Source organism: Streptomyces kunmingensis, from assembly GCF_039533535.1.
In the GTDB taxonomy this organism is placed as follows: Bacteria; Actinomycetota; Actinomycetes; order Streptomycetales; family Streptomycetaceae; genus Streptomyces; species Streptomyces kunmingensis.
The window spans coordinates 98751-208685 of sequence record NZ_BAAATS010000005.1; the positions used below are offsets into that span (position 1 = coordinate 98751).

General features: G+C 71.2%; 110 protein-coding genes, 1 tRNA gene, 1 pseudogene and 1 riboswitch (1 of these 113 cut by a window edge). Of the genes and pseudogenes, 45 read left to right on the forward strand and 67 right to left on the reverse strand.

Features of this window, described 5'->3' with window-relative positions; all coding sequences use genetic code 11:
* Positions 1-96: 96 nt before the first annotated feature.
* On the forward strand, positions 97-1542 hold the full coding sequence (locus tag ABD366_RS05665) for an amino acid permease (RefSeq protein WP_324766971.1): 1446 nt from the start codon (positions 97-99) through the stop codon (positions 1540-1542).
* 75 nt (positions 1543-1617) lie between these two features.
* Here the strand turns inward: ABD366_RS05665 and ABD366_RS05670 are convergent, their stop codons facing one another.
* Positions 1618-2640: a LacI family DNA-binding transcriptional regulator gene (locus ABD366_RS05670; protein WP_344441200.1), complete on the reverse strand. Its 1023-nt coding sequence runs from the start codon at positions 2638-2640 to the stop codon at positions 1618-1620.
* Between the two features lie 138 nt (positions 2641-2778).
* Here ABD366_RS05670 and ABD366_RS05675 point away from each other — a divergent pair, with 138 nt between their 5' ends.
* From ABD366_RS05675 to ABD366_RS05705, 7 genes are all read left to right on the forward strand, one after another.
* Positions 2779-3918: a cupin domain-containing protein gene (locus ABD366_RS05675; RefSeq protein ID WP_324766968.1), complete on the forward strand. Its 1140-nt coding sequence runs from the start codon at positions 2779-2781 to the stop codon at positions 3916-3918.
* 2 nt (positions 3919-3920) lie between these two features.
* Complete coding sequence (locus ABD366_RS05680) at positions 3921-4706, forward strand: alpha/beta fold hydrolase (protein WP_324766967.1); 786 nt, start codon at positions 3921-3923, stop codon at positions 4704-4706.
* 56 nt (positions 4707-4762) lie between these two features.
* Entirely contained in the window at positions 4763-6073 is a 1311-nt protein-coding gene (hisD, locus tag ABD366_RS05685; protein WP_324766966.1) for a histidinol dehydrogenase, read from the forward strand.
* Positions 6070-6846, forward strand: a complete 777-nt coding sequence (locus ABD366_RS05690) for an SDR family NAD(P)-dependent oxidoreductase (RefSeq protein WP_324766965.1) — start codon at positions 6070-6072, stop codon at positions 6844-6846. The genes hisD and ABD366_RS05690 overlap by 4 nt, the downstream gene beginning before the upstream one ends.
* Positions 6843-7640: an HpcH/HpaI aldolase family protein gene (locus ABD366_RS05695; RefSeq protein ID WP_324766964.1), complete on the forward strand. Its 798-nt coding sequence runs from the start codon at positions 6843-6845 to the stop codon at positions 7638-7640. Before ABD366_RS05690 ends, ABD366_RS05695 begins: the two co-directional genes overlap by 4 nt.
* A gap of 91 nt (positions 7641-7731) precedes the next feature.
* Positions 7732-9078, forward strand: a complete 1347-nt coding sequence (locus ABD366_RS05700; protein WP_324766963.1) for an MFS transporter — start codon at positions 7732-7734, stop codon at positions 9076-9078.
* A 115-nt stretch (positions 9079-9193) separates the two neighbouring features.
* A complete protein-coding gene (locus tag ABD366_RS05705; protein ID WP_324766962.1) occupies positions 9194-10192 on the forward strand; it encodes a nuclear transport factor 2 family protein in 999 nt (332 codons plus the stop codon).
* 95 nt (positions 10193-10287) lie between these two features.
* Here the strand turns inward: ABD366_RS05705 and ABD366_RS05710 are convergent, their stop codons facing one another.
* Positions 10288-10455: a hydrophobic protein gene (locus ABD366_RS05710; protein WP_324766961.1), complete on the reverse strand. Its 168-nt coding sequence runs from the start codon at positions 10453-10455 to the stop codon at positions 10288-10290.
* Between the two features lie 244 nt (positions 10456-10699).
* Here ABD366_RS05710 and ABD366_RS05715 point away from each other — a divergent pair, with 244 nt between their 5' ends.
* Complete coding sequence (locus ABD366_RS05715; RefSeq protein ID WP_324766959.1) at positions 10700-10873, forward strand: CsbD family protein; 174 nt, start codon at positions 10700-10702, stop codon at positions 10871-10873.
* Between the two features lie 78 nt (positions 10874-10951).
* Here the strand turns inward: ABD366_RS05715 and ABD366_RS05720 are convergent, their stop codons facing one another.
* Positions 10952-11290 carry a MerR family transcriptional regulator gene (locus tag ABD366_RS05720; RefSeq protein ID WP_324766958.1) on the reverse strand — a complete coding sequence of 113 codons (339 nt, stop codon included), beginning with the start codon at positions 11288-11290 and terminating at the stop codon, positions 10952-10954.
* Positions 11291-11604: 314 nt separating this feature from the next.
* Between ABD366_RS05720 and ABD366_RS05725 the strand changes: the two genes are divergently transcribed.
* Positions 11605-11988: a hypothetical protein gene (locus tag ABD366_RS05725; protein ID WP_324766956.1), complete on the forward strand. Its 384-nt coding sequence runs from the start codon at positions 11605-11607 to the stop codon at positions 11986-11988.
* A gap of 97 nt (positions 11989-12085) precedes the next feature.
* Here the strand turns inward: ABD366_RS05725 and ABD366_RS05730 are convergent, their stop codons facing one another.
* From ABD366_RS05730 to ABD366_RS05740, 3 genes are all read right to left on the reverse strand, one after another.
* Positions 12086-12400, reverse strand: a complete 315-nt coding sequence (locus tag ABD366_RS05730; RefSeq protein ID WP_324766955.1) for an SCO5918 family protein — start codon at positions 12398-12400, stop codon at positions 12086-12088.
* An 87-nt stretch (positions 12401-12487) separates the two neighbouring features.
* Positions 12488-13972 (reverse strand): DEAD/DEAH box helicase, encoded by a 1485-nt coding sequence (locus ABD366_RS05735; protein WP_344441206.1) that lies wholly within the window; start codon positions 13970-13972, stop codon positions 12488-12490.
* A gap of 307 nt (positions 13973-14279) precedes the next feature.
* Positions 14280-14483, reverse strand: coding sequence for a cold-shock protein (locus ABD366_RS05740; RefSeq protein ID WP_324767939.1), 204 nt, complete (start codon positions 14481-14483; stop codon positions 14280-14282).
* Between the two features lie 480 nt (positions 14484-14963).
* Between ABD366_RS05740 and ABD366_RS05745 the strand changes: the two genes are divergently transcribed.
* Positions 14964-15533 (forward strand): hypothetical protein, encoded by a 570-nt coding sequence (locus ABD366_RS05745; protein ID WP_344441208.1) that lies wholly within the window; start codon positions 14964-14966, stop codon positions 15531-15533.
* Positions 15534-15631: 98 nt separating this feature from the next.
* Complete coding sequence (locus tag ABD366_RS05750; RefSeq protein WP_324767941.1) at positions 15632-15964, forward strand: hypothetical protein; 333 nt, start codon at positions 15632-15634, stop codon at positions 15962-15964.
* Between the two features lie 98 nt (positions 15965-16062).
* On the opposite strand, the gene ABD366_RS05755 is transcribed toward ABD366_RS05750, so the two are convergent.
* Positions 16063-16344 (reverse strand): hypothetical protein, encoded by a 282-nt coding sequence (locus ABD366_RS05755; RefSeq protein WP_324767943.1) that lies wholly within the window; start codon positions 16342-16344, stop codon positions 16063-16065.
* A 355-nt stretch (positions 16345-16699) separates the two neighbouring features.
* On the opposite strand from ABD366_RS05755, the gene ABD366_RS05760 reads away from it, so the two are divergent.
* Positions 16700-16773 (forward strand) — tRNA-Met (locus tag ABD366_RS05760).
* 54 nt (positions 16774-16827) lie between these two features.
* On the opposite strand, the gene ABD366_RS05765 is transcribed toward ABD366_RS05760, so the two are convergent.
* On the reverse strand, positions 16828-18612 hold the full coding sequence (locus ABD366_RS05765; protein WP_324767944.1) for an ATP-binding SpoIIE family protein phosphatase: 1785 nt from the start codon (positions 18610-18612) through the stop codon (positions 16828-16830).
* Positions 18613-18892: 280 nt separating this feature from the next.
* Here ABD366_RS05765 and ctaD point away from each other — a divergent pair, with 280 nt between their 5' ends.
* Both ctaD and ABD366_RS05775 read left to right on the forward strand, forming a co-directional pair.
* Positions 18893-20593 (forward strand): aa3-type cytochrome oxidase subunit I, encoded by a 1701-nt coding sequence (ctaD, locus tag ABD366_RS05770; protein ID WP_324767945.1) that lies wholly within the window; start codon positions 18893-18895, stop codon positions 20591-20593.
* A complete protein-coding gene (locus tag ABD366_RS05775; RefSeq protein WP_324767947.1) occupies positions 20590-20925 on the forward strand; it encodes a hypothetical protein in 336 nt (111 codons plus the stop codon). The genes ctaD and ABD366_RS05775 overlap by 4 nt, the downstream gene beginning before the upstream one ends.
* A 72-nt stretch (positions 20926-20997) precedes the next feature.
* Here the strand turns inward: ABD366_RS05775 and ABD366_RS05780 are convergent, their stop codons facing one another.
* The 5 genes from ABD366_RS05780 to ABD366_RS05800 form a co-directional block, all read right to left on the reverse strand.
* A complete protein-coding gene (locus ABD366_RS05780) occupies positions 20998-22218 on the reverse strand; it encodes an MFS transporter (RefSeq protein ID WP_324767948.1) in 1221 nt (406 codons plus the stop codon).
* Between the two features lie 143 nt (positions 22219-22361).
* A complete protein-coding gene (locus ABD366_RS05785) occupies positions 22362-23021 on the reverse strand; it encodes an endonuclease (RefSeq protein ID WP_324767950.1) in 660 nt (219 codons plus the stop codon).
* Positions 23018-24028: a non-homologous end-joining DNA ligase gene (ligD, locus tag ABD366_RS05790; RefSeq protein ID WP_324767951.1), complete on the reverse strand. Its 1011-nt coding sequence runs from the start codon at positions 24026-24028 to the stop codon at positions 23018-23020. The genes ABD366_RS05785 and ligD overlap by 4 nt, the downstream gene beginning before the upstream one ends.
* Positions 24025-24708 carry a DNA polymerase ligase N-terminal domain-containing protein gene (locus ABD366_RS05795; RefSeq protein ID WP_324767952.1) on the reverse strand — a complete coding sequence of 228 codons (684 nt, stop codon included), beginning with the start codon at positions 24706-24708 and terminating at the stop codon, positions 24025-24027. The genes ligD and ABD366_RS05795 overlap by 4 nt, the downstream gene beginning before the upstream one ends.
* Before the next feature lie 19 nt (positions 24709-24727).
* A complete protein-coding gene (locus ABD366_RS05800) occupies positions 24728-25522 on the reverse strand; it encodes a SigB/SigF/SigG family RNA polymerase sigma factor (protein ID WP_324767953.1) in 795 nt (264 codons plus the stop codon).
* 261 nt (positions 25523-25783) lie between these two features.
* On the opposite strand from ABD366_RS05800, the gene ku reads away from it, so the two are divergent.
* Entirely contained in the window at positions 25784-26737 is a 954-nt protein-coding gene (gene ku / locus ABD366_RS05805) for a non-homologous end joining protein Ku (RefSeq protein WP_324767954.1), read from the forward strand.
* 36 nt (positions 26738-26773) lie between these two features.
* Here the strand turns inward: ku and ABD366_RS05810 are convergent, their stop codons facing one another.
* Positions 26774-27490 carry a hypothetical protein gene (locus tag ABD366_RS05810; protein ID WP_324767955.1) on the reverse strand — a complete coding sequence of 239 codons (717 nt, stop codon included), beginning with the start codon at positions 27488-27490 and terminating at the stop codon, positions 26774-26776.
* 258 nt (positions 27491-27748) lie between these two features.
* Here ABD366_RS05810 and ABD366_RS05815 point away from each other — a divergent pair, with 258 nt between their 5' ends.
* Together ABD366_RS05815 and ABD366_RS05820 are read left to right on the forward strand one after the other, a co-directional pair.
* Positions 27749-28717: a TIGR03557 family F420-dependent LLM class oxidoreductase gene (locus ABD366_RS05815; RefSeq protein ID WP_324767956.1), complete on the forward strand. Its 969-nt coding sequence runs from the start codon at positions 27749-27751 to the stop codon at positions 28715-28717.
* Positions 28718-28855: 138 nt separating this feature from the next.
* The gene (locus ABD366_RS05820) at positions 28856-30652 is read left to right on the forward strand and encodes a thiamine pyrophosphate-requiring protein (RefSeq protein ID WP_324767957.1); all 1797 of its coding nucleotides are present in this window, start codon (positions 28856-28858) and stop codon (positions 30650-30652) included.
* A 66-nt stretch (positions 30653-30718) separates the two neighbouring features.
* Here the strand turns inward: ABD366_RS05820 and ABD366_RS05825 are convergent, their stop codons facing one another.
* The gene (locus ABD366_RS05825; protein WP_344441213.1) at positions 30719-31822 is read right to left on the reverse strand and encodes a baeRF2 domain-containing protein; all 1104 of its coding nucleotides are present in this window, start codon (positions 31820-31822) and stop codon (positions 30719-30721) included.
* A gap of 204 nt (positions 31823-32026) precedes the next feature.
* Here ABD366_RS05825 and ABD366_RS05830 point away from each other — a divergent pair, with 204 nt between their 5' ends.
* Complete coding sequence (locus tag ABD366_RS05830; protein ID WP_324766428.1) at positions 32027-33325, forward strand: ATP-grasp domain-containing protein; 1299 nt, start codon at positions 32027-32029, stop codon at positions 33323-33325.
* 7 nt (positions 33326-33332) lie between these two features.
* Positions 33333-35360 (forward strand): CocE/NonD family hydrolase, encoded by a 2028-nt coding sequence (locus tag ABD366_RS05835; protein ID WP_324766427.1) that lies wholly within the window; start codon positions 33333-33335, stop codon positions 35358-35360.
* A 6-nt stretch (positions 35361-35366) separates the two neighbouring features.
* Here the strand turns inward: ABD366_RS05835 and ABD366_RS05840 are convergent, their stop codons facing one another.
* The 11 genes and pseudogenes from ABD366_RS05840 to ABD366_RS05890 all read right to left on the reverse strand — a co-directional run bounded on the left by ABD366_RS05840 (position 35367) and on the right by ABD366_RS05890 (position 48351).
* Positions 35367-36836 carry an aminotransferase class I/II-fold pyridoxal phosphate-dependent enzyme gene (locus tag ABD366_RS05840; protein WP_324766426.1) on the reverse strand — a complete coding sequence of 490 codons (1470 nt, stop codon included), beginning with the start codon at positions 36834-36836 and terminating at the stop codon, positions 35367-35369.
* 97 nt (positions 36837-36933) lie between these two features.
* Positions 36934-38457, reverse strand: a complete 1524-nt coding sequence (locus ABD366_RS05845; RefSeq protein WP_324766425.1) for a catalase — start codon at positions 38455-38457, stop codon at positions 36934-36936.
* Positions 38458-38559: 102 nt separating this feature from the next.
* Entirely contained in the window at positions 38560-40146 is a 1587-nt protein-coding gene (locus tag ABD366_RS05850) for an FMN-binding glutamate synthase family protein (RefSeq protein WP_324766424.1), read from the reverse strand.
* Between the two features lie 183 nt (positions 40147-40329).
* Positions 40330-40671: pseudogene (locus tag ABD366_RS05855) on the reverse strand (PRC-barrel domain-containing protein); the annotation flags it as partial.
* A gap of 176 nt (positions 40672-40847) precedes the next feature.
* On the reverse strand, positions 40848-42083 hold the full coding sequence (locus tag ABD366_RS05860) for a Gfo/Idh/MocA family protein (protein WP_324766422.1): 1236 nt from the start codon (positions 42081-42083) through the stop codon (positions 40848-40850).
* Between the two features lie 6 nt (positions 42084-42089).
* Positions 42090-42923 (reverse strand): carbohydrate ABC transporter permease, encoded by an 834-nt coding sequence (locus tag ABD366_RS05865; protein WP_324766421.1) that lies wholly within the window; start codon positions 42921-42923, stop codon positions 42090-42092.
* Positions 42916-43908, reverse strand: a complete 993-nt coding sequence (locus tag ABD366_RS05870) for a carbohydrate ABC transporter permease (protein ID WP_324766420.1) — start codon at positions 43906-43908, stop codon at positions 42916-42918. The genes ABD366_RS05865 and ABD366_RS05870 overlap by 8 nt, the downstream gene beginning before the upstream one ends.
* Positions 43908-45203 carry an ABC transporter substrate-binding protein gene (locus ABD366_RS05875; protein ID WP_324766419.1) on the reverse strand — a complete coding sequence of 432 codons (1296 nt, stop codon included), beginning with the start codon at positions 45201-45203 and terminating at the stop codon, positions 43908-43910. The genes ABD366_RS05870 and ABD366_RS05875 overlap by 1 nt, the downstream gene beginning before the upstream one ends.
* 117 nt (positions 45204-45320) lie before the next feature.
* Positions 45321-46169: a carbohydrate ABC transporter permease gene (locus ABD366_RS05880; protein ID WP_324766418.1), complete on the reverse strand. Its 849-nt coding sequence runs from the start codon at positions 46167-46169 to the stop codon at positions 45321-45323.
* Positions 46169-47101 (reverse strand): carbohydrate ABC transporter permease, encoded by a 933-nt coding sequence (locus ABD366_RS05885; RefSeq protein WP_324766417.1) that lies wholly within the window; start codon positions 47099-47101, stop codon positions 46169-46171. Before ABD366_RS05885 ends, ABD366_RS05880 begins: the two co-directional genes overlap by 1 nt.
* The gene (locus ABD366_RS05890; RefSeq protein ID WP_324766416.1) at positions 47098-48351 is read right to left on the reverse strand and encodes an ABC transporter substrate-binding protein; all 1254 of its coding nucleotides are present in this window, start codon (positions 48349-48351) and stop codon (positions 47098-47100) included. Before ABD366_RS05890 ends, ABD366_RS05885 begins: the two co-directional genes overlap by 4 nt.
* A gap of 484 nt (positions 48352-48835) precedes the next feature.
* Between ABD366_RS05890 and ABD366_RS05895 the strand changes: the two genes are divergently transcribed.
* The 3 genes from ABD366_RS05895 to ABD366_RS05905 are packed head-to-tail and all read left to right on the forward strand — an operon-like array spanning position 48836 to position 52483.
* Entirely contained in the window at positions 48836-49369 is a 534-nt protein-coding gene (locus ABD366_RS05895; RefSeq protein ID WP_324766415.1) for a 2Fe-2S iron-sulfur cluster-binding protein, read from the forward strand.
* The gene (locus tag ABD366_RS05900; RefSeq protein ID WP_324766414.1) at positions 49366-50361 is read left to right on the forward strand and encodes an FAD binding domain-containing protein; all 996 of its coding nucleotides are present in this window, start codon (positions 49366-49368) and stop codon (positions 50359-50361) included. Before ABD366_RS05895 ends, ABD366_RS05900 begins: the two co-directional genes overlap by 4 nt.
* A gap of 25 nt (positions 50362-50386) precedes the next feature.
* Entirely contained in the window at positions 50387-52483 is a 2097-nt protein-coding gene (locus ABD366_RS05905; RefSeq protein ID WP_324766413.1) for a xanthine dehydrogenase family protein molybdopterin-binding subunit, read from the forward strand.
* A gap of 9 nt (positions 52484-52492) precedes the next feature.
* On the opposite strand, the gene ABD366_RS05910 is transcribed toward ABD366_RS05905, so the two are convergent.
* A complete protein-coding gene (locus ABD366_RS05910) occupies positions 52493-52903 on the reverse strand; it encodes an ATP-binding protein (RefSeq protein WP_324766412.1) in 411 nt (136 codons plus the stop codon).
* A 101-nt stretch (positions 52904-53004) separates the two neighbouring features.
* Complete coding sequence (proP, locus tag ABD366_RS05915; RefSeq protein ID WP_324766430.1) at positions 53005-54546, reverse strand: glycine betaine/L-proline transporter ProP; 1542 nt, start codon at positions 54544-54546, stop codon at positions 53005-53007.
* Between the two features lie 294 nt (positions 54547-54840).
* Between proP and ABD366_RS05920 the strand changes: the two genes are divergently transcribed.
* Positions 54841-55107 carry a GlsB/YeaQ/YmgE family stress response membrane protein gene (locus ABD366_RS05920; protein WP_324766411.1) on the forward strand — a complete coding sequence of 89 codons (267 nt, stop codon included), beginning with the start codon at positions 54841-54843 and terminating at the stop codon, positions 55105-55107.
* A 245-nt stretch (positions 55108-55352) separates the two neighbouring features.
* Positions 55353-58427, forward strand: coding sequence for a discoidin domain-containing protein (locus ABD366_RS05925; protein ID WP_324766410.1), 3075 nt, complete (start codon positions 55353-55355; stop codon positions 58425-58427).
* Positions 58428-58552: 125 nt separating this feature from the next.
* Here the strand turns inward: ABD366_RS05925 and ABD366_RS05930 are convergent, their stop codons facing one another.
* The 6 genes from ABD366_RS05930 to ABD366_RS05955 form a co-directional block, all read right to left on the reverse strand.
* Positions 58553-59164 (reverse strand): class F sortase, encoded by a 612-nt coding sequence (locus tag ABD366_RS05930; RefSeq protein ID WP_324766409.1) that lies wholly within the window; start codon positions 59162-59164, stop codon positions 58553-58555.
* An 82-nt stretch (positions 59165-59246) separates the two neighbouring features.
* Complete coding sequence (locus tag ABD366_RS05935) at positions 59247-59615, reverse strand: sortase-dependent protein (RefSeq protein ID WP_425576946.1); 369 nt, start codon at positions 59613-59615, stop codon at positions 59247-59249.
* A 144-nt stretch (positions 59616-59759) separates the two neighbouring features.
* The gene (locus ABD366_RS05940) at positions 59760-61706 is read right to left on the reverse strand and encodes a sensor histidine kinase (RefSeq protein WP_324772112.1); all 1947 of its coding nucleotides are present in this window, start codon (positions 61704-61706) and stop codon (positions 59760-59762) included.
* Entirely contained in the window at positions 61693-62415 is a 723-nt protein-coding gene (locus ABD366_RS05945) for a response regulator transcription factor (RefSeq protein ID WP_324772111.1), read from the reverse strand. The genes ABD366_RS05940 and ABD366_RS05945 overlap by 14 nt, the downstream gene beginning before the upstream one ends.
* A gap of 58 nt (positions 62416-62473) precedes the next feature.
* Entirely contained in the window at positions 62474-63361 is an 888-nt protein-coding gene (locus ABD366_RS05950) for a class I SAM-dependent methyltransferase (protein WP_324772110.1), read from the reverse strand.
* Positions 63362-63429: 68 nt separating this feature from the next.
* Positions 63430-64866: a purine-cytosine permease family protein gene (locus ABD366_RS05955; protein WP_411293804.1), complete on the reverse strand. Its 1437-nt coding sequence runs from the start codon at positions 64864-64866 to the stop codon at positions 63430-63432.
* Positions 64858-64958, reverse strand: a riboswitch (TPP riboswitch). Its footprint overlaps the gene before it by 9 nt.
* Before the next feature lie 107 nt (positions 64959-65065).
* Between ABD366_RS05955 and ABD366_RS05960 the strand changes: the two genes are divergently transcribed.
* Together ABD366_RS05960 and ABD366_RS05965 are read left to right on the forward strand one after the other, a co-directional pair.
* Positions 65066-65794, forward strand: coding sequence for an aspartate/glutamate racemase family protein (locus tag ABD366_RS05960; RefSeq protein ID WP_324772109.1), 729 nt, complete (start codon positions 65066-65068; stop codon positions 65792-65794).
* Between the two features lie 330 nt (positions 65795-66124).
* On the forward strand, positions 66125-66811 hold the full coding sequence (locus ABD366_RS05965) for a DUF4097 family beta strand repeat-containing protein (RefSeq protein ID WP_324772108.1): 687 nt from the start codon (positions 66125-66127) through the stop codon (positions 66809-66811).
* A gap of 16 nt (positions 66812-66827) precedes the next feature.
* Here ABD366_RS05965 and ABD366_RS05970 read toward each other — a convergent pair whose 3' ends face one another.
* From ABD366_RS05970 to ABD366_RS05990, 5 genes are all read right to left on the reverse strand, one after another.
* A complete protein-coding gene (locus tag ABD366_RS05970) occupies positions 66828-68000 on the reverse strand; it encodes an alanine--tRNA ligase-related protein (protein ID WP_324772107.1) in 1173 nt (390 codons plus the stop codon).
* A gap of 263 nt (positions 68001-68263) precedes the next feature.
* Positions 68264-68527, reverse strand: coding sequence for a GlsB/YeaQ/YmgE family stress response membrane protein (locus tag ABD366_RS05975; RefSeq protein WP_324772106.1), 264 nt, complete (start codon positions 68525-68527; stop codon positions 68264-68266).
* Between the two features lie 110 nt (positions 68528-68637).
* Positions 68638-69213, reverse strand: a complete 576-nt coding sequence (locus ABD366_RS05980; protein WP_324772105.1) for a TerD family protein — start codon at positions 69211-69213, stop codon at positions 68638-68640.
* A 110-nt stretch (positions 69214-69323) separates the two neighbouring features.
* On the reverse strand, positions 69324-70370 hold the full coding sequence (locus ABD366_RS05985; RefSeq protein ID WP_324772113.1) for a hemolysin family protein: 1047 nt from the start codon (positions 70368-70370) through the stop codon (positions 69324-69326).
* Between the two features lie 5 nt (positions 70371-70375).
* Positions 70376-71716 carry a hemolysin family protein gene (locus tag ABD366_RS05990; RefSeq protein WP_324772104.1) on the reverse strand — a complete coding sequence of 447 codons (1341 nt, stop codon included), beginning with the start codon at positions 71714-71716 and terminating at the stop codon, positions 70376-70378.
* A gap of 186 nt (positions 71717-71902) precedes the next feature.
* On the opposite strand from ABD366_RS05990, the gene ABD366_RS05995 reads away from it, so the two are divergent.
* From ABD366_RS05995 to ABD366_RS06005, 4 genes are all read left to right on the forward strand, one after another.
* The gene (locus ABD366_RS05995; protein WP_324772103.1) at positions 71903-72904 is read left to right on the forward strand and encodes a sporulation protein; all 1002 of its coding nucleotides are present in this window, start codon (positions 71903-71905) and stop codon (positions 72902-72904) included.
* A gap of 230 nt (positions 72905-73134) precedes the next feature.
* On the forward strand, positions 73135-73743 hold the full coding sequence (locus ABD366_RS06000; RefSeq protein ID WP_324772102.1) for a hypothetical protein: 609 nt from the start codon (positions 73135-73137) through the stop codon (positions 73741-73743).
* 106 nt (positions 73744-73849) lie between these two features.
* A complete protein-coding gene (locus ABD366_RS43440) occupies positions 73850-73927 on the forward strand; it encodes a 50S ribosomal protein bL37 (protein WP_370443954.1) in 78 nt (25 codons plus the stop codon).
* A 271-nt stretch (positions 73928-74198) separates the two neighbouring features.
* Complete coding sequence (locus ABD366_RS06005; RefSeq protein WP_324772101.1) at positions 74199-74702, forward strand: hypothetical protein; 504 nt, start codon at positions 74199-74201, stop codon at positions 74700-74702.
* 25 nt (positions 74703-74727) lie between these two features.
* Here the strand turns inward: ABD366_RS06005 and ABD366_RS06010 are convergent, their stop codons facing one another.
* Positions 74728-76782: a SpoIIE family protein phosphatase gene (locus ABD366_RS06010; RefSeq protein ID WP_324772100.1), complete on the reverse strand. Its 2055-nt coding sequence runs from the start codon at positions 76780-76782 to the stop codon at positions 74728-74730.
* Between the two features lie 224 nt (positions 76783-77006).
* Here ABD366_RS06010 and ABD366_RS06015 point away from each other — a divergent pair, with 224 nt between their 5' ends.
* Positions 77007-77753 carry a hypothetical protein gene (locus ABD366_RS06015; protein ID WP_324772099.1) on the forward strand — a complete coding sequence of 249 codons (747 nt, stop codon included), beginning with the start codon at positions 77007-77009 and terminating at the stop codon, positions 77751-77753.
* A 99-nt stretch (positions 77754-77852) separates the two neighbouring features.
* Positions 77853-78293, forward strand: a complete 441-nt coding sequence (locus ABD366_RS06020) for an SRPBCC family protein (RefSeq protein WP_324772098.1) — start codon at positions 77853-77855, stop codon at positions 78291-78293.
* A 46-nt stretch (positions 78294-78339) separates the two neighbouring features.
* Here ABD366_RS06020 and ABD366_RS06025 read toward each other — a convergent pair whose 3' ends face one another.
* The 3 genes from ABD366_RS06025 to ABD366_RS06035 all read right to left on the reverse strand — a co-directional run bounded on the left by ABD366_RS06025 (position 78340) and on the right by ABD366_RS06035 (position 79584).
* Complete coding sequence (locus ABD366_RS06025; protein WP_324772097.1) at positions 78340-78567, reverse strand: hypothetical protein; 228 nt, start codon at positions 78565-78567, stop codon at positions 78340-78342.
* A gap of 113 nt (positions 78568-78680) precedes the next feature.
* A complete protein-coding gene (locus ABD366_RS06030) occupies positions 78681-78998 on the reverse strand; it encodes a hypothetical protein (RefSeq protein WP_324772096.1) in 318 nt (105 codons plus the stop codon).
* 31 nt (positions 78999-79029) lie between these two features.
* A complete protein-coding gene (locus ABD366_RS06035) occupies positions 79030-79584 on the reverse strand; it encodes a DoxX family protein (protein WP_324772095.1) in 555 nt (184 codons plus the stop codon).
* A 173-nt stretch (positions 79585-79757) separates the two neighbouring features.
* On the opposite strand from ABD366_RS06035, the gene ABD366_RS06040 reads away from it, so the two are divergent.
* The 3 genes from ABD366_RS06040 to ABD366_RS06050 are packed head-to-tail and all read left to right on the forward strand — an operon-like array spanning position 79758 to position 82053.
* Positions 79758-80582, forward strand: coding sequence for an aldo/keto reductase (locus ABD366_RS06040; protein ID WP_324772094.1), 825 nt, complete (start codon positions 79758-79760; stop codon positions 80580-80582).
* Positions 80583-80623: 41 nt separating this feature from the next.
* Complete coding sequence (locus ABD366_RS06045; RefSeq protein WP_324772093.1) at positions 80624-81643, forward strand: aldo/keto reductase; 1020 nt, start codon at positions 80624-80626, stop codon at positions 81641-81643.
* Positions 81640-82053: an SRPBCC family protein gene (locus ABD366_RS06050; protein WP_324772092.1), complete on the forward strand. Its 414-nt coding sequence runs from the start codon at positions 81640-81642 to the stop codon at positions 82051-82053. Before ABD366_RS06045 ends, ABD366_RS06050 begins: the two co-directional genes overlap by 4 nt.
* A 5-nt stretch (positions 82054-82058) precedes the next feature.
* Here ABD366_RS06050 and ABD366_RS06055 read toward each other — a convergent pair whose 3' ends face one another.
* Both ABD366_RS06055 and ABD366_RS06060 read right to left on the reverse strand, forming a co-directional pair.
* Positions 82059-82814, reverse strand: a complete 756-nt coding sequence (locus ABD366_RS06055) for an SDR family NAD(P)-dependent oxidoreductase (RefSeq protein ID WP_324772091.1) — start codon at positions 82812-82814, stop codon at positions 82059-82061.
* 49 nt (positions 82815-82863) lie between these two features.
* Positions 82864-83520, reverse strand: a complete 657-nt coding sequence (locus tag ABD366_RS06060; RefSeq protein WP_324772090.1) for a maleylpyruvate isomerase N-terminal domain-containing protein — start codon at positions 83518-83520, stop codon at positions 82864-82866.
* A gap of 284 nt (positions 83521-83804) precedes the next feature.
* Here ABD366_RS06060 and ABD366_RS06065 point away from each other — a divergent pair, with 284 nt between their 5' ends.
* The gene (locus ABD366_RS06065; protein ID WP_324772089.1) at positions 83805-85169 is read left to right on the forward strand and encodes an FAD-dependent oxidoreductase; all 1365 of its coding nucleotides are present in this window, start codon (positions 83805-83807) and stop codon (positions 85167-85169) included.
* A gap of 79 nt (positions 85170-85248) precedes the next feature.
* On the opposite strand, the gene ABD366_RS06070 is transcribed toward ABD366_RS06065, so the two are convergent.
* From ABD366_RS06070 to ABD366_RS06120, 11 genes are all read right to left on the reverse strand, one after another.
* A complete protein-coding gene (locus ABD366_RS06070) occupies positions 85249-85668 on the reverse strand; it encodes a hypothetical protein (protein ID WP_324772088.1) in 420 nt (139 codons plus the stop codon).
* A 99-nt stretch (positions 85669-85767) separates the two neighbouring features.
* Positions 85768-86289: a peptide-methionine (S)-S-oxide reductase MsrA gene (msrA, locus tag ABD366_RS06075; protein ID WP_324772087.1), complete on the reverse strand. Its 522-nt coding sequence runs from the start codon at positions 86287-86289 to the stop codon at positions 85768-85770.
* Positions 86290-86366: 77 nt separating this feature from the next.
* Positions 86367-86969, reverse strand: coding sequence for a bifunctional 4-hydroxy-2-oxoglutarate aldolase/2-dehydro-3-deoxy-phosphogluconate aldolase (locus ABD366_RS06080; protein WP_344441231.1), 603 nt, complete (start codon positions 86967-86969; stop codon positions 86367-86369).
* A gap of 32 nt (positions 86970-87001) precedes the next feature.
* Positions 87002-87265: an HPr family phosphocarrier protein gene (locus ABD366_RS06085; RefSeq protein ID WP_324772085.1), complete on the reverse strand. Its 264-nt coding sequence runs from the start codon at positions 87263-87265 to the stop codon at positions 87002-87004.
* On the reverse strand, positions 87262-88362 hold the full coding sequence (locus ABD366_RS06090; RefSeq protein ID WP_324772084.1) for a DgaE family pyridoxal phosphate-dependent ammonia lyase: 1101 nt from the start codon (positions 88360-88362) through the stop codon (positions 87262-87264). Before ABD366_RS06090 ends, ABD366_RS06085 begins: the two co-directional genes overlap by 4 nt.
* A gap of 65 nt (positions 88363-88427) precedes the next feature.
* Positions 88428-89171 carry a DUF4310 family protein gene (locus ABD366_RS06095; protein WP_324772083.1) on the reverse strand — a complete coding sequence of 248 codons (744 nt, stop codon included), beginning with the start codon at positions 89169-89171 and terminating at the stop codon, positions 88428-88430.
* A gap of 13 nt (positions 89172-89184) precedes the next feature.
* Positions 89185-89973, reverse strand: coding sequence for a DUF4311 domain-containing protein (locus ABD366_RS06100; protein ID WP_324772081.1), 789 nt, complete (start codon positions 89971-89973; stop codon positions 89185-89187).
* Between the two features lie 4 nt (positions 89974-89977).
* Positions 89978-90313, reverse strand: coding sequence for a DUF4312 family protein (locus tag ABD366_RS06105; RefSeq protein ID WP_324772080.1), 336 nt, complete (start codon positions 90311-90313; stop codon positions 89978-89980).
* The gene (locus ABD366_RS06110; RefSeq protein WP_324772079.1) at positions 90310-90678 is read right to left on the reverse strand and encodes an SFCGS family glycine-rich protein; all 369 of its coding nucleotides are present in this window, start codon (positions 90676-90678) and stop codon (positions 90310-90312) included. The genes ABD366_RS06105 and ABD366_RS06110 overlap by 4 nt, the downstream gene beginning before the upstream one ends.
* A gap of 23 nt (positions 90679-90701) precedes the next feature.
* The gene (locus ABD366_RS06115; RefSeq protein WP_324772078.1) at positions 90702-91097 is read right to left on the reverse strand and encodes a hypothetical protein; all 396 of its coding nucleotides are present in this window, start codon (positions 91095-91097) and stop codon (positions 90702-90704) included.
* Between the two features lie 44 nt (positions 91098-91141).
* Positions 91142-92272, reverse strand: coding sequence for an amidohydrolase/deacetylase family metallohydrolase (locus ABD366_RS06120; RefSeq protein WP_324772077.1), 1131 nt, complete (start codon positions 92270-92272; stop codon positions 91142-91144).
* A 191-nt stretch (positions 92273-92463) separates the two neighbouring features.
* On the opposite strand from ABD366_RS06120, the gene ABD366_RS06125 reads away from it, so the two are divergent.
* Complete coding sequence (locus ABD366_RS06125) at positions 92464-93210, forward strand: IclR family transcriptional regulator (protein ID WP_324772076.1); 747 nt, start codon at positions 92464-92466, stop codon at positions 93208-93210.
* Positions 93211-93278: 68 nt separating this feature from the next.
* On the opposite strand, the gene ABD366_RS06130 is transcribed toward ABD366_RS06125, so the two are convergent.
* The gene (locus ABD366_RS06130; RefSeq protein WP_324772075.1) at positions 93279-93506 is read right to left on the reverse strand and encodes a hypothetical protein; all 228 of its coding nucleotides are present in this window, start codon (positions 93504-93506) and stop codon (positions 93279-93281) included.
* 129 nt (positions 93507-93635) lie between these two features.
* Positions 93636-93836, reverse strand: coding sequence for a hypothetical protein (locus ABD366_RS06135; RefSeq protein WP_324772074.1), 201 nt, complete (start codon positions 93834-93836; stop codon positions 93636-93638).
* Positions 93837-93939: 103 nt separating this feature from the next.
* Here ABD366_RS06135 and ABD366_RS06140 point away from each other — a divergent pair, with 103 nt between their 5' ends.
* The gene (locus ABD366_RS06140) at positions 93940-94416 is read left to right on the forward strand and encodes a peroxiredoxin (protein WP_324772073.1); all 477 of its coding nucleotides are present in this window, start codon (positions 93940-93942) and stop codon (positions 94414-94416) included.
* Between the two features lie 22 nt (positions 94417-94438).
* Here ABD366_RS06140 and ABD366_RS06145 read toward each other — a convergent pair whose 3' ends face one another.
* The 3 genes from ABD366_RS06145 to ABD366_RS06155 are packed head-to-tail and all read right to left on the reverse strand — an operon-like array spanning position 94439 to position 98359.
* A complete protein-coding gene (locus ABD366_RS06145) occupies positions 94439-96514 on the reverse strand; it encodes an iron ABC transporter permease (RefSeq protein ID WP_324772072.1) in 2076 nt (691 codons plus the stop codon).
* A 4-nt stretch (positions 96515-96518) separates the two neighbouring features.
* Entirely contained in the window at positions 96519-97493 is a 975-nt protein-coding gene (locus ABD366_RS06150) for an iron-siderophore ABC transporter substrate-binding protein (protein ID WP_324772071.1), read from the reverse strand.
* Entirely contained in the window at positions 97490-98359 is an 870-nt protein-coding gene (locus ABD366_RS06155; RefSeq protein ID WP_324772070.1) for an ABC transporter ATP-binding protein, read from the reverse strand. Before ABD366_RS06155 ends, ABD366_RS06150 begins: the two co-directional genes overlap by 4 nt.
* Before the next feature lie 169 nt (positions 98360-98528).
* Here ABD366_RS06155 and ABD366_RS06160 point away from each other — a divergent pair, with 169 nt between their 5' ends.
* The 5 genes from ABD366_RS06160 to ABD366_RS06180 all read left to right on the forward strand — a co-directional run bounded on the left by ABD366_RS06160 (position 98529) and on the right by ABD366_RS06180 (position 103659).
* Complete coding sequence (locus tag ABD366_RS06160; RefSeq protein ID WP_324772069.1) at positions 98529-99020, forward strand: HPP family protein; 492 nt, start codon at positions 98529-98531, stop codon at positions 99018-99020.
* A gap of 259 nt (positions 99021-99279) precedes the next feature.
* A complete protein-coding gene (locus ABD366_RS06165; protein WP_324772068.1) occupies positions 99280-100917 on the forward strand; it encodes an ABC-F family ATP-binding cassette domain-containing protein in 1638 nt (545 codons plus the stop codon).
* A 235-nt stretch (positions 100918-101152) separates the two neighbouring features.
* On the forward strand, positions 101153-101542 hold the full coding sequence (locus tag ABD366_RS06170; protein WP_324772067.1) for a hypothetical protein: 390 nt from the start codon (positions 101153-101155) through the stop codon (positions 101540-101542).
* Positions 101543-101617: 75 nt separating this feature from the next.
* A complete protein-coding gene (locus tag ABD366_RS06175) occupies positions 101618-102196 on the forward strand; it encodes a carbonic anhydrase (protein WP_324772066.1) in 579 nt (192 codons plus the stop codon).
* A gap of 8 nt (positions 102197-102204) precedes the next feature.
* Positions 102205-103659, forward strand: coding sequence for a SulP family inorganic anion transporter (locus tag ABD366_RS06180; RefSeq protein ID WP_324772065.1), 1455 nt, complete (start codon positions 102205-102207; stop codon positions 103657-103659).
* A gap of 58 nt (positions 103660-103717) precedes the next feature.
* On the opposite strand, the gene ABD366_RS06185 is transcribed toward ABD366_RS06180, so the two are convergent.
* The 5 genes from ABD366_RS06185 to ABD366_RS06205 all read right to left on the reverse strand — a co-directional run bounded on the left by ABD366_RS06185 (position 103718) and on the right by ABD366_RS06205 (position 108470).
* Complete coding sequence (locus ABD366_RS06185; RefSeq protein ID WP_324772064.1) at positions 103718-104128, reverse strand: RidA family protein; 411 nt, start codon at positions 104126-104128, stop codon at positions 103718-103720.
* Between the two features lie 70 nt (positions 104129-104198).
* Positions 104199-105524: a lipase family protein gene (locus ABD366_RS06190; protein WP_324772063.1), complete on the reverse strand. Its 1326-nt coding sequence runs from the start codon at positions 105522-105524 to the stop codon at positions 104199-104201.
* 204 nt (positions 105525-105728) lie between these two features.
* Complete coding sequence (locus ABD366_RS06195) at positions 105729-106496, reverse strand: NPP1 family protein (protein WP_324772062.1); 768 nt, start codon at positions 106494-106496, stop codon at positions 105729-105731.
* Between the two features lie 137 nt (positions 106497-106633).
* Complete coding sequence (locus ABD366_RS06200; RefSeq protein ID WP_324772061.1) at positions 106634-107788, reverse strand: S1 family peptidase; 1155 nt, start codon at positions 107786-107788, stop codon at positions 106634-106636.
* Positions 107789-107987: 199 nt separating this feature from the next.
* Complete coding sequence (locus ABD366_RS06205; protein ID WP_324772060.1) at positions 107988-108470, reverse strand: HIT family protein; 483 nt, start codon at positions 108468-108470, stop codon at positions 107988-107990.
* Between the two features lie 132 nt (positions 108471-108602).
* On the opposite strand from ABD366_RS06205, the gene ABD366_RS06210 reads away from it, so the two are divergent.
* The gene (locus tag ABD366_RS06210; protein ID WP_324772059.1) at positions 108603-109124 is read left to right on the forward strand and encodes a hypothetical protein; all 522 of its coding nucleotides are present in this window, start codon (positions 108603-108605) and stop codon (positions 109122-109124) included.
* A 22-nt stretch (positions 109125-109146) separates the two neighbouring features.
* Here the strand turns inward: ABD366_RS06210 and ABD366_RS06215 are convergent, their stop codons facing one another.
* Positions 109147-109935, reverse strand: partial view of a Cof-type HAD-IIB family hydrolase gene (locus tag ABD366_RS06215; RefSeq protein WP_324772058.1) — the 3' portion only. 45 nt of this gene lie beyond the right edge of the window; only the last 789 of its 834 coding nucleotides appear in the window; the start codon falls outside the window, past its right edge; the stop codon is at positions 109147-109149.

Consider the following 109935-nt stretch of genomic DNA (forward strand, 5'->3'; position numbering starts at 1 on the left):
GCCGGCGGGGAACCTCCCCGGCTCACGCCACCCGGACACCCCGCTCCCTCCCCCTCCAGGTTGCCCGCGTCCCCCCATCCATCCGAGGATCCCCGCATGCAGCACCACCCGTCCGAGCCCCCACCGGCCGCCCCCGCCGGCACCGCTCTCACCCAGGGCCTCAAGGGCCGTCAGATCACCATGATCTCCATCGGCGGCGTGATCGGCGCCGGCCTCTTCGTCGGCTCGTCCACCGCGGTGGCCACCGCCGGGCCCGCCGTCCTGATCTCGTTCCTGCTGGCCGCCGCCCTCGTGGTGCTCGTCATGCAGATGCTCGGCGAGATGGCCGTCGCCCAGCCCGACACGGGGTCCTTCTCCACATACGCGGACCGGGCGCTCGGCCGCTGGGCGGGCTTCTCCATCGGCTGGCTCTACTGGTGGTTCTACATCCTCGTCATCCCCATCGAGGCCATCGCGGCGGGCGAGGTCATCGCCTCCCTGACCTCGCTGCCCAGCTGGATCCCGGCGCTGGCGATGATCGTCCTGCTGGCGGGCAGCAACCTCCTCGCGGTGCGCAACTACGGGGAGTTCGAGTACTGGTTCGCCCTGCTGAAGGTCGTCGCGATCGTGGCGTTCCTGGTCCTCGGCGTCCTCGCCGTCCTCGGCCTGCTGCCGGGTTCGGACACCCACGGCGTGTCGCACCTGTGGAGCGACGGCGGCTTCCTCCCCAAGGGCGGAACGGCCGTCCTCGCCGGCCTGCTGACGGCGATGTTCAGCTTCCAGGGCAGCGAGATCGTCACCATCGCCGCCGCCGAGTCCGAGGAGCCGAAGAAGAACATCAAGAAGGCGGTCCGCGCGGTCGTCTGGCGGCTCGGACTCTTCTACATCGGCTCGATCCTCATCGTGGTCTGTCTCGTCCCGTGGAACTCCGCCGATCTGGCGGCGTCAGGCTCCTACCAGGCCGTCCTGGAGAGGATGAACATCCCGGGCGCGGGCCGGATCATGGACGTGGTGCTGGTCGTCGCCGTCAGCAGCTGCCTCAACTCCGCGGTCTACACCGCCTCCCGCATGGTGTTCTCCCTGGCCGGGCGCGGCGACGCGCCGGCCGCCTTCGCCCGTACCTCCCGGCACGGAGTGCCCCGCAACGCGGTCGTGGCCTCCACCGTCATCGGCATCGCCGCGGTGATCGCCAACTACCTGCTGCCCAGCGTCTTCTCGTACCTCATCGCCTCCAGCGGCGCGATCGCGCTCATGATGTACCTGGTCATCGCGCTCACCCAGTACGCGACCCGGCGCAAGGGGGGCCAACCGCGCGACGTGCGCATGTGGGGGTTCCCCTACCTCACGCTCGCCACGATCGCCTTCATCGCCGGGGTGCTGGTCCTCATGGCCGTCCTGCCGGGCCACCGGCTCGAACTGTGGCTCTCCCTCGGCCTCGCCGCGGTCCTGGTGACCGTGGGCGTCGTACGCCAGCGCAAGGACGCGGTCGGCAAGGACAGCGCCCGGGCAACCGACAGCGCGGCCGGTGAGCCGTCCCCACCGACGACGGCCTCCCGGCTGTAACGACAGGGACAGCGTCGACAGTCGTGACAGCGGCGAGTGAAGTGACAACAGCGACGGAAGTGACAGCAGCGACAGTCAGGAGACCCGCGCGTGCGTAGCCCTGGGCACGAACTCTGTGGGCAGCACCAGACGTTCGCCCGCGGAGTCGACCTCCCCGCCGATCCGCCGGACGAGCAGCCGGGCCGCCTGACGCGACAGTTCTCGCAGGTCATGCCCGACGGTGGTCAGCCGGAACACCTCCCAGGCGGCCATCGGAAGGTCGTCGAAGCCGATGACCGTGAGGTCCTCGGGCACCCTGATGCCCGCGGCGAGGGCGGCGTTCAGCACGCCGATGGCGACCACGTCATTGCCGCAGAACACCGCTGTCGGCGCCTCGGCGGCCCCCAGCAGCACGGGCAGGGCCCGGTATCCGGTCTCGTACTCGAAGGCGCCGCGCACCACCCGGTCCTCCGCGAGCCCGACCCCCGCCTCGGCCAGCGCAAGGCGGAAGCCCAGCTCGCGGTCGCGCCCGGTGGTGGTGTTGGCCGCGCCGAAGATGCCCGCGATCCGCCGGTGCCCCAGGTCGACGAGCCGGCGGGCGACGAGCCGTCCGCCGCCCTCGTTGTCGACGACCGAGGCGTAGTCGCCCGGCCCGCCGGTGTCGCGGTTGAGGAAGACGAAGGGCATGCCGCGCCGCTCGAGCTGGGCGGGCAGGCGGGAGTCCGTCGTCGCCGTCGCGAGGACGACCCCGTCCAGCGACTGGTCGAGGAGCCGCTCCTCGGCGACCGCCTCGTCGGACCGCTCCGTGATCAGCATCATCCGGTAGCCCAACGCGCGCAGTTCGTCGTGGAGCGGGGCGATCACATGCGGGTAGAACGGGTTGGTCAGGTCGGTCACGATGACCCCGACACGGCGCGTCGAGCGCGTCGACAGGGTGCGTCCCGCCTCGCTCGGCACGTAGTTCAGCGCCTGCGCGGCCCGTCTGACCTTCTCCCGGGTCGCTTGCGACACCCTGGGGTCGTCGCGCAGCGCCCGCGAGACCGTGGGCTGTGAGACGCCCGCCAGCCTGGCCACGTCGTGACTGGTGATCCCCATCGGCTCTCTCCTCGTCGCCACCACTGCACCACCCCGGCGCGCATCCAAATCAGTATACGTATGTCGGATCCGGCCCAACCCCTTGACACAGCCTCACCTCAACACCTGTCATGGGAATGCATACGTATTCCAGATGCATCCCGGAACAAGGAGCGGCCAGTCATGCCCGATGTCGTCGTCACCACCAGCGAACTCGCGGAGCGCACGGTGCGCCGCAGCGACTTCGTCTCCTGCAACCAGGCCTTCATCGACTGCCGCACCCCCGGCTCGGACCGGAAGGAGAACTACGCGATGATCGGCCCCGGCGTCTCCCAGGCCGCCGGTCAGCACGTCAACCTCCGGCTGCCGCACGGCTACAACATCGGCGCCGCCGCCATGCCGCACGGCATCACCAACAACCTGCACCTGCACTACACGGCCGAGGTGTTCATCTGCACCGAGGGCGAGTACCTGCTGCGCTGGGGCGCCGACGGCACCGAGGGCGAACTCCTGCTCAAGGCCGGTGACATCGCGTCCATCCCCACCTGGATCTTCCGCGGCTTCACCAACACCGGGCCGGACAACGGCTGGCTGTTCACCGTGCTCGGCATGGACCACACCGGAGGCATCATCTGGGGCCCCACGGTGCTGCGTGAGGCGGAAGGCCACGGCCTCTACCTCAGCGCGGACAACAAGCTGATCGACACGGTCGCCGGCGACACCCTCCCCCCGGAGACCGAGCGCGTCAGCCCCATGACCCAGGAGCAGATCGACCGGCTGCGCCACTACACCCCCGACGAGATGAAGCGCCGTATCGCCGCCGCGGACGAGCTGGTCTGGTCGGAGCACCCCTTCCTCGACAGCACGCTGCCCGGCGGCGGTGTCCGGCTGAGCTGCGTCATCGGGTACGGCATGACCGAGGACCCGCACCAGGAGCCGCGGATCTTCAACCCGCACGGGCACAACGCCGCCTGGCTGCGCGCCGACCCGGGCCAGGGCGTCTCCTACCACCGTCAGCACGAGACCCAGACGCTGATCGTGAAGGACGGCGAGTGGGAGGTCACCCTCAACCGCACCGACCCGGTCTCGGTCCGCCTCGGCCCCCGCGACATGCTCTCCGTCCCGCAGGACGCCTGGCGGACCCTGCGCAACGTCGGCTCCACCCAGGGAGACCTGCTGGCGGTCAACTCCGGTGACGGCCGGGTCCGTCTGGAGTGGGACGAGGAGGTCTACAAGAGCGCCGCCGACGCGGGTCTGGGCGTCGACCACAACGGCTACGTCGCCCCGTACGCGCTCCTGCCCCGCTCCGCGCGGCGCTGGTGACCGTGGGGCGCCGGGGCGGCCCGGCCGGCGCGCTGCCCGTGGTCGTGGTCCCCGGCATGCTCTGCGACGCGAGCCTCTGGTCCGACGTGGAGTTCCCCGACGGCCGCGAGGTGCGGCACGTACCGCTGACGCGAGCGGACATCGGGGAGCTGGCAAAGGACGTGCTGTCCTCGGTGCCGGGCCCGTTCGTCCTGGTGGGGCTGAGTCTGGGAGCCATCGTCGGCTTCGAGGCGCTGCGCCGGGCGCCGGAGCGGATCGCGGGCCTGTGCCTGATGTCGGCCAACGCGGGCGCGCCGCGCCCCGAGCAGTACGCGGCCTGGCGCGCGATGGACGAGCTGATCCGTGCCGGGCGGTTCGCGGACGTCGTCGAGCAGACCCTGCCCGACATGTTCCCCGACCGCCGCCCCTCCCCCACCGGGGCGCAGCGCTACCGCCACATGGCACAGGCCGTCGGCCCCGACGCCGCCCGCGCCCAGCTCGCCGCCCAGGCGACCCGTACCGACGCGGCCGACGCGCTGCGGACCGCCCGTTGCCCCACCGTCGTCCTGAGCGGGACCCGGGACACCCTGTGCCCGCCCGCCTTCCACCGCACGATCGCGGACGCCGTACCCGGCGCCGATCTGCGGGAACTGTCCGATGCCGGCCATCTGCTGCCCTGGCAGCGCCCCGACGCCGTCACCGCCGCCCTGCGCGCCGTCCTCACCGCCGCCGACCGCGGCGATCCGGCTTCGGCTTCGGCTCCGGCTCCGGCTCCGGCTCCGGCTCCGGCTCCGGCCACCACAGCCTGAACCAGCCGGCCCCCCGTCCCATTTGCACACCCCTCCCCCCAGTGAAGAGAGCCGTCATGCCTCGATTCCTCAAATCCCCCGTGCCCGCCGCCCAGGTGAGCGCCGCCCGCGCCGACGTCGCCGAGCGCGTCCACGCCATCCTCGACGACATCCGCGAGCGCGGCGACGACGCGGTCCGCCAGTACTCCGAGAAGTTCGACGGCTGGAGCCCGGACTCCTTCCGCCTGTCGCCGGACGCGATCGAGCGGATCATCTCGGACGTCCCGGGGACGGTCCTGGACGACATCCGCTTCGTGCAGAAGCAGGTACGCACCTTCGCGCAGGCCCAGCGCGACTCGATGCGCGACGTGGAGATCGAGACGCTGCCCGGCGTCCACCTCGGCCACCGCCACGTGCCCGTGGCCGGCGCCGGCGCGTACGTCCCCGGCGGCCGCTACCCGCTGACCGCTTCCGCGCACATGACGATCGTGACCGCCAAGGTGGCGGGCGTCCCCCGGGTCGCCGCCTGCACCCCGCCGATCCGGGGCGAGATCCCCGCCGCCACCGTCGCGGCGATGCACCTGGCCGGCGCCGACGAGATCTACCTGCTCGGCGGCGTCCAGGCCGTCGCGGCACTGGCCCTCGGGACGGAGACGATCGGGCGGGTCCCGATGATCGCCGGGCCCGGCAACGCGTATGTCGCGGAGGCCAAGCGCCAACTGTTCGGCGAGGTCGGCATCGACCTGTTCGCCGGGCCGACCGAGATCCTGGTGATCGCCGACGAGCACGCCGACCCGTTCGTCGTCGCCGTCGACCTGCTCTCCCAGGCGGAGCACGGCCCGGACTCCCCCGCCGTCCTTGTGACCACCTCCGAGGCGCTGGGCCGGGAGGTCGCCGAGCACATCGAGCGGCTGCTGCCCGGCATGCCGACCAAGGACTTCGCCGGACCCGCCTGGCGCGACCACGGCGAGATCGTCGTGGCCGACACCCTCGACGAGGCCTTCGAGATCGCCGACTCCTACGCCAGCGAACACGTCGAGGTCCTCACCGAGAACCCGCGCCAGGCGCTGGACAAGATGCACGACTACGGCGCGCTCTTCCTCGGCGAGGGCACCTGTGTCTCCTACGGCGACAAGGTCATCGGCACCAACCACGTGCTCCCCACCCGGGGCGCCGCGCGCTACACGGGCGGCCTGTGGGTCGGCAAGTACCTCAAGACGGTCACGTACCAGGAGGTCACCGACACCTCCTCCTCGGCGCTGCTCGGCGAGGTGTGCGGCCGGGCCGCGCGCGTCGAGCTGTTCGAAGGCCACGCCCGCTCCGGTGACGTACGGGCGGCCAAGTACGGCAAGGGCACCCTGCCGTGGAACGACGAGGCCCGCGCATGAGCGGCGGCTCCGCGGCGCCGCTGACCGGCCGGACCGCGCTGGTCAGCGGCGGAGGCAGCGGCCTCGGCGCCGCCATCACGCGGTCCCTGCTGACCGACGGCGCCCGCGTGGTGATCACGGGCCGCAACGAGACGGCCCTCAAGGAGACCGCCTCCCGTCTCGGCCCCGGCGTCACCCACCGGGTCTGCGACGTCTCCCGGCCCGACGACGTCCAGGAACTCGCGCGGAGTCTCGCGGACGAGGAGATCTCGATCCTCGTCAACAACGCGGGGATCGCCGGTCCCGTGGCTCCGCTGACCGAGATCGCGCCCGAGGAATGGGACGAGGTCTTCGACGTGAACGTGCGCGGTGTCTTCCTGATGTGCCGGGCCTTCCTGCCCGCGATGACGCAGCGCGGCGCCGGTGACGTCATCAACATCGCCTCGGTGTCCGGCAAGCGGCCTCTGCTTCGGCGTACGCCCTACTGCGCGTCGAAGATGGCGGTCATCGGCCTCACGACGACACTGGCGGGCGAGGTCGGGCCGCAGGGGGTGACGGTCAACTCCCTCTCCCCGGGGCCCGTTTCGGGTCCGCGCATGGAGCGCAACTTCCGGCTCGAGGCACAGCGCACCGGCAGCAGCTACGAACAGGCCGAGGATGCCTTCGTCTCCCGCTCCGCCCTCGGCCGCATGGTCACCGAGGACGAGGTGGGCGACGCGGTGACCGCGATGCTGCGGATGCGCGGCCTGTGCGGCGCCGATATCGACCTGTCGGCGGGGATGGTGGCACGGTGACGGCGCGCAGCGCGGAGCAGCCGCGCCGCAGCCTCAAACAGCGCCTGGCCGCGGGCGAGCGCCTGCGAGGGGCCCTGTTCCGGCTGCCCTCCGAGACGCTCGTGGAGATGGCGGGCGTCGCGGGCCTCGACTATGTGGTGATCGACTGCGAGCACGGGCCGGCCGACACCGCCCTGCTCCAGCACCATCTGACGGCCGCGGCGGCCCAGGGGATCGACGTCCTGGTCCGCGTGGGCACGTCCGAGCCGTCGCTGGCGCTGCGCTGCCTCGATCTGGGGGCCGTCGGTCTGATTCATCCGCACGTCGACAGCGCCGACGACGCCCGGCGTGCGGTGGCCGCGAGTCACTACCCGCCCCTCGGTGAGCGGGGGTTCGCCACGTACAGCAGGGCGGGCCGGTTCGGCACGGTCTCCGCCGCCGACCATGTGGCCGCCTCCCAGGACACCCTGGTCGTGGCGATGATCGAGACGGAGCGGGCCTGTGCGGCCGCGGACGCGATCGCCGGCACGCCGGGGGTGGACGCCGTCCTGGTCGGCCCGGCCGACCTCGCGGCGGACTGTGGTTTCCCCGGCCGGGAGACCATCGATCCCCTGATCGTCGGCGCGCACCGGGCCGCTCGTGCGCAGGGCCGCGCGGTCATGACCATCGTGCCCGGCCAGGACGGAGCCCGGGCCGCCGAACAGGCGGGCGACCAGCTGATTCTCTTCAACATGGCGCACGTCCTGATGGACACCTTGCGGGCTCTCGCGGAGCCCGCGGCCACGGAGGCCACATGCCCCCCGGCAACCTCTTGACGCCCCCCAGCGGGCTCCTTAGTGTTCACCACGAGTTCATACGTATGCACACCTCTCTCCCGCTCCCTCTCCCCGCGCGATCGGAGAAGCCATGTCCGCCGCAGCGCCTCCCAGTACAGCCACCGCCCCGTCCGCTGTCGATCCTGTCAAGCGGAAGGCGATTCGCCGGGCCATCGGCGCGGGCAGCATCGGTAACTTCGTAGAGCAGTTCGACTACGGCCTCTACGGCTACATGGCCCCGATCATGGCGCCCGCGTTCTTCCCCGAGAGCGACAGGACCATGGCCGTCCTCGGCACCTACGCGATCATCGCGGTGGCGTGTCTGTTCCGGCCGCTGGGCGGAACGCTCGTCGGCCGGTGGGGAGACCGGGCCGGCCGCAAGAAGACGCTGCTGTGGACGATCGTGTTCATGGGTGTGGCTACCGCCCTGATCGGCGCCCTGCCCACGTACCACCAGGTCGGCATCCTCGCGCCGATCCTGCTCCTCGTGCTGCGCGTCGTGCAGGGCACGGTCTCCGGCGGCGAATACGTCGGGGCCGTGGCCTTCATCGTCGAGTGGGCCGAGCCCAACCGGCGGGCGTACTACACCTCCTACGCCTCGAACAGCTGCTTCGTCGGTACGCTCGCCGGCGCCGGTACGGCCGCGCTGACCAGCTGGGTCTTCACCGGAGACGCACTGGACTCCTACGGCTGGCGCATCCCGTTCCTGCTGGCGATCCCCCTCAGCCTGGTCGGGATCTGGCTGCGCCGGCACATCGCGGAGACCCCGGAGTTCGTCCGCGCCACCGCCGACGGGACGCAGGTCGTCAAGGCGCCGGTGCGCGAAGCGCTGCGCACCCAGCTCCGTCCCATCCTGGTCTACTGCGGCATCTCGATCATGTGCGCGATCCTCTCCTACACCTGGGTCACGTTCTATCCGCAGTACCTGACGGACACGCTCGGCCTGCCCCGCTGGATGGGCCTCGCCTCGAACGCCATCTCGATCGCGGTCCTCATCCCGCTGCTCCCCCTGGCCGGCATGCTGTCGGACCGGATCGGGCGCAGGCCGATGCTGATCATGGGCGCTGTGTCCTGTATCGTCCTGGTTCCGCTCGCCTTCTGGGTCGGCGAGGGCGCCACCTTCGGCGCCGCGATCGCCAGCCAACTCATCTATCTGGTACCGGAGTTCTTCCTGACCGGCATCATCACCGTCTGCGCCGCGGAGCTCTTCGCGACCCGCACCCGGTTCAGCGCGAGCGCCATCGCGTACAACAGCTCCTTCTCCATCTTCATGGGCATCACGCCATTCGTGGCGACGCTGCTGGTCGGCACCTTCGACACGATCTACGCCGTGTGGGTCTATCTGGCGGCGGCCGCGGTCCTCGCGCTCGTCACGGTGACCAGCTTCATGACGGAGACGTACCGGAGCCAGCTGGGCGCCGACAAGTTCGCCCGGTAAGAAGGACCGCAGACACGGCACGGGAGACTGTGGACGCCCCCGCACCCACACTCTCGCCGCTCTCACTTCTACATACGCATTCATCTACCGAGAAACTTCTACGAACGGAGCCACCATGCCCCTCGACCCCGCCGCCTACCTCCCCTACAAGGACCCGGACGACTTCATCCGCGAGGTCACCGACCGCATCTGGGTCGACCGGGACATCGCCTACATCGTCGACAACTACGAGCCCGACTCGATCGTCCACACCAGCCTCGGCACCGTCGTCGGCCGCGACGGGGTGATCGAGGGCACCACGATGCGCATCGGCAGCACACCGGGGCACATCGGCCAGGCCGAGGACGTGGTGTGGGAGGCCCGTGGGGACGACGCGTTCCTCAGCTCGCACCTGGTCTTCTCCGCCGACGAACACCTCGTCGACGGCCGCAACGTCCGGGTCCGCAAGCGCACCGTGGCCAACTGCCTCTACCGCAGGGGCCGCATGGTCGAGGAGTGGGTGGTCCGTGACGAACTCGCGGACTGTCTGCAGCTCGGCATCGACCCCGCCGAGGCGGCCCGCGCGCTGCGCTTCCAGGGCTACACCGGCTCGATGACCGAGGAGCCGCCGAAGGACGTGCTCCTGTCCGGCGTCAGCGGCCCGCGCCCGGACGAGTTCCGTCCCGAGTGCGAGATGGTGCTGGAGTTCATCGAGGAGGTGTGGTCCCAGCGCCGCCTGAACAAGATCAACGACTTCATGGTGCGCGATCTCTTCCTGCACACCGTCGGCGACCGCACCGTCATCCGGCCGGAGCGCTACCAGAGCGACCTGCTGTCCCTGGTCGGCGCCTTCCCCGACGCCAAGTTCGCCGTGCGGGACGTGCAGACCCACTACTCGGAGCGGCACGCGGGCCTGCGTGTGGCCGTCCTGTGGACCATGCACGGCAGCTACCGGGGCACAGCGGCCTTCGGCCCGCTCACCGGACAGCCCGTCACCATGCTCGGCGTCTCCCAGTTCCTGGTCCAGGAGGGCCGCATCGTCAAGGAGTTCCGCGTCTACGACGAGATCTCTCTGCGCGCGCAGATCAACGCGGCCCGGGGCGACGGCCCCGACGTGGAGGTCAACATCTACTGAGCACCGCCCGCCGAGTCGAGCGAGACGGTACGAGAAATGAGGGGTGGCCCCACCCCTCATTTCTGTTCGCGTACGCCCAGGTCAGGCGGCGCGCCTCACCATCGGTACCAGCGGCCCTTACGACCGCTCGCAGCCGGCCGGATGACGAAGCCGAGCAGCCACACCACCAGCACGATGATCGCGATCCACCACAGGGCCTTCAGTGCGAAACCCGCGCCGAAGAGGATCAGAGCCAGAAGAAGAACCAGAAGCAGGGGAACCATTGTTATCAACCTCCTGGCCATCGTTTGCTCTTAACTCTCACCTACAAACACACAAAAGACGCGTTTCTTTCACTGGTTGCAGGGAAAACCTTCGCACCCTGGAGTGCCCCCTTCCGCTAGGGCCATGCACGTGCGCCCGCACGGCACGGTGGCGTGATCCGGCGGGGTGCGATGTTTACGAGGCGGCTGAGCGGCCAGGCGGATCCCAGCACAAGATGTCGATGCCAAGGGAGCGTGAGCGGACATGACCGCCGACGAGAAGGCCAAGGCGAAGATGGAACAGGCTTCGGGTGCAGCCAAGAAGACCGCCGGGCGCGCCGTGGGCAACGAACGCCTCACCGCCGAGGGCCGCGCCGAGCAGATGAAGGGCGACGCGCGCCAGGCCAAGGAGAAGACCAAGGACATCGGCAAGCACTAGTCATGTAGTGCCTGTTGCCACTGAGGGCGGCCCCCACGGACCGGGGGCCGCCCTCGTGCGTCTGCGCGTCTGCTGCCGTCAGTCGGTTCCGCCGGACGGCCCGGACGCAGAGCGGCGGTACTTCTCGTTGAGCTGCTGGGCCTCTTCGAGCTGGTCCTCGAGGATCACGATGCGGCAGGCCGCCTCGATCGGTGTCCCCTGGTCGACGAGCTCGCGGGCCCGAGCCGCGATGCGCAACTGGTAACGGGAGTAGCGGCGGTGGCCACCCTCCGAACGGAGGGGCGTGATCAGGCGGGCCTCGCCGATCGCTCTCAGGAAACCAGGGGTCGCGCCGAGCATCTCTGCCGCCCGCCCCATCGTGTAAGCGGGGTAATCGTCATCGTCCAGCCGGCCGCTGAGCGGAGTATCTGCTGTCATTCCACCTCGATAGGTAACGCGCGTCGAGGGGCCCTGGTGCCGTAAGCACCAGGGCCCCGAGGGAAATTCAACACCATCCGGCGACCTTGTCACGTCGGAGCCCAACGCGACCGTTTCTCTCAGACCATGTCTACGTGAGAAACACTAGCGACCCAGCTGGGCAATGTCTACTTCGGCCAGCGTAGATTTTGGACAGCTCGGAGCCGAGTTTTGGCCGTACTGCTGCCGTCCGACCCCTTGGCACCCGCGCCGACTCGTCCCCGTACGGCCCTCGGGACCGCTGTCGGCGCAGAAGTTGAATAGAATCTGCGGCCATGTCGAAGCCTGACGAACTGCTCACCGTGCTCGCCGCCACAGTCGAGTCCGAACAGAGCACACAGATGTCCCTCACCGTGGTCACCGGCGGTGCTGTCATCACCGGTCGGCTGGCGCCCGAGGCGATCTGGCGACAGCGCGTGTCCGAGGTCCTGAAGGACTCGGACCAGCTAGGACCGTTCTCGGTCGCCTTCACCGCACTGGAGGCCCCGGAGACGCCCACGCCGCACGCGGCGGACGGGACCCCCACCCATCTGCACTTCCATGTCGCACGCATCCTCCAGGGCACCATGGGGATCCCGGAAACGGGCGGCATGTACCGGGTGGCGATCTCGGACGTCAACGCATGGACCATCGGCGACTTCAGCTACTCCGATCACTGAGCCGCCCATAGCGAGAGGGCCCGACCGGTGCGTTCCGGTCGGGCCCTCACGGCTGTTCTGTCCGGCTGCGGTCAGCGACCGCCCATGTCGTCGCCGTTCAGGCCGGCAGGGCGGATCCCAGCAGGGCGGAGGCCCGCTGGTACGGAGTGACGTCGGCCGGGGGCTCCGCCACGGGGACCGGGACGACGCGGCAGGTGAACCCGAGCCGGGTCATGGCGCGCAGCACCTCACCCGCGCTGAAATCGCGCCGGTCCTGACCCGTGACCAGCTGGCCGACCTGCTTGGCGGGGTAGTGCCGCCGCCCGATGATCACGGACTCACCGGTGACCGGCTCGGGCCTGACGCCCTTCATCGTCTCCAGGACTCCGGCCTTGGTCAGGTCGAACGGGAAGCGAGCGATGACACAGCGCATGAGACCTCATGGGGAGAGTGGGAACGGGACCGGCGGTGGCATCACGCACAGGAGCGGCCCGGGTGTCCGCTCCTGCGTCGCGTGGTGTTACGCGGCGTCCGCGGCGGGCCGGCGCCCGGGCGCACGGCGCGCCGCCGGAGCGGGGCGGCGACGGCCGCGTGAGCCGCTGCGCTTGGGCCGCTCGGCCGCGGGCTGGGTGATGACGACCGGGACACCCGAGGGCGCCTGCGCGCCGGTGATGCGGTTCAGTTCCTGCTCGCCGGAGTGGACCTGCGTGACCTGCGGGCGGATGCCCGCGTCCGACATCAGGCGGGTCATGCTGCGGCGCTGGTTGGGGGTGACCAGCGTGACGACGCTCCCCGACTCACCGGCACGCGCGGTACGCCCGCCGCGGTGCAGGTAGTCCTTGGGATCGGTCGGCGGGTCCACGTTGACCACGAGATCGAGATTGTCGACATGGATGCCGCGGGCGGCGACGTTCGTGGCGACGAGCACGGTGACGTGCCCGGTCTTGAACTGCGCCAGGGTGCGGGTGCGCTGGGGCTGCGACTTTCCGCCGTGCAGCGCGGCGGCCCGTACGCCGCTGTTGAGCAGGTCCTGGGTCAGCCGGTCGACGGCGTGCTTGGTGTCCAGGAACATGATCACGCGGCCGTCGCGGGCGGCGATCTCGGTGGTGGCCGCGTGCTTGTCGGCGGCCTGGACGTGCAGGACGTGGTGCTCCATCGTCGAGACCGCGCCGGCCGAGGGGTCGACGGAGTGGACGACGGGGTCGCTCAGGTAGCGGCGCACCAGCAGGTCGACATTGCGGTCCAGGGTCGCGGAGAAGAGCATCCGCTGACCTTCGGGGCGCACCTGCTCGAGGAGCGCGGTGACCTGCGGCATGAAGCCCATGTCGGCCATCTGGTCGGCTTCGTCCAGCACGGTGATGCCCACCTGGTCCAGCCGGCAGTCACCGCGGTCGATGAGGTCCTTGAGCCGGCCCGGGGTCGCGACGACGACCTCGGCCCCGCCGCGCAGCACCGACACCTGCCTGCCGATCGACATGCCGCCCACGACCGTGGCCAGACGGACCCGGACGGAACGGGCGTACGGGGTGAGCGCGTCGGTCACCTGCTGCGCCAGTTCGCGGGTGGGGACGAGGATCAGCCCCAGCGGCCGGCGGGGCTCGGCCCGCTGCCCGGCGGTCCGGGCCAGCAGAGCGAGGCCGAAGGCGAGGGTCTTGCCGGAGCCGGTGCGCCCGCGGCCGAGGACGTCACGGCCCGCGAGCGAGTTCGGCAGCGTCGCCCCCTGGATCGGGAAGGGCACGCTGACACCCTGCTTGCCGAGTTCGGCGAGCAGCGGGGCGGCCAGGTCGAGCGCGGCGAACTCCTCCACGGCGGGCAGCGCCGGGGTGATGGTCTTGGGGAGGGCGAATTCTCCCTGCGGGGCGGGCCGGCGCTGGTAACCGCCGGAACGGTTCGGCCGGTCGGAACGGCGCTGGGCGGGAGCCCCGAAGCGGTTGCCTCCCCTTTCACTTCCGCCGCCGCCATTACGGCTGCGGGGAAAACGGTCGTTCGTGCGTGTGCGGTTCATGCGGAACCTTCCTCAATGCGGCGCACATCATGGAATTTCTCCGGCATTGAGCGGCACGGAGAAGCACAGGACATGGACCGAATGGAACGCGAAAGCGGGACTGGCCGAAAGCTGAATCGCTGCGGCTCAGCCGCCTGATGGAGGGCGCGCGATACGGGCGCCCGGAGCCGGGACGAGGACGCGGCGAGACCGCCGCTGAAACCTGTCGGCTCGGCCCTCCGCAGGTGGAAACACTGCGGGGGAAGTGCATGCAGCTGGGGCCCGCACCCCGAAGGATGCGGGCCCCAGCTGCACGTGCGCGTAAGCGTCAGGCCTGAACGATGTTCTCGGCCGTCGGGCCCTTCTGGCCCTGCGCGATGTCGAAGGAGACCTTCTGACCCTCGAGCAGCTCACGGAAGCCCTGGGCAGAGATGTTCGAGTAGTGGGCGAACACGTCGGCGCCGCCACCGTCCTGCTCGATGAAGCCGAAACCCTTTTCGGCGTTGAACCACTTCACGGTGCCAGTAGCCATGTCATTTCTCCTTTGGGGCAGTACATCGGAACCCGCACTGTGCGGATACCGTGTCGCCGCGATGATTACCCCGCCCGGAAATGACCGGAAATACAAGAGTGCTCCTGGCGGCCAGGCCGACCAGGGGCACCTGAAGTTCGGGAACCACAACTGCAACTGAGATCGACAGTAGCACGCCGCAAGGGTGGTCACAGGGTGGTAAATCTCGCCCTGTTCGAGGCGACATAAATCCTCATCGCAGGCCCCTTCAAACCCTCATCCCGCGGTCGCAGATATTGATCGACTCGGGGCGCAGCATTGTCCTCGGGCGCGTACCGGGTTCGTCCGTCCGGGGCCGTGCACGAGCGGCTGACCGGGGGTCGGACGGCTGCCCTGTTATCAGGCGAGCGCTGAGTGGCATAAGGCCCATAAGAAGATCATTCGTCTTTCCTCTTGTTACGGGAGTGCTGTGTGATGCATATCCGCAGACAACTGCTGTTCGTGGCAGTCACGCCAGTGGCCCTCGGCCTGGCCGCCTCGACCGCCTGCGCCGACCCCCGGCCGCCCGCCGCCCCCGCGGCCTCGCACAGCAAGGTCGCGTTCGCCACGCGTACGGCGTCCGTCGTCACCGAACTGAGCGCGCAGGAGGTCTCCCTCGACGACCGCGCGACGCTTCAGGTGAAGGGGCGGCTCGTGGAGGGAGACACCCTGCTGTTCCCCCTGTCGCAGCAGGCGGTGTCCGTGCAGATCAGCGGCGAGGACAGCACCCTGCCGCAGAGGTGCAACACCACGACCACCCGCGAGGGCCGCTTCAGCTGCACGTTCAACGTCGCGGCGCACGACACGACCTCGGCGACCGTCACCTTCCGGGGCAACGCCCTGTTCGCTCCGGGAACGGCGACCACGCGCATCTCGGACCCCCACCATCACGCCACGTCCTCGGCCGCGGTCCCGCCGGCCGCCAAGACTCCCCCGGCCCCGGTCCCGGGCACGTCCGTGCCGGCGGTGGCGGTACCCGGCTCGACGACGCTTCCCTCGTCGTCGCGGTCCGCCGCCGGGCACACGCACTAGCCCGACCGCAGCCAGGGGATGACACCTACGGGTGGCGACGCTCCTTGTGTTCCGGTGCGTCGCCCCCTGGCACGGACGCCGGCGGGCAGGGTCATGGCATGCCGAATCTGCCTCTGAGGCGCCACACGCTCCGTCCGACCGTCCTGACTCTCGCCCTGGCCGCGGGGTTGTGCCTGGCTTCGCCGGGAGTCGCCGCCGCCTCGGAGAGCCCCACCGCAACCGAGGAGCCGGCCCCCGCGGCGTCGGCCCCGGTCTCCCCGGGCGGCCCGGAATGGGGCCAGGAGAAAGTCGACTTCAGCGGTGGCCGCATCGTCTACACCAACACCGCCTCCGGCTTCGACGACGCCGGCGTCGCGTACTTCGAGCGGACCATCGTGACGGTAGGTGGACCCGGCGGCCCCACCTACTCCGTCACCCGCTCCCACTCCTGACCCACCGGGGCGTCCGCACAGCCGTGTGCCCCGAAGCCGTTGGCTTCGGGGCACACGGGGCGGCCCGGCTCAGCGGCCGGGCCGCACAGCGGACCGCGTCAGGAGTGCGAGCCCGTGGCGCTGCCGTAGGCGCCCGTGGGGCCGGCCTTCTTGGTGGCCGTCACGAAGTAGGCCTTGCCGTCCGGGGTGAAGCCGCTGTACGTGACAGTCGTCCGGCCGCCGTTGGCGTTCGCCCAGTTCTGCGCCTTCCCGTAAGCCGGGCCCGTGTAGCCGTGACCGTCGTGGTCCGGGCCGTCGTGGGCCGACGCAAGGCCGGCGCTGCCGATGACGAGCGGGGTGACGAGGGCACCGACAGCGACGTACTTGGCAATCTTGCGCATCTGATGCGGTCCTTTCAGGTTCGACGGCCACAGGGAAGCCCCCGGCACCGTTGCCAGGGCTCGGCGGAACGGGCCACCTTCCGCCGTGATCGACCTTGCCGCGTCCGACCACCCTCCGCATCCGCTGACCTCACGCTGTGTAGTGAAGGTCCGGCGTGATCGGCCTCCGGTACCCCGTTGAGCAGCGCGGAGACACGCGCGGGCGGTTCCGGTGCGATCATCGGATTTCCCTCGTTCAGCGGCAGAGGACACCTACGGAGGCACCGTGGCATTCGCTCCGCGCGGCCGCGTCCGGCGGCACGGCGCCGGCCCGGGGTCGGGCGGCCTCCGTGTCCGTGTAGAGTGGTCTTACCGACGCGGGGTGGAGCAGCTCGGTAGCTCGCTGGGCTCATAACCCAGAGGTCGCAGGTTCAAATCCTGTCCCCGCTACGAAACGAAGGGGCCCGGCAGCAGCCGGGCCCCTTCTGCGTTCCCTGCGCCCGCTCACGGCTCTTCCGGGCCGTCCTCGTCGAGTGCGAACCACACCGTCTTGCCCTCCGGCTCGGGGCGGACGTTCCACTGGTGGGCCAGCAGGTCCAGGAGGACCAGGCCGCGCCCGGACGAGGAGAGTTCACCCGGGGCGCGCCGGTGCGGCACGTCGTCGCTGCGGTCGGTGACCTCCACGCGCAGCCGTCGCCGGCCGGGCTCGCCGCTGATGTCGGCTTGCAGGACGGCGGAGTGTTCGGTGTGGACCAGCACGTTGCCGAGCAGTTCGGAGGCGAGCAGGACCGCCGTGTCGACCTGCTCGGGCCGCGCCCAGTCATGGAGCAGTCCCTGGAACTCGGTCCGGGCGTCGCGCAGGGCCTGTGCCTGGTCCTGTTCGAGGGTGAGGCGCAGATGGCGGTTGGGCGGACCCGAGTGGGCCGGGGAAGGGTCGCGGCGCAGCAGGAGCAGGGCGATGTCGTCCTCGGTGATGGAGGCGGGCTGGTCCTGTTCCTGCGGGGTCTCGGGAGCCACGACCGCGCTCAGGAGCCGCTCGGCGATGGCGTCCAGGTCCTCGGGGGTGCCCGGCGACAGCGCGTTGCGTACGCGGAGCCAGCCGGAATACATGTCGTGCCCGCCGGACTCGATCAGGCCGTCGGTGCACAGCATGAGGATCTCGTTCTCGCGCAGAGTGAGGACGTTGACGGGATAGTTGTCCTCCTCCAGGTCGAGGCCCAGGGGCAGGCCGCCGCTCAGGTGCTTCAGCAGACACGTTCCGTCCGGGAGGCGCAGCACGGGGTGCGGGTGGCCGGCGCGGGCGATGCGCAGGGTGCCGGTGGCGGCGTCGGCCTCCAGGTAGATGCAGGTCGCGAAGCGGTCCTCGTCGAGAGCCGCCAGGAAATGCGAGGCCCGGGAGAGGACGGCGTCGGGGCCGTGCCCCTCGGCCGCGTAGGCGTGGATGGCCGTGCGCAGCTGGGACATCAGTCCCGCGGCGTGCATGTCGTGGCCCTGGACGTCGCCGATCACCAGGCCGAGGCGGCCGTTGGGCAGGGTGATGCAGTCGAACCAGTCGCCGCCGACCATGAGTCCCCCGCCGGTGGGCAGGTAGCGGGCGGCGGTGGTGAGCCCGTCGACGCCGGGGCCCGAGCCGCCCATGCTGCTGCGCAGGCTCTGGGAGAGGGCGCGGTCCGCCTGGCCCGTGTAGGTGTGCTCGATGCTCTGGCTGAGCAGACGGGCGGTGGTCATCAGGAGGGCGCGCACGCCGTCGGTCATCCGCACCGGCGCGTCGAAGGCGGTCATCCATACGCCGGTGAGCTGACCGTAGGTGGTCAGCGGCAGGAAGGCCCAGGCCTCGTGCCCTTCACGGTCGGAGCGTTCCCAGGTGTCGGGGAACCGGGCCCGGTGTTCCTGCGGGGAGGCCAGGAAGACGGGGCGCCCGGTCCTGGCCACCTGCGCCCCGGGGTAGTCGCTCTCCAGGGGCATCCGGAAAGTGCCTTCCTCACAGCTCCGGAAGCCCAAGTGGCCGACGCAGTGCAGGAGTTCGCGGTCCGCGCGGAAGACCGCCTGGCCGCACAGCGGCAGGGTGGGATCGGCCAGCTGCGAGATCAGGGTGAGCGCTTCCCCCAGGGAGTCCGTGCGCGCCAAGGCGTGGCCCGTGACGAGCAGGTCGGCTCCCCGGTGGCGCACGCGGTCCGCCGCGTGCCCCGACCCGTCGGGGGTCGGGCCTTCCAGCCGGTTGAGAGCCTCGACCTGGCGCACCTCGGCGGCGTACTCCTCAGAACGGCCGTTCTCGCGCCCTCCACCCACCTGTGGCACTCCCGTCCGCTCGGCACACTCCGGTTTCTACCCATGTTCCGCCGATAACGTGCGAGCCGCCTATCCTGGCGGGTCTCGCGAGGGCTCTGACCTGGCCGGTCATCGAACTCGGGCCGGTGTGGGAGCTGTTGGGGGCCGCGCCGGGCGACGGCCGATTGGTGCATTCGGGCGAACCGCGCACGCGCGGGAGCGCTTTTCGCGGGTTCCCCGGCGGCGGTGGGCTAGTCGTGGTCGTGTCCCCCGACAGCACCGACGAAGAGAGCCCCACCTGATGACGTCCTTGGACAAGAGCGCTGAGGCCGCTCCCGACGCACCCGATGCGGAGGGCGCTCACACCCGGAGCCCCGGTGCGATCGTGGTGAAGTGGCTGAGCACCACCGACCACAAGACGATCGGGACGATGTATCTGTCGACCTCGTTCACGTTCTTCCTCGTCGGCGGGGTCATGGCGCTCTTCATGCGCGCGGAACTGGCCCGGCCCGGCACGCAGTTGATCTCGAACGAGCAGTTCAACCAGGCGTTCACCATGCACGGCACCGTCATGCTGCTGATGTTCGCCACGCCGCTCTTCGTCGGTTTCGCCAACTGGATCATGCCGCTGCAGATCGGCGCCCCCGATGTCGCGTTCCCGCGCCTGAACATGTTCGCCTACTGGATGTATCTGTTCGGCTCGCTCATCGCGGTCGGCAGCTTCCTGACCCCGCAGGGTGCGGCGGACTTCGGCTGGTTCGCCTACAGTCCGCTGTCCGACGCGGTGCATTCACCGGGGATCGGCGGTGACATGTGGATCATGGGCCTCGCCTTCCAGGGCTTCGGCACGATCCTGGGCTCGGTCAACTTCATCACGACCATCATCTGCATGCGCGCCCCGGGCATGACGATGTTCCGGATGCCGATCTTCACCTGGAACGTGCTGCTGACGGGTGTGCTGGTGCTGCTGGCCTTCCCGGTCCTCGCCGCCGCGCTGCTGGCGCTCGAGGCGGACCGGAAATTCGGCGCGCACGTCTTCGACGCGGCGAACGGCGGGCCACTGCTCTGGCAGCACCTGTTCTGGTTCTTCGGCCATCCGGAGGTGTACATCATCGCGCTGCCGTTCTTCGGCATCGTGTCCGAGGTCATCCCGGTCTTCAGCCGCAAGCCGATCTTCGGCTACTCGGGGCTCATCGGGGCGACGATCGCCATCGCCGGCCTGTCGGCGACCGTGTGGGCGCACCACATGTACGTCACCGGCGGGGTGCTGCTGCCGTTCTTCTCCTTCATGACGTTCCTGATCGCGGTGCCGACCGGGGTGAAGTTCTTCAACTGGATCGGCACGATGTGGAAGGGCTCCCTGTCCTTCGAGACACCGATGCTCTGGGCGGTCGGCTTCCTCGTGACCTTCCTCTTCGGCGGCCTGACCGGCGTGATCCTGGCGGCCCCGCCGCTGGACTTCCATGTCTCGGACTCGTACTTCGTGGTGGCGCACTTCCACTACGTCGTCTTCGGGACCGTGGTGTTCGCGATGTTCTCGGGGTTCCATTTCTGGTGGCCGAAGTTCACCGGGAAGATGCTCGACGAGCGGCTCGGCAAGATCACGTTCTGGACGCTGTTCTGCGGCTTCCACGGCACGTTCCTGGTGCAGCACTGGCTGGGCGTGGAGGGGATGCCGCGGCGGTACGCGGACTATCTCGCGGTCGACGGCTTCACCGCGCTCAACACCCTCTCCACGATCTCGTCCTTCCTGCTCGGTCTCTCCCTCCTGCCGTTCCTCTACAACGTCTGGAAGACCGCCAAGTACGGCCGGCCGATCCTCGTCGACGACCCGTGGGGCTACGGCCGCTCGCTGGAGTGGGCGACGTCCTGCCCGCCGCCGCGGCACAACTTCGTCACCCTGCCGCGGATCCGCTCCGAATCCCCCGCGTTCGATCTGCACCATCCCGGTGTCGCCGTTCTCGACCAGCGGCAGAACGCGCACGAGACCGCCTCCTCATGAGCACGGAGCAGGACGTCGAGTCGGGTCTGCGGCAGATGGAGGGCTATCTGCTGTGGACCTCGAAGCTGGACGAGACGCGCGCGCAGGCCGAGGGCTTCACGCAGCGGCTCCCCTGGCTCACCACGGCGCAGCGGGAGGAGGTCGAGCGTGTCTTCACCGAGGAGCGGCTCGCCTTCCACCAGGCCGCGCTCGTCCAGCTGGCGGAGCGCGCCCGTGAGCTGCGCGGGGAGTACAACGAGCGGTACGCCCGGCTGAAGGCGCGCTGTCTCGGCGTGTGCGCGGGCGGTGTCGGCGCCGCCGTCGGAGTGTTCTCGTACGTCGCTCAGAGGTGAGCAGTGGGGCCGCCCGTTCTGCCGTGATCACGGCAGAACGGGCGGCCCCATGTCCGGGGTCGGCCCGCCGTCTCAGGGAGCCGGGCTGACCTCCTGGTCGGTCTGCTTGGCGAACTCCGGACGGGAGGAGGTGACCACCTCGGAGCGTCGGGTGCCCCGGTCCATGAGGCCTCCCGTGAAGGCGAGGCCGAGGCCCGCCACGGCGAGCGCCGCCCCGACCAGGTTGGGCGAGGTCCAGCCCCAGCCCGCCGAGATGGCCAGGCCGCCGAGCCAGGCACCGCCCGCGTTGGCGAGGTTGAAGGCCGAGTGGTTGGAGGCCGCCGCCATCGTCGGAGCGTCCTCCGCCTTGGCCATGAGCAGCATCTGAACCGGTGTGGTGATCAGGGAGCCCATGGCACCGATGAACGTGATCGTGATCAGCGCCGGCACCGTGCTGTGCACGGCGAAGTAGAACGTCACCAGGGCCGCGGCGAGCAGCGCCATCCCCGCGTACAGCGTCGGCCGCAGGGCGCGGTCCGTGAGCGGGCCCGCGATGAGTGTGCCGAGTGTCATGCCGACGCCGTAGAGCGCGAGGACCAGCGTGGTCGAGGTGTCGGAGATGCCCGTGACGTTCGTCAGCATCGGCACCAGATAGCTGTAGACGGCGAAGAAACCGCCGAATCCGACGACGGCCGTGGCCAGGCCGATCACGACCTGCTTGTTGCCCATCGCCCGCAGCTCGTGCCGGATGCCGGACTGCGTGCCGCGCGGCTGGTACGGGACGAAGAGGGCCAGCGCGACGAGGGCGAGGACCCCGATGACGGCGACGGCCCAGTAGGCGGAGCGCCAGCCGAGGTGCTGGCCGAGGGCCGTGCCGGCCGGTACGCCGACGATGTTCGCGACGGTGAGCCCGAGGAACATCTTCGACACGGCGCGTGCGGCGCGCTCGGGGGCGACGAGCCGGGACGCGACGACGGCGCCGACGCCGAACAGCGCGCCGTGCGGCAGACCCGCCAGGAAGCGGGCGGCGAAGAGCAGGCCGAAGTTGGGGGCGAGCGCGGACGCGATGTTGCCGACCACGAACAGTCCGGACAGGAGCAGCAGCAGCCGCTTGTGCGGGACGCGCGCGCCGATGCCGGTCAGTACGGGAGCGCCGACGACGACACCGAGGGCGTACGCGGATACGAGGTTGCCGGCGTGCGGCACGGAGACGTCGACCCCGTCGGCGATCTGGGGCAGCAGCCCCATGGTGGCGAACTCGGTCGTGCCGATGCCGAACGCGACAACAGCCAGGGCCAGCAGGGCCAGCGGCATGGTGCAGGAGACCTTTCGGAGAAAGCGGTCCGTGGAATGGGGGATCCCGAGCCCCATTGCCCGGCGCCACCGTTCACGGGGGCGAGCCCACAAGCATGCAGCAGTGCGGGGCGGACACGCATTCCAAGATCGGTCCGTGGACCTCAGTGACCTCGGTCACCCGCCCGCGCCAGGCACTCCTGCACCACGCTCTTGTCCAGCGCGGCCCGGACCAGCGCCGCCGCCACCTCCGCGCGCGGGGCGTCGCCCGTCAGGCGGACCAGCGCGGCGGGGTCCTTCGGGAGCCCCAGGCGCTCGGCGCCCTGCAGGGTCTTGGCGTCCAGGAACGGCGCGTATTCGGACCAGACGTCCTGGACCTCCCGCAGGAAGATGTCGACGCCGGTCGGCCCGAGCCCCGGCATCCGGCGCAGCTGTGCACGCAGTTCGTCCACGTCTCCGTCGGCCCGCTCGCGCACCGTCCGCAGGTCCCCGCCCCACTCGTCGAGCACGAGCCGCGCGCCGTCGCCGAGCTGGGTCGCGGTGCGCTCGTCGTAGCGCCGGTAGCCGCCCTCGCCCAGGGCGTCGACGCGCTGCTGCCAGGTGGCGTCGGCCATGCGCCGGGGATCGCGCAGCCCGGCGTCGTACAGCGCCCGCGCGCTCGCCACCGCGACGGAGGCCCGGATCCGCGCGCTGAGCAGACTCGCCAGGACCAGCGTCCGGTACAGCGGCTGCGGGGTGTCCTTGAGGGGGATGCCCGCTTCGGCGGCGTAGGTCTGCCCGTAGCCGTCGAGCAGTTCCCGCATCACGTTCTTCTGGTCGCTCATGACTCCGGTTGCTCCCTGACGACGTCGGCGGCTCTCTTGTCGTCCCGCAGCCCTTGGTAGCGGGGGTGGCGCAGCATGCCGTCGCGCGTCCACTCGGCGAAGCCGATCTGCACCACGAGGTGCGGCCGCACCCAGTGGGCCGTCCGCTGTGCGATCCGGCCGGCGAACGGCGAGCCGGGCTGCTGAAGTGCGTCGAGCTGCGCGCGCAGCTCGCGCAGGGTGCGGCGGTCGAATCCGGTGCCGACCTTGCCCGCGTAGCGCAGTTGTCCGTCCTCGTAGTAGCCGATGAGCAGGGCGCCGAGGCCCTCGCGGCTGCCGGCGGGCTCGGTGAACCCGCCCACCACGAACTCCTGGCCCTGGCTGCACTTCAGCTTGAGCCAGTCGTCCGAGCGGCGTGTCTGGTACGTGCTGTCGGCCCGTTTGGCGATGAGCCCTTCCCATCCGCGGCGGCAGGCGTCGGCGAGAAGATCGGGGCCGCCCGCGTTGCGGTGGGCGGTGAAGCGCAGCGGCGCCTGGAACGTGAGGGCGCGTCGCAGCAGGGACTTGCGGTTGCGCAGCGGCAGGCGCCGTACGTCGACTCCGTCGAGGCGCAGCAGATCGAACACGTAGTAGGTGACGGCGACCTTGCTCGCCTCGACGTCGGCGCGCCGGGTGAGCCCCATGCGCTGCTGGAGCAGGGCGAAGTCCGTCCGCCCGTGCGCATAGGCGACGATCTCGCCGTCGACGGTGAAGTCCGCGCCGTCCTGTGCGGCGAGCGCCTCGATGATCTCGGGGTACGTGGCGTCGAGCCGGCGTCCCGAGCGGGAGCGGAGCGTCACCTCGCCTCTCTCCCGCACGGCGAGGACCCGGATGCCGTCCAGTTTCCGCTCGAAGACCCAGCCGGTGGGAAAGTCGCGGCGGTCGCTGAGCGTGGCCTTCATCGGGGACGCCGCGAGTTCGACTCCGGGTGCGGCGGGGCGCGTACGGCTGTCGAGGCCGGGCGGCAGCGTGTCGAGCAGGCCGGTCACGTCTGGTCGCCGTCGTTCGGCTCCCAGGTCGGGGCGTCGGGTGCCTCGGCGACCTGGCGGAGTGTGCGGCCGGAGCGGGCCGAGCGGGCTCGCCGCGGGTCGGTGGTGCCGCTGCCCGACGTGCTTCCGGTTCCGTCCGCGGTCCGCACGAGCAGCCAGGTCGGTTTCTTCGCCGAGCCGCCGTTCTGCTCCTCGCGGCCGTGGAAGCGGGTGAGTGCGTACTGGCCGCGCAGTTTCCGGCCGTGCAGTTCGAACGTGACGTGCCCCTTCTCCAGGGCCTGCGCGAAGGGCACGGGACGGTGGCGCTTGTCATGGCTGGTCGGGCTGTACGTGCCCTGGTCCCAGACGATGACCGTGCCTCCGCCGTACTCGCCCTGCGGGATCACCCCCTCGAAATCCCGGTACGACATGGGGTGGTCCTCGGTGGGGATGGCGAGCCGTTTGTCGTGCGGGTCGGTGGACGGGCCCTTGGGGACCGACCAGGACTTGAGCACGCCGTCGACCTCCAGGCGGAAGTCGAAGTGCATCGTGCTGGCGTCGTGGATCTGCACCACGAAGACGGGCTCGTCGGACGGGGATCGCGCGCCGTCGTCCGCCGTCCCGGGGTCGCCGCTCGGCTCGCTCGTCCGGTCGAAGTGCCGCTTCCCCCGGTAGGTCCGCAGTCCGTCCTTCTCGCTCACGACTGGCTCCCTTGCGTGGTCAGGCGGCCTGCTCGTGCCGGGAGGGCCGGGTGGCGTGGTCGCGGACCGAGGCGCAGCTGCGGGTGATGAGCCGGGAGACGTGCATCTGGGAGATGCCGACGACCTCGGCGATACGGGCCTGGGTCATGTCCTCGAAGAAGCGCAGGTAGAGGATGGTGCGTTCGCGTTCGGGCAGGTGCCGCAGGCCGGCCTTGGCGGCTTCGCGGTCGGCGACGAGGTCGTAGCCGTTCTCGGACTCGCCGAGGGTGTCGGCCAGGCTGTATCCGTCGTCGGAGGCGCCCGCCTCGGCGTCCAGGGACAGGGCGCTGTAACTCTCCAGCGCCTCCAGGCCGTCGCGCACCTCGTCGCAGGTGAGCCCGGTGCGTTCGGCGAGCTCCTCGGCGCTCGGCTCGCCCTCGTGCCCGGACCGGTTCATCAGGTCGCGGCGGGCGACGCGGACCTTGTTGCGCAGGTCCTGGACGCGGCGGGGCACCCGTACGTCCCAGGTGTGGTCGCGGAAGTGGCGGCGCAGTTCGCCGGTGATCGTGGGTACCGCGTAGGGCTCGAAGGCGCCGCGCCCGAGGTCGTACCGTTCGACGGCCTTGACCAGGCCCATCGCCGCGACCTGCTCCAGGTCCTGGATGTTCTCGCCCTTGTTGCGGAACCTTCTGGCCAGCCGGTTCGCCATGGGCAGCCACGCCTCCACCAGCTCTTCGAACAGCAGGTCGTGCTCCCGGCCGGCCGGGCTCTCGGCCATGCGCAGAAACGTCTGTTCGGTGTCCGGGGCATCGTCGTGCGGATGGTGGGTGGCCATGGAGAACTCGCTCCTCAACGCCGGCAGAAAAGGGGGCGAAGAGCAGACGGACCCGCATCTGGGTGTACAGCTCCCCGCAGACGCGCCTGTGGTCTCAAGCACTCACGACCGACTGCCCGTCGTCCCTGAGGACAAACAGTGGGGTACTGATCACGCTACGCGTGGGCCGTGCGCACCGCATACGGAGGACGGCTCGACATGCCGCCGTCCGGTGGGCTGCCTAGGCTGGGCGTTCTCGGGGCCTGACCAGGGAGGTTCGTCATGCCCCGTCCCGTGTGGACCGGCGCCGTCTCGTTCGGGCTCGTGACCATCCCGATCAGGGTCATGTCCGCCACCGAGGACCACAGCATCCGGTTCCACCAGTACCACTTGGACGACATGGGCCGGGTGCGCAGCCGCAAGGTGTGCGAACTCGAGGACCGCGAGGTCACCCAGGACGAGATCGGCAAGGGGTACGAGATCGCCCCGGGTCAGGTCGTCGCGGTCTCCGACGAGGAACTGCGCGAGATACCCCTGCCGACCGCGAAGGCCATCGAGATCGTCGCCTTCGTGCCCTACGAGTCCATCGACCCGATCCAGATCGGGGAGGGCTACTACCTGGAGTCCGGCGGGCAGGCCGCGACGAAACCGTACGTACTGCTGCGCAAGGCGCTGGAGCGCAACGCGAAGGCCGCCGTCGCCAAGTTCGCCTGGCACGGCCGGGAGCGGCTCGGGCTGCTGCGGGTGAAGGAGGACGTGATCGCCCTGCACGCCCTGAAGTGGCCCGACGAGATCCGCTCCCCCGCGGAACTGGCGCCGGCCGAGGTCGACATCACCGGCGAGGAGGTCGACGAGGCCCTGCTGCTGATCGACTCGATGACACGCGAGGAACCGCTGGAGGAGGCCGAGTGGGCCGCCGACCGCTACACGGCGGCCCTTGAGGAGGTCATTCACGCCAAGGCCGACGGCAAGAAGCCCCCCGCCGCCGAGCCGCAGGAGGCGCCGTCGGGGCGGGTCCTGGACCTGATGGCGGCCCTGGAGCAGTCGGTGCAGCAGGCCAAGAAGTCGCGCGGTGCCGAGAACGAGGGCCACGCGACCGTGCACGAGATGCCGAAGAAGAAGGCCGCCGCCAAGAAGACGACGAAGAAGACGCCGGCCAAGACGGCCACGGCGACGAAGTCCGCGGCCAAGAAGACGGCGAAGAAGACGGCGAAGAGGACCCCGCGCTCCGCCTGACCGGGTGAGCCCGGCGGGGTCGGTGCAGGACGCCGGTCAGTGCAGGACGCTGACCGCGCGGGCGATGACGAGCAGCGACGTCAGGAGGGCCGAGACGCTCTGCACACTCATCAGCAGCTTGGCGCGCGTGGACAGCGGCATCGTGTCCGTAGGGCTGAAGGCCGTGGAGTTGGTGACGGACACGTACAGGTAGTCCACCAGCGTGGGCACCCAGTCCGACGCGCCGCTGGCGCCCGCGCTGACCTCCTGGACGGCGTCGTCGTTCTCGTCCTGCGAGAAGCGGAAGTCCGCGAGCGGCAGTTCGGCGCGGGGCAGCTGCGTGCGGCTGACCGGGCCGCCGCGGTCCAGCTCCCAGTAGGCGAGACCGAAGACGATGATGTTCGTGAGCCACACCTGGGCCGCGGCCACCAGCAGCGACCGGCCGTCCTGGACCCCGGCGAACACCAGCTCGTGGATCAGCATGCCGAGCGCGACGAGATTGCTCGCCGCGATGACCGCCACCAGAGTGAGCGACAGGACGCGGAAGGTCCTGGTCTGCCGCGTCAGGCGCTGCGGATTGATCGCCACGAGCGGCACCAGCAGCACGAGTTCCAGGGCGGGCACCACGTAGCGCGGGGCGATCAGCAGCTGCTGCGGGAGGAACAGATACAGCGCGATCGCGGAGACGATCGCGGCCACGGCGGGCAGGCGGGCCTCTCCCCGCCGCTGGTGCCTGGGGTGCCTGATCCGAGCCTCCGCTCGCGTACGCGGCACGTGTCGCCCTCCTGGGTCGCCGGATCGCCTACGAGCAGCTTCTCGCATGGCGGCGGCCCTGCCGAGCGGGTACCCAGGAGGAGACGGCGGGCACGTCCACCGGCGCCGCCCGGCTGCCCGGACCTGCTGTTCCGCCCGGTCCCGCACCCGCCGGGACCGGCGCACCCGTGCCGCGTCACCCGTTCCGCGCAGCGCCCGGCGGGTACTCGCCGCCCAGCGAGATCCGAGTCCGCGCGATCAGTTTCCGGAAGGCGACGCATGACCACCTACGGCTACTTCCTCTCCTCCGAGGAGTTCACCCCCGCCGAGCTGCTCTCCCAGGCCCGCGCCGCCGAACAGGCCGGGTTCCAGGCACTGGCGATCTCCGACCACTTCCACCCGTGGAACGACGAGCAGGGCCAGAGCTCCTTCGTCTGGTCGATGATCGGGGCCCTGTCCCAGGTGACCTCGCTGCCCGTGACGACGCTGGTCACCTGCCCCACCGTGCGCATGCATCCCGCCGTCAACGCGCAGGCCGCGGCCACGGCGGCCGTACTGACCGAGGGGCGTTTCCGGTTCGGCATCGGCACCGGGGAGGCCCTGAACGAGCACATCCTCGGGGACCCCTGGCCCGAGGCGCCCCAGCGCATGGAAATGCTGGAGGAGGCCGTGCACGTGATGCGCCGGCTCTTCACCGGCGAACAGGTCACCCACCGCGGCGCCCACTACACGGTGCAGAACGCCCGGCTCTACACCCTCCCCGACGAGCCGCCCCCGCTCTACGTGTCCGGGTTCGGTCCGCAGGCCGCCGCGCTGGCGGGCCGGATCGGCGACGGGTTCGTGACGATGACCCCGGACGCGGACCTGGTGGGCCAGTTCCGCCGGGCGGGCGGCGGCCAGAACCCCGTGATCGGCGGCCTCAAGGTGTGCTGGAGCCACGACCGGGCGCAGGCCGTGAAGACCGTGCACCGGCTGTGGCCCAACGAGCAGCTCCCCGGCGAACTCCCCCAGGTCCTGCCCACCCCCGCCCACTTCGAGCAGGCCTCCGGCCTCGTCACCGAGGAGATGGTGGCCGGCGCCGTCGTCTGCGGCGACGACAAGGACGCGCACGTCGGCGCGGTGAAGGAGTTCGCCGACGCGGGCTTCGACGAGGTCTACGTCAACCAGATCGGCCCCGACCAGCAGGGCTTCTTCGACTTCTACCGCGCCGAGGTCCTGCCCCGGCTGCAGGACGCCGCACGCCGGTGACGAGCCCGTACTCTCCCGCCGGCCCCTACGCGGCCGGCCGGGCATGCGCGCCCCGATGACGGACACCCGGAACACGACACCCCTCGGCAGAGCACGTCATCGAAGCACGGCTTCAACAGAGCAAGGAAGGACTGTCCCGTGACGCAGAAGGTCTCCGACCACATCCTCGAGCGCCTGCGCGAATGGGAGGTCGAGCATGTCTTCGCCTACGCGGGCGACGGCATCAACGGCCTTCTCGCCGCCTGGGGACGCGCCGACAACAAGCCCGAGTTCATCCAGGCCCGCCATGAGGAGATGGCCGCGTTCGAGGCGGTCGGCTACGCGAAGTTCTCCGGCAAGGTGGGCGTCTGCGCGGCCACCTCGGGGCCCGGCGCGATCCATCTCCTCAACGGTCTGTACGACGCCAAGCTCGACCACGTCCCGGTCGTCGCGATCGTCGGGCAGACCAACCGCAGCGCCATGGGCGGCTCGTACCAGCAGGAGGTCGACCTGCTGAGCCTCTTCAAGGACGTGGCCTCCGACTTCTGCGAGATGGTCACCGTCCCCGAGCAGCTCCCCGGCGTCATCGACCGCGCCTTTCGCACCGCCTACGCGCGCCGCACCGTCACCGCGATCATCGTCCCCGCCGACGTGCAGGAACTCGACTACACGCCGCCCACGCACGCCTTCAAGATGGTCCCCTCCAGCCTCGGCATGGCGTCCTACGCGCCCGTCCCCGCCGACGAGGACGTGCTCAGGGCCGCGGAGATCCTCAACGCGGGCGAGAAGGTCGCCGTCCTCGTCGGCCAGGGTGCGCGCGGTGCCCGTGCCGAGGTCGAACAGCTCGCCGACCTCCTCGGCGCGGGCGTCGCCAAGGCGCTCCTCGGCAAGGACGCGCTGCCCGACGACCTCCCCTACGTCACCGGCTCCATCGGGCTGCTCGGCACCCGCCCCTCCTACGAGCTGATGCAGGAGTGCGACACCCTCCTGGTCATCGGCTCGAGCTTCCCGTACTCCCAGTTCCTTCCCGAGTTCGGACAGGCGCGGGCGGTGCAGATCGACATCGACCCGCACATGATCGGGCTGCGCTACCCCTTCGAGCTCAACCTCGTCGGCGACGCCCGCTCCACGCTGACGCGGCTGCTGCCGCATCTGGAGAAGAAGAAGCACGGCAAGTGGCGCAAGAAGATCGAGAAGGACACCGCCCGCTGGTGGGAGGTGATGGAGCGGCGGGCCGCCGTCGAGGCCGACCCCATCAACCCCGAGCACGTGGTGCACACCCTCGACGCACTCCTGCCCGACGACGTCATCCTCGCCGCGGACTCCGGCTCGGCCGCGAACTGGTACGCCCGGCATCTGCGGCTGCGCGGCTCGATGCGCGGCTCACTGTCGGGGACGCTCGCCACGATGGGCCCGGGCGTCCCGTACGTCATCGGGGCGAAGTTCGCACACCCCGGGCGGCCCGCGATCGCGCTCGTCGGCGACGGGGCGATGCAGATGAACGGCCTGGCCGAGCTGATCACCGCCGCCAAGTACTGGCAGGAGTGGGAGAACCCGCAGCTCATCGTGGCCGTCCTCAACAACCAGGACCTCAACCAGGTCACCTGGGAGATGCGGGCCATGTCCGGGGCGCCGCAGTTCCTGCCCTCGCAGGCGCTGCCCGACGTGCCGTACGCCGACTTCGCCCGCTCCATCGGGCTGAACGGCGCGCGGGTGGAGAAGCCCGGTGACGTGGAGAGCGCCTGGCGTCAGGCGCTCGCCTCCGACCGGCCGTTCGTGCTCGACTTCCGTACGGATCCGGCGGTGCCGCCGATCCCGCCGCACGCCTCGCTCGACCAGATCGAGGCGGCGGCCACCGCGATCCTCAAGGGCGACAGCGACTCGGCGGACGTCGTGAAGCAGGGCTTCAAGGCGAAGGTGCAGGAGATGCTGCCCGGCGGGCGACGGGACAAGTGACGACGGGGCCCGGGCCGGTGCAGACCGGCCCGGGCTTCCATCTGTGCGCCCATCTGTGCGGCGCCGTCACTCGCGCGGCTGGGTCCAGCGCAGCAGCGCGCCGAGGCCACCGGCCGGGGCCGCTCCCGGCGCGGCGGCGGTGACGGACAGGGCCGAGGCGCCGTTCGCCGCGGCGCACCGCATCAGCGCGTCGTCCGCCCGGGCCTGCGCCGGTTCGCCCGCGCCGAGGGCCAGGGCGTCGGTGCGCCGCATCGCGAGCTGATCGGGCTCGTCCCCCACCCAGACCTCCCGGTGCGTGTCCGGGCCGGCCGTGTCCACCAGCAGTTCGGCGACGCGGTGCTGGCGGGCCGCGTCGACCAGGGCGGGGACGCCCGCCGTCGCCGCGTCGTCACGGCCGCGCTCGGCGGCGAACCGCTCCAGGTCGCGCTCGGCCCGGTACGCCACGCACTCGGCGCGGGCGCGCTCCAACTCGGCGTCCAGCAAAGGGCTTCCGGCGCCGTGCCGGGCCCTCATGGTGTGTTCCCGCAGCTGCTTCGGCAGCCGGCTCTCGACCGCGGCGCACTCCCGGGCGTCGCCGACGAGCACCAGGAGGTCGGCGCGCGTCTCGGCCTGGCAGTTCGCCAGCGTCGAGGCCAGCTCGGCGGCATTGTGTTCCCAGGTGTGCTCCGCGTCGAGCCGCAAGTGCCGCTCGGACCAGTCGGCGCTCGCGGCGCGGTGCGCGGGCCACGGCTTCCCGGTCACCGAGGACGTGTCCGCCGCACCGCGCGCCGAGCGCACTTCGAGGTCGGCGCCCTTGCGGTCGATGTAGGCCACGAGGCACAGCGGGTCCTCGCCGGCCAGGTCGAGCAGGGGTGTGGTGCGGGGCACCGGCGCCCAGTGGGCCCGCGCGCTCGGCGGCGTACTCAGCGCGAGGTCCAGGACGACCTCGCCGTGCGCGGCGAAGAGTGCCCGGCCGATCGGTTCACGGGTGTGCTGAAGCTCATCGACCGCCGACCGGACCGCGCGGCCGGTCGCCTCGTCCGCGCCGGCCGAGGCGAGAGCACGCTGCACCGCGAAGGCCTCCACGGACCGCTCCTCGGTCGTGGACTCGGAGTGGCGTGAGGTGTCGACGTAGACGCTGGCCCAGGGTCCGGGCCGGTCGCAGAGCGGAGTGAGGAACGCAAGGTCCATGGCCGCCTCCCACAGGTGTCGGGTATGTCCGTACGGTTGCGCGTCCGCGGCGCGTACCCGACCTCGGCTCCCCCAGACATACGGCGGCGCGGAAACCATGCCGGATCCGGATGCCTTGCCGCAGGTGGCGGCTGTGAAGCATGACGTGTGCCGGGGCCGACGGCGGGTACCCAGGCCCGCATCGTCAACTTTGAGGAGCCGCTCGTGTCCCACCGTCGCCGGAACGTGTTCGTACTCGGACTCGACGACGCCAACCTGCCTGCCCTGCAAGCCGTCCCCGAGGCCGAGGACCTGGACTTCCACGGACTTCTGTCCATCAAGGAACTGCAGGAGGGCGAGGTCAGCGTCCCTGACCTGATCGACCGTGCCTGCCAGGTGCTCGACGCCTTCGACGGCCCCATCGACGCGATCGTCGGCTACTGGGACTTCCCCGTCAGCACGCTGGTGGCCGTACTCGGCGAGCGCTACGGCACCCGCGCCACGAGCCTGGAGTCGGTGGTCAAGTGCGAGCACAAGTACTGGAGTCGCCTCGTCCAGGCGGAGGTCGTCTCGGCGCACCCGGACTTCGGGAGGGTCGACCTGGAAGCGGACGACCCGCAGCCGCCGGAGGGCGTCTCCTTCCCGATGTGGCTCAAGCCCGCGCTGTCGTACTCCTCCGAACTGGCCTACGGCGTCGAGGACATGACCGAGTTCCGTGAGGCCGTCCAGCACATACGTGACGGCATCGCGCGGGTCGGCCGCCCCTTCGAGTACATCCTCGACCAGCTCGAACTCCCGCCGGAGATGGACGGTGTCGGCGCTCAGGTGTGCCTCGCCGAGGGAACCCTCGAAGGTCTCCAGGTGGCGGTCGAGGGCTATGTCCACGACGGTGAGGTCACCGTCTACGGCGTCCTCGACTCCATCAACTACCCGGACTCCACCAGCTTTCTGCGCCACCAGTACCCCTCGGCGCTGCCGGCGCCGGTGCAGCAGCGGCTGCGGGACATCTCGGAGAAGGTGATGCGCCGCATCGGCATGGACGAGGCGACCTTCAGCATCGAGTTCTTCTACAACCCGAGCACCGACTCCCTCGCGGTCCTGGAGATCAACCCGCGTCACTCCCAGTCGCACGCCGAACTGTTCCAGTACGTCGACGGGGTGGCGAACCACCACTGCATGCTGGCGCTCGCCCTGGGCGAGGACCCCGCGCTCCCGCACCGCGAGGGCCCCTACGCGCTGGCGGCGAAGTGGTACTTCCGCTGGTTCACCGACGGTGTGGTCCGCAAGATCCCGTCGGCCGACGAGGTCGCCAGGATCGAGGAGTCCCTTCCGGGCGTCCGTATCGACGTCGTGCCCGAGGAGGCGCAGCGCCTCTCCGACGTCGGCCAGCAGGACAGCTACAGCTACGAAGTGGCGCACATATTCACCGGGGGCGACAGTGAGGAGGAGCTGCGCGAGAAGTACGACCAGTGTGTGGCGGCCCTCCGCCTGACCTTCGACAGCCCGACCGCCCACTCCTCCTGAGAGAGATATGCGATACGTCGACAACCTCCCGCACGCCACGAAGGAAGAGGAGAACGTCAGGATCCCGATGTCGGACGGCATCCACCTGTCGGCCCGCGTCTGGCGCCCGGTCTCCTCGGACGGCACCCCGGTCCCCGCCGTCCTGGAGTACATCCCCTACCGCAAGCGGGACCTGAGTTCGGTCCGCGACTCGATCCACCATCCGTACATCGCCGGTCACGGGTACGCCTGCGTCCGCGTCGACCTGCGGGGCACCGGAGACTCCGAGGGCGTGCTCACCGACGAGTACCTGGAGCGTGAGCAGGCGGACGCCGAGGAGGTGCTGGCGTGGCTGGCCGAGCAGCCCTGGTGCGACGGCAGCACCGGGATGATGGGCATCTCCTGGGGCGCGTTCGCCGCGCTCCAGGTGGCCGCGCGTCGGCCGCCGAGCCTGAAGGCGATCGTCATCTCCTCGTTCACGGACGACCGGTACGCCGACGACATGCACTACATGGGCGGTGCGCTGCTCTCCGACAACCTCGGAGAGGCGGGCACGATGTTCGCGTACTCCACCTGCCCGCCCGACCCCGCGACGGTCGGCGACGCGTGGCGGGAGATGTGGCACGAACGCCTGGAGGCCGTCGAACCGTGGGTGCTGAACTGGCTCCGCCACCAGCGCCGCGACGACTACTGGCGGCACGCCTCGGTCTGTGAGGACTACGCGGCGGTCCGCACCCCCGTCCTCGCCTCCAGCGGCTGGGCCGACGGGTACTCGAACGCGGTGACGCGGCTGCTCGGCCGCCTCGACGTCCCCCGCAGGGGGCTGATCGGCCCGTGGTCGCACAAATACCCGCACCTGGGCGAGCCGGGGCCCGCGATCGGCTACCTCCAGGAGGTCGTGCGCTGGTGGGACCACTGGCTCAAGGGCGCGGACAACGGGGCGATGGACGGGCCGATGCTGCGGGCCTGGATGCAGGAGAGCGTGCCCCCGTCCACGTCGTACGAGGAGCGCCCCGGGCGCTGGGTCGGTGAGTCCTGGCCGTCGGATCACATCGAGGAGACCGCGTACCAGCTGGGCGCGGGCCGGCTGTCGTCACCGGCCGAGAAGGCCAGGCCGCCGGAGCGGGCCGGCATCCAGTCGCCGCTGTCCGTGGGCCAGTTCGCCGGGAAGTGGGCGTCGTACAACGCGCCGCCGGACCTGCCCTACGACCAGCGCGAGGAGGACGGCGGCTCCCTGGTCTACGAGACGGAGCCGCTGGCGGAGCGGCTCGAGATCCTCGGGACTCCGCGGGTCGAGCTGGAGGTGAGCGCGGACCGGCCCGTCGCGATGGTCGCCGCCCGGATCTCGGACGTGGCGCCCGACGGGCGTGCCACGCGGGTCACGTACGGCATCCTCAACCTGACGCGCAGGGACGGCACGGACGAGCCGTCCGTGCTGGAGCCGGGCGAGCGGTACCGGGCCGTGGTCGACCTCAACGGGGTGGCGCAGGCCTTCCCGCCCGGTCACCGGGTCCGCCTCTCCCTGTCGACGTCGTACTGGCCGCTCGCATGGCCGCCGCCGTGCCCCACGCAGTTGACGGTCCATGAGGAGTCCTGCCGGGTGGTGCTGCCGGTCCGTCCCGCGGCCGACGACGACGCGGCGACGTCGTCCCCGTTCGAAACGCCGGAGGGGACACGGCCCCTGACCACCCGCTCGGTGACTCCGCCCGAGGAGCGCTGGGAGGTCACGCGTGACCTGGTGGACTACGGCTCGACCCTGGAGATCGTGAAGGACCGGGGCACCATCCACTTCGACGCGATCGACCTGGACGTGGGGTGCCGCGCGGTGGAGAAGTACACGTCCACCGCCGACGACTTCACCTCACCCGCGGGCGAGTCGACCTGGACGATGCGGTTCCGGCGGGACGACAGCTGGGACGTGCGGGTGGTGACCAGCACGACGCTGCGGTGCGACGCGACCTCGTTCCAGGTGAACGCGACACTGGACGCCTACGAGGCCGACCGCCGCGTCTTCTCGCGCACCTGGAACGAGACGCTCCCCCGGGACGCGCTGTAGGCAGCCTCAGCCGGCCGTCACGCGGACCGTCCGGAAGGCCGGGTCCGCGGCGTCCGGCAGGTTCATCCCGGCCTCGACGCCCGAGGACAGATAGGTGAGGACGGGCTCGGTGAGGCGCTCGCCCGGCAGGACCGCGGGAATGCCGGGCGGGTAGGGGGTCACCATCTCGGCGGCCACCCGGCCCACGGCCTTTTCGAGGGGCACGTCCTCGGTACGGGCGAAGAACGCGTCCCGCGGCAGGCACGCCTGCTCCATCCGCAGCGCGTCGGGGCCCGGGACCTGGACCGGCGGCGCCGCGTCCCAGTCGCGCGCCACGTCGGCGAGGTCCCGCAGCGCGGACAGCAGCGGCCGCGTCGTCTCGTGGCTGTCGGCGTAGCTGATCTGGACGTTGATGCGGCGGTGGTCGGCGAGGTGGACGTTGATGTCCCGGTGCTCGCGCAGCCAGTCCGCGGCGCGGTAACCGGAGAGCGCGGGGCTCGCGAGGTCGACGACGACGGGCAGCGGGTCGAAGTCGTCGGCGAGTCCCGGGCCGCAGAAGTCGTTCCGGTCGTTGACGTGCATGCCGTCGATCTTCTCGATGTCCGCGCGCACCTCGGCCGCGAGGTCGAGCGCGCTGGTCAGCAGCTCGCGGCCGTGCAGGGCCATCTGACGCCGCCAGCCGTCCAGGCCCGCGTAGATGAGGACCGAGGGGCTCGTCGTGCCCCACAGATCCGCCCGGTTCTTCAGGACGGACGGCGCGACGAGGTCACCCTGCAGATGGAAGACGGAGCCCTGTTCCAGGCCGCTGCCCATCTTGTGGATGCTGGTCACGCAGACGTCCGCTCCCCCGTCCATCGCCCAGGTCGGCAGATCGGGATGGAACGGCAGGTGGGCGCCCCACGCCTCGTCCACGATGAGCGGCTTGCCGCGGCGGTGCAGAACGTCGGCGATGGCCTGCAGATCCGCGCAGGCCCCGTACGGGGTCGGGCTGGTGACCAGGGCTCCCCTGGCCTCGGGGTTCGCCTCCAGGGCGGCCTCGAAGTCCGCGGGGGACGGCGGGTGGGCGAGGTGCCGCTCCGCGTCCCAGCGGGGCTCCACCCACACGGGCACGATGCCGGACAGGATCAGCGCCGACACCACGGACTTGTGGGCGTCCCGGCCGATCAGCAACTGCTCGTGGGGGCCCGCCACCGCCAGCATCGCCGCCTTGACCGAGAGCGAACTGCCGCACGTGGTGAAGAACGTGTGCTCGGCGTGCACGGCGTCGGCCATGAGGTCCTCGGCGCGCTGGAGGTACGCGCCGCGCTGGCGGCGGTCGTCCAGACCCCCGGAGGCCAGCAGGTCGCCGTGGAAGACGGCGTCCCCCAGAATCCTGCGGGTCTCGGGGTCGGCGCCGCGGGCCTGTTTGTGGCCGGGCGGGGAGAACGCGAGCATGCCGGCCTTGCGGTAGGCGTCGAGGGCTTCCAGCACGGGGGCCTGTGTGTGATCCATGGGCATGCACGCACGTGTTCCCCGAAGTGCCGCCTTTCCCACCTGGGGCACACGTCTGCCGCTGCCCCGGGCCGGGGCAGCGGCAGACAGGTGTGGGTGCGGGTCAGGCCTTGTGCTGCATGCTGCTGCGGGCCGGGTTGGCCTGCTCGGCGGCCTTGGGGTCCTTCTCGCTCGCCTTGGCGCGCACACCCTGCTGAATACGCTCGCCGATGGACTTGTCGATGTTGGACCAGTACTCGAAGGCCCGCTGGAGCACCGGTTCGGTCACCTCGTTGAGCAGGTGGCCGACGACGTTGTCCACGAGGCGGTCGCGCGCGGCGTCGTCGAGGACCTCGCGCACCATCGTGCCCGCCTGGCCCCAGTCGTCGTCCTCCGCGTGGTCGACGTAGGCGGCGCGGGTGATGTCGCCGTCCGCGTACCAGCTGGGCGGTGTGCCGTAGCGCTCGGTGTCGGCGGCCGGTCCGCCCTTGGAGTTCGGCGCGTACACCGGGTCCTGTGTCTTGCGGATGGCCATGGCGCCGTCTTTGGAGTACGTGTGCACGGGCGCGACCGGGGCGTTGACCGGGAGCTGCTGGTAGTTGCCGCCGATACGGTGCCGGTGCGCGTCGGCGTAGGAGAACAGCCGCGCGAGGAGCATCCGGTCGGGGCTCGGGCCGATGCCGGGGACCAGGTTGTTCGGCTGGAACGCCGCCTGCTCGATCTCGGCGTGGTTGTCCGTGGGGTTGCGGTCCAGGGTCATCTTGCCGACCTCGACCAGCGGGTAGTCGCCGTGCGGCCACACCTTGGTCAGGTCGAACGGGTTGAAGCGGTAGGTGGCCGCGTCCTCGTACGGCATGATCTGCACGTACAGCGTCCAGCTCGGGTAGTCGCCGTCCCGGATGTGCTCGAAGAGGTCCCGGGTGTGATAGTCGGTGTCGGCCGCCGCCATCTGGTCACCCTCGTGCTGGGTGAAACACTCGACGCCCTGGTCGGTCTTGAAGTGGTACTTCACCCAGAACCGCTCACCCTGGGCGTTGATCCACATGTAGGTGTGCGACGTGTAGCCGTTCATGTGGCGCCAGGTGCGCGGAATGCCGCGGTCGCCCATCAGCCAGGTCACCTGGTGGGCCGATTCCGGTGAGAGGGTCCAGAAGTCCCACTGCATGTCGTGGTCGCGGAGGTTGTTGTCCGCGCGGCGCTTCTGCGACCGGATGAAGTGCTGGAATTTCATCGGGTCCTTCACGAAGAAGACCGGAGTGTTGTTCCCCACCATGTCGTAATTGCCTTCGGTGGTGTAGAACTTCACCGCGAACCCGCGGGGGTCACGCCAGGTGTCCGGGCTCCCGCGCTCACCGGCGACGGTCGAGAACCGGGTGACCAGCTCGGTCCGGGTACCCGGCTGGAAGAGCGCGGCCTTCGTGTAGGCGCTGACGTCCGAGGTGACCTCGAAATGGCCGAAGGCGCCGCTTCCCTTGGCATGCGGCTGCCGCTCGGGAATGCGCTCGCGGTTGAACTGCGCCATCTGCTCGATCAGATAGGAGTCCTGCAGGAGGATCGGGCCGCCGGCCCCCACCGTGAGCGAATGCTCATCGCTTTCGACCGGAGCACCTGAATCCGAGGTGGTCGCTTTACCTGTGAGGTCACTCATGGGCTACGCGTGCCTTTCGGTGTTGTTTTCTCTGAGCCGCCGATGGGAGCAGATTCCATCCTGCGGCTTCTGCGCCCGCACGGCCATTTTTCGGCGCGCGGGTCATCCCACGGCGAAGGTGTCGGGGCTCGCCGCCTTCCAGTCGGCGGCCCAGCTCTCGGGCGGCGCGGCGAGCAGTTCACCCGGGGAGAGCCATTCGTACAGTTCGGCGTAGGACCGGAACCTGCCGTCGTCCTCGCGGCGGCGCAGCAGCCGGGGGCCGAGCTCCGCGGTGGAGCGGACGCCCATCGCCGCCATGATCTGCAGCGCGCTGTGGACGGTGGCCTGCTGGTAGCGCGTGACGCGGGCGGCCTTGTCCACCACGTCGAGGGCGCGGGCGCGGCGCGGGTCCTGGGTGGTCACGCCGGTCGGACAGTGGTTGGTGTGACAGCGCTGGGCCTGGATGCACCCGACGGCGAACATCATCGCGCGGGCCGCGTTCGTGTAGTCGGCGCCCAGGGCCAGGCGCTTGACGATGTCGGAGCCGGTCGCCACCTTGCCGCTGGCGCCGACCCGGATCCGGTCCCGCAGTCCCGCCCCGGTGAGGGCGCTGTGCACGGTGAAGAGGCCTTCGGTGAGGGGCATGCCGAGGTGGTCGGCGAATTCCAGCGGGGCCGCGCCCGTGCCGCCCTCCGCGCCGTCCACCACGATGAAGTCCGGGGTGATCCCTTCCGCCGTCATGGCCTTGCACACCGCGAGGAACTGGGTCCGTGAACCGGGACAGAGCTTGAATCCGACCGGTTTGCCGTGCGCCAGTTCCCGCAGCCGGGCCAGGAAACGCACGAGTTCGCGCGGGGTGGAGAAGACCCGGTGGTACGGCGGCGAGATGACCGTCTCGCCCTCGGGCACGCCACGGACCGAGGCGATCTCTGCGTTGACCTTGGCGCCGGGGAGGACTCCCCCGATGCCGGGCTTGGCTCCCTGGGAGAGCTTGAGCGAGACACAGCGCACGGACGGGTGCGCGGCTTTCCCGGCGAACTGCCGCTCGTCGAAGTCGCCGTCACGGGTGCGGCAGCCGAAGTAGCCGGTGCCGATCTCCCAGACGAGGTCGCCGCCGGACTCCAGGTGGTGGCCGGACAGACCGCCCTCGCCGGTGTCATGGGCGAAGCCGCCGCGCGCCGCCCCCGTGTTCAGCGCCAGGACGGCGTTGGAGGAGAGCGAGCCGAAGCTCATCGCGGAGACGTTGAGCAGGGCCATGTCGTACGGCTCGGTGCAGTCCGGGCCGCCGACGCGTACGCGGGGCGGCTCGTCGGCCACGTCCACCGGCGCCATCGACGGCACGAGGAACTCGTAACCGCGCTCCTGCATGTCGCGCTCGCTGCCGAACGGCTCCTCGGCGTCGACCCCCTTGGCCCGTTCGTAGACGATGCTGCGGGTGTCGCGGTCGTAGGGCCGCCCGTCGTAGTTGCGCTCCACGAAGTACTGCTGCAGTTCGGGGCGCACCTTCTCCATGAGGAAGCGCAGGTGGCCGAGCACGGGATAGTTGCGCAGCACGGAGTGCCGCTTCTGCGCCAGATCGTGCACACCGGTCAGCGCCACGACCAGGCAGGGCCCCGCGGCCGCCCACCACCACGGTGAGGCGAGCAGGGCGAGCAGCACACCGCCCACCGCGCAGGCCGTCAGCAGGCCTACCGTCGCGAAACGCGTCATGGTCCTCGTCTCAACTGGCTCCGGCAGGACGTACGAGTGCCAGGGCCGGGCCGCACAGGGCGGCCCGGCCCGCTGTCCTGCCCCTCACATGACCGGCCGTCAGATCGTGCGTCGGCCGGGTGTCTCCGGACCCGTGCCCGGAGTGCCGGGGCCGGGGTGGGCGCCGGGGGCGCCGGACGGGCCCGGCGTGCCGTAGTACGTGCCGAGCTGCTCGTGATAGCCGGCGTCGCCCAGGTGCTTTTCCTTGTCGAACTCTGGCGCGCTCTTGATCTCGTCCTTGGTGCGCGCCACCTGGATCGTCTTCGACTCGGCGTCGATGCCCGTGATGGTGCCGGCGGGCAGCAGGACCTCCTTGCCGAAGATCCACACCCCGGTGTCCACCACGATGTACTGCGAACCGACGTCGTTGGAGTGCTTGTCCACCTTGCCGATGTTTCCGTCGGTCGCCTCGACCTTGTACCCCGTCAGGTCGGCGTTCGGAGTGTGACCAGCACTGGCCGGGTAGTTCCAGATGTTCTCGGTCATAGTGCTACCTCCGTTCATCAGTCGCTGTCAGGCAGGCGGTGCAGGGCTGCACCGTGCGTCCTGTCCTGCGACTCCACCCGACTATCCGGGTGACCCGCCTTCAAACGGGCCGGCGCACACATGGCGAGAAGGATCGGTAGCTCCGCTCCCTGCCCCCGCCGCGCCGGCCTGTCACGTCACTGCTGGCCGTTGTCGAACCATTGCGCCAGGTCGGGGGCGACCCGCGGCACCGTGACGGGTCGGCCGTCGCCCCGCAGCGACTCCGTCGCCGCGACGCCCGCGGCGACGGCTTCGCGGGCCGCGACGGGGCTGGTGTCCGTCGCCCCGCCGGACCGCACGAAGCGCAGGAACTCGGCCACCAGCATCGGGTCGGAGCCGCCGTGGCCGCCCTCGCCGGGTGCCGGCATCGGGACGACGAGGTCGGCGTCGGCCCGGTATCCGCTGCGGCGCTTCCAGACGCGGACCTCGGCGGTCTCCCCGTGGTCGCCGAAGTTCTCGAGGCGGCCCTCGGTGCCGATGACGGTGTAGTTGCGCCAGTAGTCGGGGGTGTAGTGGCACTGCTGGTAGCTGGCGTGCACGCCGCCTTCGAGGCGCATGACCATCATCGACAGGTCTTCCACGTCGACGACGGGGTTGAGGCCGGTCAGGGACAGCGGCGGCCAGTTGTTCTCCGGGTCGTACCAGTCCGGCATGACGGCTCCGGGTGCCTGTCCCGAGCGGTCGGCGATGTCCCCGTAGACGGTGAGCCCGCCGAGGGCGCTCACCCGCTCGGTGTAGGCGCCGGCCAGCCAGTGGATGACGTCCAGGTCGTGGGCGCCCTTCTGCAGGAGGAGGCCGGTGGTGTTGCGGCGGTCGGCGTGCCAGTCCTTGAAGTAGAAGTCGCCGCCGTGGCCGACGAAGTGGCGGCACCAGACGGCCTTGACCTCGCCGATCTCACCGCGCTTGATGAGGTCGCGCATGACCCGCACCACCGGCATGTGCCGCATGTTGTGGCCCACGTACAGGCGGGCGCCGCCGGTCCGCGCGGCCTCCAGGACCCGGTCGCAGCCCTCGGTGGTGATGGCCAGCGGCTTTTCCAGGAAGACGGCGACGCCGGCCTGCAACAGGTCGATCGCCAGGGCCTCGTGGGTGTGGTCGGGGGTGATGACGAAGACGGCGTCCAGGTCCTCGGCGGCCAGCATCTCCTGATGGCCGGGGTAGACGTGGACGTCGTCGCCGAACCAGGAGCGGGCCCGGTCGAACATGGCCGGTGAGGTGTCGGCGACGGCCACCACCGCGGAGCCCTCACCGGGGTGGTGGGCCTCCAGGGCGAGGGTGGCGCGCTGGCCGAGCCCGATGACGCCGAGGCGCAGGTCGCGTGTGTGCCCGGCGCTGCCGGTCGATGCGGTGGAGACGGAGGAGGTGGAGGTCACGCGTGCTCAGCCCTTCATGCCGGAGAAAGCGATGCCCTGGATGAACTGGCGCTGCATGGCGACGAACACCACGATCACCGGAAGCGTCGCGAGGAGGGAACCGGCCATGAGGACCGGGTATTCGGTCAGGTGGGCGCCCTGGAGGGTGGCCAGACCGGCCGACAGCGGCATCTTCGCCGGGTCGGTGTTGACGATCAGCGGCCACATCAGGTCGTTCCAGGACCACAGGAACGTGAGGATGCCGAGGGCGAGGAGGCCCGGGCGGGCCAGCGGCAGGGCGATGCGCCAGAAGACGGTGAACGGGTTGGCGCCGTCGAGGCGCGCGGCCTCCTCCAGCTCCTCGGGCAGCCCCATGAAGAACTGGCGCAGCAGGAAGGTGCCGAAGGCGGAGAACATGCCGGGGACGACCAGCGCCTGCATGGAGTCGAGCCAGCCGAGGCTCTGCATGATCTGGTACTGGGGCAGCAGGAACAGCTGTCCCGGCACCATGAGGACGGCGAGGAAGCCGAGGAAGATCGCCCCGCGCCCGGGGAAGCGGATGCGGGCGAAGGCGTAGGCCGCCATCGAGCAGAGCAGCAGCTGGGCCGCGGTGCGCAGCAGCGCCATCACGACGGTGTTGAGGAACTGGCGGCCGAACGGGACGCCGTCGAAGACCTTGGAGTAGTTGGAGAAGTCCCAGTGCGCGGGCAGGATCGTCGGCGGTACCCGGACGGACTCGCCGAAGCTCTTGAACGAGGTGAGCAGCTCCCACACCAGGGGGAAGACGGTGATGATCCCGCCCAGCGCGAGCAGGACGTGGGCGGGCCACATCCGGCCCTCGCGCCGTGTCGACTCACGCATAGTGCACCCACCTCTTCTGCAACCGGAACTGAACGGCCGTCAGCGCCATGATCAGGATGAACAGGACACAGACGATCGCCGCGCCGTAGCCGCGCTGGTTGTCGAAGAACGCCTTCTGGAAGAAGAGCATCACGACGGTCTGGCCCTCGCCGTAGGCCGGGTTCTGGAGCGAGGTGTTCGTGTTGGCGCCGATGATCAGATACACCAGGTCGAAGACCTGGAGGGACTGGATCACCGAGAGCACGGTGGTGAAGAACAGGGTGGGGCTCAGCAGCGGCAGGGTCACCGAGAAGAACTGCCGGACCCGTCCCGCGCCGTCGAGCGCCGCCGCCTCGTAGTAGTCGCCGGGGATGCTCTGGAGTCCGGCGAGGAGCAGGATCATGTTGTAGCCGACGGTCATCCACACGCCGACGATCGCGACCGCGAAGCGGATGGTGCCCGGGTCGGAGACCCAGTAGGTGCCGTCGATGCCGATCGTGGACAGCGCGTGGTTGAGGATGCCGGCGTCGCCGTTGTAGAGCCAGCGCCAGACCACCGCGACGGCGGCGGGCATCGTGACCACGGGCAGGAAGTAGAGGGTGCGGTACACGCCGGTGCCGCGCAGGCCCTTGATGTTGAGCAGCACGGCGAGCGCCATGGACAGCGGGATGCCGAGCAGGACGAGGCCCGTATAGATGCCGGTGTTGGCCAGGGACTGCCAGAATTCGGGGTCGCCCACGAGCGTGCGGTAGTTGGTCAGGCCGATCCAGGTGGTGCCGCCGAAGGCGCCCCATTCGGTGAGGCTGTAGTACAGGGTCTGTACCACGGGCCACAGGTAGAAGACGGCGAGGCCGAGGCCGGCCGGGGCGATCAGGGCGTAGCCCCACCACTTGTCGCGGTGGCGGAAGCGGCGCTCGCGTCGGCGCAGTTCGCGCTGGTCCAGGACGTCCGTCCGGCCGCGTGGTGCGGGGACGGCGGTGTCCTGCGTACGCACGTCGAGGCTCATCAGGACCGGCCCTTTCTCTCCTGCGCGAGCAGCAGGTCCATCGCGTCGGTCAGGGAGTCCGTGGCGCTCCTGACGCTGTCGTCGCCGCTCCACGCCTTGGCGAGCCACATCATTTCCTTGTGCTGCCAGGCCGAGCTGTTGGCGGAGCCGGGGAAGGGCACCGCGTAGTCGAGCGCGTCCAGGTGCACCTGGAGGTCGAAGTCCGGCATGCGGGCGGCCCACGGTTTCGCGGTGCCGTTGCGCGCCGGGATGGCGGTGCCGTACTTGCCCTGGAGCAGTGAGGCCTTCTCGCTGCCGAGGAACTCGACGAACTCGCGGGCCAGTTCGGGATGGGGTGTCCGGGCGTAGACGACGTTGGCGAGGCCGTGCAGGACGGTGGCGCGGCGGCGGCCCTTGGGCATCGGCGCGACGTCGATCTTCGCCCGCAGTTCGGGGTCGGCGTGGAACGTCGCCGCGTTGTAGGACGCCTCGTAGGTCATGGCGAGCGTCCCCGACTGGAACATCTGGGTGGGGTCCGTGTCGGTCATCTGCTGGAGCGAGGGCGAGGCCCGGTAGCGGTGGATCAGGTCGATCCAGAACTGCAGCCCTTCGCGGGTGTGCTCGTCGGAGTAGCCGGAGTGCCGCTTGTCCGGGGAGATGACGTAACCCCCGGCCTGGGGGATGGAGTTGTAGTAGTTCTCCTGCGGGCGGACGGGGGCGCCGACGCCGTAGATCCCGCGCTTGCGGTCGGTGAGCCGCTGGGCGTTGGCGATCAGGTCCTGCCAGGTCCAGGTCGCGTCGGGGTAGTCGACCTTGGCGCGGTCGAAGAGTTCCTTGTTGAACCACAGGGCGACGGTGTCGAAGTCCTTCGGGACGCCGTACTGGACGCCCTTCCAGCGGTAGAGCGAGATGAGGTCCGCGGGGAAGTCGGCGGGCCGCAGCACCGCGTCGGCCCCGTCGGTCTCCAGGGGCAGGAGCTGGCCCGCGTCGGCGTAGAGGCCGAAGTTGGGGCCGTTCATCCAGAAGACGTCCGGGGCGGAGCCGCCCGTGCACGCGGTGCGGAGTTTGGTCCAGTACGTCCCGTTCGGCGTGAGCTGGACGTCGACGCTGACGCCGGGCCGGGTCCGCTCGAACTCCCGGGCCACCCGCTTCATGGCGGGCACCTGGTAGACGTCCCAGACGCCGTAGGTGAGTCGGCCGCGCCGGGAGCCGCCGGCGGCGCCGGACGGGGCCGCGGAGGAACTGCAGCCGGACGCGAGCGGTGCCGCCGCGAGCGTCGTGGCGGCAGCCGCGGTGAGGAGGGAGCGTCTGCGCACGCGGGGCCTTCCTGGGTCGGGGGGACCGGAATACCCAGACGCTATTTGCTCGAAGTTGACGCGTCAATGGCTGTTTAAATCAACTTTGCGCATTCGATGCCGACCGATCAGGCCAGGTCAGTCGATGCCCGAGCGCTCCACCCCCGCCACGATCCACCGCTGGAACAGCAGGAACACCACGAGGAGCGGCACGATCGAGACCGCCGCCGCGATGAACAGCTCGTGCAGGCGCACCACTTGGGACGTGGTGAACGACGACAGGGCCACCTGCACCGTCCACGCGTCGCGGTCCTGGCCGATGACGAGCGGCCACAGGAAGGAGTTCCAGGCCCCGATGAAGACGATGGTGCCGACCGCGGCGAACACGGGCCGGGCGTTCGGCACGACCACGAGCCAGTACGTGCGCCAATGGCCGAGCCCGTCGACCCGGGCCGCATCCTCCAGCTCCCCCGGGAAGCCGAGGAAGTACTGCCGGAAGATGAAGCAGGCGAACGCGGAGAACAGCGTCGGGACGACGAGCCCGCGCAGGGTGGAGACCCAGCCCAGCGACGACACCAGGACGAAGGTGGGCACGAACGTCACCGCCGCCGGGACCATGAGCGTGCCCAGGATCGCGTAGAACACCTTGTTCGCGTGGCGGTACGGGATGCGCGCGAGACCGTATCCGGCGAGCGAGGCCAGGAGCAGGGTGCCCAGGGTCGTCGCGACGGCGATGAGCGCCGAGTTGAGGAGGGAACGGGCGAAGGGGACCGAGGTGTCGTCGAACAGCTCGCCGAGGTTGCCCCACTGCACGTGGGACGGGAAGAACGTCCAGTCGGGCGAGGTGATGTCCTGCTCGGTGGCGAGTCCGTTGCGCACGAGCAGGTAGAAGGGGACCAGAAAGAGCACCGCCAGAGCGATGAGGAGAACGAGCCGCAGGGCGCGGCCGGTGCGGACGAGGGCGTCGCCCTCTCGGATCGGCGGCATCAGTCCGCCTCCTTCCTGCCGAGCCCGAACCAGCGCGCCTGCCCGACCGTCACCACCGCGATGATCAGGGCGAGGAGCACGGCTCCCGCGCTGCCGAGTCCGAGGTTCTGTCCCTGGCCGAGGGCCGTGTAGTAGAGGTAGACGAGCGGTGGTCGCGCGTAGGGCGGATAACCGCGGGCGTCGGAGAGCAGGTTGTAGAACTCGTCGAATGCCTGGAAGGCGTTGATGACGAGCAGCAGGACGACGGCCACGGAGGTGGCGCGCAGCTGCGGGAACGTGATGTGCCGGAACACCTGCCAGCCGGGCCGGGCCCCGTCGACGGCCGCCGCCTCGTAGAGCGTCGGGCTGATCCGCTGGAGGCCCGCCAGGAAGAGGATCATGTAGAAACCCGCCTGGAGCCACAGCCGTACGGTGACGATGACCAGCCAGTACCAGGGCGGGTCCGTGGTGGACAGCCATGCCACCGAGTCCGCACCGGCGTACCCGAGCAGGGTGTTGGCGAGCCCGAACCGCACCCCGTTGAAGAGGGACATCTTCCAGATCAGCGCGGCGACGACGTAACTGCAGGCCGCGGGGAGGAAGAAGACCGAGCGGAAGAACGCCTGGGCGCGCCGCAGCCGGTTGACCATCAGCGCGAGGGCGAGCGAGGCGGCGTACGTCGTCGGCACGATGAAGAGCGTGAAGACGCAGAACGTCCACAGGCTGCTGCGGAACGCCTCGTCGCGCAGGAGCGCGATGTAGTTGTCGAGGCCGACGAAGCGGTCCGGGGTGACGGTGTTGTGGGCGTCGAAGAAGCTCAGCCAGACGCTCCAGCCGAGCGGTACGTACGTGAACAGGCCGAGGCCGAGGACGAAGGGGCCGACGAAGACCCAGAACCACCCCGTACGGTTGCGGGTGATCCGCTTCGCCGACTGCGCCTGTGCGGCGCTCACTTGGACGTCACGCGGGCCAGCTCCGCGGACACCCTCCGTACGACCTTCTTCAGCTCGCTCTCCGGGTTCGCGCCGTCCTTGATGATGCGGTTGAGCGCGTCCTGGTACGCGGTCTGGGCCGCCGGGGTCCACAACAGCGGCTGTGCGTAGCCGTGTTCGGTGGTGAAGCGGACGGCGTCGGCCGCCGCGCCGTCCTTGAGCTTGTCCGCCCTCTTGGCGAGCGAGATACGGGCCGGGATGTGGAAGCCGTAGCCGAGCGCGAAGTCCTCCTGGTAGTCGGTGCGTTCGATCCACAGCCACTTCAGGAAGTCCTTGCCCGCTTCCTGGTGCGCGCTGCGTGTGGAGACCGCGGCGCTGTACGCGCCGACGGGCACGGACGGGGCGCCGTCGGCGCCGTCCTTGGGGAACGGCAGCACGCCGAAGTCGTCGCCAAGGGCCTTCTGGACGGCGGGCAGTGCCCACAGCCCCGACCACTGCATGGCGGTGAGCCCCTGGAGGAACGCGGACGGGTCCGACCAGTCCGCGGGCGCGCCGAGCAGCAGGGACTTGTCCGCGTACAACTGATGCAGTTTGCCGAGCGCGCGGGCGGCCGCCGGGTCGTCGAAGCCGACCTTGCCGTCGTCGGTGACGAGGGAGAGGCCGGCGGCGTAGAGCGGTGTGCCGCCGAGTACACCGGCGCCCGCGTCGTTGCCGAGGAAGAGGCCCTTGACCTCCTTGTCCGTCAACTTCGCTGCGGTGTCCACGAGTTCGTCCAGGGTTCGGGGCGGGCGCACTCCGGCGTCTTCGAGCAGGCTCTTGCGGTAGAAGAGCATCTGCATGTCGATGACCTGCGGGATGCCCCAGATCCTGCCGTCGTACGTCTTCGGGGCGAGGACCGCCGGGTTGAAGTCGTCCTTGACGCCTTCGAAGAGTTCGGTCAGGTCCGCGACCTGCTTGCCCTGGATCTGGTCCAGGGACGGGCCGTTGACCTCGAAGACGTCGGGGCCGGACGTGGTGAGCAGGGCGGCCGCCGTCTGCTGGTCGTAGTTGCCCGGCCGCCACTGGACGGCGACCCGGGCCTTCTTGTAGGCGGCGGCGTACTTCTTCACGGCCTGCTCGGTGCCCTGCTCGCCGTACTGGTGGTACCACTGCGACAGCGCGGGTCCACTGCCGGACTCGCCCGCTCCGCCGCGGCCCGTGTCGGACCCGCATGCGGTGAGCAGTCCGACGGCGGCACCGGTGGCGAGCAGTCCCCTGCGGCTGATGGTCATGTCGGTTGTCCCCAGTCTCGGTCGGCCGGGCGGCCTGGACGGCGGCCCGGCGGTCTCGGTGCGGTGCGAACCCCGTGTGTTTATCCCGACGGCTCAACGATCAACCCTGCATGGGGTTTTCGACGGCGGTGATACGGGCGTATGTCACCGTGGGCGACCTGATCCGGTGCTACGACGATGAGTTGGCGCACGATGAGGGCTACGACGATGTGCCGGGCCCGGTCAATGGCGTGGCCGCACCTGCCGCTGGGAGGGGCGGTCGTGCCGGACGGCCCCCGGGTCCCGCCGGCCGCCGAGCACAGACCACCGCCTTCGGTCCGTCCCCGCCGGGCCGGACGTCGCGCACACCCCGGAGCCGTGCGTCCATCCGGGTCCAGGCGGGCGGCCCCGGGCCCTCTCGGCGTGCCGTGCGGCGCGGCCTGGCACAGGCTGGATACGCGCCACGTCCATCCCCGCCGACGCGTCACCCGAGGAGCAGTGCACCATGCCCACCGATGCCTTCCGTTCGGAAGTGTCACTGACGGTCAATGGCAGCCCGTACCGCCTGCCCCTCGACCACCGCACGACCGTCCTCGACGCCCTGCGCGAACACCTCGGTCTCATCGGCGCCAAGAAGGGCTGTGATCACGGCCAGTGCGGCGCCTGCACGGTCCTCGTCGACGGCCGGCGCGCCAACAGCTGTCTTCTGCTCGCCGTCGCCCACGACGGCGCCGAGATCACCACGGTCGAGGGCCTGCGCGGCGCGGCCGACGGCGAACCGCACCCCCTTCAGCAGGCCTTTCTGGAGCGGGACGCCTTCCAGTGCGGCTACTGCACGCCGGGGCAGCTCTGTTCCGCCGTCGGGGCCCTCGCGGAGGCCGAGGCGGGAGCCGCCTCGCATGTCACGCAGCCCGGCGCGGCCACCGGCGCTCCCGTGACGCTGACCAGGGACGAGATCCGCGAACGGCTCAGCGGCAACCTGTGCCGCTGCGGCGCCTACCCGCACATCGTCGAAGCCGTCGAGGACGTGATCCGGTGAAACCCTTCTCCTACGTGCGCGCCCGCACCGTCGAGGAAGCGACCGCGGCCCACGCCGGCCGGCCGGGCGCCCGCTATCTGGGCGGCGGCACCAACCTCGTCGACCTGATGAAACTCGGTGTGGAAGCGCCCGAGACCCTGATCTCCGTCGCCGGTCTGCCGCTGGACTCCGTCGACGAACTCCCCGACGGCTCCGTCCGGGCCGGCGCCACCGTACGCAACAGCGACCTCGCCGCCCACCCCCTGGTCCGGGACCGCTATCCCGTGCTGTCGCAGGCCCTGCTCGCGGGAGCCTCGGGCCAGCTGCGGAACATGGCCACCACCGGCGGCAACCTCCTCCAGCGCACCCGCTGCCCCTACTTCCAGGACACGGACAAACCGTGCAACAAGCGTGCGCCCGGGTCCGGCTGCGGTGCCCGCGACGGCGTCCACCGGGACCACGCCGTGCTGGGCCACTCGCCGCAGTGCATCGCGACCCACCCGTCCGATCTCGCGGTCGCCCTCGCCGCGCTCGACGCGCAGGTGGAACTGCACGGCCCGGCGGGCGCCCGCACCCTGCCCGCCGCCGAGTTCCACCGGCTCCCGGGCGAGCGGCCCGACCGGGACACCGAGATCGAGCCCGGTGAACTCATCACCGGCGTTCTGCTGCCTCCGACCACCGCCGGGCTGCCCTCCGCGTACCGCAAGGCCCGCGACCGGGCGTCGTACGCGTTCGCGCTCGCCTCGGTGGCCGTGGTGCTCGATGTACGGGGCGCGGCCGTCCACGACGTCCGTATCGCGTTCGGCGGACTCGCGCACCGGCCCTGGCGCGCGCTCCTCGCCGAACAGGCGCTCGTGGGCGGTCCGGCGACGGACGACGCGTTCCGGCGGGCCGTCGACACCGAACTTGCCGCCGCCGCGCCGCTGCGGGACAACGGCTTCAAGGTCCCGCTCGCCCGCAACCTCGCCTGCGACGTGCTGCGGCGCCTGGCCGGCGCCCCCGCCGCCTCCTGACTCGCCGCCCCCAGGGAGATTGATCATGCCGGACACGGTCAGCGCACTCGGTTCGCCCGCCGAGCGCAGGGAGGGCCCCGCCAAGGTGACGGGCACCGCCCGCTACGCCGCGGAACACACCCCCGAGGGCTGCGCGTACGCGTGGCCGGTCCCCGCCACCGTGGCGCGCGGCAGGGTGACCGCCGTCGACGACTCCGCGGCCCTGGCACTGCCCGGTGTCGTCGGCGTCCTCACCCATGAGAACGCGCCGCGCCTGACCGACCCGGACGACGCGATGCTCGCCGTGCTCCAGGACGCGCGGGTCCCGCACCGGGGGTGGTACGTGGCCCTGGTCGTCGCCGACACGCTGGAGACGGCGCGGGAAGCGGCCGCCGCAGTGCGGATCTCCTACGCCGAGGAGCCGCACGACGTCGAGCTGAGGACCGATCATCCCGAGGCGTACGTGCCGCAGGACGAGGACGGCACCTCGGGCGAGCATCTGCGCGGCGAGGCCGACAACGCGTTCGCCGCCGCGCCCGTCCGGGTCGATGCCCTCTACCGGGTGCCGCCCCTGCACAACCACCCCATGGAGCCGCACGCGGCCACCGCCGTCTGGCAGGACGGGCGGCTGACCGTGCACGACTCCAGTCAGGGCAGCAGCACGGTCCGCGATACCCTCGCCGCCCTCTTCGAGCTGCCCAAGGACCGGATCACGGTGGTCTCCGAGCACGTCGGCGGCGGCTTCGGCTCGAAAGGCACGCCCCGCCCGCACGTGGTGCTCGCCGCGATGGCCGCCCGGGCGACCGGACGCCCGGTCAAACTCGTCCTGCCACGGCGGCAGTTGCCGACCGTGGTCGGCCACCGCTCCCCCACCTTGCAGCGCGTGCGGCTCGCCGCCGAGACCGACGGCACGCTGATCTCCGTCGTGCACGAGGTGACCGCGCACACCTCGCGCATCAAGGAGTTCATGGAGACGGGCGCCGCCGCCACCCGGATCGTCTACCCCTCGCCGCACTCCCGGACCACCCACCGCGTGGTCCCCCTGGACGTGCCCACCCCGTCCTGGATGCGGGCCCCCGGCGAGGCCCCGGGCATGTACGCGCTGGAGTCCGCGATGGACGAACTGGCCGTCGCCCTGGACCTGGACCCGGTCGAGCTGCGCCTGCGCAACGACACGGACACCGAGCCGGACAGCGGGAAGCCCTTCAGCAGCCGGCACCTCGCGGAATGCCTGCGCGAAGGCGCCCGGCGCTTCGGCTGGTCCGAACGCGACCCGCGCCCCCGCTCGCACAGCGAGGGTGCCGTCCTGATCGGCACCGGCATGGCCGCCGCCACCTATCCGGCGCTCGCCTCCCCGAGCCGGGCGAGCGCCCACGCCCACCCGGACGGCAGCTTCGAGATCCGGGTCAACGCCACCGACATCGGCACGGGCGCCCGTACGGTGCTCGCCCAGGTCGCCGCCGACGCGCTCGGGGTGCCCCTGGACCGGGTGCGTATCGAGATCGGCGACAGCGACCTGCCGTCGGCGCCGCTCGCGGGCGGTTCCTCGGGAACGGCCTCCTGGGGCTGGGCCGTCCACGCGGCCGGTACGGAACTCGCCGAGAACCTGGAGCAGCGGCGCGGGCAGCCGCTGCCGCCGGAGGGCGTCAGCGCCTCGGTCGACACGAAGGGCACGGCCGACGCGGACAGCGACTACTCCCGTCATGCCTTCGGCGCGCACTTCGCCGAGGTCGGCGTCGACACCGTGTCCGGGGAGGTCCGGGTGCGCCGTCTGCTCGGCGTCTACGCGGCCGGACACATCCTCAACCCGCGCACCGCGCGCTCCCAGTTCATCGGCGCGATGACGATGGGCCTCGGGATGGCGCTGACGGAGGGCAGCACGATGGACGCGGCCTTCGGCGACTTCGCCGAGTGCGATCTGGCCGCGTACCACGTGCCCGCCCACGCCGATGTCCCCGCCATCGAGGCGTACTGGATCGACGAGGACGACCCCCATCTGAACCCCATGGGGAGCAAGGGGATCGGCGAGATCGGCATCGTGGGCACGGCCGCGGCCATCGGCAACGCCGTCCGTCACGCGACCGGCGTCAGGCTGCGCGAACTGCCCCTCACCCCGGACCGGATCCTGAGTGGCGGGGAGTGAGGGACCGCCTCAGGCGACGTAGTCCGGCCGGAAGCAGGCGGTGACGTCCTTGCCGCGCGGGCACGGGTGCGCCTCCCAGGTGTCCGCCAGCGCGTCGATCAGCAGCATGCCCCGGCCGCCGAGCGCGTCGTCGTCGGGCTTGCGGGGCTCGGGCGGCTGCGGCGAGGAGTCGTGCACGGTGACATGCAGGCAGTCGCCGTCCCAGGTCAGCACCAGCAGGGCCGTGCTCTTGGCGTGGACGTGGGCGTTGGTGACCAGCTCGGAGACGGCCAGCAGGACCGCGTCGACCGTGTCCGGGGCGCTGTCCAGCCAGCCCAGCGCCGCCAGATGGTCGCGGGTCCAGTCCCGGGCCGCCTTCACGCCGCTGCTCATCGGCAGGGAACGTGCCCACCCCACGGCGCGCAGGGAGGAATCGTCCATGTCGTGGCTCCTAGTTTCTCGAGGGTTCCCCTTCGTGTGCCCTCGAACGGCGGGATGAGACGGCCCTGTCCGCCGTGCGTGCCCGCTTCTCGCGCGGCGTGTCAGTCCTTGTGGTCGGTCTTCTCCGAACGGTCCCGGCCGCCGAGGGGGTGCCACAGGCGCAGCCAGACGTCGCGCGCGTGCCGTCCGGCCTCGGTGCGGCTGCGGGCCACGAGCTCGCGGGCCTGGTCGGGTGTCTCGACCATCGGCCCGGAGCCGCGCAGCGGCCGGCCGGCCGTCTCGTGCAGGAAGAACGTCGACACGAGCCCGATCGCTCCGGCCACCATCAGGTAGTACCCCGGGACCAGCGTGTTGCCGGTCTTCTCGACCAGGAACGAGGCGAACAGAGGGGTGGTGCCGCCGAAGACGGAGACCGAGATGTTGAAGGCGATCGACAGGGCGCCGTAGCGCAGCCGGGTGGGGAACAGGGCCGGAAGCGTGGCCGCCGCCGTCCCGGCGAAGCAGACCAGGAGCAGGCCGAGGATCACGCAGCCGAAAGCGGGCAGCAGGATGCCGCCCTTCCTGATCAGCAGGAACGCGGGGAGGGCCAGGGCGATCATCGCGATGCTGCCGCCCATGAACATCGGGCGTCTGCCCCACCGGTCCGAGCTGCGCCCGACGACGGTGATCGTGAGCACCACCAGCAACATGGTGCCGAGGACGAGGAGTTGCGCGGTGGTGTCGCTCTCCCCCAGCGTCACGGTCATGAAGGTCGGCAGATAGGACGTGACCATGTAGTTCGTGACGTTGTAGAGCAGCACGAGCCCCATGCAGATCAGTACGGCCTGCCAGTGGCGGGTGAAGATCTCCTTGAGCCGTCCCTTTCCGGACTGCCTGGCCGCCTCGACGGGGTCCGTGTCGCCGTCCCCGTCCCCCGTCTCGCGCTCGGCGGCCTCCGAGGCCGCCTCCTTCTGGAAGGCAGGCGTCTCCTCCAGCTTCAGCCGCATGTACAGACCGATGAGACCCAGTGGCCCCGCGATGAAGAAGGGGATGCGCCATCCCCAGCTCTCCAGTCCGTCGGAGCCCAGGGTCAGCGTCAGCACGGTGACGAGTCCGGAGCCCAGCGAGTAGCCCACGAAGGTGCCGAAGTCGAGCCAGCTGCCGAGAAAGCCCCGGCGCTGGTCCGGCGCGTACTCGGCGATGTACGTCGTGGCGCCCGCGTACTCGCCGCCCGTGGAGAAGCCCTGGACGAGCCGGCACAGGAGGAGCAGCAGCGGCGCGGCGAAGCCGATGGAGGCGTACGTCGGCAGGAAGCCGACCGCGAAGGTGCTGGCCGCCATCATGATCATGGTCGCGGCGAGGACGCGCTGGCGGCCGATACGGTCGCCGAGCGGTCCGAAGACCAGTCCGCCCAGCGGACGCACGAGAAAAGCCGCGGCGAACGTCGCGAACGTGGAGACCACTTGCGCGCCGGGCGAGCTGGAGGGAAAGAAGACTTTGCCGATGGTGCCCGCCAAATAGGCGTAGACCCCGAAATCGAACCACTCCATGGTGTTGCCGAGCGCGGCGGCCGTCACGGCGCGCCGGACGGTCGGGCGGTCCGAGACGGTCACGTCCTCGGCGCTGAGCGCCTTTTTGCGTCTGCGCAGCAGGGTGCGCACCATCCGGTCGGTTTCCGGCGTACGTGTCGCCTGCGTCTCCCGTGCCCGGGTCCGCTTGAGCGTGCCGTGCGGAAAGCCTTTCGCCATAAGGCTTTTCTCTCCCTGTGCCGGTGCCGCTCCTGGCCTTCAGCTCCTGAAAGTCGTCTCGGCGCAAAATTAAGCCGGTCGGAATGGACCGGCAACTTCTCCGCAGCGGATGAGGACTTTGGTCCTGTGTACGACGACCGGACCGGGATAAGAGGACAGAGCTTCACTCGACATGAGAGCTTCACTCGGCATGACGGAAAGGACGAACTCGTGGGCATCATCGCCTGGATTCTGATCGGACTCATCGCGGGAGCGATCGCCAAGGCCCTCACTCCCGGCAAGGACCCGGGCGGCTGCCTCATCACGATGCTGATCGGCATCGTGGGCGGCCTCCTCGGCGGCTGGCTCGGCAAGGTGATCTTCGGAGTCCACTCCATCAACGGCTTCTTCAGCCTGTCCACGTGGATCGCCGCGATCGTCGGTTCGGTGATCGTGCTGCTGCTCTACCGTCTGGTGACCGGCCGTTCCTCACGCTGACGCCAGCACCGCACGCCGCGCGCCGGGCCGCTTCCCAAGCGGCCCGGCGCGGCTGTGTGCCGTGCGTGTGCCATGCGTGTGCTGTGCGCGTGCTGTGCATGTGCCATGCGGGTGCAGTGCGGGTGCAGTGCACCTGTGGTCTCGTCACTCACCCCCGTCACACCCGTTGACGTGCGTTCGGGCGTCGTCCAAGAATGAGCGGCACGCCCTTTTGACAACGTTGTCGACGTAGAGAGGCCACGCTCGTGCCGCATATATCCCTCCCGGTGGACCGCCGGCGGTTCCTGCAACTCCTCGGCGTCACCGGCGCCTTGACCGCCCTCCCCGCGGCCCTCGGCACCTCCACGGCACGGGCCGCAGGCCGCACCGACACCCCGCCCGATGCCACAGCCGCCACGTACCACCGCGTGCTGCTCCAGCACACGCGCTGGTCCGAGACGCAGTGGGACGAGGCCAAGGGCTACTACACGGACAAGGACTTCGGCTTCGCCGTGGTCCTCGGCCACGCCGTGCTGCTGACCCACGGCACCTACGACAGTGATCTGGCCGGGATCGACCGCGAGACGCTGAAGCAGCGCACCCTCGCCACTCTGCGCCACTTCGCCGTGTCGAACCGGCTGACCGGTGGCACCCAGTGGGGCCGCAAGCTCTTCTTCGACACCACGTTCCAGTCGTACTTCATCCTCGCCGCCCGCCTGCTGTGGGACGACCTCGACGCCGCGACCCGCACCGCCGTCGACACCATCACCCGTGAACAGGCCGCCTACACCACGGCCCTGGGCACCGGCGACGACCCCGACTCCGGGGACTGGACACCGAACGGGCCAATGGGCGGGCATGGCGGGGACACCAAGCTCGAGGAGATGGGCCTGTACGCGCAGACGCTCGCGCCCGCCCTGGCCTGGGCCCCGGACGACGCGCGCCGCTCCGCCTGGGCGTCCGCCTACGGCACCTGGTCGCGCAACGAGGCAGGACTGCCGCCGGCCGACCTCGCCAACCCCGCGCGCGTGGACGGCGTACCGGTCAGCGACAACACCGCCCGCAACCTGTACGACACGTTCATCGTCGAGAACCACGGCTCCTTCGGCCCGCACTACCAGGAGGAGTTGTGGCGCACCTCGGGCCGCAACGCGGCGCACTTCCTCGCCGCGGGCCGGCCCCTGCCCGAGGTCCTGACGGCACAGCCCAACGCGCAGCCGCTCTGGCGCACCCTGCTGGGAGTCATGAGCGACGCGGGTGAACCGCTGATGCCCATGGTGAACGACCGCGAGCACCTGTACGGCCGGGACGTGATCCCGCTGGCCTTCCTCGCCCAGGTGGCCGGGGACCGGGCGGCGGCCCGCGCGGAGGAGGAGCTCGCCGCGCGCCTGGAGGCGTACCAGAAGTATCCGCCGGAGTACCGCCTGGCGAAGTTCTCGGGCGAGCCCAAGTACGAGCCGGAGGCGCGCGCCGAACTCGCCATCAGCTATCTGCTGCACGTGTGGGCGGCCGCCGCCGGCCGGCACGTGCGGCCCTTGTCCCGGGCCGAACTGTTCGACCGGGCGGCGGGCGTCACCGACTTCGGCACCGGCCCGGGCCTCGTCTCCCATCAGACGCCGGCCGCGTGGGCGGGCGTCGTCACCAAGCCGGGCTTCGTGAAGTTCGCCTGGCAGCCCGCCCACGACGACTGGCTGTTCCGGCTCAGCGGCGGCACCCCGATGTTCCTGCCCGCGACCTCGGGGAAGGTCGCCTCGCGGACGGTGCGCCTCTACGAGTCCGTGCGCGACGGCTTCGACGGCAGCGCGACCGTGCTGCGCCTGGGAACGGGTTTCGCCGGCTACACGACCCTGCCGACGGGCGCGGTCGTCTACGCGACGGACGGCACCGCCGCCGGCGAGGGCCACCTCGAGGTGCACAACCTGACGATGCCGGGTGTGGCGGGCCTCGACGGCGCCCGTTCGTACCGCTTCGAGGAGGGAAGTGCCACGGTCCGGGCCAAGGACACCGCGCCCGCGGCCGGCTCCGGGCGCGTCGACGAACTGACCTTCGCCGCCACGTCGGTACGGCACGTCCGCATGCTCGGCGTCCGGCCCGACCCGACGTACGGCTACTCGCTGTACGCCGTCGAGGTCCGCGCCGGGGCCGACGGACCCGACCTGGCCCGCGGGCGCGCCGCGACCGCGTCCTCCTCCGACACCGGCAAGGGCCCGGCCCTGGCGGTGGACGGCGACGCGGTGAGCCGCTGGGCCGTCTCCAGGGCCGACCGTACGCGCGCCGACAGCTGGTGGGCCGTGGACCTCGGCTCCGTCCAGGAGATCGACGGCGTCACCCTGCGCTGGGAGGCCGCCGCCGGGCGCGCCTACCGCCTTCAGGGCTCGGCCGACGGCGACCACTGGGACGACCTCGTGTCCTGGCCGACCCCCGCGGTGAGCAGCCGCGGCGGCTGGCTCGACGTCGACGGCCGGGCCGGGTTCGTCGTCCGGGGCGGCGAGCACCCGCTCGCGGTCTACGACGACACGATCGTGCTGGCCGACGGCCCTGCCGCGTCGCTCGTCGTCGAGGGATTCCCCGGCGCCTCGGCCGCCTCGCTACGCGCCCTCGTGCGGAAGTCCGCGCCCACGGCGGACGGCGACGCCGTGCGCGCCGCCCTGACCGACGGCCACCTGAGCCTGTTCAACCTGTCGGCGAGTCCGGTCACCACGCACGTCCGGGTGGAGCAGACCGGCGCGCGCCGGGCCGTCTTCGAGGGCACGCAGACCGTGACCCGGGACGGTATCGCCTACGAGGCCGCGCTCGACGCCGCTGCCGCCTGCCTGCTCGCTCCCCGCCTCACTCTCGTCCCGCTGTCGGGCAAGGCGCTGCCGACGGGTCTGCGGGTCCAGGTCCTCGACGGGGCGACCGTGCGCCTCTCGGGCCCGTCCTGCCGGCTCCGTGTCGAGGCCCAGGGGCACGGCGCCGCCCCCTACCCGCACGACGATCTGGCGCTCGGGAGGAACGTCTTCCCGACCAGCCCCCTCCCCGCGGGTATGTCCGATCCGGCCGCCGCGGTCGACGGCGACCCGCGGACGGCGTGGACCCCGGGGCCCGACGGCCGCCTGGTCGTCGACCTCGGGACGGAGCGGGCGCCGCGGACGGTGGAGGCCGAGTGGAACCACGGCGACGCGCCCGCCGCACAGGTCGAACTGAGCCGCGACGGCATCACCTACGAGAGCGCGGGCCACATGGCCGGTCATGGCCGCACCCGCCGCCTCACCCCTACCGGTACCGCGCGCTACGTCGCGTTCAAGGTCGCCGGGACGGCCCGGCCCGGCACCCGGCTGGTCCGGCTGTCTGTACGGTGACCTGACGGGCGTCGGCCGCTCCGCGCGTCCCGGGCGCGCGGGTCCCGGCCGGGGCGGGCGCGGCGCGCGGATCCCAACTGGTGGGCGTCGCAACCGAGTTACGATGCGCCCCTGTCGAACCGCGGTCAGTCGCGGGTGAGTTCGGCGTACACGATGAGGTTGTCCACGGGGTGCCCCTGGGCGTCGTACGTGCCGTCGCAGGTGATCAGGCGCAGGGCGCGGGTGTTCGTGGCGCCGTAGACCTTCTTCGTGGGGAAGGCCTTCTTGCTGACCGTCTCGGTGGACGTGACCTTGAAGTGGGCGGTGCCGCCCGAGGAGTTGCGCACGGCGACGTCCGCTCCCGCGCGGAGCTTGCGCAGGTTGTGGAAGACGGCGCGGCCGAACTTCGTGTCGTTGTGCCCGATGATCACGGCGGGTCCGCGCTCGCCCGGCGTGGCCGCGCCCGTGTACCAGCCGGCGGTCATGCCCTGCTCGGCGGGCGGGACCTCGACGGTGCCGTCCTGGTTCAGGCCGAGCGGGAGGAGAGCGCTGTCGACGCCGATGGAGTCGATCGTCACCCGCTCCGGTTCCCCGGACCGGGGACGCTCGGAGGTGGGGCCGCCGCTGGGCGGGCCGGTGCGCGGGACGGCGCTCGCGTCGCCGCTGATCCGGGCTCCCGCGCCGGACGAGCACGCGGTGAGCGGGGCGAGGAGGACGAGTAGGGACACGGCGGTCGCGCGCCACCTCGGCTGGTGCACAAGGGACTCCTGGGACGGGAAGAGGGGTGGCGCCGCCCGGGAGGGCGGGCGGCGCCGGGAAGCCGTCAGGGACGGCGGCCGCTCAGCGCTGCGACGCGCGGCGGCGCAGCACCACCGTGCCCGCGCCCGCGAGGAGCGCCGCCGCGGTGAGCGAACCGACGAGCGCCGTGGAGGTGGTTCCGTCGCCGGACGCCGGGCGTTCGCCCGCCGCCACTCCCCCGCGCGGGGCCTCCGCGGCGGCCGCGGCCCGCTTGCGCGCCTCGTCGGAGTCGCGCGACGGAACGGGGGAGGGCGCCTCGTCGGCCTTGTCCTCGGCCGCAGGGGCGCTCGCCACCGGCTTCGGCGTGGCGGGCGTGGTGTCCGAGGCGAGAGCGGTACCGGCCGGCGCGAGCACGCCGACGGTGACGGCCGCGGCGACGGCCGCTGTACGCAGGGACAGCCTGCGGGGCAGTCGGTGGGACATGGGTGACTCCAATACCTGGGGGCTCTCGGCCGGTCGGCCGGGAGGTGCCGATGCCGGGCGGGGCCCTTGATCGACGGAACCCAGGCTCGCGTGGAGTTGTGAAGAAGCTGTCAGACCGCTGTGGTCATCGCATCAGGGCCGGTCCGCGGCGGCCGGTCCGGCGAGCGGCAGCCGCAGTGTGAACACCGATCCCTCGCCCTCCGTGCTGGCCGCCGTCGCCGAACCGCCGTGCGCCTGGGCGAGTTTGCGCACGATCGACAGGCCGAGACCGCTGCCTCCGGTACGCCGGTTACGGGACTTCTCCGCACGCCAGAACCGGTCGAAGACGTACGGCAGGTCCGCTGCGGAGATGCCGCTGCCGGTGTCGGCGACCTCCACGATCACCTCGTCGCCGGGGTCGGTCGCGTAGGCCCGCAGCGTGACCGTGCCGTCCGGGCCCGTGTGGCGTATCGCGTTCGACACGAGATTGGCGACCGCCTGCCGCAGCCGGACCGGGTCGGCCGCCAACTCCGGTACAGGCGCGGCGGGTTGGGCCACGGACAAGGTGACACCGACTGTCTCCGCGCGTACGTGGTGGGCCGCGGCGACCTGGCCGAGCAGTTCCTCCACGCGCACCGGCCGCGGGTGCAGGCGCAGGGTGTCCGCGTCCGCGGCGGCCAGGTCCTGGAGGTCGTCGATGAGGTGTTGCAGTTGCACGGCCTCTTCGAGGAGCGAGTCGATGAACGCCGGATCGGGTTCGGCGACCCCGTCCTGCGCCGCCTCCAGCCAGCCGCGGATGGTGCTCAGTGGCGTGCGCAGTTCGTGGGCGACGTCGCTCACCATCGCCTTGCGCTGCTCCTCCAGGCGCGTGCGGTGCGCCGACATGTCGTTGAAGGCCGCCGCGAGCCGGCCGATCTCGTTGTCCGTCGTCACCGGTACCGGCTGGGTCTCCCGGCCGTCCTTCATCCGCTGGGCCGCGCCGGTCAGCGCGTAGAGCGGCCGCACCAGGCGGGTGCCCGCCAGGACGGAGGCGCCGACGGTCAGGGCGAGGACGAGCGCGGCGACGCCCGCGATCTTCGCCGTGTTCAGCGGGGACAGGTCGAACCCCGGGACGGTGGTGCCGCCCTGGTCGCCGATGAACAGGAGCACGGGCGCGGCGACGTACGAGGTGAGCTGTTCGCGGCGTGCCGTGCCCACGCAGGAGGCCACGGTGCGGTCGCCCTCCACTCCTGTCACGGCGGGGACGGGGGCCGGGGCCGCGTCACGGGCCGCCTCGGTCGCCTTGTCCTGTGCCGCGGGGCGCGCTCCTTGCTGCCAGGTCAGGTCGAGGGCGAGGTCGACGCGGTAGTGGCTCTGCCGCTCGAGGCAGGAGTTGGTGAGCCGGGTCAGTGCGGTGAGCGCCTTGCGCTCCGTCGTCGTCGGCCGGTCGAGGGCGTCCGTCGTGCACTTGACGGCGCCCGATGCGTCGGCCCCGGAACCGACGGTCTCCACCCGGGGGCGCCCGCTCGGGCCCACCACGACATCGGCCGCGACCCCGTCCGTACGCAGGCACGACCTGTGCCGCTCGGCGAGGGCGCGCAGCTGCGACCGTTCTGCGGCGGGCAGCCGGAACGGGCCGACGGCGCGTGCGTCGATCCGGTCCGCCGCCGCGTCCGACGTCCCGGTCCGGCCGGCGGCGAGCGCCGTGTCGACGGACAGCGGGTCGACGGTGGCCGAGGCCTGTGCGGGCAGCGTGGCCGCCGGGGTGTGCCCGGCCGAGTCGGCGAGCGGTCTGCGCGCCTGCGTGGTGAGGGTGATGTGCCGTCCGGTGGTGCGGGCCAGTTCGTGCACGGTCGCGTCGACGCCGTCCCACCGGGAGTGCGTGGCGGCGTAGCCGAGGAGGGTGTCGTAGATCCGGGTGTCGTCGGCGAGGTTCTGGCCCTGCTCCTGCTTGATGGCACCGGAGGTGGTCTGCACGGCGAGCCAGGCCGTCGCCGCGACGGAACAGGTGGCGACCAGGACGGAGACTCCGAGCAGCCTTCCGCGCAGGCTCTTGCGCAGCGGTGGCCGCCCGGTCCGCGGGCTCGTCCGGTGGTCCCCGTCCGTCCTACGCCGACGCATCGCGGGCCCCCTTCGCCGGGTCCGTCAGCTTGTAGCCGACGCCGAACACGGTGAGCAGGCGGACGGGGCGGCGGGGTTCGGGTTCGATCTTCTTGCGGAGGTTCATGACGTGCACGTCGACCGTGCGGTCGCCTATGTACCGGTCGAATCCGTGCAGTTCGGCGAGGAGCAGCTGCCTGCTGAAGACCCGGCCGGGTTCGGCCGCCATCGCCGCAAGGAGCCGGAACTCGCCCGGCGTGCACTCCACCGGCGCGCCGTCCACCGACACCTCGTGCCGGTCGGGGTCGACGACCAGCGAGCCGACCCTGAACTCCGTGGAGCCGGGCGAGGGGAGACCGCCCCGGCGGGTGCGCCGCAGCAACGTGCGCACCCGCGCCATCAGCTCGCGGGGGCTGTACGGCTTCGTCATGTAGTCGTCGGCCCCCAGGTCGAGGCCGAGCAGCAGATCGTCCTCGGTGCTGCGCGCCGTCAGCATCAGCACCGGCACCTCGCGCGCCTCGGCCCGCAGGACCCGTACGACGTCCAGGCCGTCGGCGCGCGGCATCATCACATCGAGGACGAGGAGGTCGGGTTCGCGGTGCCGGACCTCCTCGATGGCCTGCCGCCCGTCGCGAACGACGGTGACGGCGTGGCCCTCCCGCTCCAGATAGCGGCGGACCAACTCGGCCTGCTTCTCGTCGTCTTCCGCGACCATGACATTTGCGCACACGCCGCAGATCGTAGGCGAGCCGCGTGCGGGCCGGTGGAGGGGCCATGGCCGGAAAGCTTCAAGGACGGCGCGCGATGTACAGCTCTCGTGTCGAGCGCACGACGAGGTCGGCACGGTGGCGTACATCCTGCGCACCGCCGTCCAGAAGAGCGTCGAACGCTACGAGGTCGGCGGCGTCGACCAGTCCGTCGACGGCCTCGCGGATGCGGCGCAGGGTGAGATACGCATAGCGTCCGGCGCTCTCGGGCAGCGGCGTGTCCGCGTCCACGCGCAACTCTTCAGTGCGCTCGTGCTCGATGGCGAAGCCGGCCCCTGTCAGCGCGGCGGCCCAGTCGGATCCCAGGTGCGGCACCTGCTCGGCGTGCAGGCCCGCGAGCGCCGCACGGCAGCGGGCTTCGAGGCCGACACGGTCCGGCACGGCGTCGTCGGGCAGGAAGCGCGGCATCCCGTCCAGTTCGGCGACGGCGAGGAGTCCGCCGGGACGCAGCGCGGCGAAGACGGCGGCCAGGGCGGCGGCCGGGTCGTCCAGGTGGTGGAGGGAGGCCGAGGCCCAGACGAGGTCGGCGTCGCCGATGCCGGGCAGGCTCGCTCCCGCGTCGGCCTGGAGCGGGCGCACCCGCGCGGCCACGTCCTTGGCGGCAGCGGCCCGCGTCAGCTGTTCCAGCATCGCGGCCGAACTGTCGACGGCGGTGACCCGGGCGTCGGGGAACCGCTCGAGGAGCGCGAAGGTACCGGCGCCGGTGCCCGCTCCGAGGTCCACGATGTGCCGGACGCCGCCCTTCGAGAGGTCCGCGATCCGGCGGGTGGTCGCGGCCAGGTAGGGCGCGAAGAGTTCGGCGTCGAGGTCGAGGATCTGCGCGAGGTCGTCCCCCGGGTCCGAGCCGTGGGAGTGGGAGCGGGTGTCGGCGTGAGACCCGTGGTGACCTGCGGATACGTGGTGCGTCATAGGACCGACGGTACGCAATCTCGCTCACGACGCATAACATCTTGCCCATAACGCAAGAAGGTCCCGCTTCAGGAGGCTCGACGCGCAACGCCGCCCGCCGCGCTCCCCCGCATCCTGATCGGCGCGTAGATACCGAACCCTACGACGAACGCGACGTAGTAGCCGAGATCCGCGCCGTGCAGCGCCTCGGCCACGGGGCCGACGTAGAGGCTCGTGTTCATGAACGGGACCGTGGCGGCGAACGCGGCGAGGAACGCCAACAGGGCGGGCAGGAAAGGTTGCCGGCGGGACTGTTCGACGGCGAGGTCGAGGGGGGTGCCGTTGCGCGCGCGGGCGCGGGCCAGCCAGTCGACGAGGACGACCGCGACGAACCCGGGGATCCAGTACCCGACGAACAGGAGCACGTTCTGGAAGCGGGCGGCGGTGTCGGCGGCGTGCATCCACAGGACCAGGGGGAACCCGAGGAGTGCGGCAAGTCCGGCGGCGAGCGGGCGCGGCACGCGGGCGCCGATGACCTGCAGGGCGAGCGAACCGCTGTAGTCGTTCATCGCGTTGCTGCACAGCGCGGCCAGCGCCACGGCCAGGAGACCGGCCGAGCCGAGCACACCGCCGCCCAGCAGCGTGTCGACACCGTGCGCGGTCTGGTCGGTGAAGACGGAGGCGCCCCAGAGGCCGAGCGCCTGCACGGCGGTGAAGGACACGACGACGCCCGCCAGCGTGCACCAGAACATGCGGGAGGCGGAGGTGGCGCGGGGCAGGTAGCGGCTGAAGTCACTGGCGTACGGCGCCCAGGAGACGGCCAGGCTCAGCGCGATGGTGGTGGTCAGGGCGAAGGCCCCGACGCGGTCCGCCCCGTGCGCGCCGCCATGGCTCACGGGTGTGACGCCCGCATGCGCGAGGCGCAGCGCCAGGGCGCAGAACGCGACCGCCAGGACGGCCGTCATCCACTTCTGCAGGCGGTGGATCGCCTCGTAGCCCAGCGCCCCGAGGGCGCCCTGGGCGGTCATCATCACGAGCGCCCCCAGCCAGAACGGCCAGCCGCAGAGCCGGGCGAGCGCGTCGCCGCCGAACAGGCCGATGAGCGCGTCCCAGGCGATCGACGACAGCCATTGCAGGGTGCCGGGGACGACGACGCCCCGGCCGAACGCGAGGCGGGCCAGCGGGAGTTGACCGGCTCCGGTGCGGCTGCCCCACGTGCCGAGGTACGCGGTGGGCACGGCGCCGAGCACGGTGCCGAGGACCACGGCCGCGAGGGCGGTGGCGAAGTCCAGGCCGAGGGCGATGCCGACGGTGCCGGTGAAGACGCCGCTCATGGTCAGGTTGGGCGCGAACCACACGGTGAACAGCCGCCCCGCCCCGCCGTACCGGTGGTTCTCGGGGACCGGGGCGATCCCTCGCGCCTCGGGCCGCCAGTCCCCCGGCGCGGCGGGCATCCGTCCGTCGAAGGCGGACTCGCTGCGCCGCTCGGCGGCGTGCGGCTCCATGGAAGCGTGCGGCATCGACATCGCTGACATCCCTCCGCCAGTGCTAACTGGTTCAGGTTCTACGGGTGTGATCTCAGCCCCGTCATAGCCGCGGGGCACCCCGTGTCGGGCAGTACCGGTGCGAACATTAGCCGCCGCCTCGCCAGGCTCCGACAGCACCCCACCTTGGGCCAGGAATAAGCCTTGCTTATGAGGTGACCGTCCGACGTAGAGTTCGCTTATGAAGACGAAGACCATCGGGTTGATCGGCGGAATGAGCTGGGAGTCGACAGCCGAGTACTACCGGCTGGTGAACGAGCTGACGCGGGAGCGGCTCGGCGGGCTGCATTCGGCGCAGTGCGTGCTCTACTCCGTGGACTTCGCGGAGATCGAGCGATTGCAGGTCCAGGGGCGCTGGGCGGAGGCCGGTCAGATCCTCGCCGAGGCGGCCCGGCGCCTGGAGGCGGCCGGCGCCGACCTGATGCTGTTGTGCACCAACACCATGCACAAGGTCGCCGACCAGGTTCAGGCGGCCACGGCCGTTCCCCTGATCCACCTGGCCGACGCGACGGCCGACGCGGTCCGCGCGGCGGGCATGAAGCGGGTCGGCCTGCTGGGCACCGCGTTCACGATGGAGCAGGACTTCTACCGGGGCCGGCTCGAACAGCGCGGCCTCGACGTGCTCGTACCCGATGACGCCGGGCGGGCTCTCGTCCACCGGGTGATCTACGAGGAGTTGTGCCTCGGCGTGGTCCGTGACGCCTCGCGCGCCGCGTATCAGGAGGTCATCGCGCACCTCGTCGAGGCGGGCGCCGAGGGCATCGTCCTGGGCTGTACCGAGATCGAGCTGCTGATCGGCGCCGAGGACAGTCCTGTCGCGGTCTTCCCCACGGCGCGGCTGCACGCGGAGGCGGCGGTGCGGATCGCACTGGACGACGTGCGGATCGCACGGGGCGACGGCACGCTCTGAGGCAACCTTTTTGCGTTTCCTCCTCGCTGTTCAGTTTCATTTCGGCTGTTCAGGGGAGTTCGTGCGACGGCGGTTCGGCCCGAGCCCCTCCCGGGAGGGTTCGGCAGTGAGCTCGCCGCCCCGCTCTCCGCCGTCCGGGCGGAGAGCGGGGACCCCGCGGTGATCGTGTGAGCGGAGCGCCGTACGGGGCAGTCGGTCACCATGAAGGCAGCGATGAAGTCATCCGCCCGGTACCTGGCCGTCGGGGTTGCCGGGATGGCGGCGATCCCTCTCCTCGCGGGGTGCACGAGCTCCGACCCGCAGCCCCGATCCCCTTTCGAGGGAGCCGAGTTGGCCTCCTCGGATCGCCGGCTGACGATCACCACGGACAACGGGCTGCGCCTGCGGCCGACGGACGGCGACCGGATCCGCGTCGACCCGGCCGTCTCCCCTGACTGGTCCCGGGACGGCCGCACCCAGGTCCTCGACCTGTCGTGCCACGGGCCCGACGACCAGCCCGAGGACGGCTCCGACGACCGGTTCGAGGACGGGTCCGACCACCGGTCCGACCGACCCTGCCCGCGTATGCCGGAGATCGAGGTCCCCGCCGGCACCGCGGTGACCGTCACCGCCCGCAACGCCGGCATCGACGTCGCCGGAGTGACCGGCTCCCTGGACCTGACCACCGTCAACGGCGATGTGACGGTGGCCGGTTCGGGCAACGGCGGCGCGCCGGTGCGGCTCGCGACCCGGAACGGTTCCGTGCACGCGACAGACGTAAGCGCGTCGGCACTGCGCGCGCGTACGGTCAACGGCGACGTCACACTCGGCTGCGCCACCGCCCCGCACCGGATCTCCGGGCGCACCGTCAACGGCTCCGTGGACGTCGCCGTCCCCCACGACTCCCCCGCCTACCGGGTGACGGCCACCACGGACCACGGCCGGCCCCTGATCTCGGTCCCCACCGGCAGCGGTCGGCCCGACCGCACCATGGCGCTCGCCACGGTGAACGGCGACGTACGGGCCGACCGCGACTGACAGGTCGACATCGGTGCTACGAGTCCTGGGGCCGCAGGCTCAGCACCAGGTCCCGGGGCAGACCGTGCGTGTCGTGCAGGTAGTGCAGATCCTCCTCGTCGAGCGGGCCCCGGAAACGCGGACGGGAGAGCACCTGCCGGCCGCGCTCGAGGAGCAGGCCGAACCGGCGTTCCTCGTCGAGCAGGACGCGGCGCACCTCGTCGGGGTCCGTCGTCTGACCGAAGTGACCGAGGGTGTGCCGGTACAACTCCCCTTGCAGATCGCCCAGTTGACGCGAGGGGTCGTCACACCACAGGACGGTGAGGGCGCGGCGCACCAGGCGTCGCAGGACGTAGCCGCGGCCCGTGTTGCCCGGTCGCACCCCGTCCCCGATGACCACCATGGCCGAGCGCAGGTGGTCGCTGAGGAGGCGTGAAGAGGGTTCGTCCACGTGCCACAGGCCCGGCACTGTGTCGCGCCACGGCGTGAAGACGTCACATTCGAACACCGAGTTCTTGCCCTGGAGGAGGGTGGCCAGCCGCTCCAGGCCGAGCCCGGTGTCGACGTTGCGCTGCGGCAGGGGGACGAGCGAACCGTCGGGCAGACGGCGGTGGCGCATCATCACGTGGTTCCACACCTCGACCCAGCGTTCGTCCTGGGTGGGTGTTGATCGCGGCGGCGTGCAGCCGGTCCAGAGGAACATCTCCGAATCGGGGCCGCACGGGCCAAAGGGGCCGTTGGACCACCAGTTGTCCTCGACGGTGAGTTCCACCGGGACCCCGAGTCCCTGCCACACCCGTAGCGAGTCCGTGTCCGGGCCCACCTGTTCGTCGCCGCCGAAGACCGTGGCGTGGAGCAGCCCCGGGTCGACGCCGAGCCCCTCGGTGAGCAGGTCGTATCCCCATTCGAGGCTTTGCGGGCCTTCGTAGTCGCCGAGCGACCAGGTGCCGAGCATCTCGAAGACGGTCAGATGCGTGGGGTCGCCGACCTCGTCCACGTCCGTGGTGCGCAGACAGCGCTGTACGTTGACAAGGCGGCGCCCCTGCCCGTGCGGCCGCCCCTCCAGGTACGGGGTGAGCGGGTGCATGCCCGAGGTCGTGAAGAGGACGGGGTCGCCGGGCGGCGGGATCAGCGTCGAGCCGGTGATGCGGTGGTGGCCGCGCTCCTCGTAGTACTCGACGAACGTGCGGGTGACAGTGTCGGTGTTCATGGTGGTGGCTCCTACGCGGCTGAGCGGGGAGGCACCGGACACGAGTCCGTCGACTGGTCGGAAACCGGGCTGGAAGCTGGAGGACTGCCACGGAACCATCGGCGGGCCGTCTCCGGTCGCCGAGGGAAGTGAAAGTCGTCAGGCGGCGGCAACCGGCGAGCTGGTCGCTCGCGCGGTTGCGGTGGTACGCAGGCCCGTGACGTTCATGCGCCCCACGGTAACGCGGGCCCGCTCGGGAACGCACCTGATTTATGGCCCCGGGGTCAGCGGCGGCCCTTGAGCCGCTCGAGCCCGGCGACACCCAGCGCCGCGAGCCCCACCTGGATGGCCAGTTCGATCCAGTCGATCCCCCTGGTGTCGGCGACGTCGAACGCGCCGGCGATGGCCGTGCCGACGAGCGCGGCGGCGATACCGACCAGGATCGTCCACAGCACTCCGATGCGCTGACGGCCCGGAAGGACCAGGCGCCCGAGGATGCCGATCACGACACCGATCACGACAGCGGTCAGGATTCCCGAGATCTCCATGTCTGCACGCCTTCCGTTGGCGAGCCAACTCCTTTACGGAGTCGGGTAATTGACGGGTGCCCCGGCGGGAGACCCTTACGCGGGGCCCCCGCCGCGGGCCGGGATGTGCGTCAGACGTTCACACCGTAGTCCAGGGCGATACCGCGCAGCCCCGACGCGTAGCCCTGGCCGACGGCACGGAACTTCCATTCGTCGTTGTGCCGGTACAGCTCGCCGAAGACCATGGCGGTCTCGGTCGAGGCGTCCTCGGAGAGGTCGTAGCGGGCGATCTCCTGGTTGTCGGCCTGGTTCACCACACGGATGAAGGCGTTGCGGACCTGACCGAAGCTCTGACCGCGGCTCTCCGCGTCGTGGATGGAGACGGGGAAGACGATCTTGTCGACGTGGGCGGGGACCGCCGCCAGGTTGACCTTGACCGACTCGTCGTCACCTTCGCCCTCACCGGTGAGGTTGTCACCGGTGTGCTCGACCGAGCCGTCCGCGCTGGTGAGGTTGTTGTAGAAGACGAAATCGCGGTCGGACAGGACCCTGCCGTCCGCGCCGCAGAGCAGCGCGGAGGCGTCGAGGTCGTAGTCCGCGCCGGTGGTGGTGCGCACGTCCCAGCCCAGGCCGACCAGGACGGCGGTCAGGCCGGGCGCCTGCTTGCTGAGAGAGACATTGCCACCCTTGGCCAGGGAAAGACCCACGGAAACTTCCTCCACATCATCGAGCGCGTCATGAAGCACGCCGTCGAGCACGTCATCGTCCGGTCCGGCGGGCCGGACCACCGCACATTATTCCATTACTTGCGCAATATCTAAAGCTTGATCGGCGTCGCCGGCGCCTGCCCGGCCGCGGGCCCCACCAGCTCCGACAGCACGTCCTCCATCGTCACGAACCCGAGGACCGTCCCCTTGTCGCCGGTGACCGCCGCGAGATGGCTGCCCTGGGCACGCAGCGCGGTGAGCGTGTCGTCGAGCGGGGTGTCGATGCGGACCCGGGTCAGCGGGTGCGGGGCCGTGCGCGGGAAGGGCCGGTCCCGGTCGGCGAGGCCGAGGGTGTCCTTGATGTGGAGGTAGCCCAGCAGCGCCGTCCCGTCCCTGCCGGTGACCGGGAAGCGGGAGAACCCGGCGTCCGCCGCCACGCGCTCCAGCTCCGCGGGCGTGATCTCCTGCGTCACCGTACGCATCCGCTGCGCAGGAACGACGATCTCGCCGACGGGGCGTGTCCCCAGCTCCAGGGCGTCCCGCAGCCGTTCGCCGTCGGCGGCCGACAGCAGCCCCGCCTCGCTGGAGTCGAGCACCATACGTGCCAGCTGATCGTCGGTGAAGACGGCCTCGACCTCGTCCTTGGGCTCCACCTTCAGCAACCGCAGCAGGCTGTTGGCGAAGGAGTTGATGCCGAAGACGACCGGCTTGAGCACGCGCGTCACGGCCACGAGGGCCGGGCCGAGCAGCAGCGCGGTGCGCACGGGGGCGGCGAGCGCGATGTTCTTGGGAACCATCTCGCCGAACAGCATGTGCGCGTACGTCGCCACGGTCAGGGCGATGACGAACGAGATCGGGTGCACGAGGGCGTGCGGCACCTGCACCGCTTCGAAGCCGGGTTCGAGCAGGTGGGCGATGGCGGGCTCGGCGACCGCACCCAGGACCAACGACGAGACGGTGATGCCGAGTTGGGCTGTCGCCAGCATCGCGGAGATGTGCTCCAGGGCCCACAGCGTGGAGCGGGCCCGCTTGTCGCCCCGCTGGGCGCGCGGTTCGATCTGGCTGCGCCGTACGGAGATCAGCGAGAACTCGGCGCCTACGAAGAAGGCGTTGGTGAGCAGGGTCAGCGCGCCGATGGCGAGCTGCAGGACGGACATCGTGCTCATCGGGCGTTCTCCATCGACTGCGCCTCATCGGCGGCCGGTTCGGGCTCGGTGACGCGGATCCGGTCCGCCCGGTGGTGGTCGACCGCGAGCACGGTCAGCTGCCAGCCGTCGAGGCCGACGGTGTCGCCCCGGACGGGGATGCGGGCGAGCCGGGTCGCGACCAGGCCGGCCATCGTCTCGTACGGCCCCTCGGGCGCCTCGAGGCCGATCGCCGCGAGCTGGTCGATACGGACACCGCCGTCGGCCTCCCAGGCGGCGCGGCCGTCCGGGCCCGGCTCCGCGGGCTGCAGGTCGGGCAGATCGGCGGGGTCGTGCTCGTCGCGCACCTCGCCCACGACCTCCTCCACGATGTCCTCGACCGTCGCGACACCGGCCGTGCCCCCGTACTCGTCGATGACGACGGCCATGGTCCTGCTCTCCCGCAGCCGCTCCAGGAGCCGGTCGGCGGGAAGACTGTCGGGCACGAGCAGCGGCGGCGTGGCCAGGTCGGTGACCGGGGTGAGCGCGCGCTTGTCGGGGTCCAGGGCGAGGGCGTCGCGGATGTGGACGGTGCCGATGACGTCGTCGAGGCTGTCGCGGTAGACCGGGAAGCGCGACAGGCCGGTGAGGTGCGTGAGACGGGCGGCGTCGGCCGCGGTGGCGTGTGCCTCCAGCGCCTGCACGTCGACCCGGGGCGTCATCACGTTCTCGGCGCTCAGCTCGCTCAAGTGCAGCGTACGGACGAAGAGTTCGGCCGAGTCCGCCTCGAGGGCGCCCGCGGCGGCGGAGTGCCGGGCGAGCGCGACGAGCTCCTCGGGGGTGCGCGCGGACGCCAGTTCCTCCGCGGGCTCCAGGCCGAAGCGGCGCACGAACCGGTTCGCCGTGTTGTTCAGATGCCGGATGAAGGGGCCGAACGCCGCCGTGAAGCCGCGCTGCGGTCCTGCGACGACCTTGGCGACGGCGACCGGGCGGGCGATGGCCCAGTTCTTCGGCACCAGTTCACCGACGACCATGAGGATCACGGTGGACAGCGCGACCCCGAGGACGGAGGCGACCGACGACGCCGCGCCGCCCAGTCCGGCCGCCGCCAGCGGGCCGCGCAGCAGGGCGGCCAGTGACGGCTCGGCGAGCATCCCGATCACCAACGAGGTCACCGTGATGCCCAGTTGGGCTCCGGACAGCTGGAACGTCAGGCGGCGCACCGCCTTCAGGGCGCCGCTCGCACCGCGCTCCCCCGCCTGCGCCGCGCGCTCCAGATCGGCACGCTCGACGGTCGTCAGGGAGAACTCGGCCGCCACGAACAGCGCGCACGCGAGGGTGAGGAGCAGTGCGCACGCCAATAGCAGAATCTCGGTCACCGTTGGTTCACCATCGCGGGCTGTGGCTCCGTCTCGCTCGGGGGATCGGGTGATCCCGGGGTGTCGTCAGGCATATGCTTCTACGCGCTTGTAGAACGTAGGGGGCGCCACCCGTGTTCCCGAACACGCGCACCGTCCTCACGGTCCCGCCGTTCCCCGTACCCAGACAAGGGAGTGAACGCTTCGATGGTGTTCAAACGACTGCTCGGCTCGCTCGGCGTGGGCGGCCCCACCGTCGACACCGTCCTCGCCCCCGGGGCCGTCGCGCCCGGTGGCGTCCTCTCCGGCCAGGTCCATCTCCGGGGCGGCAGCGGCGACTTCGCGATCGAGCACATCACGCTGGAGCTCGTCGCCCGCGCCGAGGCCGAGCACGAGGAGGGCGAGAGCCACGGCGTCGTCGTCTTCGACCGGTTCGTCGTCGGCGGCGGATTGCGGCTGGCGGAGGGCGCCGAGCACAGCGTGCCGTTCAGCGTGGTCCTGCCCTGGGAGACACCGATCACCGAGCTGTACGGGCAGCAGCTCGGCATCGTCCTCGGGGTGCGCACGGAGCTCTCGGTCGCGGGCGCCAAGGACAAGGGCGACCTGGACCAGCTCGCCGTCGGCCCGCTTCCCGTGCAGGAGGCCGCGCTCGAGGCGTTCGGACAGCTCGGCTTCGGCTTCAGGTCGGCGGATCTCGAGTACGGCCGCATCGGCGGCACGGGCCAGCAGCTCCCGTTCTACCAGGAGATCGAACTGACCCCGGCGCCCCAGTACGCGCACGACATCAACGAGATCGAGGTGACCTTCCTCGCCACGCCCGGCGGCATGGAGGTCGTCCTGGAGGCGGACAAGCGCGGCGGACTCTTCTCCTCCGGCCACGACGCGGTCACCCGCTTCACCGTCGCCCACGACGACGTCCACCGGCAGGACTGGAACACGCTCGTCGACGGCTGGGTGCGGCAGGTCCTCGAGCACCGGTCCGCGTACGGCAGTCACGCCGCGTACGGGCAGGGCCACGGCGGCTCCCACGAGGACCATCAGCACCACGCGGGCGGTCACCGCTCCGGGCCCGGGGTGGGCACGGCCGTGGCCGTGGGCGCGGCCGGGCTCGCCGTGGGCGTCGTCGGCGGCCTGGTCGCCGCCGAAGTCGTCGACGAGGTCGGGGACTTCTTCGAGGGTGACGACGAGGACGAGGGCGGCGAGGACTGAGAGCGGCGAGGACTGGACCGTCGGCGTCCAGGTCGTCGAGGACCGAGGTCGGGAGCGGCGGCCCGGACGTCGACATTCCGTGACAGACAGGACACGCCTGTGACGCGCGGGAGGACAACGGTGTCCGGGCGCCGCGGGTCGTATGTGATGTGGACGGCGCCTCATCGGCGTCGCCCCTTCAGGGTTCGCAGCGACGGACCCGCACTGCGACCTTGGGAGAGATCATGGCGATGAGCCGACGAACAAAGGTGCGGGGAGCGGCGGTCGCCGTGGCGATGGCCGCCGCGGGAACCGCCGTCACCGCACTGCCCGCCGCGGCCGCCTCCGACGGCCCGCGCTTCCTGGCGCCGGCCGATCTGCCGCCGCACCCGTCCTCGGAGTGGTTCGCGGGCGAGGTGACGGCGGGCCAGCCGGACCCGCTGCCGATGTGTGTCGGCGAGGCGCTGCCGTCCACGTCCGTGCACCGCGCCTTCTATACGGACCTCGACACGAACGCGCTTCAGGTGACGGTGGTCGAGCGCAGCACCCGGCGGGCCGCGGACTTCGCGGCGCTGGTGCGCAAGAAGCTCCAGTCCTGCGCCGCCACGGTGATGAAGGAGAATCCCGACATCACGGCGACCCAGAAGTACTACGGCCGGGTGGCCGTCGAGGACGGCGCCCACGTCTACGGGGTCCACACCGAAGCCACCTGGGGCGCCACCGACATCAACCTCTTCTCGGTCGGCCGGGACGGCACGGCGGTGACGATCGTCAAGTGGGGCCAGATGGGCGGCTACGACAGCGCGCCGGTCGCCGCCTTCAAGAAGACGACGGCGACGGCGGTGCGCAAGCTCCAGTAGTGACGCGGGTCACACCATGGGGCGCGTGGGAATGGGGTAGGCGGATTCGTGCTCGCCTGGACACATCCAGGGAGAACCACCGCAACACCGACCCTGGGAGGTAGCGATGTCCTCGAAGCGACGCCGCAAGAAGAAGGCCCGCCGCAAGAACGGCGCCAACCACGGCAGCCGCCCCCAGTCCTGAGGGCGCTCGGTCGAAGGCGGGACGGCACATCACGTGCCGTCCCGTCTCTTTTTTGGGCGCACTTCTCCGGCCTCGCGCTTTCCCCTTTGCCGATTCTTTTCTTTTTAACGCACAACCATTTCGACCCGCCGCCCGGCTCCAGCTAAAGGAAATTTTTCTTCGGACTTACGGGAACTGCCGCGGTGAATTTCCCATCTTCCCTTGTGACCGAGGCGCCCGGACCTCATCAATACCGGGCCATCACGCACGTTGCACGGGGAAGGCACATCAAATGCGCACGACCATCCGCACCCGTTTCATCGCCACCGCCGGCGTCGCCGCCGTCCTGAGCCTGGCGGCCGTCACCCCGGCGCTGGCGGGTTCCGACGGCGCCGGCACGCACACCGTCGCGGCCGCCACCGCCGCCCCGCAGGGCGATCCGCGGAGCACCACCGACCGTGTCGCGAATTTCTACGGCGCCTACATCGACGCCATGTGGGACAACGAGGACGCGGGATCCGCCGCCGACGCCAAGGCCCTTCGCGGTTTCTATCTCTCCGCCGCCGCGCAGAAGAAGGTCGCGGACTTCGAGGCCCGGGAACACGCGGACGGAATCCTCTTCGCGCAGAACGTTCCGGTGAAGTACTCGGTGGCATACACCGGTTCGGGGGCCGGGCATTCCACGGCTCTGGTGACGCTCACGTGGAGCGACGGAAAGAATCCCGAAGTGACCAAGATCAAGGTGCAGTCCGATCTGAACACCCGGAAGATCTCCGACCTGGCCCCGGCCGACTGATCCGGCTTGCGCCGCCTTGGGCCCCTCAGTCGTCCGGCACCGTGAAATCGCACCAGACGGCCTTGCCCTCACCGCGCGGTTCGACGCCCCAGCACGAGGTGACCGCCTCCACCAGGAGCAGTCCGCGGCCCGAGGTGGCGGTCTCGCCCGGGTCCTTGCGGCGCGGCCGCGTGCTGGAGCGGTCCTTCACCCACAGGCGGACGCGGCACGGCGGGCCGCTCAGCACCTCCAGGGTGAGGATGGCGCCGCCTTCGGTGTGCACCAGGGCGTTGACGAGGAGTTCGCCGGCCGCCACCTCGACATCGTCGGCCACCGTGCCGAGACCCCACAACGCCAGGTGTTCCCGGAGCGCCGCACGTGTGTCGGCGAGTCCCTCGGGGTCGGCCTGGTGGACGTACCGGTGGATGCGCGGCTCCTGCGGTGTCCCGGGATCGGGGAGCCGGCGCAGCACCAGGAGCGCGACGTCGTCGCTGCTGCCCCACCTCTCCCACAGCGCGCGCGAGAGATGGTCCGCCAGCTCCTCGGCCGGCTCGGGGCCCGCCCGCAGGACCTCGGCGAGGTTCTGGATACCGGTCTCCAGGTCGAGCGCCGAGTCCTCCACGAGCCCGTCCGTGCACAGCACCAGCGTCTCGCCCGGCACGAGATCGAGCCGCACCTCCGGATAGTCCTCCATGCCGAACTCGGTGGCGAGGCCCAGCGGAAGGCCGCCGCGCACCCGTGGCACCCCCACCTGGCCGTCGACGTGCCGCACGAGGGGCGGCAGGTGCCCGGCCCGCACGGCGCGCACGATTCCGGTGGCCGGATCGAACTGGGCGTAGGTACAGGTCGCGAACCGCTCGGTGTCCAGCTCCGCGAGAAACCGTGAGGCGCGGGAGAGCACCGTCGCGGGCGCGTGCCCCTCGCCGGCGAAGGCCCGCAGGGCGATGCGCAGCTGCCCCATGATGGCCGCGGCATGGGTGTCATGCCCCTGTACGTCGCCGACGACCACGCCGATGCGGCCGCGGGGCAGGGCGATGACGTCGTAGAAGTCTCCGCCGACGTCCCGGCCGCCCCAGGCGGCGTGGTAGCGGACGGCGACCTCGGCGTCCGCCACCTCGGGCAGGCCCCGCGGCAACATGGTGGCCTGCAGGCTCTTGGCCAGGTCCCGCTCCTCGTCGAAGAGCATGGCGCGCTGCAGCGACTGGGCGACGATGCCGGACAGTCCGATGCAGAGGTTGCGGTCCGCGTCGGTGAACTCCTTGCGGCCTCGGTAGAAGAGCGCGAGTCCGCCGATGGCGCGGTCCTGCGCGATCAGGGGCAGGAAGGCCGCCGACTCCAGCTTCATGCGGTCGATGTAGGGCCCGAGGCGGGTGAAGTGCCGGGCGACCTCGGGCAGCGAGTTCAAGAAGCGGGGTTGTCGCGTCGTGACCGCCCGGGCCAGCGGCTGCGACGCGTCGATCTTGTGCAGCTTGAGTTCGTCGAGGGCCTGCATCGTCTGTCCCACGAGGGCGATCAGCTTCAGGTGGTCTTCTTCGACGAGGCCCAGGACCAGGCCGTCGGCGGCGAACCGGTCGAGGCCGCTCGCGCCGGAGAGCACGGCCACCACGTCGTCGACGGTGACGGCCCGGGACAGGGCGTCCGTCGTGCCCTGCACCATGAGGGCGATGCCCTGGCGGCGCTCCTCCCGGGGGTCGACCGCCGCGAGCTCGGCCTCGTCGCCCTCGGCCGGCCGGATCACTCCCACGGCGCGCACGGGCCGCCCGTCCTTGTCGCGCAGGACGCGTCCTCGGGCGTGGTCGAGGTGCAGCGAGCCGTCACGGAGCCGGACGCGGAAGTAGACGCCGTAGCAGTCGGCGCCCGAGGTGATGGCTTCCGTGACCGCGAAGGTGATCCGGACGATCTCCTCGGACGACACCCGCGGCTGCAAGGCCGACACCGTGCCGCCGAACTCCCCGGGGTCCAGGTCGAGCAGCGCGAGAGCACTCGCGTCGAGGCTGACCTCGCCGCTCTCCAGGTCCCAGTCGAAGCTGCCGGTGCCGGTCAGGGACATGCGCTGTTCCAGACCGATATGGGACTTCCTTGACTTCCTGGCTGACGTCATCGCTGTCTCCGGTCTGCCGCTCTGCCACCGTAAACGCCGCGGACGCGGAGCGCGCGGCCACCTCGCCCGCCACCTCGCTGTGTGCCCGCCCCTCCCGGCACCGGAAGGGGGAAACGACATTCCGGTGAGGTACCGGACACACCGGGTAATGGAGGCGTTCCGCGGCCCCGACGGCCGTGGCACGAGCGGGGGGCCACCCGGGTCCTCGGGAGGGAGCAGGGATCATGAGGGTCCGTAGAGCGATGACGGCCGCGATCGCCGGCGCGGCCTTGATGGCGGTGGCGGGGTGCGGCGGCAGCGGCGGGGGCGACGACAAGCCGTTCGCGGACAAGAGTGCCGACGAGATCGCCGCCGACGCGGTCAAGGCCACCCAGGAGGCCGACTCGATGCACATGAAGGGCACCGTGCGGCAGTCCGCGGGGTCCACCGTCACCGTCGACCTGTCGGTGGACCAGCGCAAGAACTGCGCCGGCACCATCCGGACCGGGGGTACGAGCGCGGACGTACGGCACACGGACGCGACGCTGTACCTGCGGGGCGACGAGAAGTACTGGCGACACGCCCTCAAGGGGCAGCCCGGCGGCGCCAAGGTCGTCCCGAAGGTCGCCGACAAGTGGGTGAAGGCGCCCGCGGACGACTCGATGACGCAGGGGCTGTGCGACAAGCAGGGGCTCGTGGCGTCCATGGACGAGAACAAGTCGGAACGCAGGGGGATGAAGAAGGGCTCGACGACCAAGGTCGACGGCGCGGAGGCGATCCGGCTGACGAAGAAGACCGCCGGCGGCGAGACGCTCACCCTGTACGTCGCCACCGAGGGCAAGCCCTACATCCTGCGGACGACGTCGAGCGGCGGCGAGGACCCCAACACGGCCACGTTCAGCGACTACGACAAGCCGGTCCGCCCGCAGGCGCCGGAGGCCGGCGAGACCGTCGATCTCAAGGAACTCGCCGCGTCCGCGCAGAAGGCCTGAGGCCCGGCTGCGTGCTCCGGCCCTCAAGGGGTAACGGAGCCCCGAGCCGCAGTGGACCAAAGAGCCCGTGGCCGCCCGTTTCCCAGGAAAGAGGTGCGCATGTCCGCGTCCCTGCTCGAGTCCGTCGACCTCCAGGCCCCTGTCTCCGTCGCCTGGGAGCTGTGGAGCGATGTGTCCCGGTGGCCTTCGTTCCTCAGCCACGTACGCCTGGTCGAGCCGATGGACGAGCGGCGTTTCGCATGGCAGCTGGAGCTGCCCGGCGCGGAGAAGAACTTCGTCGCCGAACTCACCGAGGTCGTCCCCGAGAACCGGATCGCCTGGCGCACCGTCGAGGGCGTGGACCATGCCGGGGTGGTGACCTTCCACCGGCTCGGTGACACCACGAGCCGGGTGACGCTCCAGATCGAGTACGACCCGAAGGGTTTCGTGGAGCATCTCGGAGCGCTCACCAACCTGGACTCCACGCTGGCCAACTACGACCTGGGCGAGTTCCAGAAGCTCGCCGAGACGGTGGCCCGGCAGCAGGTGCGGCAGGGCTGAGCCGACGGCGCGGCGCCCGTCCCGGTGGGGCGGGCGCCGCGGTGTGTCAGCGCGCTTCGGGTCCGTGACCGTCGTGGTCGTCATGGTCGTGGTCGTGCGGGCATTCCCAGGAGTCGGCGCGGGGCTGCGGGGCCTGGACCGGGTCGGGGCGGCGGTTGAGGCGGCGCCGGCCGTTCCAGAGCAGGGCGAGCAGCGCCAGCACGATGAGGACGCCGACGATGACGAACCACCAGGAGTTTCCGCCGCCGACGGCCAGGACGTATGAAGGGCTCATAGCCTGCGTGTACCGCGCGGCGGCGCCCGGCACCGCGCGGCCGCCCGCACATCACCCGTTCGGCGAGCGTTCGGATCGGCCGGGGCCCGGCGGCGCGGCCCGGTGCGGCCGGGTCAGGCGGGGTTGTCGATACCGGTCACGGCCGGGGGCCCCAGCGGAGCCTCGTCCTCGGTGAAGCCCGCTGCGCGCAGCGCCTCCGCGGCCGTCCGCTCCGCCTTGTGCTGGGCCTCCTCACCGGCACCGGCGGTCACCTCCAGGCGCATGCTGAAGGTGTTGTCGTCGTTGACGGTGAGCAGATCGAGGTGCTCCTCACGGCCCAGCTCCGTCTGGTTCGGGTCCGCCGGACGCAGACGTTTGGCGATGTCGGCCCGCGCCTGCTCGTCCACGTCGCGCAGGAACGTCCCCGGGATGGTGATGACGAATGTGGTCACTGGAGGGTTCTTCCTTTCTCGGCGGCCCGTCTCACAGGTGATCGGAGACGGCCTGACGTGCGGTCGACGGGAGGGTGCGGACGGTGTCGGACGCTCCTCGCAGGGTTCCCGCGGCGTCCCGCCCGGCTCGTCGCGCGGTCTTGCGTCCGCTCGCCGCGGCGCCCCGGGCGCGGTAGGCCACCGACGGCTTGCCGTGCGTGTCGGCGGCGGCGATGAGCAGGCCGCCCAGCAGGGAGAGGTTCTTCATGAACTGCGTCCGCTGCTGCGCGCGCCGCTCGGGATCCTTCTCCTTCCACCAGGCGTGGCCTGCGATCGTCGTCGGCACCAGGGAGCCGGCGAGCGCGAGGGACGCGACGCGGGGCAGCTTCCCGGTCGCCAGCAGCGCCCCCGCTCCCACCTGCACCGCCGCGTTGATCCTGACCAGCTGTTCCGGGTCCTCGGGGAGTCGCGGCACGCGGGCCGCCACGGGCACGGCCACCGGTTCGGCGGCGGGTGCGACGCGTTCGGGACTGCGGAGCGTGGACAGCCCGCCGGTGACGAAGACCGAAGCGAGCATCGGACGTGCGGCTTTCCTCAGTACGGTCATGTCCGCACGCGTTCCCCGTGTGCACGCGCTCAGTCCGCCGAGTTGCCCGGGGTGCGACACGCGCCACTATCCCGCGTTTGCAATTAACCCGCGTCTGCAATTATTGTGGTCGCTCGTAAGGCCCTGGCGCATGTGACTGCGCGGGACGATCGTAAGAGACGAAGGACGGCTCCATGTCCATCACCCCCACCGTCACCCTCAACAACGGCATCACCATGCCGCAGCTCGGCTTCGGCGTCTTCCAAGTCCCCGACGAGGAGACCACCGCCGCCGTGGCCACCGCCCTCGACGCCGGCTACCGCAGCATCGACACCGCCGCGATCTACGGCAACGAGCGCGGCGTGGGCCGGGCGCTCGCCGACTCCGGGATCGCCCGCGACGAGCTGTTCGTCACCACCAAGCTGTGGAACGCCGACCAGGGGTACGACGCCGCGCTCGCCGCCTTCGACGCCTCCCTGGAGAAGCTCGGCCTCGACCACGTCGACCTGTACCTCATCCACTGGCCGACCCCGGCCCGTGACCTCTACCTCGACAGCTGGCGCGCACTGGAGAAGCTGCTCGCCGACGGACGCACCCGCGCCATCGGCGTCTCCAACTTCCAGCCGGCCCACCTCGAGCGCCTGCTGGGCAGCGCCTCGGTCGTCCCGGCCGTCAACCAGGTCGAGCTCCACCCGGGCCTGCAGCAGCGGGAACTGCGCGACTTCCACGCCCGTCACGGCATCGCCACCGAGGCCTGGAGCCCGCTCGCCCAGGGTGCCGTCCTGAAGGACGACGCCGTCACCACGATCGCCGCGCGGCATGGCAAGAGCCCGGCCCAGGTCGTCCTGCGCTGGCACCTCCAGACCGGCAACGTGGTCATCCCCAAGTCGGTCACCGAGGCCCGCATCCGCGAGAACCTCGACGTCTTCGACTTCGAGCTCGTCCCGCAGGAGCTCGACGCGCTCGCCGCCGCCGACCGCGGTCTGCGCACAGGCCCGGACCCCGACACCCTCAACTGACCCCGCACTCCCCCACACACAGCACTGATTGAGGCACCACCATGAGCATCCGCTCCCTGCTGCCGGGCCGCATCGGCTTCGGCACCGCACCGCTCGGCAACATGTTCCGCGCCATCCCCGACGAAGAGGCCGCGGCGACCGTCCAGGCCGCCTGGGACCAGGGCATCCGCTACTTCGACACCGCGCCCCTGTACGGCGCGGGCCTCGCGGAGATCCGCCTCGGCTCCGTCCTCTCCCAGCAGCCGCGCGATGAATACGTGCTGTCCACGAAGGTCGGCCGGGTCATCCTCGACGAGGTCGAGAACCCCGCGAGCCGTGAACTCGGCGAGAAGGGTGCCCTGTTCGAGCACGGCCGCCCCAACAAGATCGTCAACGACTACAGCGCCGACGCGACGCTGCGCTCCGTCGAGGACAGCCTCAAGCGCCTCGGGACGGACCGCCTGGACATCGTCTGGGTCCACGACGTCGCCCAGGACTTCTACGGCGACGAATGGGTGAACGTGTACGAGAGCGCCCGCACCGGCGCGTTCCGTGCCCTGACCCGGCTGCGCGAGGAGGGCGTCATCAAGGCCTGGGGCCTCGGCGTCAACAAGGTCGAGCCCCTGGAGATGACCCTGGACCTGGAGGAGCCGCGTCCCGACGCGTTCCTGCTCGCCGGCCGCTACACCCTGCTCGACCACGAGCGGGCCCTCCAGCGCCTGCTGCCCGCGGCGGCCGAGCGGCACGTCGACATCGTCGTCGGCGGCCCCTACAGCTCCGGCATCCTCGCGGGCGGCAGCCACTTCGAGTACGCCGAGGCGCCCGCCCACATCGTCGAGAAGGTCGGCCTGATCAAGACCCTCGCCGAGGAGCACGGCATCGGCATCAAGTCCGCCGCGCTCCAGTTCGTGCTGGCGCACCCGGCGGTCGCCGCGGTCATCCCCGGCGCGACGCGGCCCGCCCGCATCGCCGAGGACCTCGGCGCTCTCGCCCAGGAGGTCCCGTACGCCTTCTGGAAGTCCCTGCGCGACCACGGCGTCATCGCGCACCAGGCGCCGGTGCCCGTGAAGGACGCGTCGTGACGGCGGCCTCCGTCACGCTCGACGTGCCGCGCGACGCCGGCCGGGTATGGCAACTCATCGGTGGTTTCGGCTCGTTGCCCGACTGGCTGCCGTACATCACCGAGAGCCTGCCGAGCGAGGGCGGCCGGGTACGGACGCTGACCAACGCCGAGGGCGGGGTCATCGTCGAACGCCTCGAGGCCTTCGACGAGGCGGACCGCGCGTACAGCTACTCGATCGTGCGCGCCCCGTTCCCCGTCCGGGAGTACCGGTCCACCCTGCGGGTCGTCGACCGGGGCGCGGACGGGGCGCGGGTGGAATGGTCGGGCACGTTCACCCCGGACGGCGTCACCGACGCCGAGGCGAGCGCCCTCTTCGAGTCCATCTACCGTGACGGCCTCGCGGCCCTGAGCAGGACGCTCACCGCCTGACCGCACTAGCCGAGCGCGTGCCCGCCGTTGACCCGGATGCGCTCACCGGTCACGAACGCCGCTTCCGCCGAGGCGAGGTACGCCACGGCGGCGGCGACGTCCTCCGGGTCGCCCATGCGGCGCAGCGGGACGTCGGCCGCGTAGGCGGCGCGTGCGGCGGACGGGACGTCCGCGTGTCGCTCGACCGGGATCCAGCCGGGGGCCACGGTGTTGACCGTGATCCCGTCCGGGCCGAGCGCGCGGGCCCAGCACTCGGTCAGGCTGTGCTGGGCGGCCTTGGCGGCCGTGTACGCCGACATCTCGGGCAGGACGCGCTCGATCACGTCCGACCCGATCTGGACGATGCGGCCCCCGCCGCGCTCCCGCATGCCCGGCAGCACCGCCTGCATCAGCAGGGTGGGGCTCTTGACGAAGAACGTCAGCTGATCGAGGTGGTCCTGCCAGGTCACCGCCGCGGGATCGCGCTCGGGCTGCGGGCCGGTGGCGTTGACGACGAGCGTGGTGACGGGGCCGAGCCGGGCGGTGACGTCCGTGACCAGTTCCGTGACCGCGCCCTCGTCCGTCACGTCGGCGCCGAACGCCTCCGCGGTGCCGCCCGCCGCGCGGATGTCCGCCACCACGGCGCGGGCCGCGTCCGCCCCCGAGCGGTACACGACTGCGACCGGGTGTCCGTCGGAGGCGAGCCGTCGGGCGATGACGGCCCCGAGGCCGCGGGAAGCCCCGGTGACCACGGCTGTACCAGGGGTGATTTCACGTGTCATGGCGTCAACGTATGCGGACGGACGCGCGCGGGACCAGGGCCTGTCCGGTTCAGCCCAGGATGAGCGGAAGCCTCGCGGCGACGTCGCCCAGCACGGCCGCCTGCGGCTCCGTCGGCGTCCGGCGTCCCGTTCCGATGAGCAGGGCCTCCGTATCCGAGTACGCGGCCGGGAACGCGGCGCCCGCGATCCTCTCCAGCGCCTCGCGCGCCACCGCGAGGGTCTCGGCGGGCGGGCCGGGAGCCGACGGCAGGTACGCGACGAGGTCGAGGTGGTGCAGGGTCCATTCGAGGACGTACGCCGACAGGTAGTCGCCGACGGTCAGCACCTTGTCCTGGGTGGCGACGCGGGCGGCGGGATCGGCGAGAGCGGCGGCGCGCCCCGCGGCGGATCCGACGTCGTCGAGGTGGAACGTGAGCCATCGCGGCTCTCCGTACGCCGCGGCCAGCCGGGGGATCAGCGCGTCGAGCGGATCGTCACCGCTCGGAGGCGCGTCCAGGAGCTCCCAGTAGGCGGCCGCGTCCACGGTCGGTTCGGTGTCGGCCGGGGTGACCAGGGTGATGAGAACGTCCTGGGCGTCGATGACCAGATGGCACACCAGGTCCCGCACCAGCCATCCGGCACAGCCGGACGGCCGCGCGAAGTCCTCGTCGGCCAGACCTGCGACGGCGGCGCGAAGGGCCGCCCATGAACGCGCGAAGGGATCCACGCGGGCACGGTAGGTCCCCGCACCGATCCGGACAAGCGCACGATTTTGCAGGCGTCGCCCGTGTTTCTGATCATGCGCGAAAACTTAGGGTTTTCACTTGGGTTTTCCAAGCAGAATGCCTATCGCAAGGGCTTCACACGCCTCCATGGGGCCCCAAAGGCCCCCTAGGGCAACCCATAACCCAGCCTTATGGGCCCATAGACCGGACCCGCCTGCCAACTAAGGCTTGCCTTACTTTAAGATTGTTCGGAGTACTCCGCTTTTCCTCCGAAGGGAACCTGAACATGCCTCGCCCTCTGCGGGTCGCCATTGTCGGAGCGGGCCCCGCCGGCATCTACGCCGCCGACGCTCTGCTGAAGTCCGCAGTGGCCACCGAGCCCGGCGTGTCCATCGACCTGTTCGAGCGCATGCCCGCCCCCTTCGGCCTGATCCGGTACGGCGTGGCGCCCGACCACCCGCGGATCAAGGGCATCGTCACCGCCCTGCACCAGGTCCTCGACAAGCCGCAGATCCGCCTCTTCGGCAACGTCGACTACCCGCGCGACATCGACCTCGACGATCTGCACAGCTTCTACGACGCGGTCGTCTTCTCGACCGGGGCCACCGCCGACCGCCACCTCGACATCCCGGGCCTGGAGCTCGACGGTTCGTACGGCGCCGCGGACTTCGTCTCCTGGTACGACGGCCACCCGGACGTGCCGAGGACCTGGCCGCTGGACGCGGAGAAGGTCGCCGTCCTCGGCGTCGGCAACGTCGCGCTCGACGTCGCCCGCATCCTGGCCAAGACCGCCGAGGAGCTGCTGCCGACCGAGATCCCGCCGAACGTGCACGAGGGCCTGAAGGCCAACAAGGCGCGCGAGATCCACGTGTTCGGCCGCCGCGGCCCGGCGCAGGCCAAGTTCAGCCCCATGGAGCTGCGGGAGCTCGACCACTCCCCCACCATCGAGGTCATCGTCAACCCCGAGGACATCGACTACGACGACGGCTCGATCGCCACGCGCCGCGCCAACAAGCAGGCCGACATGGTCGCCAAGACCCTGGAGAACTGGGCGATCCGCGACATCGGCGAGCGCCCGCACAAGCTGTTCCTGCACTTCTTCGAGTCGCCCACCGAGATCCTCGGCGAGGACGGCAAGGTCACCGCGCTGCGCACGGAGCGCACCGAGCTCGACGGCACCGGCAACGTCAAGGGCACCGGCTCCTTCACCGACTGGGACGTCACCGCCGTCTACCGCGCCGTGGGCTACCTCTCCGACGAACTGCCCAAGCTCCCCTGGGACGTCGCCTCCGGCACGGTCCCCGACGAGGGCGGCCGCGTGATCCAGGAGACCGGCGAGCACCTGCAGTCCACGTACGTCACCGGGTGGATCCGGCGCGGCCCGATCGGCCTGATCGGCCACACGAAGGGCGACGCCAACGAGACGGTCGCCAACCTGCTGGACGATCACAGCAACGGCCGCCTGCACACCCCCGCCTCCCCCGATCCCGAGGCCGTCGACGCCTTCCTGGGCGAGCGCGGTGTCCGCTACACCACGTGGGACGGCTGGTACAAGCTCGACGCCGCCGAAAAGGCACTCGGTGAGCCGCAGGCACGCGAGCGCGTCAAGATCGTCGAGCGCGACGCGATGCTCGACGCGAGCGGCGCCTGAGCGCCCTCTTCCACCCGAGGGAAAAGCCCCTGCCGCGGCAGGGGCTTTTCCGTGTGCACCGGTCGGACGCGGCGTCGCGTCAGGCCTGCTCGTCGAACGCCGTCACGCGGCGGTACGCCGCACGCGCTTGCAGCACCCGGCCCGCGACCGTCCCCACCACCGCGGCGGCCAGCAGGCACGCCATCCATCCGGGGTCCCGGTGCCCGGCCCAGGAAAGCTCACCGGTCGGCTCGGTACCGAGGACGTTCAGACAGGTCCAGCAGAGGAACGCGGTGCCGGGCGCCGCGATGAAGCGGCCCCGCATCCCGAGGAGCCCCGCGAGGAGCGAGAGCACCAGCAGCGCGAGGCCCGTACGGTCGAGGAAGCCGAGCAGGCTCAACAGACCCACGAGCCCGAACGCGCCCAGATAGGCGGCGGTCCATATGAGCGGTGTCGCCCACGGCTCCGGAACCTGCCGGACGCCCCGGCCGATCCGTCTCCACTCCACCGCTCCGGCCATCGCCGACTCCCTCCCGCGCACCGCATCCGACCGGGGCGCGGCAGTCGGCCCCCTCCGACGGCGCCCCGGGGCACGCTACCGTCCGGCGGGGCGGGAAGGTCAGCCGGCCGCCGACTCCGCCCGCTTCGGCAGCTTCCAGTTCGGCCGCGGGAAGTGGCAGGTGTAGCCGTTCGGGTAGCGCTCCAGGTAGTCCTGGTGCTCCGGCTCGGCCTCCCAGAAGTCACCGAGGGGCGCCACCTCGGTGACCACCTTGCCCGGCCACAGCCCACTGGCGTCGACGTCGGCGATGGTGTCCTCGGCGACGGCACGCTGCGCCTCGTCGGCGTAGAAGATCGCCGAGCGGTAGCTGCGGCCGATGTCGTTGCCCTGGCGGTCCCTGGTCGACGGGTCGTGGATCTGGAAGAAGAACTCCAGGACGTCCCGGAAACCGGTCACCGACGGGTCGTAGACGATCTCGATCGATTCGGCGTGGTCCCCGTGGTTGCGGTAGGTGGCGTTCGGTGTGTCACCGCCGCTGTAGCCCACGCGCGTGGAGAGCACTCCCGGCTGCTTGCGGATCAAGTCCTCCATGCCCCAGAAGCAGCCTCCGGCCAGCACAGCCTTCTCGGTTCCCACGGTCATGCGAAACTCCTGCCCAGGTCGGTGATGACGGCCCATTTTCGCTGTTCGGGCCGCAGGAGCTGTAACGCACGACGGGGTCAGCCGATTCCCTCCCTGAGCCGGGCCACGTTGGCCGCCACGTCGCCCTTGGTGAGATCGCTGCCGATGCTGACGAGGAAGGCTCCCGCGTCCAGCCACTGCGCCGCGTTGTCTACGGTGACGCCGCCGGTCGCCGCGATGCGGGCGCCGGGCAGGACCGAGAGGACCGACTTCAGGTACGTGATCCCGCCGACGTGTGCCGGGAACAGCTTCGCCACGCCGCGGTCGGCCGCGATGCGCAGTTCGCTCGGGGTGAGGCCGCCCTCGACGAGGAGCTTTCCGGCGGCGTCCGCGACGGGGCGCACCTCGGGCACCTGGAACGGGCTGACGAGGAACTGTGCCCCGGCGGCCAGCGCCCGTTCGGCGATCCCGGGCGAGGTGACGGTGCCGAGCCCCAGCGTCACCTGCGGCGCGTCCCGCGACCAGCTCTCGACGAGCTTCTCCCAGCCGGGTGTGGTGGCGGTGAACTCGAAGGCGGTGATGCCGTGGTCGACGAGGGTCCGTGCGACGCGGTCGGCGGTGTCGGCGTCGGCCTCGCGCACGGTCGGGGTGACGCGCGCCAGGCGCAGCCGTTCGATGACGTCGGCGACGGCAGGGCTCATCGGGGTCTCCGGGAGGGTTCGGGCGGTGTCGGTCATGCCGGGGCCGCGATCCGGGCGAGCTCGTCCAGGGTGGACTCGGCGTCGGCTCCGCTTGCGCGCAGCACGATGGCGTCGCCGCAGCGGATGTTGAGGGTCATCAGCGACAGGACGCTGCGGGCGGGGACCTCGCGGCCGTCCTCGCGGGCGACGGTGACCTCGGCCTCGCTGCGGGCGGCGGTCTGGGCGAAGGCGGCGGCAGGCCGGGCGTGCAGTCCGGCCTCCTCGGTGACGATGAGGCGGCGTTCGACGACGGTCATCGGCCCTCTCCCTCGAGCAGTGCGGTCAGCTGTGCCACGAGTCGCTCTTCCTCGTCGGGGCGCAGGGGGCGCGGGTCGATGTACAGGCGGCCGGTGAGGGACTGGTGGTCGCGCAGATGGATGCCGTGGGCGGCGAGTTCGGCGGCGAGCCGGGTCGCGTCGCGGCCGGCCCCTTCGGCGTCCACGGTGAGTTCGGTGCGGTGGATGTCGCGGCCGGCCTCGTCGGCGACGACCCGGGTCGTGATGCCCGGCAGTTCGGCGAGGCGTGCGGCGAGCTTCTCCATCCGGGCCCGGTGACCGCCGGGGGTGGCGCTCCCGTACTCGCGCAGCGCCTGGACCAGGCCGAACAGGGTTTCCTTGCCGACCTTCATCGGGCGGGCGATCCCGTTGTACTGGGCCCGGCAGGCGGCCATGAGGGCGGCGCTGCCGCAGATCATGCCGGAGGTGGGGCCGCCGACCGCCTTGCCGCCGCTGTAGATGACGAGGTCGGCGCCGGTGGCGGGCCAGTGGCGCAGGTCCTCCTCGGCGGCGGCGTCGACGATGACGGGGACGCCGTGGCGGCGGCCGGCCTCGATGGTCTGCGCGAGGGTGACCATGCCCTTCTGCACGGCGTGGTGCGACTGGACGTAGAGGAGTGCGGCCGTGCGGGGGCCGATCGCGCCGGACAGGTGGTCGGCGGTGACCTTGTTCGCCGAGCCGACCTCGACGGGTCGGCCGCCGCCGAGCGCGATCATCTGGCGGATGGGGGCGCCGAAGTGGACGGAGTGGCCGCGCGGCAGGATCACTTCGCAGGGCGCGTCGCCGGCGTCGGGCAGCGCCTCGATGCGGGACAGGTCGGTGCCCGCGATGACGGCGGCGACCGCGATGGCGACTCCGGAGGCGGCGCCGGTGGTGGGGCAGCCGTCCTCGGTGCCGGTGGCGCGGGCTATCTCGCGGCCGACGGCGGTGGTCAGGTCGTCCATGACGACGTGGTGGCGGGCGGCGTCGCTCATCGCGGCGATGATGCCTTCGCCGAGGACGCTGCCGCCGAGGGCCGTCATCTTGCCGCTGGCGTTGACGGCGGGCGGGACGCCGAGGTCCTGGTGGAGAGTGTGCACGTGATGTCCTTGAACTGGGGTGCGGGGGCGCTCACTTGCCGAGGCCGCTCACTTGCCGGGAAAGCTCACTTGCCGGGGATGGGGAAGAAGAATCCGGCGACCATCGCGCCGATGATGGCGCCGCCGGTCAGCGGCTTCTTCCACGCGTAGAAGAGGGCGGCGCCGATGGTGGAGCCGAGGCCGACGGGGAGCGAGGCGGTGGCGGCGGAGATGATGACGAGCGGGCCGAGATAGCGGCCCGCCGAGTTTCCGGCGCCCATCATCACGTCGGCGCCGAACGTCGAGGTGCCTCCGGTGGAGTTCACCGTGGCGCGGCGGATGACGAGGATGGCGATGCCGATGAGTGCGCCGAGTACGGCGCCCACGGGGATCGCGAGCCAGAAGTGCTGGAGCGGCGCGGTGAATCCGGCGGCGAGCAGCATGGCGGGGATGCCGATGCCGACGCCGGTCTGCAGGGAGCCGCCGATGTCGAGGATGCCGACCATGGGGCCCTCGATGATGCGGGCGAACAGGAAGCCCGCGCCGAACGCGGCGGCGGCTCCGTAACTGCCGCCCTCCATACCGGCCTTGAGCATGGAGGCCACGGCGACCTCGTTGAACACGCCGGTGTCGTAGACGTAGTAGAGGTGCGTACCGGTGAAGATGCCCGCGGCCAGGCAGGCCACGAAGACGGGGAAGGCCCATTCGGAGAGCCAGAAGCTGCCCTCGCCCGGCACCTTGGTGAGGAAGCCGCCCTTGGCGGGTCCGGCGCCCGGGTTCTGGGAGGGTATGCCGCCCGCGGCGGGCGCGGTCGTCGAGGAGTCGGTCATGTCGCTGCCTGCCTCACTGGGGCTTGGTGCCGGTGGCGTCGTGGAACTGCAGGAGCCAGTGCGGGATGTCGGCCTTCATCTGCGTGAGCAGCGTGAGGTCGGTGCCGCGCAGGAAGGCGCTGGCGACGAAGAGCACGATCACCGCGGTGGCCAGGGACTTGGTGACCTTGGTCCAGCCGAGGTCGTCGACGCCCTTGCCGATGACGATGCCGAGCACGATGCCGGGCACGGCGTTGCCCATCACGAGGTGGCCGAGGCCGCCGAGGACGGTGCCCCAGGCTCCGGTGCGGCGGCCCGCGTCGACGGCGGCCATCCAGAAGATGATCGGCATGACGGGGTTGATCAGCCACTCCGACGCCGGTCCGAGCACCTTGGCGGCGACGTCCTGCAACGAGTGCGGGATGGAGGCGGCGGTCGTGTTGAGCAGCGTGATCAGGAGCATGCCGACGACCGTCCCGGTGAGGGCCATGCGCCGCGGGTTGTGCAGCGTCTCCGCGAGGTTGCGATTTTTGATCATCGCGGCGGACGCGGTCCAGTGCGGCACGATGCGGTGGTCGACGTCGCCGGTCAGGGCGCCGGTGCCGACCGCGGTCGACCAGGCGTTGAAGAGGAAGCCGAGGCCGAAGGAGAAGTGGGCGACGGGATCGTTCTGGCAGGCGTTGAGTTCGCCGAGGGTGCGGAAGGCGCCCATGCCCTGGACCTTCGGCGCGTGGAACATACGGGCCACGCCCGCGCTCGCGCCGAAGCCGATCAGAGCGCCGATGACCAGCGATTCCAGAAGGACGGTGAGGGTGTGATTCATCGGGTCACCTCATGCGCAGTGCGTGCTGGAGCGGCGTGAGCCGCTCCTCGCGCACCGTGAAGTCGAGGGCGTCCAGGTCGAGGGAGGTCACCTGGACCTCGATGCGCAGCGTGATCTCGAAGCGCTGACGGGTGCGTGGGAAGAACAGGCCGAGGAACCGTTCGGTCCAGCGGTGCTCCACCGCGTTCACGACATCGAGATCCAGAGGCTCTACGCGGAAGGAGACGCCGTCCGTGCGCTTGCCGACGGCGGACTGCACCTGGCCGATGGCCGTGGCGAACGCCTTCTCCCTGGTGGGTCCCGAGCCGCTGAGCCGCAGCGTGTGCCGCTCCTGCTTCACGACGCCTCCTTGCCCAGCTTCTTGAGCAGCGCCTGGGTGACCTTGAAGCCGAGCTCCTCGCTGTCGAGGAAGCCGAAGCCGAGGACGGTGCGGCCCTGTTCGACGGCGGTCACGCCGGCCTGGGCGGAGCGCATGCCGAACTCGATGTCGTGGCCGTACTTGGCCTTGGCGGTGACGGCGCCCGCGCCGCCGCTGCCGCAGAACGAGATGCCGAGGTCCGCTCCTTCGGCGGCCATCACGTCGCCCACCTTCATGTCGGCACCGGGGCCGGGGATGAGGACGGGCTCGCCGCCCGCGGCGCGGATGCCGTCGGCGACCGCGTGGCCCTTGCCGAGCCGGTGTCCGATCACGATCTTGACTGTCATGGCGGTGCTCCCTGAGGGGTCGGTCATGCCTGCGCGGTGGGCTGGTGCTGGAGCTGTGCGGCTGCCTCGAAGTGGAGGGCGAGCAGCAGGACTTCGGTGTCCCGGGCGGGGAAGTCGCGCGGGGTGCAGTAGGTGTCGACGAGGGTCCGGACCGCGGCCATGCGGCCGGGGGCCACCTCGGCGGCGAGGTCGTCGTCGAGCGCGTCGAGGTGCTCCGCCTCGCGGACCCTGCGGACGAAGGCGAGCGCGTGGACGGCGAGCGCGAGTGAGCGCGTCTCGTCGAAGGCGATGCCGCACGTCTGCGCGTAGACCTGGGCGAGCGGGAGGAACGCCGTCAGATCCGCCCGGTCCTCGTCGGTGACAGGACGGGCGGTGTCCTGGACGGCCGTGGCGAGCCGCTCGATCAGGGGGGTGGTCATGCACGGGCCTTTCGGGGTTCGGTTCGGTGGGGCGCGCGCCGGGGTTACGGAGCCTGGAGGGTCCGCGGGCTTCCGGCGCGTACGACCGCGACCGGCTGGAGCCGGCTGCTCCCGGTGCGGGTGGCGCCGTCGGCGTCGGTCAGCGTCGTGGCTTCCTCGGTGAGCCGCAGCAGCGTGAGATCGGCCGCGGACCCGGGTCGCAGGGTCCCCAACTCGTCGTCCAGGCGCAGGACCTGGGCGGCGTGCAGGGTCGAGCAGCGGATGACCTGCTGCGGGGTGAGGCCGAGCGCGAGCAGTTTGGTGAGGGTCGTGACGAGGGAATGCACGGGCCCCTCGACGTTGCGGTTGTGCAGGTCGGTGCTGATGGTGTGCGGGGTGAAGCCGGCGGCGAGCGCGCGTTCGGCGGTGGCGAAGCTGAGGCTGGCGCTGCCGTGGCCGACGTCGAGGCGCACTCCCCGCTCCACGGCGGCACGCGCCTGCTTCTCGCTGCCGAACAGGCCGCCGGGTTTGCCGTGGAAGGCGTGCGTCACGACGTCGCCCTCCCCCAGCTGGTCGAGTACGTCACCGAGGTGCGGGGGCTCGTTGCCGACGTGGACCATCACCGGCACGCCCACCCGGCCGGCCACGCGCTTCGCGGCTTTCAGGGGGGCGAGTCCGCTGGAGCCGAGGACCGAGGCGCTCATCCGGATCTTGATGCCGCGCGCCCGCTCGGGGTGGGCGCGCAGCACCTTCTCCGTGGCCGCCTCGTCGATGTCGGCCGGGCCGCGCGAGAGTTCCTTGCGGCCGTGCACGAGACCGTGCCGGGAGATGTTGAGCCAGCTCAGTACGCGGGTGGCGGCCGGCGCGACAACGTTATCCGCGAAGTCGTCCCAGTCGTCGGCGCCGGAGCTGCCCGCGTCCACCACAGTGGTGACGCCCTGGTCGACGCCGATCACGTCCGCGGGGACGCCGAGGTCGGTGCCGGGCTCGTAGACGTGAGTGTGCAGATCTATCAGGCCGGGCGCGACGAGCAGTCCGGTGGCGTCCAGGCGGTCCGCGCCGGCGAGGGAGCCCGGGGCGCCGACCGCCGCGATCCGGCCGTCGGCGATCGCCAGGTCTCCCGGCACGGGCTCCGGCCGCAGGGGGTCGGCCAGCAGCCCGCCCGTGATGACGAGATCGAATCGTTGCGGGCCCACGGAGGAAGATCCGTGTACAGCCATGGACGGCCGCCTTTCCCAAGCGTGAGAGTGGGGCGCGTGAGGCGGCCGGGGTGAGGGACGGCCGGGCTCGCACCTGGAGGAGAATCCCGAGTCTGTTCCGTAGCGTAGAATGGCGTTCCGCTGTACGGACCGATTGGCAACATAGCCCGCTTCTCCTCGGAGGGTCAATGGAACCGAGCAAGCCCGCGAATTCCGTCGCCAAGGCGCTACGGGTGCTCCACGCGGTGGCCCGCGCCGACGGGCCGCACCGGCTGGGCGACATCGCGGAGCGCTCCGGCGTCTCCAAGGCCTCCACGCACCGGGTCCTGGCCACTTTGGTCGAGGAGGGCTACGCCGCACCCGACGGCGAGGGGCGCTACGGATGCGGCGTCCAACTGCGCGCACTGGCGGCCCAGGTGCTCGCCGACGACGCGGTCGGCATCGACGCCGTCCTGCGCGCCCTCCAGCAGCGGCTCGGACAGGCCGTCCATCTGGCCGTGCTCAGCGGGGACCACGCGACGTACACGCACAAGGTCGACCCGGGCCACGCGTACCGCATCGCCACCGACGTCGGCACCCCGCTGCCCCTGCACGCCACCGCGGCGGGCAAGGCCCTGCTGGCCCACCTCCCGCCCGCGGAGACGGCCGACATCCTGAGCCGCACAGGTCTGCCGGCGCGCACGCCGCGCACCCACACCGACCGTGCCGCCCTGACCGAGGAGCTCGCCGCGATCCGCGACGCGGGCTATGCCACCGACTACGAGGAGGCGGACGAGTCCATCTGCTCCCTGGCCGCGCCGGTCCTCGACGCCGACGGCACGGCGGTCGGCGCCGTCTCGGTCTCCTCCCTCACCTTCCTCGTCACGGAGGGGCAATTGACCGCGTTCGCACCGGCGGTCCGGCAGGCCGCGCAGGACGTCTCCCGCCGGTTGTGACACATGCAAAAAGAGAAGGGATGCGCCCCCTCCGAAAAGGGGCCGCATCCCGGGACCTCGGTGGAGCCTCAGAGGATGTGGATGCGCTCCAGCTCGCCGTCCGCCCCGCGAATCATCAGCTCATGCCCCTTGGCCCGCTCGCGCTCGACGAAGCCCAGCAGCAGCAGCGCGCGGTTGATGACGTCCGCTTTGCTCACGCTGCCCGTCTCGGCCAGCTCGTTGACCGCGACGACGGCCGGGGGCGCCAGCGTGACGGAAAGGCGTTCGCTGGGCGGGTGTTCCGGATGTCCTGCCATGGGGGCGGCCCTCCTGTGGCGCGTCGTGGGTGCCTGTCTCCTACAGTGAACCACATGCGCATCACCTACGCACCACATATGCACCACACGTCGGGCCGGGGCGGCGCCAGGGCACCCGGTGGAACAGAGTCACCCGTCGTCCGACCCGGGCAGGCGGGTGTCCCCGTCCGACCAATGGTTGATCCAGCCGCACGCACCGCACGCATAGCGGCCGTTGACACCGGCGACCACCGTGCCGCAGCCTCCGCACTGCTTCTCCGTGACCTGCTGCCCGGCCAGGAACTGCGCGGCGGCAGCCGCCGTCTCCACGTTCTGATCATGCGAGTTCATGGGCCGCGCCTACCCACTGGAGCGCTCCGTCAACAACCACTACCGCCGAGTACGATCTCGGGTGTCCTGTTCCGCCTCGTTCCAGCGTCGTCGGGAGCCCTCCGTGTCCGCGTCCCCCCGTGTCCAAGCCGGTTCCGTCGTGGAGGACTTCACCCTGCCCGACGAGACGGGCGCGCCCACGTCCCTGTCCTCCCTGCTGGCGGAGGGGCCGGTGGTGCTGTTCTTCTACCCGGCCGCGATGACACCGGGCTGCACCGCAGAGGCCTGCCACTTCCGGGACCTGGCCGCCGAGTTCGCGGCGGTCGGCGCCCGGCCCGTGGGGGTCAGCGCGGACGCCGTGGAGCGGCAGCGGGAGTTCGCCGGGCGGCACACGCTCGGGTTCCCGCTGCTCTCCGATCCGGACGGAGTGGTGCGGGAGCGGTTCGGGGTGGCCCGCGGTTTCGGACCGCTGCCGACCAAGCGGGCCACCTACGTCATCGGGACCGACCGCCGCGTCCTGGACGTCGTCCGCAGCGAGTTCCGGATGAGCGCGCACGCGGACCGGGCGCTGGCCACGCTGCGCGCGGCCGGCGCCCGGTGAGAGCCGGTTCCTGAACGACGTACTACCGGCGGCTGCGGACCAGCAGGTACACGAAGTACGGCGTGCCGATGACCGCCGTCATCAGTCCGGCGCCGAGCTGGGCCGGGGCGATGACACTGCGGCCCAGCAGGTCCGAGGCGCACACGAGGGCGGCCCCGAGCAGCATCGCGACCGGAACGACGCGGACGTGCCTGCGGCCCACCAGGGCGCGGGCGGCGTGCGGCGCGACGAGCCCGACGAAGCCGATCGTGCCTGCGGCGGCCACGGCCGTGGCGCTGAGCAGGACGCTCAGTACGAGGAAGCCGAGCCGGCCGCGCGCGAGATCCAGGCCGAGCAGCCGCGGCGTGTCCTCGTCGAGGGAGACCAGATCGAGTTCCCTGCGCCGGGCGACCGCCACCACCGTCGCGATCACGAGTACGGCGGCGACGGGCAGGACGTCGGGGAAGGTGCGCCCGTACGTCGAACCCGACAGCCACGTCAGGGCCTTGGTCGCGCTGAACCGGTCGGTGAGCACGATCAGCAGGCTGATCAGCGCGGCCGTGCCGGTGGCGACACCGATGCCGATCAGGACGAGCCGGCTCTGCTGGAAGCCGCCCTTGGCCGCGAGCCCGAACACGAGCGCCGAGCTGACGGCGGCGCCCGTGAGCGCCGCGCCCGCGACGGGCCAGGACCCGGCGCCGGGCACGGTGGTGACGAGCAGAACGGCGCCGAGCGCCGCGCCGCCGGAGACGCCGAGGACGCCAGGTTCCGCCAGCGGGTTGCGGGTCACGGACTGCACGAGCGTGCCGGACAGGGCGAGCGCGGCGCCCGCGCACAGGGCGGCCAGCACCCGCGGCACCCGGGTGTCGAGCATGAAGCTGACGGCCTGCCCGGCCTGCCCGGTCATCCAGTTGACGACGTCGCCGAGCAGCAGCGTGCTGTCGCCCACGAGGACTCCGGCGATCACCGCGCCGACCAGCACGAGCGCGAGGACGACGACGGTGACCGCGAAAGCGGCCCGGCTCGGGATGCGCAGCCGCTCCGGCGCGGCGGCGGCGTCGCCGTCGCGCATCCGCACCGCCATGACGACGAGGAAGACCGCGCCGATGACGCTGGTGACGATGCCCGTGGGGACGGTCACCGCGGTCTCGGCCGACGTCACGGTACGCAGCAGGACGTCGGCGCCGAGCACCAGGGCCGCACCGACGAGCCCGGCGACGGGGATCCGCAGCCGGTGCCGTACGAGGGGACGCAGGCGGCGCGCGAGCGGCCGGACGAGGGCCGGTGCGCACAGTCCGACGAAACCGATGGGGCCGGCGAGCGTCACGGCCGCCGCGGACAGCAGCGAGGCGAGGACGACCGCGGTGACCCGCGTGCCGCGGACGGGGACGCCCAGGCCGCGCGCCGCTTCGTCGCCGAGGGCGAGGGCGTCGACGCGGCGGGCGAGGAGCACGAGGCCGAGGAGGGCGGCGAGCACGACGGGGCCCATGCGGACGACACCGTCGAAGCCGTTCTGGCTGATGCTGCCCTGAGCCCATTGGTAGAGGCCGTCGGTCTGTTCGGGGAACAGGAGGAGCAGCGCCTCGGCGACGGCGTTGAGCCCGAGGGTCAGGGCGCTGCCCGCGAGGACGAGACGGACGGTTCCGGCGCCGCGGCCGGCCAGGGTGAGGACGACGGCGGCCGCCGCGAGGCCGCCGACGAACGCCACCGTCGAGGAGGCGAGCAGCGGCAGGCTGACGCCGCTGACGGTCAGGACGCCGAGAGCGAGGTAGGAGCCGGCGTTGACGGCGAGGGTGTCGGGCGCCGCGAGCACGTTGCGGCTGACAGCTTGCAGCAGGGCGCCGGCCGCGCCGAGCGCGACGCCGACGAGGATCCCGGCGGCCATGCGGGGCAGCCGGGAGGCGATGACCACGGAGGCGTCGCCCTCCTCCGCCCGGCCGGTGAGGGCCTTCCACACCTGGCTCGCGCCGACGGACGCGGTGCCCTGGGTGATGTCGACGACGGCGAGAGCCGCGACGAGGAGGACGAGGAGGGTGAGCCCGACCGTCACCGCGACCGCGCCCGAGGGGGACGGGGCCGTGCGCTCGGGCGTGGCAGCGGGGGTTGCGGTGACGGTCATGGCGCTACTTCGTGAGAGTGCTGAGGACCGCGTCGATGTACTTCTCCATCGACTTCGGTCCGCCGAACATCCAGATGCCGTCGTCGAGGCGGTGCACGTCGCCGGACTTGACGAACGGCAGCGACTTCCAGACGGAGTTGTTCGCGAGGTCCTTGGTGAAGACGTCGGTCTCGGACTTGTTGCCGATGTAGACGAACCTCACGTCGTCGCCGAGCCCGGTGAGCCCTTCCACGTCGGTGGTGGCGAGGCCGTAGTCCTTGTCGCCCTTGAGCTTCCAGGCGTTCTTCAGCCCGAGCTCCTCGTTGACGGCACCGAGCTGGGAGCCGCTGGTGTAGCCGCGTACGGACACCTGGTTGGAGGCGGCGTAGCCGTCGGCGAAGGCGATCTTGGCACCGTCGAGTCCGGCCTCCTTCAGCGCCTTCTTCCCTTCGGCGACCTTGGCCTCGTAGGACGCCTTGGCGGTCTTGGCCTTGCTCTGGGTGCCGGTGGCCTCGGCTATGACGTCGAGGGTGTCGTTCATCTGCCCGAGCTGGTCGGCGCCGTTGGCGGCCTTGACCTGGAGGACCGGGGCGATCTTCTTCATCTGCTTGATCGCGGAGGCGGACAGGTCGGTCGTGGCGACGATGAGGTCGGGGGTGAGCCCGGCGATCGTGTCCATGCTGGGCTCGCCGCGGGTGCCGACGTCCTTGGGCGAGTTCGTCAGCGGGGCGGCGGTGTCCCAGGCCGTGTAGCCCTTGACGTCGGCGACGCCGACGGGGTCGACGCCCAGGGTGACGAGGGACTCCACGACGTTCCACTCGGTGCCTACGACCTTGGTGGCGGGGCGGTCGAGGGTGACCTTGGCGCCCTTGGCGTCGGTGACGGTGATCTGCTCGGACTTGTCGCCGGCGGCGGTCTCGGCGGGCTCGGACGTGCCGCAGCCGGTCAGGACGAGGGCCGCGGCGGTGCCGGCGGCCGCGGTGATCAGGAGGCGTCTCATGGCGTGCTGTGGAGCCTTTCGCTTCTGCTGTGGTGACGGCCTATCGCGCGAGTGCGCAGCCGGCCGGTGAGGGGGTCTGTGTCGACGTCGATGCGGATGCCGTACGTCTCGGAGAGGCGCTCCGGTTGCAGGACGTCCTCGGGCGCTCCGTCGGCGATGATGCGCCCGGCGCGGAGCAGGGCGATGCGGTCGGCGACGGCGGCGGCCTGGTCGAGGTCGTGCAGGACGACGCCGACCGCGATGCCGTCGTCCGCGAGATCGCGCATGAGGTCGAGGAGTTCCACCTGGTAGCGCAGGTCGAGATAGGTCGTGGGCTCGTCGAGCAGGAGCACGCCGGTCTGCTGGGCGAGGCAGCCGGCGAGCCACACCCGCTGCAACTGGCCGCCGGACAACTGGTCGACACCGCGGTCGGCGAGCTCCGCGACACCGGTCATGACGAGCACGCGGTCCACCACGGCGGCGCCGTCGGGGTCCGTACGGCCCCAGCGTCCGCGGTACGGATAGCGGCCGAACTCCACCACGTCGCGCACGGTCAGTCCGGCGGGCGTGGGCCGACCTTGCGTCAACAGGGCCACGCGGCGGGCGAACTGACGGGCCGTGAGGTCGAATCCGTCGACGGTGTCGGCCGTGTCGGGGTCGAGGGTCAGGGTGCCCGTGCGGGCGCCCTGAAGCCGGGCGATCGTGCGCAGCAAGGTCGACTTGCCGCTGCCGTTCGGGCCGACCAGGGCGGTCACTTCGCCGGGCTTGAGGACGAGGGCCGCGTCGTGCACGACGGCGACGCCGTCGTACTCCACGGTCACCTGCGCGGCCGACAGCTCATGACCGCGCGGACTTGGGGCGCTGCCTGCGCGTTCACCAGATCTCACGGCCCGAAGGTTAGCCTAACCTTATCTGTCGCGAAACCACCCCCCTGCCTCGGCTCAGGCGGTAGGAGCGCCGAGCGGTCCCGGGCATGCCTCGCAGACAATTGATTCACCCCTGAATCAACAATCTGTTTAAGCTCGGGGGTCCTGCCCCACCCCGCCCGGAGCTTTCATGTCCACGCCCCCGTCCACCGCCGCCGAACGACCGCGCCCCCTGCACGTCCTACGGGTCACCGTCTTCGCGATCGGCGCTCTCCTGCTACTGGTCGGCGTCGGCGTGCTGCTGCACCAGCCCCTGCTCATACCTCCGCTGGCGGCCAGCGCGGCCCTGGTGCACGGGGCGCCCGGGCTGCCGATCTCGCAGCCGCGCAACCTCATCGGCGGCCAGATGATCTCCGCCGCCATCGGGTTCGCCACCCTCTCCGTGACCGGGAGCAACGGCTGGGGAGCCGCCGTCGCCGCGGGTCTCTCGCTGGGCGCCATGATGCTGACCCACCTCTCGCACTCCCCCGCCGCGGCCACCGCCGTGATCGTCGTGCTGCAAGCACCGCACCCGCTTCCCTTCCTGCCGCTGCTGGCACTCGCCACCGCACTGCTGGTGCTGATCGGCCTGCTGCCGGGCCGCATCGGCGGACACCCCGAGCGCTACCCGAGCGCCTGGTGACCCGGCGCCCCCGACCGCGCCGAGGGCGCGACGGGTGATAGCGTCCTCGGACCCTGTTCTCAGACCTTCCGAGTGAGTCGAGGAGCCGAACATGGCGGGTGACGACGACATCTCCGGGTGAGACCCGGACCTGACAGGCCATCGGCCGATGCTGTGGAGCATCGAACGCCGTATGGCCTCGACGTCGTCCCCTTTTCCCTGTTCCGGGCGGCCCCGCGGGCCGTCCGTCACTCACCCGAGGTCTTCTCTCATGCCCGACATGTCTGAACCGGCCCTGCTCGCCCACGACCTCATCCGGACCCTGGGCACCCGGCGCGTCCTGGACGGTGTGTCCCTCACCGCCTCCCCCGGCCACCGCATCGGCCTGATCGGGGAGAACGGTGTCGGCAAATCGACTCTGCTGAGACTGCTCGCCGGTACGGACGCACCGGACGCGGGCACCGTCGAGCGCCCCCGCGACGTCGGTTTCCTGCACCAGGAGATGCCGTACGACGCCGACCGGACGCTCGCCGACGTCCTGGACGACGCGCTGCGCGAAGCCCGGGACGACCTCGCCGAACTCGAACGGCTCGGTGAACTCCTCGCCCGGACCGCCGAGGACGACGCCGGATACGCGGAGTTGCTCGACTCGTACGGCCGACGGCTCGAACACGCCCAGGCGAACGAGGTCTGGGACGCCGACCGGCGGGCCTCGATGGTGCTCGCCGGGCTCGGCCTCGACGCTCTCCCGCACACCCGGTCCCTGCACACCCTCTCCGGCGGCCAGCGGGGCCGGCTGGCCCTGGCCGCGCTCCTCGTGCGCCGCCCGTCGGCACTGCTCCTGGACGAGCCCACCAACCATCTCGACGACGACGCGGCCGTCTTCCTCGAGGAACAACTGCGCGCGCTGCCGGGCGCCGTGGTGCTGGCCAGCCACGACCGGGCCTTCCTCGACGCCGTCTGCACAGACCTGATCGACCTCGATCCGGCCGTCGACGGCCCCGTACGGTACGGCGGGAACTACAGCTCCTACTTGGCGCAGAAGCGTGCCGAGCGCGAGCGCTGGGAGCGGCGGTACGCCGAGGAGCAGCAGGAACTGGCCGACCTGCGGACCGCGGCCCGGGTCGCCGCGCACCGGGTCGCCCCCGACCGGGGGCCGCGCGACAACGAGAAGATGGGGTACGGCGTACGGGCGAACCGGGTGCAGAGCCAGATCTCCCGCCGGGTCCGCAACGCCACACGGCGGCTCGACGAGTTGGCGCGCCGCCAGGTCGGCGAGCCGCCGCATCCGCTCCGGTTCCGGCCGACCGCGTTCGGTGCGCCGCGACCCGACGCACCGGATCCGGACGAGGCCCTCGTAGAGATGCGCGACGTGCGTGTGCCGGGGCGGCTCGATCTGGACCGGCTCGCCGTGTCGCCCGCCGACCGACTGCTGGTCACCGGGGCCAACGGCAGCGGCAAGTCGACCCTGCTGGCCGTGCTCGCCGGCCGGCTGCCCGCCGAGGGGGAGGTGCGGCGGCGGGCAGATCTGACGGTGGGGCTGCTCACCCAGGACTCCGAGTTCGCCCGGCCCGAGCGGACGGCGCGGGAGACCTACACGCGGGCGCTCGGGTTCGAACGGGCCGACGCGGTACCCCTGCGCTCCCTCGGCCTGCTGCACGAGAGCGATTTGGACAGACCGGTGGGCCTGCTCTCCGTGGGGCAGCGGCGGCGCCTCGCGCTGGCCCTGCTCGTGGCGGACCCGGTCGCGCTGCTGCTCCTCGACGAGCCGACGAACCATCTGTCGCCGCGCCTGTGCGACGAGTTGGAGGACGCCCTGGGTGAGGCGCCGGGCGCGATCGTCGTCGCCAGCCATGACCGGTGGCTGCGCGGACGCTGGCCGGGCCGGACGCTGGGACTGGGCGCGGACGCCCGCTGAACGGGGGTCCGGGAGCCGCGGTGCGCGGCGCATGTGCGTGACGCACATGCGCGGCGCACCTGCGCCGCTTCCCACCGCGTCGTTCGCGCCAATCGACCGCACTTTTCACGCTTCCTTGCAGACGAAACGTGGTGTTAACCCGGTGATCACCTTTGCACAGCTAATCTTCCTCTTGACCTCCGGTTGACCAATCGTTGGTTTATCTTTGACATACGGCCGCTCGGGAGGAGGGCGCGTGTTCCAAGGTGGGAAGGCCCGCACCTGGGTGACCCTCGTCGTTTCCGCCGTACTGGCCCTGTCGTCCTTCACTTCCGTGCGCGCGTTCACTCCCGCACATAAGTCCGATCAGTTGGCCCGGTCGGCGGTGACCGCGTCCGTCGAGCAGGGCCCGACGGCCGGACCCGGCGGCCACACACATCCCCGAGATCCTGTCGAGGTGTTCCGCACCCGGGACCGGCACCGCGCGACCGCGGGCAGCACACAACTCCCGTACCCCGCCCCACTGACACCGGCCCGGCGGCCCCCGGCCTTCTCGCCACCGGCCCCGGCCACCGACGCGCGCGCCCGCCCGAGCAGAGCCGTACCGGACCTCACCGCGGCCACCCTTCAGGTCTTCCGCTGCTGACAGGAGAGTTCGCACTCCCCTCTGCCCTGTCAGCCCGACGCGCCCCCACGGCGCGCCAGGAGGAAACACCACATCATGCAGCCCCTCATCGACAACGCCCGTACGTTCGGACAACGCCCTGAGGAGTTCGCCCGGCTCGCCGAGGGCCAGTCCCCCCAGGTTCTGTTCATCACCTGTTCCGACTCGCGGGTCGTGCCGGCCCTGATCACCGGCGCCCGCCCCGGGGAACTCTTCGAGCTGCGCACCGCGGGCAACATCGTGCCCGCCCCGACCGGCGGCCCCTGCGGCGAAGCCGCCACCATCGAGTACGCCGTCGAGGTGCTCGGCGTCCAGGACATCGTCGTCTGCGGGCACTCGCACTGCGGCGCGGTCGGCGCGCTGGTACGCGGCGACGATCTCGCGGCGGTGCCCGCCGTGCGCGACTGGCTCGCACACGCGGCCGACAGCCCCACCACGCAGGACCCCTCGGACCCGACCGTCGCGGGCGGCGTCCAACAACACGTCCTCGCCCAGCTGTTGCGGCTGCGCTCCTACCCGTGCGTGGAGCGACGCCTCGCGGACGGCCGGGTGCGACTGCACGGCTGGTACTACGAGGTCCACACCGGGAAAGTCAGCGAACACCGCCCCGAGACCGACTCGTTCGAGGCTCTGTGAGCGCCGTGATGACCAAATACCCCCACATCAAGGCGGACTTCACCGCCTCCCTGGTCGTCTTCCTCGTCGCGCTCCCGCTCTGCGTGGGCGTGGCGGTCGCCTCGGGCGTGCCCGCTGAGATCGGCCTGGTCACCGGCATCGTCGGAGGCATCGTCGCCGGGCTGATGCGCGGCAGCAGCCTCCAGGTCTCCGGACCCGCGGCCGGACTGACCGTCCTGGTGTACGAGGCCGTGGACGAGTTCGGCCTGCCGGTGCTCGGTGTCGTCGTCCTGGCGACGGGCCTGCTCCAGATCGGAATGGGTGTCCTGAAACTGGGCCGCTACTTCCGGGCCATCTCGGTCTCGGTGGTCGAGGGCATGCTGGCCGGCATCGGTCTCGTACTCATCGCGGGCCAGTTGTACTCCGTCCTCGCCGCCGAGGCCCCTGAATCGGGGCTCGGCAAGATAGCCGGACTGCCCGCGGCGCTGGTCGACTCCGTCGGCAGCGCCACGTCGCTCGCCTCGCTGGCGCTGGGCGCCGGTACCGTCGCCGTCCTGGTGCTGTGGAAGCGCATGCCGGCCCGTGTACGGGTGGTCCCCGGGCCGCTGGCCGCGATCGGACTCGCGACCGCCGCCGCGGTCGTCTTCGACGCACCGGTGGCCACCGTCGAGGTCAACGGACTGCTCGGATCGATCCAGCCGCCGTCCCTGGACGCCTTCGGCGAACTCGCGGGCGTCGGGCTGATCGGCACGATCGTGGCGTTCACGCTCATCGCCTCCGCCGAATCGCTGTTCAGCGCGGCGGCCGTGGACCGGATGCACGACGGACCCCGCACCGCGTACGACAAGGAGCTGGTGGCGCAGGGCGCGGGCAACGCGGTCTGCGGTGTGCTCGGCGCACTGCCGATGACCGCGGTGATCGTGCGCAGCGCGGCCAACGTGCAGGCCGGCGCGCGCACCAAGGCCTCCCGCGTCATGCACGGCGTCTGGCTCCTGCTGTTCGCGGCGCTGCTGCCGGGCGTCCTCGCCTACATCCCGATCCCGGCGCTCGCGGGTGTGCTGGTGCACGCCGGGGCCAAGCTCATCCCGGTCCGGTCCCTCGTGGGGCTGTGGCGTGAGCACCGCGGCGAGGCGCTGATCCTTGTCGTCACCGCGGTGTCGATCGTCGCGGTCAGCATGTTCGAGGGCGTCCTGATCGGTGTCGCCCTGTCCGTCGTCAAGACGGCCTGGGACTCCTCGCACGTGAAGCTGGAGGTCATAGACAAGGGCGCCGGTCCGGTGCAGGCGTACCTGTCGGGCAACGCGACGTTCCTGAAGCTGCCGAAGATCCTCGACAGCCTGGAGGCGCTGCCGCAGAATCGTCCCGTCGAGCTGCACCTGTCGGGCCTGCACCATCTCGACCACGCGTGCAGGACGGCGCTGGAGAGCTGGGCGGAGCGGCACAGTTCCGCCGAGACGGAACCGGTGAAGGTCACCGCGAAGTGATGCGGAGGGCCCAACTGCTGCGCATCACGCAGCAGTTGGGCCCATCGTCGTATGGGGATCAGTCGTCGAGCACGGCCGCGACGGCCTCGATCTCGACGAGCTGGTCGTGGTAGCCGAGCACCGTGACGCCCAGCAGGGTGCTCGGCACGTCGTGCTCGCCGAAGGCGTCCCGGACCACTTCCCAGGCCGTCACCAGATCGGCCTGCCGCGTCGACGCCACGAGCACGCGGGTGCTGATGACGTCCTCGAGATCCGCGCCCGCCGCGGCCAGGGCGACCCGCATGTTCTCCACGCACTTCGCCGCCTGGCCCGCGTAGTCACCGACCGCCGCGGTCGAGCCGTCCTTCTCCAGCGGGCAGGAACCGGCGAGGAAGACGTGCCGGGCCTCGGCCGGCGCCGTGGCCGCGTACGCGTACTCGGCGACGTCGGACAGAGCGTCGGAGCGGATGAGGGTGACGGCGCGGACCATGGGCCTCGGACATCCCTTCGGACGACGGCAGCAGGATCGATCAAGAGCTGAGCCCCGTCATGCTGTCACATCACGGCTGCCCGGGCAGGGCCGCGCAGTTGGAGTCGGCCGGCTCGCCGGAGAGACGGTCGGTGAGCCAGTCGATGGCGCTGCCCTGGTCGGTCAGCAGCGGCGCGAAGTGGTTGAGCAGGGCGCGCCCCACATCGGGCAGCCGCACCGGCTTGTAGGTGACCTGCGCGCCGCGGCCGCACCAGTCGACGGCCAACTGGCGTGCCTGGCCGTGCGGGACGAGGTTGTCACTGACGCCGGTGGCCACCCGGACGGGGCCGGCGGGCTTCATCGTGCCGATCCGCTGCTGGGCGAGGAACTCCTGGAGTCGCGGTTCGGCCTGGATGATCTCGGCGAGTGATGTGCCGTCGCTGGTCCAGTCCGCGCTGCGCGCCGAGTTGTACGCGAAGATCGTGTCGCCGACGCACATGGTCGACAGGTCCTTCAGCGCGGCCCGGCCCTTGTCGTTGAGGTGCGCCTCCGCGATCGGCCGCAACTCCGGTTCGGACTGCAGGAATCCGTTCAGCGACCAGCCGAGCGCGCCCGCGAGATCGGTGCCGTCGATGCCCTTCGTCGTCTCGGTCAGGTCGGCGGGCGGCGCCCCCGCGTACGTACCGGCGAGGGTGACGTCGGGCGCGTACGTCGGCTGGAGTTCGGCGGCCGCGGCGGTGGCGCCGCCGCCCTGGCTGTAGCCGAAGAGGCCGACGCGCGAGGCGGTGGTCACCGTCGACCCCTGCACAGCGCGGGCGGCGCGGACCGCGTCGAGCACGGCATGTCCCCCGTCGAGCCGGTTGACGTAGGTGTGCAGGCGGTCGGTCGCGCCCAGGCCGACGTAGTCGGTGACGACGACCGCGACGCCCTTGGCGAGGAGCCGGTAGATCGAGAGGTCCTCGTAACCCACCGACACCGTCTGTCCGTTGAGGCTCAGCGGGTGCTCCAGGCCGAGGGAGGCCGCGCACTGGTCGCCCTGGCCCATGGTGCCGGGGGCGACGGCGACGAGCGGCCGGGGTCCACCGCCGCGCCACTTCGCCGTGGGCTCGATGTAGGCGCCGGTGACCGCGGCGGGGGCGCCGGTCGAGTCGGTCGTGCGGTACATGAGGCGGGTCGCCTTGCCGGGCAGCGGGCCGTGCAGCGTGGGCAGGGTCAGCGCCAGCGGCAGCGGCTCGCTGCGGATCAGCGCCCCGTTGGCGGCGGGCAGTTCGGCCGGCGGGTTGTAGAAGGCGGGGATCGTGACGCCGCGCGAGACCACGTTCTGCGAGCTGTCCGCGGCAGCGGCGGGCAGGGCCTGCGCGCCGACGCAGGCGGCGACGGTGACGGCGGCGGCCAGCAGGCGGGCGGGAGCGGGCATGGGGAACCTCCTGAGTGCAGGCGGAGCGGACTCCGGACCTGGCGGCCGTCGGCCGGGGTGGGGCAGGCCGACGATGCGTGCGGCACGGTCGTCCCACCGTCCCCACGCATGGCGGGGACGGTATCCAGCACGGAGTTACCGCCGGTAGCACTTAGAGGGTTACGGTTCAGTAACTTACTTTCGCGTACAACGGCGCGCGCTCGCTCAGGCGTTGACGTCGAAGGGCACTCCGGAGGGCAGGGCGGCGGCGAGGTGGCTCGCGAAACTGCTGTCCTTCAGGCCGAAATTGGCGCTGCCGAAGTCGTAGGAGCTCAACTTGTCGCGCAGACCGGCCGGATAGCCGTTCCAGCCGACCAGGGTCGGGAACTGCCAGCTGCCGCGGTGGTTCTCCGGCGGTTCGTCGCCGGAGGTCGCGGGGCGGAAGCAGTGGGTGCTGATCCCGTCCTTGTGGTAGACGACCTTGGGGTGGGTGCCGTCCCAGCGGATCTGGTCGCGCGGGTAGATCTTGAAGCCGCCGTGGGCGGAGGTGGCGACGTATGCGGCCTGGCCGTCCTTCACCCAGACGACGACATGCTCCCAGTCGTTGCGGTGACCGCCGAGCCCGCTGCCGGCGACCGCCTGGTCCTTCTCGAAGTACAGGCCGTAGATGACGGCGCACCAGCCGTTGTTGCACTTGGAGCGGGCGTAGCCGTTGGTGTTGTCGAGGTCGGAGGCGTCGCGGCACTGCCCGTTCAGCGCGCCGCTCGGCTTGAGACCGCCGTTGACAGTGCCGTCCGGGCCGATGGCGGGGGTGGGGTAGCAACCGTCGGTGTCGTAGTCGAACGCGGGCTGGTACGTCTGCTCGGTCGCGTCGGCGTTGGCGGGCAGGGCGCCGGGCGGAGCGGCGAGCGCGGTGCCGGCGAAGCCGATCACGAGGGCGAGGGCGCCGCCGGCGGCCAGGGAGGCTCTGCGGAGGGTTCGGGTCGGATTCACTGGGGTCTCCTGTGTCACTGTGGGGGCATGACAGTGATGTCATGCCCCCGACAGCTTCAGAAGACTCCTCGCCGCAACTCACCTGAACAAGCGGCGAATTGACGGTGCGCCCGGAGCGCGGTGCCCGGGTGGACGGGTCAGGCCGTGTGCAGGGTCAGGCCGTAGCGGCCCAGGATCTCGTTGATGGGCTGGTACCAGGTCTCGCCGCCGCTGGAGCAGTTGCCCCAGCCGCCCGAGGTGACGCCCTGGGCCTGGTCACCACTGATGAACGAGCCGCCGGAGTCGCCGCCTTCGGCGCAGACGCTGGTCTTGGTCATCTGGTGGACGGCGCCCTGGCTGTAGTTCACGGTCTCGTTCTTGGCGAGCACGGTGCCGCAGTGCCAGTGCGTGGTGGAACCGGAGCGGCAGATCGAGGCGCCGACCGGCGCCTCGTTCGAGCCGCGGACGAGCTGGTCGGAGACGGTGCCCCAGCCGAGGACGACCGGCACCGTCCACCAGCCGCTGCCGACGTTGACCCACGCGTAGTCGTTGTCCGGGAACGAGGAGCCCTGGAAGTTCCCGACGTACGAGCGGTCCCAGCCGCTGACGCTCTGCCCCGCGCCGCCGCAGTGGCCGGCGGTGACGAAGCCGCCGTGCACGGAGAAGCCTATGGAACAGCGGACGTTGCCGGTGTAGTACGGGTCCCCGCCGACCGTGCCGGCGGCGAAGGTGGTGGGGGCGTGCTCCGTGGTGCGCACCGTCAGCGGGCCGGACTTGCCGGCGCGGGCGAGGAACGTCTTGACATCGTTGTCCGACTGCTGGTCGGCGAGCACCTCGACGACGACCCGGTTGGACTTCCAGTCGACGCGCCAACTGCTCACGCCGGTCGGGGCGTCGAGCGCGTCGATGCGCTTCTTGGCCGCGTCGAGCTGGGCAGCGCTGCGGTCGACGACCTGGACCTTCGCGCCGGTCGCGCGGACCTCGGCGGCCTTGGCGCGGTCGGCGACGGCGACCGTCAGCTCCTGCCGCTCGGGGGTGAACCAGGAACCGGCATAGGCGGAACCGGCGGCCTGCCGGGCCTGCTTCTCGGTGGCGGTCGCCTGCTTCTCGGCGGCCAGTCGCGCCTCGGCCTGCGGTGCGGTGAGGCCGAAGTCGCGCTGCATGGCGGTGAGCAGGCCGTCGGAGGCGGCGGCGCGCTCGGCGCGCGGGGTGTCCGCACCGGCCGCCTGGGCCGGGAGGAATCCGGCCGTGGCACAGGCCCCGGAGACCAGCAGCGCGGTCAGGACGGCACGGATGGGTCTGGTACGTCGCATGGATCAGCCCTTCGTCGTTCCCGTGTGGTGGGGGTGGAACAGGGTGGAACCAGTGGAACCAGGGTCGGAACCGGGTCGGCACGGCCTGGGAGCGCTCTCATGGCCTGCCGCTGGGGAGCCTAGCGAGTGATCATGAACAGGTCCATGCCAATGAGGCGATGTGATCCGGGCATTCTGGAACCCCGCCCGCGCACCCCGCTCACAGCCGGGCGCGCAGCGCGCGGGCCACCTCGTCGGCCTGGGCGGCGCTCACGTGTTCCGGCTCGGGACGGCGCAGGTACTCGAAGACGGCGGGCCCGCGCCGGGTGGCGTCCAGGTCCTCCATGCGCGGCACGAGATGGAAGTGGACATGCGCGAACCCCTCCGCCTCCGCGAACTGGGCGACGTACGTCTTGACGCACCCCGTCACCTCGCGCAGCGCCCGGGCGACCCTGACCTGCCACATTCCCAGCGCGGCGGCTTCCGTGTCGGTGAGGTCGTGCACGGCCGTGACATGGCGTCGGGGCAGCAGCACCAGCCAGCCGGGCAGCGCGGTGCCGAAGGCGTGGGCGACGCGCCAGTGCGGGTCGAAGGCGATGCGCTCGCGAGGCGGCAGGGTGTCGAAGCGCGCTTCGGCGCCGCAGACGTAGCAGTCGGGTACGTCGGGTCGGTCCTCGGATGCCGGGGTGCTCTCGGAGGTCATGGGTCCACGATCGTCCACGATCCGTCAGGAGATCGTGCCAAGGGCCGGTTCGGCCGAAAACGTCGCGGGCGCGGGGCCGCGCAGGACGGCCGGATACCGCCTTCGCCGCAGGACAGGTCCTATGGTGCGGCCATGACCGAGAGCAAGTCACCGGAGGCGGCGGCGCAGGAGCGCGCGGACGTGCTGCGCGAGCGACTCAAGGAACGTATCTACGCCTCGCTCACCCTGCTCGCCGTGCTGGTGAGTCTGGCGCAGAGCAGGCATCCCGGGCCCACGGCGGCGGCGGTCTCGGTCGCGGTCACCGCGCTCGGCCTGTGGCTGGCCACGCTCGTCGCCGATCTGCAGGCGCGCCCGGTGGCGCACGGCCGGATGCCACGACTGCCGGAGATCCGGCACACGGTGTTCACCAGCAGCCCGCTGCTGACCAGCGCCGTGGGCCCGCTGCTGCTGATCGGCCTGTCCGCGGCGGGTGTGCTGGAGCTGACCACGGCGCTGTGGGTCTCGGTGGGCAGCGAGGTCGCGGCGCTGGCTTTCTGGGGTTTCACGGGCGGCCGGCGGGTCGGCGCGGGACCGCTCGGCGCCCTGGTCACGGCGGCGCTCAATGCCGTGATCGGGGTCGGGGTGGTGGCCGTGAAGCTGGCCGCCGGACACTGAGGCGCCTTGATGGATTTCCGGGTCAGTCCTCGGCCGGCAGGCCCAGTACCTGCCTGATCGTGCGCACGACGCCGTTCTCCGTGTTCGACGGGGCCTGGTGGCGGGCGCGGCGGCGGACCTCCGGGTGGGCCTCGGCCATGGCGTACGACCAGTCGGCGGCGTCCAGCATCTGGAGGTCGTTCAGGTAGTCGCCGAACACCATGGTCTGGGCGGCGGTGATGCCCAGTTCGCGCTGGAGCCGGCGGACGGCCTCGCCCTTGTCGGCCGTGGGTGCCATGACGTCGACCCAGTGTTCGCTGGAGACGACGACCTGATGCGAATCGACGAGGGGAGCCAGGGCCGGGGCCGTGGTCACCTCGGCGCGGCCGAAGTCGAAGAGGGCGACCTTGAGCACCTCGTCGTCGATGGCGGTGGCGTCCTCGACGATCCGGTGCCGGTGGTAGTACTTGCGGACCTCCGCCATGAACGCCTCGTCGGACCGCTCCACGTACGCGGAGCGCTTGCCGCAGACGACGGCGCCCGCGTCCACTCCCTCGTCCGTGAGCTGGCGCACCGCCTTGACGAGCCAGGAGGCGACGGCGGGATCCAGCGGGTCGGAGCTGATCTCGGCGCCGCCGCGGACGACGTAGGTGCCGTTCTCCGCGATGTACACCATCCCGCCGTCGTCCACGGCGGCGAACTGGTCGGCGAGGGTGGCGTACTGGCGGCCGCTGGCGGGGCAGAAGACGATGCCGCGGCGGTCCAGTTCGGCCAGCAGCGGCCACAGGGAGTCGGGGACGCGCCCGTCGGCGTCCAGGAGGGTGCCGTCCAT

What these genes read in the sequence shown, in the direction of transcription:
- ABD366_RS05665 (WP_324766971.1), top strand. Translation starts at nt 97, where the DNA reads ATGCAGCACCACCCGTCCGAGCCCCCACCGGCCGCCCCCGCCGGCACC.
- ABD366_RS05675 (WP_324766968.1), top strand. Translation starts at nt 2,779, where the DNA reads ATGCCCGATGTCGTCGTCACCACCAGCGAACTCGCGGAGCGCACGGTG.
- hisD (WP_324766966.1), top strand. Translation starts at nt 4,763, where the DNA reads ATGCCTCGATTCCTCAAATCCCCCGTGCCCGCCGCCCAGGTGAGCGCC.
- ABD366_RS05690 (WP_324766965.1), top strand. Translation starts at nt 6,070, where the DNA reads ATGAGCGGCGGCTCCGCGGCGCCGCTGACCGGCCGGACCGCGCTGGTC.
- ABD366_RS05700 (WP_324766963.1), top strand. Translation starts at nt 7,732, where the DNA reads ATGTCCGCCGCAGCGCCTCCCAGTACAGCCACCGCCCCGTCCGCTGTC.
- ABD366_RS05705 (WP_324766962.1), top strand. Translation starts at nt 9,194, where the DNA reads ATGCCCCTCGACCCCGCCGCCTACCTCCCCTACAAGGACCCGGACGAC.
- ABD366_RS05710 (WP_324766961.1), bottom strand. Translation starts at nt 10,455, where the DNA reads ATGGTTCCCCTGCTTCTGGTTCTTCTTCTGGCTCTGATCCTCTTCGGC.
- ABD366_RS05715 (WP_324766959.1), top strand. Translation starts at nt 10,700, where the DNA reads ATGACCGCCGACGAGAAGGCCAAGGCGAAGATGGAACAGGCTTCGGGT.
- ABD366_RS05720 (WP_324766958.1), bottom strand. Translation starts at nt 11,290, where the DNA reads ATGACAGCAGATACTCCGCTCAGCGGCCGGCTGGACGATGACGATTAC.
- ABD366_RS05725 (WP_324766956.1), top strand. Translation starts at nt 11,605, where the DNA reads ATGTCGAAGCCTGACGAACTGCTCACCGTGCTCGCCGCCACAGTCGAG.
- ABD366_RS05730 (WP_324766955.1), bottom strand. Translation starts at nt 12,400, where the DNA reads ATGCGCTGTGTCATCGCTCGCTTCCCGTTCGACCTGACCAAGGCCGGA.
- ABD366_RS05735 (WP_344441206.1), bottom strand. Translation starts at nt 13,972, where the DNA reads ATGAACCGCACACGCACGAACGACCGTTTTCCCCGCAGCCGTAATGGC.
- ABD366_RS05740 (WP_324767939.1), bottom strand. Translation starts at nt 14,483, where the DNA reads ATGGCTACTGGCACCGTGAAGTGGTTCAACGCCGAAAAGGGTTTCGGC.
- ABD366_RS05750 (WP_324767941.1), top strand. Translation starts at nt 15,632, where the DNA reads ATGCCGAATCTGCCTCTGAGGCGCCACACGCTCCGTCCGACCGTCCTG.
- ABD366_RS05755 (WP_324767943.1), bottom strand. Translation starts at nt 16,344, where the DNA reads ATGCGCAAGATTGCCAAGTACGTCGCTGTCGGTGCCCTCGTCACCCCG.
- ctaD (WP_324767945.1), top strand. Translation starts at nt 18,893, where the DNA reads ATGACGTCCTTGGACAAGAGCGCTGAGGCCGCTCCCGACGCACCCGAT.
- ABD366_RS05775 (WP_324767947.1), top strand. Translation starts at nt 20,590, where the DNA reads ATGAGCACGGAGCAGGACGTCGAGTCGGGTCTGCGGCAGATGGAGGGC.
- ABD366_RS05780 (WP_324767948.1), bottom strand. Translation starts at nt 22,218, where the DNA reads ATGCCGCTGGCCCTGCTGGCCCTGGCTGTTGTCGCGTTCGGCATCGGC.
- ABD366_RS05785 (WP_324767950.1), bottom strand. Translation starts at nt 23,021, where the DNA reads ATGAGCGACCAGAAGAACGTGATGCGGGAACTGCTCGACGGCTACGGG.
- ABD366_RS05800 (WP_324767953.1), bottom strand. Translation starts at nt 25,522, where the DNA reads ATGGCCACCCACCATCCGCACGACGATGCCCCGGACACCGAACAGACG.
- ku (WP_324767954.1), top strand. Translation starts at nt 25,784, where the DNA reads ATGCCCCGTCCCGTGTGGACCGGCGCCGTCTCGTTCGGGCTCGTGACC.
- ABD366_RS05815 (WP_324767956.1), top strand. Translation starts at nt 27,749, where the DNA reads ATGACCACCTACGGCTACTTCCTCTCCTCCGAGGAGTTCACCCCCGCC.
- ABD366_RS05825 (WP_344441213.1), bottom strand. Translation starts at nt 31,822, where the DNA reads ATGGACCTTGCGTTCCTCACTCCGCTCTGCGACCGGCCCGGACCCTGG.
- ABD366_RS05835 (WP_324766427.1), top strand. Translation starts at nt 33,333, where the DNA reads ATGCGATACGTCGACAACCTCCCGCACGCCACGAAGGAAGAGGAGAAC.
- ABD366_RS05840 (WP_324766426.1), bottom strand. Translation starts at nt 36,836, where the DNA reads ATGCCCATGGATCACACACAGGCCCCCGTGCTGGAAGCCCTCGACGCC.
- ABD366_RS05845 (WP_324766425.1), bottom strand. Translation starts at nt 38,457, where the DNA reads ATGAGTGACCTCACAGGTAAAGCGACCACCTCGGATTCAGGTGCTCCG.
- ABD366_RS05850 (WP_324766424.1), bottom strand. Translation starts at nt 40,146, where the DNA reads ATGACGCGTTTCGCGACGGTAGGCCTGCTGACGGCCTGCGCGGTGGGC.
- ABD366_RS05865 (WP_324766421.1), bottom strand. Translation starts at nt 42,923, where the DNA reads ATGCGTGAGTCGACACGGCGCGAGGGCCGGATGTGGCCCGCCCACGTC.
- ABD366_RS05870 (WP_324766420.1), bottom strand. Translation starts at nt 43,908, where the DNA reads ATGAGCCTCGACGTGCGTACGCAGGACACCGCCGTCCCCGCACCACGC.
- ABD366_RS05880 (WP_324766418.1), bottom strand. Translation starts at nt 46,169, where the DNA reads ATGCCGCCGATCCGAGAGGGCGACGCCCTCGTCCGCACCGGCCGCGCC.
- ABD366_RS05890 (WP_324766416.1), bottom strand. Translation starts at nt 48,351, where the DNA reads ATGACCATCAGCCGCAGGGGACTGCTCGCCACCGGTGCCGCCGTCGGA.
- ABD366_RS05895 (WP_324766415.1), top strand. Translation starts at nt 48,836, where the DNA reads ATGCCCACCGATGCCTTCCGTTCGGAAGTGTCACTGACGGTCAATGGC.
- ABD366_RS05905 (WP_324766413.1), top strand. Translation starts at nt 50,387, where the DNA reads ATGCCGGACACGGTCAGCGCACTCGGTTCGCCCGCCGAGCGCAGGGAG.
- ABD366_RS05910 (WP_324766412.1), bottom strand. Translation starts at nt 52,903, where the DNA reads ATGGACGATTCCTCCCTGCGCGCCGTGGGGTGGGCACGTTCCCTGCCG.
- proP (WP_324766430.1), bottom strand. Translation starts at nt 54,546, where the DNA reads ATGGTGCGCACCCTGCTGCGCAGACGCAAAAAGGCGCTCAGCGCCGAG.
- ABD366_RS05940 (WP_324772112.1), bottom strand. Translation starts at nt 61,706, where the DNA reads ATGCGTCGGCGTAGGACGGACGGGGACCACCGGACGAGCCCGCGGACC.
- ABD366_RS05950 (WP_324772110.1), bottom strand. Translation starts at nt 63,361, where the DNA reads ATGACGCACCACGTATCCGCAGGTCACCACGGGTCTCACGCCGACACC.
- ABD366_RS05955 (WP_411293804.1), bottom strand. Translation starts at nt 64,866, where the DNA reads ATGTCGATGCCGCACGCTTCCATGGAGCCGCACGCCGCCGAGCGGCGC.
- ABD366_RS05960 (WP_324772109.1), top strand. Translation starts at nt 65,066, where the DNA reads ATGAAGACGAAGACCATCGGGTTGATCGGCGGAATGAGCTGGGAGTCG.
- ABD366_RS05970 (WP_324772107.1), bottom strand. Translation starts at nt 68,000, where the DNA reads ATGAACACCGACACTGTCACCCGCACGTTCGTCGAGTACTACGAGGAG.
- ABD366_RS05975 (WP_324772106.1), bottom strand. Translation starts at nt 68,527, where the DNA reads ATGGAGATCTCGGGAATCCTGACCGCTGTCGTGATCGGTGTCGTGATC.
- ABD366_RS05985 (WP_324772113.1), bottom strand. Translation starts at nt 70,370, where the DNA reads ATGTCCGTCCTGCAGCTCGCCATCGGCGCGCTGACCCTGCTCACCAAC.
- ABD366_RS05995 (WP_324772103.1), top strand. Translation starts at nt 71,903, where the DNA reads ATGGTGTTCAAACGACTGCTCGGCTCGCTCGGCGTGGGCGGCCCCACC.
- ABD366_RS06000 (WP_324772102.1), top strand. Translation starts at nt 73,135, where the DNA reads ATGAGCCGACGAACAAAGGTGCGGGGAGCGGCGGTCGCCGTGGCGATG.
- ABD366_RS43440 (WP_370443954.1), top strand. Translation starts at nt 73,850, where the DNA reads ATGTCCTCGAAGCGACGCCGCAAGAAGAAGGCCCGCCGCAAGAACGGC.
- ABD366_RS06005 (WP_324772101.1), top strand. Translation starts at nt 74,199, where the DNA reads ATGCGCACGACCATCCGCACCCGTTTCATCGCCACCGCCGGCGTCGCC.
- ABD366_RS06010 (WP_324772100.1), bottom strand. Translation starts at nt 76,782, where the DNA reads ATGACGTCAGCCAGGAAGTCAAGGAAGTCCCATATCGGTCTGGAACAG.
- ABD366_RS06015 (WP_324772099.1), top strand. Translation starts at nt 77,007, where the DNA reads ATGAGGGTCCGTAGAGCGATGACGGCCGCGATCGCCGGCGCGGCCTTG.
- ABD366_RS06020 (WP_324772098.1), top strand. Translation starts at nt 77,853, where the DNA reads ATGTCCGCGTCCCTGCTCGAGTCCGTCGACCTCCAGGCCCCTGTCTCC.
- ABD366_RS06025 (WP_324772097.1), bottom strand. Translation starts at nt 78,567, where the DNA reads ATGAGCCCTTCATACGTCCTGGCCGTCGGCGGCGGAAACTCCTGGTGG.
- ABD366_RS06035 (WP_324772095.1), bottom strand. Translation starts at nt 79,584, where the DNA reads ATGACCGTACTGAGGAAAGCCGCACGTCCGATGCTCGCTTCGGTCTTC.
- ABD366_RS06040 (WP_324772094.1), top strand. Translation starts at nt 79,758, where the DNA reads ATGTCCATCACCCCCACCGTCACCCTCAACAACGGCATCACCATGCCG.
- ABD366_RS06045 (WP_324772093.1), top strand. Translation starts at nt 80,624, where the DNA reads ATGAGCATCCGCTCCCTGCTGCCGGGCCGCATCGGCTTCGGCACCGCA.
- ABD366_RS06055 (WP_324772091.1), bottom strand. Translation starts at nt 82,814, where the DNA reads ATGACACGTGAAATCACCCCTGGTACAGCCGTGGTCACCGGGGCTTCC.
- ABD366_RS06065 (WP_324772089.1), top strand. Translation starts at nt 83,805, where the DNA reads ATGCCTCGCCCTCTGCGGGTCGCCATTGTCGGAGCGGGCCCCGCCGGC.
- ABD366_RS06070 (WP_324772088.1), bottom strand. Translation starts at nt 85,668, where the DNA reads ATGGCCGGAGCGGTGGAGTGGAGACGGATCGGCCGGGGCGTCCGGCAG.
- msrA (WP_324772087.1), bottom strand. Translation starts at nt 86,289, where the DNA reads ATGACCGTGGGAACCGAGAAGGCTGTGCTGGCCGGAGGCTGCTTCTGG.
- ABD366_RS06080 (WP_344441231.1), bottom strand. Translation starts at nt 86,969, where the DNA reads ATGAGCCCTGCCGTCGCCGACGTCATCGAACGGCTGCGCCTGGCGCGC.
- ABD366_RS06085 (WP_324772085.1), bottom strand. Translation starts at nt 87,265, where the DNA reads ATGACCGTCGTCGAACGCCGCCTCATCGTCACCGAGGAGGCCGGACTG.
- ABD366_RS06095 (WP_324772083.1), bottom strand. Translation starts at nt 89,171, where the DNA reads ATGACCGACTCCTCGACGACCGCGCCCGCCGCGGGCGGCATACCCTCC.
- ABD366_RS06100 (WP_324772081.1), bottom strand. Translation starts at nt 89,973, where the DNA reads ATGAATCACACCCTCACCGTCCTTCTGGAATCGCTGGTCATCGGCGCT.
- ABD366_RS06110 (WP_324772079.1), bottom strand. Translation starts at nt 90,678, where the DNA reads ATGACAGTCAAGATCGTGATCGGACACCGGCTCGGCAAGGGCCACGCG.
- ABD366_RS06115 (WP_324772078.1), bottom strand. Translation starts at nt 91,097, where the DNA reads ATGACCACCCCCCTGATCGAGCGGCTCGCCACGGCCGTCCAGGACACC.
- ABD366_RS06125 (WP_324772076.1), top strand. Translation starts at nt 92,464, where the DNA reads ATGGAACCGAGCAAGCCCGCGAATTCCGTCGCCAAGGCGCTACGGGTG.
- ABD366_RS06130 (WP_324772075.1), bottom strand. Translation starts at nt 93,506, where the DNA reads ATGGCAGGACATCCGGAACACCCGCCCAGCGAACGCCTTTCCGTCACG.
- ABD366_RS06135 (WP_324772074.1), bottom strand. Translation starts at nt 93,836, where the DNA reads ATGAACTCGCATGATCAGAACGTGGAGACGGCGGCTGCCGCCGCGCAG.
- ABD366_RS06145 (WP_324772072.1), bottom strand. Translation starts at nt 96,514, where the DNA reads ATGACCGTCACCGCAACCCCCGCTGCCACGCCCGAGCGCACGGCCCCG.
- ABD366_RS06150 (WP_324772071.1), bottom strand. Translation starts at nt 97,493, where the DNA reads ATGAGACGCCTCCTGATCACCGCGGCCGCCGGCACCGCCGCGGCCCTC.
- ABD366_RS06160 (WP_324772069.1), top strand. Translation starts at nt 98,529, where the DNA reads ATGTCCACGCCCCCGTCCACCGCCGCCGAACGACCGCGCCCCCTGCAC.
- ABD366_RS06165 (WP_324772068.1), top strand. Translation starts at nt 99,280, where the DNA reads ATGTCTGAACCGGCCCTGCTCGCCCACGACCTCATCCGGACCCTGGGC.
- ABD366_RS06175 (WP_324772066.1), top strand. Translation starts at nt 101,618, where the DNA reads ATGCAGCCCCTCATCGACAACGCCCGTACGTTCGGACAACGCCCTGAG.
- ABD366_RS06180 (WP_324772065.1), top strand. Translation starts at nt 102,205, where the DNA reads ATGACCAAATACCCCCACATCAAGGCGGACTTCACCGCCTCCCTGGTC.
- ABD366_RS06185 (WP_324772064.1), bottom strand. Translation starts at nt 104,128, where the DNA reads ATGGTCCGCGCCGTCACCCTCATCCGCTCCGACGCTCTGTCCGACGTC.
- ABD366_RS06190 (WP_324772063.1), bottom strand. Translation starts at nt 105,524, where the DNA reads ATGCCCGCTCCCGCCCGCCTGCTGGCCGCCGCCGTCACCGTCGCCGCC.
- ABD366_RS06200 (WP_324772061.1), bottom strand. Translation starts at nt 107,788, where the DNA reads ATGCGACGTACCAGACCCATCCGTGCCGTCCTGACCGCGCTGCTGGTC.
- ABD366_RS06205 (WP_324772060.1), bottom strand. Translation starts at nt 108,470, where the DNA reads ATGACCTCCGAGAGCACCCCGGCATCCGAGGACCGACCCGACGTACCC.
- ABD366_RS06210 (WP_324772059.1), top strand. Translation starts at nt 108,603, where the DNA reads ATGACCGAGAGCAAGTCACCGGAGGCGGCGGCGCAGGAGCGCGCGGAC.